Source organism: Microcoleus sp. ARI1-B5 (genome assembly GCF_036705795.1).
Lineage (GTDB): Bacteria > Cyanobacteriota > Cyanobacteriia > Cyanobacteriales > Microcoleaceae > Microcoleus.
The window spans coordinates 1-115,343 of sequence record NZ_JAUBVK010000014.1; the positions used below are offsets into that span (position 1 = coordinate 1).

Genomic DNA, 115,343 nt, shown 5'->3' on the forward strand with positions numbered 1-115,343 from the left:
TTCAGTTGACCCTCCTGACTATATGATACTACTATTGTTTATTGATGCTTACAACCTTAATGAAGTTTTATAATACCTGCAATTGTTTCCAGTTGTTCGATCGATTGGCGCAACTTTACAGTTTTGACGGGTGATATAACTTTCAAATCTGCCATCAACCCAACATCCAAGCTGCGCTATATATCTTCGGAGAGATACGTGAAAGAAAGCTGAACAGTAAAATAGTAGGCTGGACTGCCTCAATCGGAAACTGCTTAACCACCAACACAGGGTTAATGATGTGGCTGCACCGAATCCCCTTCAATTGCCTGACAACAGCAATCCGCCCCGATGGCTGGTGCGATCGCCCGCTGGGCTGCGGGTACTGCTGGTGGCGGCAATTTATCTCACAAGCTGGTATGCCCTCGACGTTGTAGCCCTGCAATTTGAATCAGCACCGGAAATTCAAATCTGGTATCCCCCATCCGCACTCGATGTAGTGCTGCTGTTAGTCTTCGGATTGCGCTGGTGGCCGCTGCTGCTGCTCAACACGTTTGTACGCCGGTGGTTTGTCACCGGGCGCCACCTGCCCCTGCACACACTGCCGATCTTTGACGCAGTAACCACGCTGGGCTGTGCGGGAGCTTGCAATTTGCTGCTGCACAAGCTGCGAATCAATCCCCCCTTGAGGCAACTGCGCGACGCAATCTGGTTTACCCTCATCGCTGGAATCGGTGCACCTTTGGTCGTCGCCGTGCTGCAAGTCGTGAATTTTGTGTCTGCGGGGCTGATTTCTTGGGATCAGTGGCAGACATTCACCCTGCATTACTGGGCTGGAGATTCTACCGGCATCGGAATGCTAGCACCGTTTCTGCTGATTTTGCTGCGCAAGTTTCCAAAGCTTTGGGCTGGCAGAGATTCGATCGGGCGGTGGGCGCGCGGGGGATATGACGAGTTGCGCTGGCCCTCGCGCCCGGGTTGGCCGGTGCTGTTATTCCATATTGTGCTGTTGGCTTTCGGAATTTGGGCAGCCTACGGCGCGCCGAGAGGCAAGAATTTGGACTATAGCTATTTTGTGTTTTTACCGATGATCTCGATTGTGGCGCAGTACGGGTTTGCTAGAGCCACGGCGACGGTTTTAGGCATCAATATTGGCATTGCGCTGTTGGTAGGTTACAAAACAGGGGTACAGGATACGCTGGCGCTGCAATTCGGCTTGATGGCGGTGACGCACGCTGGTATTTTGTTGGGGGCGATCGTCACGGATCGCCAGCGCACAGCAGAAAAGCTGCGCCTGCTGTACAAAAAGCTGCGAAGTCTCAATCGCGGGCTGGAAATTCAAGTGCAAGAGCGCACGGCTCAATTGCAGGAGAAAATGCAGCAGCTACACCTGCTCAGTCAGGTGAAAGACGATTTTTTGAGTACGGTATCTCACGAATTGCGCAGTTTGATGGCGAACATGACTGTGGCGATTCGGATGCTGCAACTCGGGGCGAATCCACAAAGCCGCGATCGATACTTGCAAATTTTGCAAGATGAGTGCGCCCGCGAAACAGTCCTAATTAATGATTTGCTGGATTTGCAGCGCCTTGAATCTGGAAGAGATACCCTAGACTTGCAGCCGCTGGAACTCCACGATTGGCTGCCGCACATTGTAGAACCCTTTCACGATCGCGCGCGATCTCGCCAGCAAACGCTCTCGATCGAATTTGCTGACAATTTGCCTGTTTTGATGTGCGATCGAGCTAAACTCGAACGGATTGTCACCGAACTGCTGACGAATGCTTGCAAGTACACTCCGCCTGAAGGAAAAATTGCGGTTGCACTTCGCGCCAGAACTTCTGCTGGTTTTATTGACGGAGTAATTTTGACTGTTAGCAATACTGGGGTTGAGATTCCTCAGGAGCAACAGACGCGCATTTTTGAGAAATTTTACCGCATTCCCAGCAGCGATTATTGGATGCAAGGCGGGACGGGATTGGGATTGGCGCTGGTGCAGAAGTTAGTCGAGCAACTGGGCACAGAAATTCGGGCTGAGAGTCGATCGATGGAAACCGTTTTTACCGTGGATTTGCCCGCCGGCTGCTGCGAAGATTTTGAGTGATATAGCAATTCTCAAGTGAGTGAGGTACAGATTGGTAATTGGGAAAAAGGTAATTGGTAATTAGTAATTGGTAAGACAACTGGCGAGTAGCTCACGAGAGTTGAGAACCGCTATATCGTGTCCGGTAAAATAACCTATATCGGGCAATTAGTGAGTTTTATGAGGACTCGCATTCCGATGCGGAGAACCTATGTGAGAGGTTTAATTTGCCAGAGGCTCCGGGGCACCTTATTACTGACAAATCAGCAGCAGGGAAAGAGGAATCTTTGTCTGCGGATGGATCGGTTCCTCGAATTGGCATACTCTCCAGCCAGCTTCTGACACTTGTTGAAACCACGAACTAACTGTGCGAAAATACCACGGCATCGGCTCTCGAAAAGCTCCGCCGAAATGGTCGAAAGTCTCGGTTTTCCATCCATCAACATATGGCTGTTGCTGACAGGCTGTGAATGGATGAACTGTCTGGATTAACAAATGTCCGTCTGAGACTGTGGCTTGGCGTAACGATCGCAATAAATCTCCAATTTCCTCACCGAGTAGCGAAAAATTGCAGACAATCCCATCGTAGGATTGACCGAGTATCAGCGGATCGGCAATAATTTCATCGTAGCCGATCGCCCGAAAACAACCGCTGCTTTTCTCGATCGCGCGATCGATCAAACCACGGGAAGCATCAACCCCAACCACCTCTACACCGTGCTTTGCTAGTGCCCGCCCCAGCCAACCTTCACCGCATCCGACATCCAGCACTCGCCGATGCCCGCAGCGCAGCACTGCTTGCAGAATAGCCTCGTCCGTTGCTGCGCGGCGGCTTTCGATCGAGTTTTGGTCGATCGCCTGTATCCATGCGTCAGCATTTGCTTCCCAACTTTGTTTAATTTGTTGCTCTCGCTCGGATTTTATCGTCATTCTTTTAGTTTATTGATATCATGTCCGAGCGATTGCTCGGGTTTGTAGTAAGGACTTTAGTCCTTGAAAGATGCGGACTTAAGTCCGCACTACGAGCCGTTTTTGTTATAGTAATTGAGCGGATATGATATTATGATGTATGTTTAAGTTTCAGATTGGCGATCGCACTTTAGCATCAACTCTTAGCGTGCAAAATCATAAACAATATTCGTGATGCGGCCGCGCCAGTAAGGCAATAGCGAACCATCCGGCAATTGCCACGCCACCTCACCGGAGAGCGGAATCCGGATACCGTCTCGCACTTCGTAGTCCCAGAAACGGCCGATCCAGGGCGCAAACACCAGCGAGCCCTTAACTGTACGGGCGCGGGCTTCGGCGCTGACAGTGGCGATTAACCCTGCCTCATCAAAGCCCAAATCGAGGGAAACAGCGGTGTCGCCATCTTTCAGGGTAGCTCTGGCCGCAGAATTGTCGATCGGCTCCCAGCGAACGCCCTGACTCGGCAGCAGTCTCGTCGGATACCAAGCCGCCTCTGCCAAAAAGCGCATCAGTTCCCCCTGTGCAGCTTCTGGAGTGCCGCGGATATCCGCCACAGTCACCAGGCCCAGCAGCGCCGCGTGGAGGATGCCTTCGCCGGAAACGTAGGCGTCATGAACAAACGCATTGATACCGGGCATCATGGCAATTCGCCCGTCCCAGTCAAAGCCAGGGCGCTGAGTAATTACCAGTTGAGTTGAGGTGAAGGCGCTCCATTTTTCTGCGGTGGAGCTCATGTTAAACGTGCCTTTGTGGGACACCCGCGCTGCGGCGATTAGCGGTTGTCCATCCTCGAGCACCGCGCGAAAGTAGCGCTGCACGGGCTGGGGTAAATCGGCGATTTCCCGCGCATCAAATGTCAGAGGTTGAATTGGTAAGCGTGCAGCTTCCAGATTCGATCGCAGTTTTTCCGTACCTCCATGCCAGCGGTATCTCGATCGGGCGATCGCGCCAACAATGCCAACTACAAGCGCCAGGATGATTAGTACGATCGCCGATCGCCACATGGTGATTCCTCTTGATACCTAAAAACGAGTTAATCAAGGGCGAGTCTTAAACCCATCGACCCACTACAACTCTCACCGTTCCATCTGCCAAAGTTTCCTCTTCTTCAACATGAAAACCCTCTGACTGCACCGCCGCCATCAAACTTTTGCGCGCGTATTTTTGACTAATTAAATTGACCAATTCCTGCTGATTAATGCGAGCGCCCCAAAAATCCGCCACCAATTCGTAATCCTCTCCGCTGCGGCGAAAACCCAAATCGTAACCGTTGGATTGCCGAATCACGTACTCGGCATTAGTTTTGTCGCCGCGATAACCCCGCACCTGCACATTGGACTCTACTTGATAACCCAACTCTTCCAACACTTGATGCAGCAGTTCGCCGTTCTTTATCTGAACCTTGATCGTTGTGAAGTGTGACATATCACTTTCGGATTTTTGTGTGAAACGCTGATTTGATTATAATACTATAAACTGCAACAGTCAATAAGTTAGAACTTGCGATCTTAAACCGGGTTTGAGCGTCAGCGAAAGTAGCCCGGTTACAAGCCCCCGGATTCATATGTTCAGAAAATCACAACAGAGTATCCGATAACAATTGCCCCGATTTATCCGTGCGTGAGTTCGCTTTTTTTACTCATCCAATTCTTCAATCTAAAATCCCAAATCTAAAATCTAAAATCTAAAATCGTATGATGCCCGACAATTCTAACCAACGAGCGAGAATATGATGCCGTCCTCGGCGGCCAAAGTCAAATCCCGATCGCCGCCGCTGTTTTGGGAGGCATCGCCGGGGTCAAGCAGCGCTTGCACAGTCCTAGTATCGAGCCGCGCATTGCCGCCGTTAAAGATGCTCCTAAATACGGAGAGGCTGGTTTAAATTTAGCAATTCAAGCGCTGCTTGACCCCGCACCAGATGTGCAGCGAGCTGCTTATTCTATTTTGCGACCAAGGACAGAACCTCTAGTCCGCCAAGCTTTAAAAGACTTCGTACCTTACAAGCTTTTTGACTGCATCCGCACTGTGAAAACAGGGACAAATGTGGCGATTAGTCCCGCAGGAGATCGCACGGCGAGTTTGCACGGGAAAATAATTAGAATTTGCGATTTAGATACAGGAGAAATACTCTATACTGTTGACAAGTATCCCCGCGCTAAAGAAAATTTTGTCCTTTGCCAAGAAACCGAAGTTTTTGTCAGGAGCCGAAATACTGCGAAACACCGCGCGATCGATATTTGGCAGGGAGGAGAATTGCGCTATACTTCCCTCGGACACGAAGCAGAAATTACCGCAACACTCATCAGTCCCGACAGTGGAGTTATCGCCACCGGTTCGGCAGATACTACTATCAAAATTTGGAATTTAGAGACGGGAAAGTTAATCTGTACTTTTGGCAGTCTTTTAACTTGGAAAGCTCACAAAGCAGGAATTGCGAGTCTTGCTTTTAGCCCGATCGCAGAAACTCTAGCTAGCAGCAGTTCTGACGGTACAATTAAACTGTGGAACCTCCGCAGCCGAGAATGTTCCCAAACAATTAAAGGTTATGCGAATTGTCTGGCTTTAAGTCCAGACGGGCAGACTTTGGCTGCTGGCGGCTGGGACAGAAACATTCAACTGCGCCAGCTATCGCACCCCGATAGTCCAATAACTTTGGCAGGGCATTTTAACTCGATAAATGCGATCGCCTTTAGTCCCGACGGGCGCACTGTTGTCAGTGCTAGCGCCGATGGTAATCTCAAATTTTGGAATGCCCGCACCGGCGAACACATTCACACTCTCTCCGGACATCAAAGCTCTGTTACTTGTCTTTCTTTTAGCAGCGATGGCGAAACTGTTATCACCGGTAGTTTAGACAAAACTGTCAAAGTTTGGGGAGTCATACCATTTTAGATTGAAGAATTGTAGATTGAAGAATTGAAGAATTGGGAATGACTGATGAAGCTCGTGGTTGGGAGCATCTCAATCATAGTAAAAAGCGTTTTTTAAGAGTGCTTTCCTCGCTTGCTTCCCTATATACATATAGCGATCGTCCTCCCTCGCTTCCCTATATATAGCGGTTCTAAAAAAAGTGAGGTATCCCTGCGTGCCCGCCCAGGCTACCCAGGCCGCAAGCCCTATGCCCGCAAGCCCTATGCCCGGGGAAGGCCCATGCCCGTCGGGTACCTCATCTTTCTGAGAACCGCTATACATATACCGATCGTCCCGCTCGCACTTTTGTTGGCGGTGGCTATATTTCAAAATTCGCGATTTCCGACTGACGGGGTGCGTGAATATACGCACACAAATATAATAACTTTACAATTCTAGGTCTTGTGCAAGCCGAGGATTGCGAAACTTATTTTTGCACTACTACACATACTTACAGTAAAAATATCGATTCGCAACCATTATTCAGCTTGTTGTCAATTTCTGAATAGTCGCCACACAACCGCGCAAGCCGCTATTTATGAATCCTTTACACTAGGTTTAAATTATCGAATGTTCCTCGGATGAGTATCGCAGCGAACTGTAATATTTGATTTAAAAAGTTTATGCTTAAAAGATAGGCAGGGTTTAAATATACAGTGCATGCGAGAGTAACTATGTCACACTGCAACCAATCCATGTATCCTTCCCGCAATCGGGCACAAATGTGCGGCACTGCTGTCAGTTGGCAGGAAAAAGCCGATCGGCTAACGGTAGAATTAAGCAACACCCGCGATCGGCTGCACGCAGAAATCGATCGGCTAAAACTTGCCAACGAAACCCTGCACGCCGCCGTCAGTTGTGCCCCGATGTTCCTGTGGGCAACCGACAAAAACGGCAGGTTAACCCTTGCAGAAGGCAAAGAATTAGAAAACTTGGGGATCGAACCGGGTGAGGCCCTCGGGCTGTCGATTTTTGAAGTTTACAGCAGCCAGCCAGATATCTTAGAGAATATTGCCCAGGTACTAGCAGGAAACGATCGCACTTGGAATGCCCAACAGGGGCATTTTATCTACGAAATTCGATCGGCAGCGCTGCGATCGGGCAACGGTGAAGTTATCGGGGCTGTCGGTGTTTCTTGTGACATTACCGAGCGCGAGCGGTCGATAGCCACTCTGCAAACGGCAAATCAAGAATTAGAAGACAGACTTACTCTGCAAACGACAGTCTTGAATGCTTCCCTTGCCGAAAGCGAAAAAAAGTACCGCAACCTCGTAGAAACGTCGCAAGAGTTGATTTGGTCGATCGATATTCAAGGCATCTTGACTTTTGTCAATTCCGCCGCCAAACGCATCTACGGTTACGAACCGCCAGAAATGATCGGCCGCCGCTTCACCGATTTTTTACTTCCCGAACAAAAAACCAGACCAATAGAAATATTTGCGCAACTTTTAGCGAGAACCAGCATTCAGCCACAAACCCCTAATTCTCCTTACGAAACAGTACACATCCGCAAAGACGGTACTCCCGTCCACCTGCGCCTCAACAGCATCGTCAACCAAGCTGAAAACGGCGCTATTTTAGGTTTGTGCGGAACGGCGACAGATATTAGCGATCGCAAGCGATCGGAAGAAGCACTCCAAGAAGCTACAGACCAACTTCGCGCCGTCTTGGATGCCGTGCCCGGACTGATTTCTTGGATAAGTTCAGATTTGCGGTATATTGGAGTCAACCAGCACTTAGCAACCTCGTTCAAACTGTCTCCTGAAAGCTTTGTCGGTCAAGAAATCAACTTTCTAGACAAAGGCTCGACTTTTGGACAACTAATCCGCAACTTTTTTGACAGTTCATCTGGGCAAACCTGGCAAGAAATAGATATAGAAATTAACGGCTTCGTCCGCAATTATTTGATAGTAGCTCAGAAATATCATCAAGGAACCGCAGCAGTTTCCGTAGGGATAGACATTACCGACCGCAAGCGCGCCGAAGCTCAAAAAACCCAATTAATCGCTTCTTTGCAAGAGTCGGAACTCAAATTCCGCAGCCTTTACGAAGCCACCAGCGACGCAGTAATGCTGCTCGACGAAGAAGAATTTTTTGACTGCAACCTCGCCACCTTAGCAATCTTTGGCTGCAGCAATAAAGAACAGTTTTACGGCAAGAAACCGAGCGAATTTTCCCCGCTATTGCAGCCTAGCGGACAAGACTCTCGCAGTCTAGCAACACAGAGAATATCCGCAGCACTGCAAACAGGTAGCTGTCGCTTTGACTGGGTACACAAACGGCTAGACGGTTCAGAATTTCCCGCAGAAGTGCTGTTAAATGCAATGGAAATTAACGGGCGACAAGTAATTCAAGCAGTAGTGCGAGACATTACAGATCGCAAGCGCGACGAAGATCGCATCAAAGCATCCCTCGCAGAAAAAGAAGTCCTCCTCAAAGAAATTCACCACCGCGTCAAAAACAACCTCCAAGTTATTTCCAGTTTGCTCAAACTTCAGTCCCGCTACATCCAAGACAGCCGCGTTAGTGAAATGTTAAAAGAAAGTCAAAACCGAGTCAGATCGATGGCCCTGGTTCACGAACAATTGTATCAATCCAAAGATTTGTCAAACATTGACTTTGCTGAATACATCCAAAATCTCGCCCACAATTTATTTCAAGCTTATGAAATTGATACAGAAGGCGTCAAGTTGCAAACAAATATTGCGCCGTGTTCTCTGAATATTGATACAGCAGTTCCTTGCGGATTGATTATCAACGAGCTGGTTACCAACTCCCTCAAGTATGCTTTTACAAGACAAACTCAAGGTAAAATTAAAATAGATTTCACTTTAGATAAAAACAGAGTTTGCGTGCTAGCCGTGAGCGACAGCGGAATTGGTTTTCCTCAAAACTTAGATTATCGAAAGGCCCGAACATTGGGTTTGCGGCTGGTCGGGTCTTTAGTCAAGCAAATTCGGGGAACAATAGAACTATTAGAAACTCCAGGCACGACTTTTAAAATAACATTTTCCAAGCCCAAGTTGCACTCTTAGGAGATAATTTAATGTCACCGACAAAAATTTTGATAGTTGAAGACGAAAGCATCATTGCGGAAGACATTTCCGACAGTTTAATATCTCGAGGATATTGGATAACAGGTATTGTCTATTCGGGAGAAGAAGCGATTGAATCTGTCGCGGAATATCGGCCGGATTTAGTTTTGATGGATGTTAACCTGCAAGGAGAAATCGACGGCATTACAGCAGCAGCAGAAATTCGCTCGCGCTTTCAAATCCCAGTAGTTTATCTGACAGCTTATGCTGACGAAAACACTTTGCGGCGCGTCAATGCGACCCAACCATTCGGCTATATTGTCAAACCCTTTGAAGACAAAAACTTGCACACAACTATTCAATTGGCTCTCCACCGACATCAGTACGATAGCTTGACAAACTTGCCAAATCGTTGGCTGTTGCGAGAGCAGCTAAATCAGGTATTAGACAAGCAAAAAGCTTTGCCAGTAATGATTCCTGTTGTCACTCTCAGTTTAGATAGAATTAACCGGATTAACTGTACCTTGGGACACGATATCGGCGACTCCGTACTTTGCTTCGTTGCCGAGCGGCTGAGCAACTGCACGGAGAACATTAATATTGTGGCTCGTTTGGAAGCGGCCGAATTTGGAATTGTTCTCGAACCAGTTGCCGAAAAACAGGATGCTGCCAAGATTGCTCAAAACATTTTAGATATTGTAGCCCAAGCTATGATTATCAAAGGCTCGGAACTGTACGTCACGGCAAGTATCGGCATTTCTTTATCTCCGGGCGACGGCAGCGATGGAGACGAACTGCTGAAAAATGCTTATACAGCTATGTACAATTCTCAGCAACAAGGTGGCAACAAGTATCAGTTTTATACTGCAAAAGCCGCGAGTAATTCCATCAACAAATTCACTCAAGAAACTTGCCTGCGCAATGCTTTAAAACGCTCGGAGTTTGAAGTTTACTATGAGCCGAAAATTGAAATTAAAACAGGGAAAATTATTGGTGCTGAAGCTTTGGTGCGCTGGAACCATCCAAAAAGGGGCAGAGTTTCCCCGGCAGAATTTATTCCAATGGCTGAAGAAATGGGCTTGATTGCACCGCTGGGCGAATGGGTGTTAGAGACTGCTTGCAAGCAAACTAAAGCTTGGCAAATAGAGGGTTTGCCTCCGCTGCGGGTAGCAGTCAACGTATCAGCCCGCCAGTTTGAGCGCAAAAATTTGACGGAGAGAGTCAGCCAGATATTGAGAGAGACTAATCTCGCTCCTAAATGTCTGGAATTAGAATTGACAGAAAGTCTGATTTTGCAAGATGAAACGGCAGCGGCTAAAGCTTTTACCGTGTGGAGAGATATGGGAATTACGATAGCAATTGATGATTTTGGCACGGGATATTCTTCTTTGAGTTATCCGAAACGCTTGCCGTTTGATGCGATCAAAATTGACAAGAGTTTTATTCGCGATATTGCCGACGATCGCCAAAATGCAGCCATTACAGTAGCGATTATTCAAATGGCACACTGCATGAACATGACTGTGATTGCTGAGGGGGTAGAAAATGAGCCGGAACTGGCTTTTTTGTGCGAACACGAGTGCGACGAAATTCAAGGCTATTTTTTCAGTCAGGCTTTGCCAAGCGCTGAGTTTGAATCGCTACTGAAAAGTGATAAGTGCTGGAAGCTATGCTGAAGGAAGAAGGAAGAAGGAAAAAGGAAGAAGGAAGAAAAAAGAAGAAAGAAGAAAGAAGGAAGAAGCAATAAAAGCGAGGGTTTCAGTGTTTGGCGATCGCCCGCTGCTTCCTCAGAAACCCGGTTTCTTTGTAGATTTCTCGTGACTCAACAAAAAAACTCGTAGAAACCGGGTTTCTAGCCCCCGATGCGTCAACCAGGAAACTGACGGTAATAACTAATGACTAATGACTAATGACTAATGACTGATGACTAATGACTGATGACTAAGGACTAATTCAAAAGATGCGATCGACCAACCAATTTCCCAGCCACAGCCCGAAACCGGAAGTAGCCACCAACAGGATAAACGTGTAAAGCCCGCCAGTGCCGATCGACCTTTCCCCAGCTACCATCCGCGCCACAACTCCAGCAATAATCCCGATCGCCGCCCAAGCCCCGTAAACACTCTTAGATCCGGCGATGGCCAAGGCGATCGCGAGAGCCCCCGAACCCCCACCAGCCAAAGCCCCCGCCCACGCCCCCATCCCCAGCCCGATCGCACCGGAGAGCCCGACGGGGCCGCCAGAATTCACGCCTAGTTCCGCCGCCAGCCCGCACGTCAAGCCAACTATCCCCCAACACACCGCCCCCGCCAACGCCTTCACCCAATCCCCAGAACCAGTTCCAGCCATCAATCCCACCACTGTCAGCACTCCCGCCGCGGCCAAAACTACAGCCACGGCCCGAGACTCGGCCTCGGAACTGGCGATCGCCCCCAAACCAGCGCCAACTGCCGCCCAAGCAGCCCCTGTTCGCGTTCCTCCGGCCTGAAAACCGGCGATCGACCCCCCCACCGCCCCAGCCAAAACCAGCGCCGCCAGCCACACTCTAGGCGTTGCCGAGCCCTCCGCCAGCAAAATCGCAGCCCACAGCCAATCCGCACCGCAGATTAAAGTCCACATCCACAGCGGGGCGGCGGATACCGTCAAAATCCAACCAGTCAAAGCGTAACTCGCCACGGCGAGCGCCAGCGGCCCCCAAGGGAAGCTTGAATATTTTTGAGATAGTCGCGGTTTTGAGTATTGAGTCGGAAATTCTTTTTTCCCGATCGGGGTAAGCTTTAGATATTTTTGAGATAGCCGCGCTTCCCTCGCCACGCTTCGCCCGGATGGCTTTCTTCCCCGCGACGCTTGGCGATTTTGAGTTGTAAATCGTTTCTTGCTATTAGGCTTGTTTTGAGTTTGATTTTTTTTGGAGGCGGCTTTTGGGCTGGTTTGAGTGCGCTGGGAACCAACTCTACCGGTTGATTTTCCTGAACGCCTTCTCAGTGGCTTGGACGGCGGCTTTTGGGCCGGTGGTGGTGGCGGAGGCGGCTGCTGCTGCTGAAACTGTTGGTCGATCGACTTCGGTTCAGGCTGACTGAGAAACAACACCAACTGCTGGTAAGCTAGATTAATTTCTGTTAATCTTTGTTCAGCTTTTTGTTGCAGGCGATCGTTGTGAGCAAACCGATCGGGATGCCACACAAATGCTAAATCCCTGTAAGCGCGCTTAATTTCTTCTAGGGAAGCTCCCGGCTCAATTTCGAGGATTTCGTAGCATCGGTCAATGTCACCCATAAGCTTCGATCGGCAGGTGTTGGTAAATGTGCGATCGTACTCAATATTTTCTACTATTCTCAGCCAAGCTGCACATTAAGCCGATCGCCGATCGCAAGTCAACCGTTCTCTACTCTGGCCGTCATCCTTATGGTCGATCGATGCAGACTGACAACTGGGTACAATGAGAAAATCCTTTCGTGCGATCGCCATCTGTGTCAGTGTCGGAAAATCAAGCTCCCACCTTCATCTTAGTTGACGGCCACTCCCTGGCCTTTCGTTCCTACTTCGCCTTCGCCAAAAGTCGGGACGGAGGCTTGCGAACTACCACAGGCATTCCCACCAGCGTCTGTTTTGGCTTTCTCAAGTCGCTGCTGGAAGTCATGGCCGCCCACGATCCCCAGTACATGGCGATCGCCTTTGACCTGGCCGCGCCCACTTTTCGCCACGAAGCAGACGAAACTTACAAAGCCGGTCGCGCGGAAACTCCCGAAGATTTTAAGCCGGATATCAAAAACCTGCAAGAATTGCTCACCTATTTGAATTTACCTGCCATAACTGCTCCCGGTTTTGAGGCAGACGACGTTTTGGGAACTTTGGCGAACAAAGCCAGCGCCGCGGGTTATCGCGTCAAAATCCTCACGGGCGATCGAGATTTGTTTCAATTAGTAGAAACCGAGAAACGCATCAGCGTACTATATTTGAGTACCGATGAACTCAGGCGATCGGGCAAAGGCAAATCCCAAGAATACGGCCCAGAAGAAGTCAAAGCCAAACTCGGCATTTTGCCCGAACAAGTAATAGATTACAAAGCCCTCTGCGGCGACAAATCCGACAACATTCCCGGAGTCAAAGGCATCGGCGACAAAACCGCCCTGCAATTGCTGGAAGCTTACAATACCCTCGACGGCATCTATGCAGCCATTGACGAGATTAAAGGAGCAACTAAGAAAAAGCTCGAAGAAGGCAAAGAAGCCGCCTATCATTCTCAGAAGATGGCGACAATTATTCAAGAAGTTCCCCTAGAAATCAACTTAGAAGATTGCCAGTTGATAGGTTTTGACGAAGCAGCATTAATTCCGATGCTAGAAAAGTTGGAATTTAAAACATTTTTAACCAAAGTCAAACAAATTCAAAAGCGTTTCGGCGGCGCTGAAGTAGGAATTTTGGCAACGGATTTAACGGATGTTAAGAAGGAAGGTTCGGCAGCGGATTCTGTAACGGATTTAACGGATGTTCGGAAAAAGGGAGAAGTTACAGTCTCTGAATTGCCTAACGCTGATAATTCAAGTGATTTTTCCGCTGCAAGTTCTGAAAGTTCAGCAGAAACAGATGAATTGTGGTTTTTTAGTGCCGCAGAAACCAAAGCCGCCCAACAGGAAAACCAACTACCAATTAAACCGCGAATCATTCAAACAATAGAACAGTTAAACGAATTAATTCAACTGCTGCAAACCCACACTGACAAAGCCTCGCCCGTGGCGTGGGATACCGAAACCACCGCCATCGAACCGCGAGACGCCGAATTAGTCGGAATTGGCTGCTGTTGGGGAATGGGAGAACAAGATTTAGCTTACATTCCCACCGGACACAAAACGGGCACAAATTTGGACAAAGCCACGGTTTTAAATGCTTTGCGTCCGATTTTGGAAAGCGAGAGTTATCCGAAGGCGCTGCAAAATGCTAAATTCGATCGCCTGGTACTTCGCTGTCAGGGAATCAAACTCGCCGGAGTCGTGTTTGACACCATGCTAGCCAGTTACGTACTCAACCCAGAAACTAGCCACAGTCTCAGCGAATTGTCAAGGAAATACTTAAACATTGTCGCCAAAACTTACAGCGAATTAGTACCGAAAAACAAAACAATTGCTGACATCAGCATTCCCAAAGTAGCTGACTACTGCGGCATGGACGTTCACACCACATTTGGGTTAGTAGGCAAACTTAAAGCCGAATTGGATAAAGCTGATGAAGCCAATTTTGCAGCCAAGTCTTTGCACAAGTTGCTGCGGGAAGTAGAACAGCCTTTAGAACCTGTTTTAGCTGAAATGGAATATTGCGGAATTCGCATTGATTCAGCTTATCTAAATACACTTTCGCAGCAGCTAGAAAAGAGCTTGGCAGAAATCGAAAAAAACGCTTATCAAGCTGCGGGGAAAAAGTTTAATTTAGGTTCGCCCAAACAGCTAAGCGAAATCTTGTTAGAAAAAATTCCCGAACAGTTTGAGAAAAAGTCTCGCAAAACCAAGACAGGATACTCTACCGATGCCGCTGTTTTGGATAAATTGCAAGGAGACCACCCGATTGTAGATTATCTTTTAGAACACCGAACATTATCCAAGTTGAAATCAACTTATGTCGATGCTTTGCCGCAGTTGGTGCGTGCGGATACCGGGCGAGTGCATACAGATTTTAATCAAACTGCAACGGGTACGGGAAGGCTTTCTTCTTCCAATCCAAATTTGCAGAATATTCCCATCCGCACCGAGTTTTCGCGGCAAATTCGCAAGGCTTTTTTACCGGAGTCGGGTTGGCTGATGGTGTCGGCTGACTATTCTCAAATTGAATTGCGGATTTTAGCTCATTTGAGTCAAGAACCTGTGTTAATTGAAGCTTACCAAAATAACCGAGACGTGCATACCGTGACGGCTCAACTGCTGTTTGAAAAAGAGGATGTCACGCCGGATGAAAGACGGTTTGGGAAAACGATTAATTTTGGGGTAATCTATGGTATGGGGGCGATTAAGTTTGGGCGATCGATGGGCAAAACTTCCAAAGATGGCAAGGAGTTTATTGCGAAATTTAACGATCGCTACCGGAAAGTTTTTGAATATTTGGACAAAGTGAAAAAAGAGGCGATCGCCCTCGGATACGTCACCACAATACTCGGCCGCCGCCGCTATTTAAAATTCGAGAGCGAAAGCATCCTCGACTTAAAAGGCCGCAATCCCCAAGACATTCACTCCGATAGACTTAAATCTCTCAGCAGAGATGACGCCCAATCTTTGCGGGCCGCAGCCAACGCTCCCATTCAAGGCTCCAGTGCTGATATCATTAAACTTGCCATGATTGAGGTAGACAAAATTTTGCAAAACTATCAGGCGCGGCTGCTGCTGCAAGTTCACGACGAATTAATCTTTGAAGTACCTCCCGATGAATGGGAAGAATTGCAGCCAAAAATTAGAACGGCGATGGAAAATGCTCTGCCGCTTAGCGTACCGCTGATAGTTGACATCCACGCGGGGCAAAATTGGATGGAAACCAAATAAAAACATAGAAATATGAACCAAAATAAAATCGCCCTTTCCCCTACAATCACCAGCTTGAGTGCAGTTGTTCTGCTGTTCCTACTGTGCGGCTGTCCGCAAAAGCTACCGCCCAACAATTATGCTGTAAAGCGAGTCAGCGACGGCGATACACTTGTCGCCAGCGATGCCGCCGGCCAAGATATCAAAGTGCGTTTTGCCTGCATAGATGCACCGGAAATTGCCCACACCAACGCCGAAAAGAACAGCAAAAAAGCAGCCGATAAAAATCAGTTCAAGTGGGGGAATCTAGCCCAGCAAAGAATGCAGCAGCTCGTCAAAAAAGGGGGGGATCGCGTTGTTTTGACCGTCACCGATACTGACCGCTACGGCCGCAAAGTTAGCGAAGTTCGCTTGCCAAATGGCACATTTGCTCAAGAAGTTTTGACCCGCGAAGGATTGGCAATGGTTTACCGTCCTTACTTGAAAAACTGTCCGAGTGCAAGTGTTCTGGAACAAGCGGAAGCCGAAGCTAAGAAAAATCGCCGCGGCGTTTGGGGAGATTCTAAGTTTGTTCCTGCTTGGGAATTTCGCCGCTAACGAGTAGTCAAAAGTCATACCATTTGAGATTTGAGATTTAAGATTTGAGATGGGCAATGACTGATGAAGATCGGGGTTGGGCTCGCGGGCCGACAGTTGCATTCTTTTTTAAACAGGTGTCATTAGTGAGAAGGATATTTTTGTGGAAGTAGCCAGCAATTAAAATTAAATAATTTTAAATTTTTCTTGAATTCTGCCTTCGGCCTTCTGCGTTCTGCCTTGAGATGTGATAGGCTCCAGATAAATCAATAGACTGCCGCGAAAAGCGGTCTATTGCAATCACCCAAAATTAACTTTAAGGGACATCAATGAATTTCAAACATCTGGTTATTTCCGGGATGGCACTGCTGCTCGGTACTGCAATCGTAGGAACTGCGATCGCTCAAGAACTGACCGACGAGCAAAAAACTGTTACTTGTCGCTTAAAAAGTGAATTTGAACAGCGTTCAAGCAAAGGCCAAAAATTGGTGTTTTGGCCATTGATAGGCACTGTTCGCAAGCAAGTTTCATCTCCTTTTAGAGCCACGCTGCATCCAGATACTGAGTATACTTTTGTTGCCACTTGCGACGGAAATTGCCAGGATTTAAACCTAACTCTCAAGGATGCCAGCGGCCAGGAAATCGGTGCGAGTCAAAAGACGGGCGAACTGGTGTCCATCTCTTTTACTCCCCCATCCCAAGGCGAATATCAAATCACTGCCAAGCCTGGGCAATGCACGAAGGCAGAGGGTTGCAGTTTCGGTATGGGAATCTTCGTTCCTGCCTCTGCTAGCGTACCTAATGCTTCAAAACTTCCTGCTGAGATAGCACAATTTCGACTTTGCCAGTAGAGGAATAGTAATAAGTTGTGAGTTGCGAGTAGAGTTGAGCCTTGAATCACAAATCTCACTCATAACTCGCAACTTATATAGTGGACCGCTTGACAGTTGCACAGTACGGAAATCAAACCGTTTATGCTATGGGTTCTCGGCTCTATTCATGAGGTTATTTATGTCCTCACCGCTGTGGCGATTGCTATAACTCGCCACTTATATGTTCTTAATTGCTGAAAGCCGGGGTTTTACTGCTTTTGCCTTTTTCCTTCTTCCTTTATGCTTCTTCCTTCTTCCTTCTTGCTTCTTGCTTCTTGCTTGTTTTCACCCCCTCGCGAAGTCTTTCATGCCTTCTTCCTTCTTCCTTCTTCCTTCTTCCTTCTTCCTTCTTCCTTCTTCCTTCTTCCTTCTTCCTTCAACATCTGCTATAATTTGTTAACCATAACTCCCTCAAACTGTCAAGGATATCGAGATGTGGAACCCTGCAAAGACCCCCTAACTGCCGAAATCGTACAGTACGCCAGAACTTTATTTACCGTCAGGCAGGTATCAATTAGAATATAGACAATGCCTCTCCGGGTGACGAGTATATTGCCCATGTCTTCAACCTTAGCCTCGAACAATCAACTCCAGAACGATCCTCAAATAGGTTTGAAAAGTCTGTTGGGCCGCTTGGGTATCAGGCAGAAAATCGGCTGCGGATACGCCTTGGTCATTGGTATTGCGATTTTGGGTGCTGTGGCGGGACGGGGAGTAGAATCCTATCACAAACAGCAAGTTAGAGAAAAACTGGCGATCGACCGAGATAAAGCCGAAATCCTGACAAACCTCAATAATACCGCCCAGGAAGTCAGAATTCACCAGCTATTGCTGCTGAATCTGACGGCAAAACCGCAAATTTTCGATCGGGAACGATCGGACTTTCTGACTCGCGTTGCTCAGATGAGCGGACAGCTAGAACAACTGCAAAGCCAGCCGCCGACTTCAAATTCCGCTGCAGCCAAAGATTACCAACAGATTCAAGAGTTCGCCAAAGCCAACAGCAAAACAGTAGAAGCTTACTTCCAACAAGTCCAGAAACTGCTGGGGAATGCGAAGTTATCTGGTTTGAATCCGCAGCAGCGGCAGGTATTCCAGCAGAACTTGAATAATTTTGCCACGGGGAGCAACGCTTTTGAACTCGAACAGTTTTCGCAGGATTCAGCCAAATTAGCGAGCAGCTTTCGGGACAAAGCAGACGAGGCATTTAGAACCTACGAGAAAGCAGAACAACTCGGAACTCTAATTCTGGTTGCTTCTCTGTTCGTGTCGGCCGCGATCGCAGCCCTACTTGCAGCATACACCAGCGGGGCGATCGCCCGACCGTTAGAAGCCACCACCCTCATCGCTCAGCGAGTGACAGAAGAATCGAACTTTGACCTGCAAGTACCCGTTACCAGCTCCGACGAAGTGGGACTGCTAGCAATTTCGATCAACGAACTGATCCAAAGAGTAGCGGAATACACAGAAGACTTGCACGAAGCAAAAGTAGCAGCCGAAGCTGCCAACCGCTCGAAAAGTGCATTTCTAGCCAACATGAGCCACGAACTCCGCACCCCCCTCAACGCCATCATCAACTACAGCGAAATGCTGCAAGAAGATGCTCAAGATTCCGGTTCCGAAGACTTTCTTCCCGACTTAGAAAAAATTCAAACCGCCGGCAAACATTTGCTCGACATGATCAGCGACATCCTCGACATTTCCAAAATAGAAGCAGGCCACGTCACGCTTTATTTGGAACACTTCGATGTGGCGACGATGATTGAAGAAGTGATGACTACGGCTCAACCGCTAGTAGAGAAAAAAGGCAATGCTTTAGCACTGCAAGTAAAAGGCGAACTTGGCATGATGTACGCCGACCAACCGAAAGTCCGGCAAATTCTCCTCAATTTGCTCAGCAATGCTGCCAAATTTACCGAAAAAGGCGTCATTACTATCGAAATCGAAAAAGTGAAAAATGAAAAGCCAAAACCTAAGAAAAGAAATAAAAATAATGATGTTAACTCTGGTTCAAACTACATCTCTCAATTTTTAATTTTTCGAGTCAGCGATACTGGGATTGGGATGACAGACGAGCAATTAGAGCAGATATTTAAACCTTTTACTCAAGCTGATGCTTCGACTACTAAGAAGTACGGCGGTACGGGTTTGGGATTGACAATTAGCCAGCGTTTGTGTCAAATTCTCGGCGGCGAAATTAGCGTTGAAAGCGAGAACGGTAAAGGCTCAACTTTTATTGTCAGTCTCCCGGAACGGGTGGTGATGCAGGCTTGAAAACAGTTGACAGTTGACAGTTGACAGTTGGCAGTTGATAGTTGACAGTTGACAGTTGACAGTTGACAGTTGATAGTTGACAGTAGTCATTAGCTGTAGGGTGCGGATACATCAACAATCCCTAAAAAAATCAACAATCTCGCCCGCGACGCACCTTAGCAAATTAATCAGCAGTCATTAGTTGTTATACACTGGAAAAATGAGCAAGTACAGAAACCGCCACATCGGGCGCGGACATCAATAACCTGATGAATCGAGCCCAGAACCCTATAGCATAAACAATTTGATTCCCGTACCCTGTAACTGTAACTGTCAACTGTCAACTGTCAACTGTCAACTGCTATACATCGTTTTTAGAGCTGATTTGACTGAAGAAGAAGGTGCAGAAAACAGACTGCTAGCGCATACGGGAATGCTTACCGACATTCTTGCCGAACACTTCGACTCTTCTGACCGACCAATTCCTCAACCGGGGTACAGATTTCGAGAATTTCACCGGATAGAAAAGTTTGCAGATTCAAAATTTCCCGCTGCGAGCACGCACAGCCGAGTAGGAGACTGGGAAGTCGTCCGAGTTCAAACTTACTCGGAAGATTTACCTAGCGGTGACTTTGAGACAATTGTCGTGTGCTATTGCAGGTTCGCACCCGTAAATACTCCCCTCGAACCGATGCCGCAGATTCAAATTGCCCCTCAGTTGCAGGAAACACAGGTTTAGGAGGCATTTTTTCCAGGTTCAGTGCAAAAAAAACCTCCCCAACGCTCTTGATAAATGCAGTTTTATGAAGGTTTATCTAATTAGTCGCTAAGTCAGGGCGGGTTTATGTAGATTGTGGGTGAGAATGAAAGATTGTTGGCTCACGGGCCCCTACAAATATTGTGGTTAATTTACCGAAGATGATATTACTTCTATTCTGAATCATTAATCATTGCTCGACTTTATGGCAGATCGCCCGAAATTGAACCTGAAGCTGAAACACAGGGCGGAAATACCTATCTCCACATACGGGAACACCGATCCGCCCCCCGTCAGCAACTGCCTACAATGACAATTGTACGAGCAATTAAGCAATTGACTTGACAGCAGTCATCTTTTTCAATTCAGGGAATTAAAATTTATGCAACCGAATAATCCGAACCAATTTACAGAAAAAGCCTGGGAAGCCCTGGCGCGCACTCCAGAAGTTGTCAAAGCAGCTCAGCAGCAGCAGCTAGAAAGCGAACATTTGATGAAAGCGTTGCTGGAACAAGAATCGGGACTCGCTAGCAGCTTGTTTAACAAAGCTGGAGTTTCTGCGGCAAAATTGCGCGATCGCACTGATGAGTTTATCAGCCGCCAGCCCAAAATCTCTGGAAGCGGTGGCAACGTTTATCTCGGTCGTTCCCTGGATACCCTGCTAGACAGGGCTGAAGCTTATCGCAAAGACTACGGTGATGAATTTATCTCGATCGAGCATTTGATCCTAGGTTACGTTAAGGACGATCGCTTCGGCAAAAATCTACTGCAAGAATTTAGACTAGATGAAGCCAAGCTCAAAGACATCATCGCCCAAGTCCGGGGGAACAACAAAGTGACAGATCAAAATCCAGAAGGCAAATACGAAGCGCTGGAAAAATACGGCCGAGATTTGACAGAAGCCGCGCGTCAAGGCAAACTCGATCCAGTAATCGGACGGGATGACGAAATTCGCCGCACAATTCAAATTTTGAGCCGCCGCACCAAGAACAACCCCGTACTGATTGGGGAACCTGGAGTCGGCAAAACTGCGATCGCCGAAGGACTCGCCCAGCGAATTATCACCGGAGATGTGCCGCAATCTCTCAAAGACAGACAATTAATTAGCTTAGATATGGGCGCGTTAATTGCCGGTGCAAAATTCCGGGGAGAATTTGAAGAACGCTTGAAAGCCGTGCTCAAAGAAGTTATGGACAGCAACGGCAAAGTCATCCTATTTATAGATGAAATTCACACCGTTGTCGGTGCCGGCGCAACTCAAGGCTCGATGGATGCCGGCAACTTGCTCAAACCCATGTTAGCGAGGGGAGAACTGCGCTGCATCGGCGCTACAACTCTCGACGAATACCGCAAATATCTCGAAAAAGATGCGGCTTTAGAACGCCGTTTCCAACAAGTTTATGTTGACCAGCCGACAGTAGAAGATACTGTCTCGATTTTGCGGGGTTTGAAAGAACGGTACGAAGTTCACCACGGTGTGAAAATTTCCGACAGCGCCCTAGTGGCGGCGGCTACTTTGTCTACTCGATATATTAGCGATCGCTTCCTTCCCGACAAAGCGATCGACTTAGTGGACGAAGCAGCCGCTAAACTCAAAATGGAGATTACCTCCAAGCCGGAAGAACTAGACGAAATCGACCGCCGGATTTTGCAGCTAGAAATGGAAAGACTGTCGCTGCAAAAAGAAAGTAACTCTGCTTCGATCGAACGCTTGGAAAGACTGGAAAAAGACTTAGCAAACCTCAAGGAACAGCAAAGCAGTTTGAATGCCCAATGGCAATCGGAAAAAGGTGTCATCGGCAGCATTCAAAAAATTAAAGAACAGATTGATAAGGTGAATATTGAAATTCAACAAGCTGAATTAAAATATGACCTCAACCGCGCTGCTGAGTTGAAATACGGCACTTTAACTCAATTGCAAAAACAACTGCAAGAAGCAGAAGCTCAACTTTCAGCAACTCAAACCACCGGTCAAACTTTGCTGCGGGAAGAAGTGACGGAATCTGACATTGCCGAGATTATTTCTAAGTGGACGGGAATTCCGATCAGCAAGTTAGTTGAATCGGAAATGCAGAAACTGCTGTACTTGGAAGACGAACTGCACAAGCGGGTAATTGGACAGGATGAAGCGGTGACGGCGGTTGCAGATGCCATTCAGCGATCGCGCGCCGGATTGGCCGATCCGAACCGTCCGGTTGCGAGTTTTATTTTCCTCGGCCCCACGGGTGTTGGTAAAACTGAATTAGCCAAAGCATTAGCGGCTTATCTGTTCGACACGGAAGAAGCGATCGTCCGCATTGATATGTCGGAATACATGGAAAAACACGCCGTTTCGCGCTTAATTGGTGCGCCTCCGGGATACGTCGGCTACGACGAAGGCGGACAATTAACTGAGGCTGTGCGCCGCCGTCCGTATTCGGTAATTCTATTCGATGAAATCGAGAAAGCGCACCCGGATGTCTTCAACATCATGCTGCAAATTCTAGATGACGGCCGCGTTACGGACGCTCAAGGTCACACGGTTGACTTTAAGAATTCTGTGATTATTATGACATCGAATGTCGGCTCTCAATACATTTTAGATGTGGCGGGAGATAACGAACAGATGCGCAGTCGGGTGATGGATGCGATGCGGGGAACTTTCCGCCCGGAATTCTTGAACCGGATTGATGAGATGATTATCTTCCACGGTTTGAGTAAGCCGGAATTGCGCCAAATCGTGCTGTTGCAAGTCAAGCGCTTAGAAAAACGGTTGGCCGATCGCAAAATGTCTCTGAAATTGTCGGAATCTGCGATCGACTTCTTAGCAGAAATTGGTTACGATCCGGTTTACGGTGCGCGCCCATTGAAGCGGGGAATCCAGCGCGAGTTGGAAACGCAAATGGCTAAGGGTATTTTGCGGGGAGATTTTGCCGATGGCGATACCATTTTTGTGGATATCGAGAATGAAAGGTTGGCGTTTAAGCGCCTGCCGGCCCAGTTGGTGACTGCTAAATAATAGGAATTGCTGCGAAGGGTAAGAAACCGGGTTTCTAGGATAATCTTGATTGAGTGGCGAGATATCTCGGAAGAAACCCGGTTTCTGGGAATTTATGCAGTTTTTTGGGCGCACTTTTTTTATCTAAATCACGGTAGGTGCTTGAAAAACTTGTAAAATCTTTTGTTTCAAAGTAACTAACTCATCTGTAGCTGCATGAGCTTCATAAATAGCTTCCGATGCTGCTACAAAAGGATCTGCATTGAGGGCAAAATAGAGCGAATTAATGGCGCGCGCTGTGTGAAATGCAGCTAAATAATCTGATAATTCTCTACTGCCTTCTCCCATTTTTTCTTGCAAGTCCCACTGAATCTCATCGAGTCGATCGACCAATGATTGAAGTTTGTTTTGAAGTGAAACATCTCCACATTGACTTTTTTCTAGCGCTTCTAATGCTTCCTCAATAATTGGGTGACTGAAGCTAGTGCGTTCAAGTGCGAATTCACAAGCAACTTTAGCTGCATTTCGCAGTTCGGAAATAGTTGCTTGTTTCAGCAGTTCCGATTGTTCAGCATCAATAAATTCTAAGCGATTTTCTGTCATTGTGTAATTAACTCCTTGGACTAGATTTTTTGGGACTTGCGACTAAGCCACCAGCCCCTTCTATCGTTTGGACGCAGTTTTCACAGATCGGACGCCCCGCTGCTACTGCAATTACTTTACAATCATTTTTAACGGCCCAAGCAACTATGTCTGCTTCCGCATGGCCAAAACCGGGAATAACGGTTTCTCCGAGTAAGAGTGCCGACTTTACTCCAGGGCGCAAGTAACCATTGGGTTCGCTGGTTCCTATCACTACTCTGCGGTTTTCTTGGGCGATTTCAACAACCCCAGCACCCATTGTTACTCTAGATTGCGCGGGTGGTGATAGAGCTTGCTGTAAGGATCTCGCTCGCGATCTGGCAATGCCTTCAGGATTGCTGAAAAGTTCTGCTTCTGTGTAGTCTTCTGGCCGTGTTGTCTCCTCGGTTGTTAAAGATAACTGAATCAATTTTATAACAATTTTGAGCGATTATACGTTGCCAAACTGCCGATCGATCTGCTTTCTGCTTCTGCCCATTCCTCCAAAGCTTTCTGAACCTCCTCTGGCAGATAGGCGGTAACTCGCCCCCGTAAAGCCATTTATTGCACTGTAAAACGTCACAACACAGTCTATCTTACGCTGTCTTGTGTTGAGACCGATAAAAATAGCTCGCATTAAGTCATAAATTGACGATCGCACTTTTGTCGATAAGTGCGATCGCTTTTCATTCCAAGCAAAAACAAACTCGCACACCCTCAATTGAGCGCAAATTCAACTCGGGCGATCGCTCCCAGATTCTTCCTTTTTTTGCTCTTGGCGCTCTCTGACTGCTTTAGCTGCCACATGGGAGAGCAAATTTGCAATGGTTCGATCTTCCTCTTCGGCCCATTCAGACAAGGCTTGATGAAAGTCTTCTGGCAGTGTAACGGTGACTCGCATACGTGAAGGCATTGGCAGGCATGGTTTTACTTCAATTGTCTTAAATTTTACACTCCAAACCTTTCAATCTCGCGCAAATTCAACTCGGGCGATCGCTTCTAGATTCATCCTTTTTCAACTCTTGACGCTCTCGAACAGATTTAGTCAGCAGGTACGTTGCCAAACTGCTAACGGATCTGCTGTCCTCTTCTGCCCATTCTTCCAGAGCTTTTTGAATTTCCTCTGGCAGATATGCGGTAACTCTTCCCCGTGAAGCCATTCGTTGCACTGCAAAACATATCAACACAGTCCATCTTACGCTGTTTTGAGTTAAGAGAGACTCTTACGTCATATTACGTCAAAGTATTTTAATATACGGTATAGTATGTTATGCTGCAACCTATAAACAGTCAAAAGCCAGCCCCTTACTGTGGAAGGTTCCGGGCTGGCTCTGGCTCCAAAAATATCAATGGAGACGATTTCTATGTTGACATACAAAGACCGCTTGCGTTGTTGGGCGATCGCCCGTTTGTTACCGACTCAGCAATGGATTATTGTTGCCCGGTTCCGCAATCGTTCCGACGCAGAGGGGCATTTTCAGTTTTTGCGACAAACAATACCTCACGTAAAGTTTGAGGTTGTGTTCGATTTAAGTGGGGAAAGTCACCGTTTATCCGCATTGGCAGATCGTCCTTCTAATTCCGCCACCAGCGCGTTATAGACTGCCATCTTTCTAGCAGTTTCTGTTAGTTATAGCGGGCGATAGCACTTTTTTTAGTAAGGGCGATCGCTTTGAATGGATTGAAGATTGGGAAACCGCAGATCGATGCAAATGAACGCAGGTAAACGCCCATAATTTCAAGAATGAGACAAGCAGAAATGACAGAAAAGCAAAAAGCTATTCTAGCGGAAATTCACCAACTTGCCTCATATTGGTAAGAAAGACTATACTTTTAGTTGTCCCTGTCGGTTACTTAAAACCGCGCCCGTTATGAGGAACGTGAATCAGTTTCTTCATCGCGTTCTCGGTAAGAAATAACTGCGCCTGCGGTTTCGGGATTCCGAAATTCTGCTTGGGAAAGGCACCAGGCCGATCGAGATCGGCAATCAACTTGTCAATCAGCTCTGGCGTGACATGAGCCATCATGTAGATGTGGCAATATTTGCGTTTTTCTCCTTTAACATACAACTCCTCGCAGGACAGAGAATACTTGAAGACAATCTCATCATTGGGCTGTTTGAATCGAATAGTCAGTGACAGCGGCGTGTACCCGATCCACAGATCCTGCTGCAACTGCTCTTGAAGTTGAAGGAGCCGATCGACAGCATATCGTGCGAGTTCTTCCGTGTAGAGCGCCTTTTCAATCTGCGCCTCGTAGGAATGCTTAGCCAAGTAGTCCCAGAAAATCATGGCTGAGAAGCCGTTGCGAGAACCCGCAAATGTAGTATCTGGAGAACCCAGGTACTCCGGATCGTCAGGCGGGCGCAACTGGAACTTAGTCTTGGTTATGTAGATGCCACACGGCCACGGTGCACCGATCCACTTGTGTCCGCTCATGGAAATCGAGTTTACGAACGGTAGACGGAAGTCGAAGTTCGGCCCGCGCCGATCGATTAGCTTGTTGTTGTACGCCATCTCAATAAACGGCATGTACGCAGCACCGAGAGCTCCATCCACATGAAACCAGAAACCGTCGCGGATGTCATACTTGTCTGGGTGAGCGGGAAGATCGTAGTATACCTTGCGCTGGCAGAGTCCGTATTTCTCAAAAATTGGCATCAGCGCTTTACCCGCCTCTTCTACATCATCGTAAGCACCTTTGAACGTCGTGCCGTAGTTGAAACACACGAGGATGGGATATCCCTTGGAAGCAAAAAACTCGACAAGCACGGCCAAAGCCTCAATGTCGATCGAACCTGGACCTTCGTTGCCGTTCAACGAAGGGACTTCTTTTAGCCACTTACCATCAGGCTGCGGGATCGGGCAATCCTTCGGATAAAGCTCAGTGCCGAGTTCGTAAAATGTCTTGATTTCCAGCGTCCGCGTGGCTTTAGTAAGCGAGTAGTGCGTATCTTCCGAAAAGAAAGCGACGGGGGTATATGCGTTGGGATTTTCCTGTGTTGCGCGAGCTTGCTGATAGATCAGGCGGCGCGGCACCGATCGCGGACGACCATCCTCGCTAGCTTTCTTGGCTTCTGCTTCGGCATCAGAGTCATCTAGCAAAAACTTGCCAGCCAAATAATCGCGTCCGTTCCACATTCCATACAAGTTGCCTTCTGTAGAACCCATCGTCAGGACATAGCCCCAGTAAGACTCTGGGTCTTTAGAATCGTGAGGCCAACGAGCGTTCCACAGCGAGGCATAGTAATCTAGTACGGCCCGTTCCATAAATTTGGTGTTGAGGGTGAGATTACCGCTCGTGAAAGGGTCGCCAACGTTATTGAGGTGGAAATTGAGGTACTGTTTCAGGTCCTCTGCGAAATCAAGTTTTTGGTTTGTTTGGTAGCCAAGAAAGTATTTTTGTTGCCTAGACTCGTACTCATACAATTGATCTAGGGCTATCTGACGCTGTTCGGGAGTCAGGCCATATCGAGATAACTTGAAGTTGTGGCAAGTGATTCCGGGTACCTTAGCATCGCGATCGTATCTTTGACATGGGTCTTGGACTGGTGGCGACACTCTTAGCTCCCCATTAGCACGATCTGACGCCGCAGTGAGACTTTGCTCGCCGATGTTGTTTTCTGAATCCAAGGGTGCGATCTTCTCAGAATCCCGGTCTTGATTCTCGTTTGTTGCACTCATAATCTTCGTAGCTAATCCTTTGATAAATCAGGTGGTTGTATGCGAAAAAAATATAAACTCTTGCGTCGCGAGCGAATGGCGATCGCAACTCAACCCAGGTTGCTGTTCAATTATTTGCTATGATATTAGCACCTTGTTAGCGATCGCACAAAAATAAAGATAAATCTCAATGTTTTTAAAAAAATGGAAACGTTCAGGAATTGGACTTAAACTAGCGAGCGTTTTTTCGATTGGTCTCACTACCTCAATTATTATCCAAACAAATGTATCAATTCATTTGGTCAAAGAGTTTGGAGAATTGTCTGCCTCCAAGAATGAGACCAGTATTCGAGAACAATCATCTTATTTTTTGCCGAAAATTACTCAGGAACAAGCCGAGCGATATGGAGAAGTATTTCAGCAGTTTGCTCGCCTGACAAGTTTAACCGCGTATCAGGCTGAATCCTATTTAGAAAACATCACTATTTACGGTCAAAAAAACTTAAACCCACAAGAAAAATTTATATTAAATTCTCAAAAACAAATATTTACTAATTCTTCTACTGAACGAGTGTCGGTCATTTATTGGAACAGCTCTACCATTTTTCCAGAAATAACTGCACAGATTAATGCTCTTTCTCATATCGATCCTTTATTAGAAAAAACTCAAAAAAGTAATCCTTCAGCAGTTGCTTCATGGGTGTTAATGGAGTCTACTATCACCCGCTATTATCCCAATGCTCCTCTGATTAACTTTTTACCACCTAAGAAACAAGATACCCTCAAAAACGGCATTTTTTACACGCTCGCTACACCCACAAATAATCCTGACCGCAAGACATTGTGGACTAAAGTCTATCAAGACCCAGGAGGACAAGGGTTAATGACATCTGTAACCACTCCGATTTACAGTCGAACTGGACAGTTTTTAGGAGTAGCCGGCATTGATGTCACCTTGGACAACATCGTGAAAGAAATCCTGGTGAAAGAAATCTTGGCGATCGATCTGCAAAATCCCAAGGAGGAAAGCGATCGATCGAGTACGCTGAAGGGTGCATTTTCTTTTCTGATCGATCGCACTGGCAATATTATCGCATTTCCCTTGGATCGCCTGTCACTAATTGGCATTCACCCGAAATCAGACAAAGTTAAACCCAACCAACTCCTTGATTATAGTTTATTGAACTCATCGGAACCCAAAATCAGGGAAATCGGCCAGAAAATGGTTGAGGGGAAAAATCAAGTAGACCGACTCCGGTTAAAAGGAGAACCATACATAATTTCCTTTCACCCCATATCTTCTACGGAATGGAGTTTAGGAGTTGTTGTCCCAGAAGCCAGTCTTCTTTCTTCCGTGGAAGTAACCCGAAATGCCTTAACTTCTACCGTTCAAAAATTGAATTATAGATTAGGCTTGACTACTGTCGTGCTTTTGATTTGTTCTACTATAATCATTTTGGTACTAGCACGTCTGATTGTCAAACCATTAATCCGTTTAACTCAGGAAGTCTCCCAAGTCTTTTCTTCTGATGAATCCGGTTCTCTGATGGCTAAATTAGAGCAGATACATCCAGAAAGCATCAGCACAAATACCCAAGAGATTTTGGAGTTGCGGGAGGCGTTTGTAAAATTAAAAAACTCTTTAATTGCTAAGTGGAAGCAGTTGGAAGAAAATAATGAGGAGATGAAAGCTTTAAATGCTGATTTGCAGCGTCTCGACCAACTCAAAGACGAATTTTTAGCCAATACATCCCACGAACTTCGTACTCCCCTCAACGGCATCATTGGCATTTCTGAATCTCTGATCGACGGTGTGACAGGACAACTTCCCTCTGCCACCATTTCTAATTTATCAATGATTGCTTCTAGCGGGCGGCGATTATCTAACCTCGTCAACGATATTCTCGACTTCTCTAAACTCAAAAGCACCAATCTTGAACTGCAACTCCAGCCAGTTGGAATGCGAGAGATTGCCGAGCTAGTTTTAACCATCAGCCACAGTCTCATTAGTCAAAAAGATTTGCTGCTAATCAACGCCATCGATCCCTCACTCCCTCTTGCCTATGCCGATGAAAATCGCGTCCAACAAATTCTGCAAAACTTAGTCGGCAATGCGATTAAATTCACAGATCGCGGCACCATAGAAATCTCAGCGCGAGTGATACCCTCCCTTGTCCCCTCTTACCAAGGGGCGGATGGGAAGAGTTTAGCAATTACTGTCTCCGATACAGGCATTGGTATCAGTGAAGATAAATTCGACAGAATTTTTGAATCTTTTGAACAAGCGGATGGTTCTACAGCCCGTCAATACGGCGGTACTGGCTTAGGTTTAGCAATTACTAAAAAGTTGGTGGAGTTGCACGGCGGTCAGATCGCAGTTGCCTCGACATTTGGAGTTGGTTCACAGTTTACTTTTACCTTGCCAGTGTACGAAGGCGATGGGTCAATCGTGCCACAAACTCAAATGCTACCCGAAGTAGTAAATCTGAATAATCAAGCACCAGCATTGAAGACAAACTTGAGAAATAATCATGATATTTTACCACAAAATTTATCCCCACAATTTAATATATATAACGATAAATATAACAACGTTACATTTAAAATTCTCATAGTCGATGATGATACAATCAATCTTCAGGTACTTGCTAACCACTTATCTTTGCAAAACTATGCCATTACCCAAGCAACAAATGGGCAAGAAGCTTTAGAAATAATTGAGAAAGGTTTCAAACCAGATATCATCCTCCTCGATGTGATGATGCCGCGCATGACTGGCTATGAGGTGACGGAAAAATTGCGCGATCGCTTCCCTGCTATTGACCTGCCAATCTTACTATTAACTGCCAAAAATCAAGTCAACGACCTCGTAAAAGGGTTAAACGTTGGTGCTAATGATTATCTTAGCAAACCAATAGCCAAAGATGAACTTCTCGCCCGGCTCAAAACTCATCTAAATCTGCGCCAACTCCGAACTGAAAATATTCGCTTGAGTGCTGAACTAGATGTAGTCAAGAAACTGCAACAAATGGTGTTGCCCAAACAATCGGAACTAGACCTAATAGCAGGGTTAGACATTGCCGGATACATGGAACCAGCAGACGAAGTTGGCGGCGATTACTACGACGTATTGCAACAGGATGGTCAAGTCAAGATTAGCATTGGTGATGTTACCGGACACGGTTTAGAAAGCGGCGTGTTGATGATTATGGCACAAACGGCTGTCAGGACGCTTCAGAAAATGAACGAAACAGATCCAGTGAAGTTTTTGGATGTCATCAACCAGACTCTTTATGACAACCTGCAACGCATGGACTCCCAGAAAAATATGTCTCTAGCCATCTTAGACTATGCCGGAGGCGTCCTCAAGTTAAGCGGACAACATGAGGAAATGATTGTGGTGCGGGCTGATGGGACACTGGAGTGTATAGACACGATGGATTTAGGCTTTCCTATTGGGTTAGTAGAAGAGATTGGCGAGTTTGTTACTCAAGCAGAAGTGCAGTTAAATCCAGGGGATGTGGTGGTGCTTTATACTGATGGAATTCCCGAAGCTTTTGATATTGATAAAAAGCAGTATGGGTTAGAGAGGCTGTGGCAAGTGGTGGTGGAAAATCGTCAGCGTTCTGCCCAAGAAATTCGGGAGGCTGTGATTGATGATGTGCGGCGGTATATAGGTGTTCAGAGGGTTTTTGATGATATTACTTTGGTGGTGATGAAGCAAAAGTGATGGGTTTTTCAGCATACAGCAATCCTTTTTTAGTTACCATCGGGCAATAAGCCTATCCCATAACTCCTGCAAGGATTGCTATAGTTGAGGGTGTGTTTTTACTAGATAGATAGGCGGTTGAAACCGCTACTAAGGAACGAAAATTTAATAACTTAAACACCTGCCACACTCCTTTCTATCCCAGAAGCGGCGAGGGTAAAGGAGGCTCTTCCTCGCCTATCTGCGTTACCAGGAAGAGCCTGGTAACGAGCAAGAAACCCGGTTTCTGGGAATGATGCAAGGGGTAAGAAACCGGGTTTCTTGGATAATGCGAGGTTGGGTGGCGAGATATCTCGCCAGAAACCCGGTTTCTGGGAATGATGCGAAGGCTACTTCCGCACCATCACTGACTCGATCGCAGCATTCGGCTGATATTTGTTAGTCTGATAAAATCCACCTTTGCCAGCACCGTAAACCCCGGCAAATTGCTTTCCATCAGCCTTGGGAACAAACATGATTTTTCGAGTCGGTTGTTTGGCAAAGACAACTCCTTCTCTCGATTCATTGTCCACGTTATAAGATAAAGTAGCTTGGCCGTAAATTGCCTCGGCTTGTTTCAATGTCATTCTCGGCCCGACGCCCTCAACTGTTTTATAATTAGGATTGTCTGTCATCAAAAGTTCAATGACATCGGTATCTTTGAGCTTGGTACCGGCAGCGTAGATAATCCGATACTGCACTTTTCCCGATCGACTAATCGCCACAGCATCAAAGTCTACCATAAAAGGAGACTCTACCTTAAACTGGGCTGTGGAACCCAAAGCCTGTTTCAGTTGTCCGAAAGTCATTCCGACTTTTGCCTCGCCAATTGTGCGATCGGAAATTGCTACACTTGCAGCAGGAGCTTTTTCAGCAGTAGCGGCCACTTTCCCCAGCGTATTTGCGCCCGCACGCGCCACAGCAGCGCCGGGAGTCGAGATTAAGGTGAGGTGACTGCCGATCGCCAGCAAAACAGCTATCATCGATCCAGATAAAATTTTTACATTCAACATGACTAATTCTCCGAGATTTCAACTTCGACTATCAACCAGCATCTTCTTGACAGTCTTGGGGATAACTTTGCTAGTTTGGATTCTCAGAGGCGTCGGCCTCTTGACATTCCTTCCCGGTGCTGTTATCTGGATACTGATTTTGCTGTCTTTTGTTGCGGGTATCCTCAGCACTTTACTGCGCCGATAATCCGACATCCGGTAATTAGAAGTTAACCAACTTTAAATAATCCAGCTCTTTGAAACAATACTTACGCCACAAATCCGTTCGACTCGCCGTATCTATAATCATCGCTTTCACTACTTGTCCTGAACTGATTATTTCTCCCGGTTGTGCACCTACTAACTGATTAATCTTTTCTACGATTCCTGTGGAATCTACGCTTACCTCCTACTAAGCGGTTGTTTAGTATAGCGGTTTACTCGAAGAGTGAGGTATTCACCAATCAATTCCTCAATTCCTCAATTCCCCAATCTAAAATCTAAAATCTAAATCTGTACCTCCCGAAACCTGAGACTCAGCTATATTTATCTGTACTAACCAGCTTGGCGGTTGCTATTGTATTTCGAGCCATCTGGCATGATGGCACCTTCGAGAAAGGCCGCACTGAGTTCAGAAATACTCACCTGGGCTCCCTTCAGATTCGCCCCTGTCAGATAAGCTTCTGTTAAATTGGCGCCACTCAAGTTGGCATTCCTCAAATTGGCACCGCTTAAGCTGGCATGGCTCAAATCTACACAAATCAAATTGGTACTGGTGAGGTTGGCACTGCTCAGGTTGGCTCGATTCAATTTAGCAAAACTGAGATTGGCACCGCTGAGATTGACACCACTGAGTTTGGTTTGATGCAGGTTCGCTTGATTGAGGTTGGCATCACTTAAGTCGGCATTGCTGAGGTCTGCTGCGGTCAAATTCGCGTTACTCAAGTTCGCTTTGGGCAACTGAATTTCGCTTAACTCTGCACCGGGCGCATCCAAGCCTCTGAGGGAAACATTATCTGCATTCAAATCCTGAAGTGCCAGAATTCTAGCGAAGCTGACTTTCACCCCGTGGGCTGCATCGATCGTGCTCCAGGCTTGATAGTGAAATTGTTTTTGGCGATCGGGTGCTTCCTTGATAAATAGCACCAGGGCCAGAATTAAACTCGTGGTATCAGCCGCTTCTAAAACTTTTGCAGCCAAGGAGTTTTCATCGGCAATAACATAAATTGCTGACCAGGTAACGGCTGCGATCGCAGCCACCAACCAAACGGGTGCAGCCCAAAACGCCTGAATCGATCGCCTCAACACTCGATCGGGGAAAGTGTTCCACTGTTGATTAGATGCTTGTGCCTGAAACTCCTTGAATCGCTGCTCAAATCCGGTTTTTGATTCGGTTTTTGATTTTGTCGGTGCCTCCGAAGCTGCTGCTTTTTCGGAAGTTTCTGTCTTCTGAGCTTGAGTCACCTGTGGCGGAGCTTGTTGGGCTGCACCCTGCAACATCTGCGCCGTGATGGTTCCATAAGCATCCGTCCACGCTTTCTTGACTTCAGGAGTCCAATCGTCCTGAAGATACTCCTCAAACGTGAGTAGCAGGGCTTTTCCCACCGCAGGATATTGCTTGGGAAGCGACCCATAGCCAACGTGTCTGCCTCCTAGTGCGCGCAGAACAGGCCCTAAAGCACTGGGATTGCGAAGATTTTCGACCACTAATACTAAGGCGTTTAAGAGCTTCTTCTGCTGTTGTGCCATTTCCAGATGGGCAAACATGGGTTTTAGCTCTGGGTGAGCCTGGAACAGCTTTTCGTAGAAGCTGGCGACAAATTCTCCAGCATGGGGTTTGATTTTCTCAAAGCTGCTTTCCAGCAGTTCCACCGGCAACTCTGACACTGCTAACGCGGGTATTTCCTCGACTTCGGTGTTGGCTGCTATGTCTGGTACGGGGGGGTTAGCCTGTAGGGCAGCCGGAGTCGCCGTTGGCCGATCGGGTGTTTCTGCTGGCGATCGATCTTCTTGAGTATCAACATTCCCCGTTCCCTTCAACATTTGAGCCGTGATGGCTCCATAAGCATCCGTCCACGCTGTCTTGAGTTCAGGAGTCCAATCGTCCTGAAGATACTCTTCAAACGTCAGTAGCAGAGCTTGACCCACCGCAGGGTAATACTTAGGAATGGCTCCATACCCGACGTGTCTAGCTCCGAGTGAATTGAGAACTCCTCCTAAAACGTCTGGATTGCGAAGGTTTTGGACGACTAACACCAGCGCGTTCAGCAGCTTTTTCCGCTGCTTCTCCATCTGGGTGGTGGCAAATAGAGGTCTCACCTCTGGATGAGCAGCAAATAAGTTTTCGTAGAAACTCGCGACGAACTCGTCTGCACAAGGTTTAATGCGCTCAAAACTTTGCTCTAACAGCTCAACATTGAGAGACATGGCTATAGCTCCAGGATGTCTAGTTCTTCCCACACTTTAGCCATAAATTCTGTAGTGTTTGTAACCCCCATCTCCCCCAAAGATTTCCACTCCTCGCTGCTGTAATCCAAATCCAACCCCATGATATCTTGAGTCCAGTAGGCGATATTTGATGGATTTTCCATGAGTTCGCCGGTGATTTTTAGCAGTTCGGTTCCTGACATATTGTCTCTGGCTCTCGTGGTTAAACAAAAGCGCAGCAACTTTGCCAAATTACTGTCTGGTGGGATGGCGATCAGAAACGCCATGTTTTGAGCTAGTAGAAATTTATCTAACTTCATCGGTACTCACCTAAATACAAAACGCGCTCGCTCATTCTTGCATACCTTCCTATAGCATTCGTGCAAACAGCCGCGATCCATCATCGGTCTTCAACCGCGCATAGGTTGGCGCTTCAGACATTCCTACCGTTCGCAAGTCGGACAATAGCTCCGGCTGAAACTGACAGGTGAACGCTCTCGGAATCTGTTTGCTCTCAAAATCTTTATAAATAATACCAGTCGCAGAACATTCTGTGACAATTTTATCCTCAATGGCAGTAGAGCGCAAAATCTCGATCGCGTCAAGTCGTTTCAATAACTGGACTGAGCCGACTACCCGCTCAAATCGACCGATACCGAATGAGGGAATCGCGCAGCAAGCGGTATGCCCAGTTTAAAAATAAGATTACCCTTTTCTTGATTGTTTCATTGCCTTTCCCACCGTCACGTTTAACTGAGATCCGATGAGCATCGCCAAACAAGAAAGATCGAGCCACAGCAGCAACACAATAAAAGTGCCGATCGTCCCGTAAGTCCAACTGAAATTGCCCAAATGCAAAACATAAAACCGAAACAAAGCCGAAAGCAGCGCCCACAAAACAGCAGCAAAAACAGCTCCCGAAAAAATAGGAATATCGGCTTGGCGGCGGCTCGGCCCGTAGCGGTAAATAAAGGCAAAGGCAACTGATACAATTCCCAAAGCAATCGGCCACCGCCACAGCCGCCAAACACCTAGCAATTGCGACTCTAAAGGGCAATTTCCGGCGAGCAGCAAGCAATTTTGCACATCTGTTAAATCGCAATTGGCGACGGACTCCAGCAGGCAACTCTGGCGGGCAATCGCTTGCACAATTAAATCGCTGAGAAATACAGCTCCCGATGCTAGAATTAACAGCACAATTGTACCGATACTCAGCCCCAATGAAATCAGTTTTGCTTTCACAAAAGAGCGAGTTCGATCGCTCGGGGTTTCATGGATGCGATCGAGCGCAGCCATCGCCGCGCTCATTACCCCAGAAAAGGCCCACAGCGACGCCACAAAGCTCGCGGAAAACAGCCCTTTATTGCGAGTTAACAGAATTTGTTTGATTAAGCCGCGAATCAAATTGCGAACGTCCTCAGGTATCACTTCCCCCAACAGACGCGCGAGTTGATACAGTGTTGACTGCAAAGGTTCAAACAGGGCGATCGCCGACAAGACAGCCAACAGCCCCGGAAACAGCGCCAGCATAGCATTGTAGGCCATTTCCGCAGACAGCCCCGGCAACCGCTGCTCTCCCGCTTTCGCGCCCACTTCCTTGAGCGTGCCCCAAGTCAAACAGCGACAAAACAGCCAAAAATCACCAAATTTCGTTTGGACAGCTCTCAGCAGCCTCAAAAGTGTCTTAAACAAGGCTAAAATCAGGTAGCGCAACCAGTAATAAATGTTCATAGCGTACAAGGGACGGGAACTATAAAATGCAAAATGGATGCACGGACGATCGACAACTGGAAATCAGGAGCGTTAATTAATTAAGCCATTACCCATTCCCTATTCCCTATTTCCCCATCTAAAATCTAAAATCTAAAATCTAAAATAAACAATATGGCTCAGGATGTCAGACAGTGGTTAGATGAAATCAAGCGGCTGCAACAGCAGTTAACAGAAGTTTCGCGCGATCGCGATGAGGCCGGTGAAAGTGCCGCTCAGTGGCGCCAACTCTACAATACCGAAGCCGAGCAGCGGCGGAATGATGCTAAGTTAACTCAGCAAAGCATCGATGCTCTGCAAGCACAAATAGAAGAGTTACAAAATTTCTCCCCGATTGCGCCCGAAGGTGACGAGGCTGGAGTTGCTCGCCAGCAGGAAGTTGAACAACTGCAAACAGTTGGCGAACTTAAAACTAAGTTAGCATCCGTTCTCGAAGAGCGCGATCGGGCGATCGAACAAGTTAAACAACTCACTCAAGCCCTCAAGCAAGAAGAAGCCCGTCACGCCGAGACTAGCAGAAATTTAACCACCGCCCTCGGAGACGCCGTTGACTTGCTCGCCAAAGCACAAACTGTTCCTACTACAAAAATGGAAACACCAGCATATTCTTTAGAAATAGTACCTACTCGCACCGCAAATCCAGGCGAAACTGCGCTCGAAATCCGCCAAACTTCCGCCCCAGGCAAAAATACCGCCCAACTTCCACCTTCTAAAAATCAGTTACTCGATCTACCGCCATTTGGGAATTAGGAGTTAATAATTCAGGAATTGTCGGCATGGCGAGTCCCCTTAGCAGATGAGATTTAGTCACCGATGCGTTGTTTTTGTTTTTCCTGCAATTAAGTGGCATTAATTTATCAGCTTCTTTATGATTCCGTATCTACGGATGGTTTACTAATCGATGTAAATGTACTATGTCCCAACCTATAATCTGCACTCAAAATTTTGAAAACGGCTAACAAATCTTCCTGGCGTCGTACCAATCTACAGTCTTTAGATAGAACTTAATCGAGCTAAATTTTACTACTATCGAGAACGACTGATACGCGAGGAAACTTCATGAAGGCAGAGATCTCCGCAGTCTGGGCAAAGATGGAGAGCATGATCGACGGCTTGATTATCCTGTTGCCCAATATTGTGCTGGCGTTAATTGTCTTTGCAATCTTTTTCTGTTTGGGCAGGGCAATTAAAAGAGCGGTCAGGCGGCTTACCCGCAACCACCACCAAGCTCGAAATTTGGGGCTGGTGTTAGGACGGTTAGCCCAGGGTACGATCGTTCTAGTTGGTCTGTTTGTTGCTCTTTCGATTATAATTCCCACATTTAAAGCTGGGGATTTGATTCAATTGCTGGGAATTAGCGGGGTGGCGATTGGTTTTGCCTTTCGCGATATCTTGCAAAACTTCTTAGCCGGTATCCTAATTCTGTTGACGGAACCGTTCCGCATCGATGACCAGATTGTGTTTAAAAACTTTGAGGGAACGGTAGAAAATATTGAAACCCGCGCTACAACAATCCGAACCTATGATGGTCGCCGGATAGTCATTCCAAATGCCGAATTGTTTACGAATTCGGTGACAGTGAATACCGCTTTCGATAAACGCCGCACGGAATACGATGTTGGTATTGGTTACGGCGACGATATTGACCGCGCCAAGCAGTTAATGCTGGAAGCATTGTACAGCGTAAATGAAGTGTTGAAAGATCCTGCACCCGATGTGCTGGTGGTTCAGCTAGCAGAAAGTACCGTCAATATCCGCGTTCGGTGGTGGATTACTCCGCCGCGCCGAATTGACGATATGCGATCGCGCGACAAGGTAATTTGTGCTATTAAAAAAAAGCTTGTGGAAAACGGCATCGATTTGCCTTATCCCACGCGACAAATTTTGTTTCACGACCAAACCGAAGAAACCGATGGCGATCGCTCCCTGCAGCGCGAAGGGTGGCCTGCGGGCAAAAGTAAAGTTCCGAAACCTCGCAGTATTGGCGGATCTGTGCGAAAAGTGGCCCAAGGGCGATCGCAAATTGACGGCAACGGACAATCTTAACTGCAATCAAATTCGTTTGTCGCGACGGCGGAAGCTGCAGCGAGTTTTATTTGGAGTTTTATGAGGACTCAAGTCCGATGCTGCGAACCAATTTTACTGTGGTCGTTTTAGCGGAGATCGTATAAGTTGAATAAGATTTTTTTTAAATGAACCGCAGAAATGCACAGGCTTTCTGGCCTGTTCCACAGAGGAGGCAGAGGAAGAGAAGAGAGAGAAGATAACAAAGAGTTTTAATATCTCCTGCAACGAAACTTTTCTCCTCTTCCATCCGTTACATCCGTTAAAAAATCCGTTGCCGAACTTCCTTCCCTTCTAAAATCCCATCGCGCCAGCTACTGCATCCAAACTCGGAGCAATTCCCTGTTTAAAGTTGTTCTTGCTGTGATTAATTGCCGTATCCGGGTCTTTCAAACCGTTACCGGTGAGCACGCAAACCACTGTTGCTCCTGTCGGAACTTGGTCTTTTACCTTCAGCAAGCCGGCCACAGAAGCGGCGCTGGCTGGTTCGCAGAAAATCCCTTCTTCGGATGCTAACAAGCGGTAAGCATCGAGAATTTCTTCGTCGGTGACTGCTGCAAAACTGCCGCGGCTGGCTTCGGAAGCGGCGATCGCCTGTTTCCAGCTAGCGGGGTTGCCGATCCGAATCGCCGTCGCCAAGGTTTCTGGGTGCGATACCGGTGATCCCGTTACCAACGGTGCTGCTCCGGCTGCTTGGAATCCCATCATTCGCGGCAGGCGCGAACATTTATTCACTTGGTGGTATTGACAAAAACCCATCCAGTATGCTGTGATGTTTCCCGCATTTCCCACGGGAATGCACAGCCAGTCGGGGGCGTCGCCCAAGGCGTCCACCACTTCAAACGCGCCGGTTTTTTGGCCTTCCAATCGGTAAGGGTTGACTGAGTTGACCAAAGTTACGGGATAATTTTCTGCCATGGAGCGGACAATTTCTAAAGCTCGATCGAAATTTCCCTGAATCGAAATTACTTCTGCACCGTAAAGCAAAGCTTGCGCCAACTTACCCAAAGCCACGTAACCTTCGGGAATCAATACGAAAGCTCGCATCCCCCCGCGTCGGGCGTAGGCGGCCGCCGAGGCCGAAGTATTGCCGGTACTGGCGCAAATTACAGCTTCGGCACCAGCTTCCTTTGCCTTGGAAATCGCCATTGTCATCCCCCGGTCTTTGAAACTACCAGTGGGGTTGAGGCCGTCGTATTTCACCAGGACGCGCACGTCTCGACCGATGAGAGAGGCGATCGCAGGTGCTGGAATCAGGGGAGTATTGCCCTCTTGGAGAGTGACTACCGGCGTGGTTTCCGTCACCGGCAGGTAGGGGCGATAAGCTTCGATCAAGCCCGGCCAACCGTGAAGTTTCGGCGAGGCTGCGCGGGCAGCGGAGTTAGCAGCAGAGTCAGTAGCAGGTAGAATCAGGGTCACGATGTCAATGGTTTTAGGCAATGGCCGAAGAATTTACACTAATTTTAGCTCGATCGGTTAATTTAATGTTTGATACGATCGGTTCAGGTTAAAGTAACTTAATGGTGTGAATGTGTAGATATGTCTACCCAATTACTAATGTCAAATAATTCATCCACTCTTTCTCGGCCTCAAGTCACGGCTAGCAATCCCGAAATAGCTAGTTCTGCTACCCTATCGACGGGTTTTGCGCGCAAAGTAGATTCGGTGAAGTGCCCGTACCAAGCCGATCAGCAAGTTAAGTTCCTGCACCTGCAAGCAGAAATCGACTCCTTGCTGCTGCAAGTGCAAACCCTCAAACAGCAGCGCTCTGTTGCTTGTTCTCAAGTTGCGATCGGCCAAAATTCTGCTGTGGGCAACGGCAATTAGCGGCAAAGGAGTGCTCATTGTGCCGCCCCTGTGGTATAAAAAGTAAAGTTTTGTTGACCCCAGTGTTTTTTTAACCAAAAGCGCTAGCCATTTAATCCGCGGCTAGCGATCGCTAGCATTTGCTAAAAAGCGCTTACCTACTGCTCAACTCGTTTGCCACCTGCTGGCAACGAGCTGATATTTTACTGCGCTAATTTTGTTAAGCCATCCACATGGCACACGGAGAATCGAAATCAATTTATGACAGCATCGATCGAAAAACCACTAAATTTGACATCCGCAAGCGCCGCGTCCAACCTGCGCCTGAAAGATATTCTCAAAACCCTGCCGCGCGAAGTGTTTGTCAAAAACCCCCGCAAAGCTTGGACAAAAGTCATCGTCAACGTTCTTTTAGTTGCTGTCGGTTATTTTGGCCTAGCAGTATCGCCTTGGTATTTACTGCCCCTAATGTGGATTTTCACAGGTACCGGATTAACCGGTTTTTTTGTGATCGGCCACGACTGCGGCCACCGGTCATTTGCTAACCGCCGCTGGGTAAACGATTTAGTCGGGCATCTCGCATTTCTGCCCTTAATTTTTCCGTTCCACGCATGGCGTCACGGACACAACTACCACCACAAGCACACCAACAAAATTGGTGAAGATAATGCTTGGCAACCGATGACAGCAGAAAGCTACGCTGCCTCGCCCAAAGCATTACAAATAGCTTATAGTTTAATCTTCGGCCCGATGTGGTGGGTTGGCTCGATCGCCCACTGGGCAAAAGTACACTTTATGTGGTGGCGCTTCAAAGGCATACAGCGCGAACAAGTGCGGTTTTCAGTTTTTGTAGTTTTGATCGGTGCTGCGATCGGATTTCCCACTTTAATAGCCACAACAGGCATTTGGGGATTCATCAAATTTTGGTTGATGCCCTGGATGGTTTACCATTTCTGGATGAGCACTTTTACGATCGTGCACCACACAGCACCAGACATTTCATTCAAAGAACCCGAAGAATGGAACGAAGCCCAAGCGCAACTATCGGGAACAGTTCACTGCGACTATCCCCGCTGGGTAGAGTTTCTGTGCCACGACATTAACGTGCACGTTCCCCACCACCTTTCAACTGCCATACCCTGGTACAACTTGCGCCTCGCCCACAGCAGCTTAAAGGAAAACTGGCAAGATCACCTCTACGAAACAAAGTTTTCTTGGTCTTTAATGAAGCGGATTGCCGACAACTGTCACCTGTACAATCCCGCTGGCGGCTATCAGACATTGCAGGAATTCAACGCTAAAACCAAGTAAGTTTGAAACGCGATAAATTCCCGAAAAACCCGGTTTTGTTTAACAAGCCGGGTTTTCTCAATATCACAATCCCTAACTAAAATCATTGATAAATCTTGCTTTTAGCCGACCAGTCTCGATCCCCCTAAATCCCCCGAACCAAGGGGAGTAGGGGTTGACGTTGAAATTACTCTTGTCCCCCCCTTGCAAAGGGGGGCTAGGGGGGATCAGCGGGCCTAATAGTCAAACAGTAGATTACATTTGACATTAAGTTGACACCAATTACCAATTACCAATTACCTTTTTCCCCATTCCCCTTCCAAATTACCAGAAATAATTGGTTGAAAGCCTCTCACGAGTGAGGGAGAAATTAAAATCAGACTATTCATTACTCCAATCCTCTTCCTTCTAGGTAGAGGTCGCTCTCCACAGGTCAACTGTCATGAACGTCAACTGTCAACTGTTGAACCATTCCCCATTCCCCATTCCCATTCCAAATGAAACATGACTTTCAACCCCAATAACTGTCGCAACGAAAGCGAAGTAGAAAGCAAACTCATTGTCAGTTATCTGCTGCCAAAACTCGGCTATACCCCCGACACTTGGCACCAAGAAATCGCCTTTGGGAATATTCGTCTAGACTTCCTCTCATTTGCCACCCAAGTTATCCCCATAGTGCTCGATGCAGACTCGCCCATGAGTGTAGTCATGGAGGCAAAACATCCCAAGGAAAATCTAGACCGCCACCTGCGGAAACTGAAGCGTTACTTAACAAGTTTAAGCATCCGCTACGGACTCATAACTAACGGCAAAGAAATTAGAATTTACGCAATAGTCAGCGATGATATTCAGCTAGTATTTCAGTGCGCCGGACAAGACATTGAAACGAGAATTGATGAAATTATCGCTTTAATTGGCAGAGATAGTTTAAAATCTATAAAAAATCCCGATAATCTCCAACTGGAAGATAGTAAAATTAATTTAGTTAGTCCTGAGTTAATTAGCGAAGTACCCGTACAGCCCGACAATTCCGCAACCGCACAACCTGAGCTAAGTCAAATCTCAGAACCGGAACAAATACCTGAAAAAAATCCAGTTAATCTTCCACTTAAATCAGATTTAATTGTTTCAAAAACCACTCTAAATACTATGAAAATAATAGCAGTTTACCACAACAAAGGCGGTGTCGGCAAAACTACCACAGTAGTCAATTTAGCCGCAGCGCTGAGCAAGAAAGGTAAAAAAGTCCTAGTTATCGACTTAGACAGTCAGGCAAACACAACCTTTGCAACTGGTTTAGTTAAATTTGACGATGAAGAACAAGACGATTTGAAAGATCGCAATATTCTTCAGGTTTTGCAATCCGAAGATTTTTACTCGATCGCCGAAGTAGCTCGCAAGTCTAATTTTTGCAATCCTCAAATCGATGTAGTTCCTTCCCACATCGATTTAATGTACTATGAAACCGATCTCAATCAACTAGATTACAGCCGGATGATTTTAATTCAAAAACTAGCAGAAGTACAAGAAAAGTACGAGATTGTACTGATTGACACGCCGCCATCTTTGAATTTTTTCGCCAGAGTTGCCCTGATTGCAGCGGATTATTTAATTATTCCTTCTGACTTAAAGCCTTTTGCCAATCAAGGATTGATTAATGTCAAGGATTTCATCAAAAAAGTTAATGGATTCAAAAAACAAATTGGCAAGAAACCTTTAGAAATTTTAGGCGTACTCCCTTGCAAAATCTCACCCAATCCTAAATTTGTAAAGTACAGTCTGCCCAAGCGGAGGGAGGCAATTCCCAAACGCTACAGCCTGGAGATTATGCAAAGCGTCATTTACGAAAGAGAGGATTTGGCAAAGTGTGCAGAACTATTTAAAACCGTGGGAAATATGGAAATCGCCGATCCAATTTCGGTACTCGACTTTAAGCCGGATTGCCTTTCATCCGAAGAATTTGAAGAATTGGCGAGGGAAGTTTTGAAAAAAATAGGTAACAACTCATGAAAAAATTATCTCCGTCACTGGTTGCAGTGAAAAGAATTACTTGCACAGTTCCCCGTTCCAATTTTGCCGAGCCTGATTTGGATAAATTAGCTAGACTGATTTTAGATTCAGGAGGCTTGATTAATCCGATAATTGTCCGCCGCACCAGTATGGATGCTTACGAAATAGTAGACGGAAATTTTGAATACTATGCGGCGGCGAGAGCAAAGGAAATTGAACCACTCAAAGGCGAGACAATCGGAGCATTCATCCTGGAACCAGAAAATGAAGAACTTCTCCTCGAACAATTGGAAATTCTCAGAAAATCGTCAACACCTGAGAATGCGGCTACAAGTGAAACTCCCCAAGAGAAATTAATTACTGAGGCTTCAGGTGAAACACAAAATCCAGAAACTTCATCTAGTTTGGAGGAGCGGCTGACAAATATTGAAGCCAGTTTAAAAAATCAAATTCATGAATTGAAAGCTGAGTACAATCGCGAGAAACAGGTGTTAGCTCAGAGACTACAAGAAGTTGAAAACCTAGTTGCACAACAATTACCTCTGTTAATTGAAGCCGAGTTTGCCAACAGAATTAATGAGTTGAAATCCGAGCGGGAATCGGAAAAACCGACTTTGGTAGATACGGTACCAGAAGTTGAACAGGTAAGTTCCCAACCAATATCGCTGTTGGGCGCACTGAATACTCAAGATAAAATTCAACTGGCGGCGAGTTTGAAAGATGCTGGGCTGAAGCCTCCCGTTATACAACTAATACTCAAAGAGCGAGATGTGCGGCCGTTTGTGTCATTTGCAAATGTGGTGGAACGTATTAAAGGGTTAACCGACAAAACAATGATTAAAATTATTGATTACTGGCAAAATACTCATCAGCAGCGAGCCGTCTAAATTGCTTTTTTGGGGCGCAGTCGGAGCAACGCCCCACAAAAACTGCAACCCGAGTTACAACCGGGTTTCTCACAGGTAATTGACTAGGAGCAAAAATACTCATAACTTGCAATTGCATTGTTGGGGCCCGATCGCGCGCCCACCCCACAAAAGTTGAAACTGCCCGATCGCCCCGATCGCCCAAAAGAGTAAAGATGAGTGAAGCAGTGTATAATTGGTGTCCCCCAGCCAGTTAAACTCATCACAGTCGATTTTTTGTAGGAATTGCAGTCAGTTGTGCCGATCGCCCGCCACCGCACAGCCAGCCGCACAAGTACAGCACCCCGCCGATATCTCCCCCAGATAACTGAGTTCGATCGCAGACTTGGAGAGTGAGGCCAAAAAATCCTTTAACTAACCGCAGTCTGGGTAAGGTGTTTGTCTCGCACCCTATAATTAGAGTTCTTCGGTTAGTCCTGTCGCACTTAAAACGCAGGCTGTAAAGTGCAAATATAAATAATTACCCAAACACCTGATTTTCATGACAAAAGGGGACTTGTAACAAGATGGATCGATCGTCCGATCAAAACCGAATAGTAGAATATTTGCGGATTAAGCCAATTAGTCACAGTCAGATTTATACTTCGCAAATTGCGGTACCAGAGACTCAGGGGGGGGAAATCCCTCGCGAACGCCGCGAAGCTCTCAGGAGAAGTCTCATCGAGCAAGGCAGCAACTTAATTCCTTTAATTGTACGTCCTACTGAAGCTTACAGCAACGAAGAAGAATATGAAGTTGTCTGCGGCTCAGATTGGTGTATTGTTGCGAAAGAACTCGGCATCGAGCAAATGTGGGCTTGGGTTTTTGAAATGACCGACGAGGAGGTAGATGCTGCTCGAGCAGAAATGGAACATTTAGCTCCGCAGCCTACTCAGAAAACTGCACAACTTGAGACTCTACTGCAACAATTTGAGCTATCATTTCAAAAAAAGGTAGATAGTCTAACCAAACAAATAGAACAATCAGTTAAAAAAAATGAAGACCTGCTAAAAAAGCAAGTAAAAGTTCTAACTGAACAAAACTTTGAGCGCGACCAAATAGAACAGATTAAGCATTTGCTCGAACAAGTTGAAAAAACATTTCACGAAAAGGTAGATAAATTGGCTAAAAAAATTGAACAATCTGGCAGCGATAGTTCTCCGAAATCTGGGGCTATTTCTGAGATTAATCTTGAAGGTGCGTTGAGACAGTTGGATGAACTGGAAAAACTGCTGTCCATAAAATTAGAGCGCACAGTCCAAATAATTAATCAGTTTGTGGCCGATGCGATCGAAGACGTAGAAAATGACCTAAAAAATCAAATCGCAACGCTGCGCCGCCAACTGGGAGCCGCTGCGACGCACTCAGAAATACAGCCTGAGACACAGCCGAAAAAGCAGTCGAAGTCGCAGCCGAAAACGCAGCCGAAAACTCAGCCGAAAAAGCAGCAGAAACCTCAGCTACCGCAGTTGCAGTTGGAGTTGCCGTTTCCGCCCCAAGAGGAAGACGAAGATTACGAAACTCTTTCGCTCAGACGGTTGAAGGCGATCGGCAAAGACCGGAAAGTGCGGGGCTACGCGCGCATGAAACGACCGGAAATTCTGGCTGCTCTCAGACAAGCTGACGGCAGATAAAGCGGTAATTGCTAATAAGCTGTGGCATTTGTATTTAACTTTTTTTCGGGCGCTGCTGGGAGCAGGGCCCCACTCATTGTTTCAATGTTCGATCGCGCCCTTAGGCAAAAAGCGCGATCGGGCTTTCAGAACAGTCCTGGGTACAGATATGAAAACCTTGCTAAAATAGACACACCACCTCTTACTCCTCACCAAGCAGCCATGTCCGCAACGGCAGAATTAGCTACTCCCCAAGAAATACCAGAACAGCAGATACTAGAACAAGAGATACCAGAAAATGTTATCTTTCCTTCTGGCGATTTATACAGTGACGAACCTCCCGTGGAAACAGAACTGCATCTCCGACAAATAATCCTGCTGTTCAAATGTCTAGAATGGTTGTGGCGAGATAGAAATGACTTCTATGCTGCTGGCAACCTCACTATTTACTACAGTCCCAAGCAACTTAAATCGAAGGACTTTCGAGGCCCCGACTTTTTTGTGGTACTGGGAACTGAACGCAAAACTCGGAAAAGCTGGGTAGTTTGGGAAGAAGACGGAAAGTACCCGAATATCATCGTAGAAATCCTGTCGCCGAAAACAGCGGATACCGACAAAAACTTTAAAAAACAACTCTATCAAGATACTTTCCGCACTCACGATTACTTTTGGTTTGACCCAGAAACTTTAGAATTAGCTGGGTTTCATTTAGTTGATGGGGAATATCAACCAATTGCAGCGGACGAATCCGGCAATCTGCGGAGTCAACAGCTCGATTTGAGTTTGGGAATTTGTGGAGGAAAACTGCGTTTCTTTACAGCAGCAGGAGACCTTGTTCCTACTCCTGAAGAGGTTGCAGAAAGTGAGACCGGGCGAGCCGACCAAGAGGCCCAAAGAGCCGGACAAGAAGCTCAACGAGCCGATGAAGAGGCCCAAAGAGCCGATCGCCTGGCCGCAAAACTGCGAGAATTAAATATCGATCCCGATACAATTTAATTGGTGGCATCAAATCTAAAATCACCAAAAAATCGCAAATCACCAAAAATTTAAAATCTAAGATCTAAAATCTATCGCGTGTATCGGTGCTTAACACCAACCGGAAAATACTCCGCATCGCCCGTCTCCGTTAATGTCACCACAGGTAACTGATATTCTGGCGGCACGTAATTAGCAAATTCGCTGTTTAGCCGCCGCAATTGCGCGAGAATTGAAGATGCGATCGCCTGTTTCATCTCCTCGTCGCCCTCCACCCCCGCTGCTAATTCCACAACCACCGATAAAAACCGATTTCGATCCGCATCTTCCTTGACTTGCAGCACAAATTTTCCCGTCACCCATTCGCTAATAGCGGGAACTTCTAAACCTACGGTGACATTTTCTGGGTAGATGTTAGCACCGAAGTAGGAAACGGTAAAGTGCGATCGCCCAAACACATAAACAAATGGCAGGCTGCGAATTCCTCTGGGGAAATCGGAAATTTCCATAGCTGCTGCTGACTGCAAATGTGCCACGGGATTAAATCCCCATTCTCTCAAAAAATTGAGCATTGCTTCGCAAGAAATTAAACCGCCGTTATCGGAAATGTGATAGCGTATTAGCGGGATGCCGTTGTCGCCAGAAAATAGCAGCGTGCCGTCATCATTCACTTCAAAAAAGCGGCTTTTCGGATCGTACTGCACCAGCGTTGGCAACCGCGATTCTCCGAATAAATTGCGCGCTGCTTCCGGATTGTTTGCCAACCAGCGGCGGATGCAAATGCTCAGCGGTGTCTCGTTGCCCAAAACGCCCGCGTCGGCAGTACCGTAAAGACTCGCAGAGTTGTAATATATATTGTCAGAATTAGTGCGATCGCTCACCAAACTCCGCCATTCTTCGCTAAACACTTCCCCCGCAAACACCATCTTAATTCGATATTTTTGCCACTCCACACCCCCAGCAATGCCGCTATCAATAACATCCTTGATAAACGGCGGATATCCCAACAAGACTACTTGCTCGAAATGCTCCCCAAGTTCCCGCACAACTCGAAATATTTCAGTCTTGTTATTCCCCGGCGTCACCACCGTAACCGGATAACCCTTACTCGCTAGATAGCGGCAGCAATTCGCCGTGTACATTCCGCCTACCCAAGTTCCCAACGCAAAGCAGATGACGGCTAAAGTGCGGCGACTGTCGGCAAAAAAACTGTCGTGAAATATTTGTTCAAAACGATCGGCAATTTGGAGCTCGTCGCTGATAAAACGCGGCCAAAATGTCGGGTTTCCTGTCGAACCCGAGGAAACAGCAATGAAATCGCAAGTTTCTAATTTGCCCTGACGGCACAACTGAGGTAGCGGGTAACAGCGCAAATAATTCTCTTTGGTAATTAGCGGCAATTTTTGGAAGTCTTCCAAGGTTTGAATAGACTCGGGATTGATGTTAAGTGCAGCTAGGAAATTCTGGTAAGCTGGTACGGTGGCAGCGACGTTGTAAAAAAGTGCCATCGCCTCGGATTCTGCATCTCGACTCTGCTGTTGCAATCGTTCCTCAAGCGGCGCCATCAAAAATTGTTCAAACGCCCCAATAGCTCGCTGACGCGGTTCTGAGTGCATGATTGGCTCCTTAAGGGGAGAGGGGGAGAGGGGGAGAGGGGGAGAGGATTTGATGAGTGGGGAATAGAGAAGTTAAATATACCATTTAACTGCACAACACCTTAGTAAAAATTCGAGCGCATTTTCAGGTCGATCGCACACATGGCACAATCCATAAACTTGTATCGCAGGAAACCGCTTGTTTAACAACAACCGCAGGAGATAGCCCTGCTGGCGATCGGCTAATAAACACTGACACACTATGTCAAGATTAATTAGCGCGATCGCCCAAAACTCCCACTCTCAATCAAGCGTAAAAATCCGACGCAGCAAGTTCCAATGAACAATCCCATCTACCCCGGCATAACTCTCAACAACCATTACCGCATAGTCCGCGAATTGGGACACGGCGGCTTCGGGCGCACCTACCTCGCTGAAGATGCCCACCGATTTAACGAACCCTGCGTTTTAAAAGAATTTGCGCCCCAAGTACAAGGAAGTTACGCCTTACAAAAATCCGAGGAACTCTTCGAGCGCGAAGCCGGAGTGCTCTACAAGCTGCAACACAATCAAATCCCGCGCTTCCGCGAAATGTTTCGAGTCAGTATTGTCGATCGAGGCTACCTATTTCTCGTCCAAGACTACGTACCGGGTCAAAATTACCGCTTTCTGCTGGATGCCCGCAAGCGTCAGGGTTTGCGGTTCATAGAAGCAGAAATCAATCAACTGCTGCTCCAGATTTTGCCAGTGCTCGAATACATTCACTCTTTGGGAGTAATTCACCGCGACATCTCCCCCGACAACCTAATTCTGCGCCTATCTGACGGAATGCCCGTGCTGATTGACTTCGGCGGAGTCAAACAAGTCGCCGCCACCGTAGAGTCGCTTTTCGCTGAAGCTAACGGCACTCCCGCCCCCGCGACGCGCATCGGCAAGCTCGGCTATGCTCCCGTCGAACAGATGCAGATGGGAATCGTCTCTCCCCACAGCGATTTGTACGCCCTCGCGGCGACGGTTTTGGTGTTGCTGACGGGGAAGGAACCGCATCAATTGCTCGACAGTCAGACGCTGAATTGGAACTGGCGATCGGACTGTTCTCTATCTCCGAATTTGTCCCTGGTGCTGGATAAAATGCTCGCTCAGCAGCCGAGCCAGCGTTACTCCTCGGCTCGCGAGGTAATGCTCGCTCTCTCGGGCAATCCGCCTTTAGGGCCGCAGCCGCAACCGTCGCCAGCCCCGGATTTGGGGCTGACGCAGCCGCCGCCGGATCGCTCGCCCATACCCCTGCCCGCCCCCGCCCCGAAACTGCCGGGTACTCCGGTGCGACTGGCGACGATCGGCAACCGGCAAAAGATGCCTGCTTGGCAAATGGTTTTGTTTGTGGTGGCGGTACTTTCAAGTATGGGGGGAGTTGGCTGGTTTGCGGGCAATTACGTGTTAAATCTGCAATCTAAAGTGCAGAAAATTCCCCTGACTCCGGGCCCGAAGCAGCAGCAAGAGGATGCTTTGCGCGATCGCTTTTCCGAACTCAAAATTGACGATCGATTTTATAGCGGTTACGTCAACCTTGTAGACGAGACTTTCTATGCCAAATACCCAGAATTGGGCGGGCGGCTGTTAAAAGAAGGTGATGACGATCGCCAGTGGCGCCAAAGGTGGCAGAAAATCGGCGACGAGTTGCTCGACAAGCTCTCAAACCTCAGCAGCGACGCTAGAGCGCGGTTGGGAAGTTACGACACCACGGATCTCGATCGCTCGAAAGCTGAGGTTAACAAGCTTTCTTTGAGCAGTCGGGCGCTGTACGATTTGGCTGATGCGAAGTTTTTTTATTGGTTTCCAGAACAGTCGCGCGATCGCAATCTCATCGGTTTGCCGATCGGGCAAATTTGGCAAGCAATTACCGCCGACACCCTCACAGCTTTGCAAGCGGGAGCAACTCTTGAAAGCGTCGAATTTGACCGCCGCTCGAACAGCAAAACCCTCACAGGCAATCTCAAACCCGGAGAAGGCAGAGCTTACATTGCCCGCTTCGCCCAAAATCAGACTTTGAGCGTGAATTTGCAAGCTCCGCCCAAATCTACTTTGCTGTCAATTTATTCTCCCGGGCGGACAAACAAAGCCAAGGCTTTGCTGCAAGATGCAGAGGAGCGGAGTTGGTCGGGATTGCTTGATGATGCTGGTTTTTATGAATTCGTGGTAGTTTCTCAGTCATCGGAGCCGATCGCCTACGAGTTGAATCTGGCGACGAAATAACCCCCGCCCACAAACGGATATCAGCCCCCCCAGGGCCCAAGTTCGCCAGCCCAAATTTTAGACCCAACGACTTCGCGAGCGGGCAACGCTCTTGTTCGGGATCGGGTGATTCATCATGTAGAGTAAATCTAAATTTCTTCAAATCTAAAATCTAAAATCTAAAATCTAAAATCGACTGATGGCTATTGACGCAGGAAGTGCGATCGGGCAATAATAAGGTAATCCCGAGCAGGTAAATTTTCCGGTTCAAAAAAAGAATATGCTGAGATTCGCGATCGTAGCTTTAGTAACTTTGGGATTAGTATTAGTGACTGCATTTGGTTTATCTCCCGCCACTGCGACAGTCAGCACTCCCGAATTTTATGCTTGGAACTTTGCCTCTGTAGGCAGCAGCGAGCTGGTTTGCAAAAAGACAGTTGTAGTTCCGCAAGACCTCATCATTCCGTCATCATCAATGCAGCCTGTCAGTATCAACTCTGCAATTGTAGATAACAAGTTTTGCGCGAATTCCACTAAGCCTGTTAATTAAGGCAGTGGAGCTTAGGATGTCTGCTCGAACGACACAATAAAATTGATTTTTATGAGGACTAAAGTCCTCATAAAAATCCGAGGACTAAAGTCCGAACGATCGACACACTTTTTGTGAGGGCGAATTGCTCCGACATTATATAGGGCTTGTCGCCATCCGCGCCGTGACATTGTTGGCCGCAATTTTTATGATAAACCACTGATTTTTTCTAATAAAAATTTATCCAACGAGTCTCGCACAGCAGTTTTATACTCTAGAAAGACCTCGAACCTTGCCTGATTTTGCCAGTTCTTTGATTGTGACTTAAAAACCGAGGGAAAATGATTAGCCAAATGGCTAATCATTTATTAGCTAATTGGCCTAATCAGTAACTGTCAAGTTTGAGTATGCTAGAGTTAGTCAGGTTCTGATATATAGTGCCATCTGTAATCTAAGTATCATGCTCAAAATTTTGGTCATTGAGGACGACGAATTAATCCGGGAAACTCTTGTGCAACTCCTGGAATCTCACAGCTACCGGGTCAGTGTCGCAGAAAACGGTCGATTTGGGGTGCAGATGGCACTTTCGGAGATCCCGGATCTAATTTTGTGCGACGTGCAGATGCCGGAAATCGACGGTTATGACGTGTTGCGGACGCTACGGCAAAACTCGCTGGCTGCAACAATTCCATTTATTTTCCTCACGGCTCAAAGTGACAAAAGCGATTTTCGTCGGGGGATGGAATTGGGGGCTGACGATTACCTAACAAAGCCGTTTACTAAGGATGAATTGCTGGGGGCGATTGCTTCTCGCGTCTCGAAACGGCAAACTATTACCCAACCGCTGACAGTCGCGCTTCACCAAGCAGAAGCCAGACTCCAAGATTTAGCTAACGACTCTACAAAGGTTTGTGTCCTCTCCCCTGAAAAGTTAGCTCTGGAAGCTCTGCTGCGCCGCGCTTTGGCACAAGGTGAGTTTCAGGTATACTATCAGCTGCAGGTGAATATTGCTACCGGACAAGTTATCGGCGCCGAAGCTTTGGTGCGCTGGCAAAATCCCGATCGAGGTATAATTTCTCCCGCCGAGTTTATTCCCTTAGCAGAAGAAACAGGTTTAATTATTCAGATTGGCGAGTGGGTACTGCTTTCTGCTTGCGCTCAAGCCGCGAGTTGGCTGGCGGCGGGGTTTTCGCCCTTTAGGATATCAGTAAATTTGTCGGCCAGGCAGTTGTCCGACCCGGAACTCAAGGCCAGAATCGTGCAAATATTGGAAACTACAGGCTTGGAGCCTGCTAATTTAGAATTAGAAATGACCGAAAGCGCTCTGGTAGAAAATGCGACAGTCGCAGGCGCAACTTTAAACGAACTTAAAGCTCTAGGAATTCGGATTGCTATTGACGACTTCGGCACAGGTTATGCTACTTTAGGATATCTCAAGCAATTTGCTTTTGACAGCTTAAAGATCGATCGCATTTTCGTGCGAAATGCCAACGAAGACGCTCAAAATGCTGCTATCACCACAGCAGTAATTTTACTGGGTCACAGCTTGAACATGACAGTAATTGCTGAAGGAGTAGAAACAGAAGCAGAACTAGCTTTCTTGAAACAGCACCAGTGCGATATCATGCAGGGGTATCTGTTCAGCCGCCCCGAACCGGCAGTGATAATTGAAAGTATGTTGGTTGCCGACCAGCGTTTGTTCGCGCAGCCCCTAGCAGCAGCACCAGCTCGCGTTATCCCCTTTGTACCTGTCTCCGAAGCCGAAAAATCTAAAAACCTTTCCATGTCGGGTCTAGGAATAGTGTAAGTGTGATTGCCAGGATTTCTGTATAATAGAATAAAATTCTTTCTGTTAGCGGCTATTTTCTGCGGAAAAGTTGACGCTCCCTCCTCAAAAGTTGTAGCTTTTTAGAGAGAGACGAATAGAAGAAGGAGATTTTAGCCCAACATTCCTCAACTTCTTCCCATCTTATGCGCTCGGCGCCCGTAATTGGACTATTTGAGGAATTGTGCCGTCTTGACATTGGGAACCTTGATCAAGTTGCAGCAGGTAAACTCATTTAAGTTCCTAGTTTGGGAACCGCAGTTTCAAGAACTGTCAACTGGAATTGGTGCAAGGCTGTCATGGAAAGAATATTAGTGGTTGACGACGAAGCCGACTGTCAAACAGTCTTGGCAATGTACCTCGAAACCCAAGGATACCGGGTTGAATGCGCTAATTCAGGGCTTGAGGCGCTCTCGATTTTTGAGAATGCCCCCCCTGATTTGGTAATTTCAGATGTGATGATGCCGGAAATGGACGGGTTTGAGTTTTGCCGCCGCTTGCGCACTACCCGTTTGGGACAGTTAGTCCCGTTTATATTTTTATCTGGTCAAGGCGAGATTGAGTCAAAAGTTGAAGGTCACGCGATCGGCGCTGACGATTATCTGGTAAAACCTTTTCAGTCTGAAGAAATCTTGGCTAAAGTGAAAGCGCAGTTAGAGCGCTCCCACCGCATACACGCCGAGATTGTCCGACTGCTGCAAACTTCTAACGCCAGGGCGGTGGAGCCAAGAGTTGTCGCAGTATTGCCGAACCCTGCACCTTTGCCTCTAACACCAGCCGAGGAAAGAGTTTTTTGGGAGGTGATTCAGGGTTATACTAACAAACAAATTAGCGATCGGCTGTTTATTAGTCCCCGGACTGTCCAAGCTCATTTAGGCAGCATATTCAGCAAACTACAGTTAGAAAATCGCGCCCAGCTTGTGAGATTTGCCCTAGAAAGGGGATACAAACCACCTCAAACTTAGCTCCGGTCTCAACCTTGGGCGCGCCAGCCCTTAATTACCCGCAATAAAAACGGTTCGATCGTTCGGACTAAAGTCCTCAGCTTACGAGGACTTTAGTCCGAACGATCGAACCAATCTGTAGTGAGGACTTTAGTCCGCATCCATTAGTAGGACTCGCATTCCGAACGATAGAACCAATCTGATTGTCGTCGTTCGAGCGAACCTGATATTAATCTAAATTCAAAACACAATAAGGAAAATTAGTCGTCACGCAAACCCCCGGCCCCAAATTTGTGCCCCGCAAGTTAGCACGTTCCAAATCAGCCTGCCGCACATTATTAGCAGCATCGATATTTGTCCCGGTCAATTGAGCCCTAGGAAGCCTGGTATTTGACAGAATAGCATTCTGCAAATTAGTATCGCGCACATCAGCGAAAGACATATCCGCTCCGCTTAAATTAGCGCGACTCAAATTAACTCTAAACATTAGCGAACGCCGCAAATCCGCATTCGACAAATTAGCTTGCAGCAGATAAGCTTCGCCCAAATTAGCATTAAAAAGCTTAGCACCGCGCAAATCAGCTCTCGTCAGATTAGCTCGCCCCAAAAAAGCATTAGACAAATCCGCATTTCGCAGATTAGCACTGTCCAAGTCAGCAGCGTACATCTCCGCATTAACCAAGTTAGCATTTGCCAAATTAGCACCACTTAAATCAGCTTCCAGCAAATTAGCTTCGTAGAGATTAGCTCCGCTTAAATCAGCCCCTCTTAAATTAGCTCTGTACAAACTCGCCTTAAACAAATCAGCATTTCTCAAATCGCAGCCCTCGCACTCCTTACTTTCCAGCAATTGCCGCACATGATCCGGATTTTGAGCTTTGACGGGAGCCGCCAGCAAAAACACAGCTAAACTTGCCGTTACAGTTGCCAAGATTTTAAGTTTCACAAACAAACCTCACAGCCACTTCAAGACCAATTATAATCGCCAACTTTACAATAGCATTCATAAAAGCCAAATCAAACCCATTTCCTTCTCTCTTTTCTCCCTCTCTGCGTTCTCTGCGCCCTCTGCGGTTAATAAAAAAAAATCTCCTTCGCAGCCAATGATTTAGACTAGCTTACAGCAAGGCGGGCCTTCTTGCCCGCCTTACTCAACTTAATTAAACCTCATCTAAAGCCGCAACACCAGGCAATTCCTTACCTTCGAGCAGTTCCAAACTAGCACCGCCACCCGTAGAAATGTGGCTCATTTCTGGTCCCAAATTCAACTGTTCCACGGCCGCCACCGAATCACCGCCACCGATAATTGTGGTAGTACCAGTCTTAGTAATTCCCGCCAAAGAATGAGCGATACCTTCAGTTCCCGCAGCAAACTTCTCCATCTCAAACACGCCCATCGGCCCGTTCCAGATTACAGTTTTGCAATCGGCCAAAGCATCTTGGAAAGTTTTCACAGAATCCGGGCCGATGTCCAAACCCATCCAACCGTCGGGAATGCTCTCAACGGAAACAGTTTGAGTGTTGGCATCAGCAGCAAATTTGTCAGCAACTACCACATCTGTAGGCAACAGAAAAGTAACTCCCCGTTCCTTCGCCTTAGCTTCCAAAGACTTCGCCAGTTCCAGCTTGTCATCTTCCACCAAAGACTTGCCAACGCTCAAACCGCGAGCTTTGTAGAACGTGAACACCATGCCGCCTCCCAGCAGCAATTTGTCGCACTTTTCGAGCAGTTTTTCAATGACTCCAATCTTGCTGGAAACCTTGGAACCGCCAATGATAGCAGCTAAGGGACGCTGGGGATTGTCGATCGCGCTACCGAGATATTGCAATTCCTTCTCCATCAAAAACCCAGCCACAGAAGGACTCAGATACTTAGTAACGCCCTCAGTAGAAGCGTGAGCCCGGTGAGCCGTACCAAAAGCATCATTGACATACAAATCGGCAACAGAAGCTAACTTCTTCGCAAATTCCGGGTCATTTGCCTCCTCCTCTGGGTAGAAGCGGACATTTTCCAGCAACACCACATCGCCATCCTGCATCGCCGCGACAGTAGCAGCCACATCATCGCCGATGCAGTCGTCAGTCTTTTTGACCTCTTTCCCCAACAATTCCGACAGCCGCTGAGCAACCGGAGTCAAGCGCAACTTCTCCGTCACACCCTTGGGACGCCCGAAGTGACTGCACAAAATGACCTTAGCACCCTTGGACGCTAAATCCTGAATAGTCGGCAGAGCAGCCCGGATGCGAGTATCATCGGTGATATTGCCGTTGTCGAGCGGCACGTTAAAGTCCGCCCGCACCAATACCCGTTTGCCCGATAAGTCCGATGCCGATAAATTTGCTACAGTTTTTTTGGTCACAGGATTAACCTCCTAATATTTGTGTTTTTGTCTAATTCCGTTGAAATGGTGGCACTCGTCACTTGCACTTGGGGCCTCGGACGCATTCAACTGCGCCCGTACAAAAAACGGAAGATGAAACAAACGGCACTGATTTGGCTCAACGTAAACATTTTATCGGAGTCCGTGTCCGGGAAATGCGAACTATGTTCAAGACTGTATTATTTCCTGTAGATCAAAGCCGAGAAGCCCGCGAAGCGGCGGAAAAGGTTGTCAATATCGTGAAAACCTACGGCTCTCGTTTAGTTATTCTGTCGGTAGTCGAACCCCCCGCCGAGGAGGGCGACGCGCCGCGAGAGGTGATGACTTCCCCCGAAGCCGTCGCCAAACTGCTGTCTGAGGCCCAGTCGATGTTTTCCCAGCAGGGAATCCAAGCTGAAATCATTGAACGAGAAGGCAAACCGGCTTTCACGATTTGTGATGTGGCTGACGAGGTTGGGGCCGATTTGATTGTGATGGGCTGTCGGGGGATGGGTTTAACTGATGATGGGGCGTCTGACAGCGTTACCAATCGGGTGATCAATCTGTCTCCTTGTGCAGTTTTGATTGTGCCTTAGTCAGTTGTCAGTTGACAGTTGACAGTTGACTGTTGACTGTTGACAGTCAAGCAGTTGACAGTTGACAGTTGAGCGTTATTATCAGTAGTTGTTAGTTGTCATTCAACCAATAACAACTAACAACTAACAATAACAACTGACCGCTAACAACTGACAATTAACTAATAACTAATAACTAATAACTAATAACTAATGAAAATTCAATGGTATCCCGGTCACATTGCCAAAGCTGAACGGGCCTTAAAAGAACAGCTAAAGCGGGTAGATGTGGTGCTCGAAGTCCGAGATGCGCGCATTCCACTAGCAACTTACCACCCCCAAATGCCCACCTGGGTGGGCGGTAAGGCGCGAGTGTTGGTCATCAACCGCATGGATATGATTGCGCCTAGAACCCGCGAGGCGTGGGAAACCTGGTTTGAGTCACAGGGGGAAACTGCCTATTTTACCAACGCCGAGCACGGGCAAGGAGTACAAGATGTGGCGGATGCTGTGCAGGAGGCTGGGGTGCAGCTAAATAAACGCAGGTTCGATCGAGGTATGCTGCCCCGTCCAGTCCGCGCCGTGGTGATGGGCTTTCCCAATGTCGGAAAATCTGCTTTAATCAACCGGCTGTTAGGGCGCAGAGTGGTAGACAGTGCCCGCAGAGCTGGAGTAACTAAATCGCTCAGATGGATTCGCATTTCTGATGAAATTGAGTTACTAGACGCCCCCGGAGTGATCCCCACCCGAATTAACAATCAAGAAAATGCCCTAAAATTAGCTATTTGCGAAGATATTGGCGAAGCAGCTTACGACAATCAGGTAGTAGCGGCGGCGATGGTAGATTTGCTGCTAGGGCTTGAGGCGGCTGATGACACTTTGAGTTCAGTATCTGGTTTCAAATCCCGGTATAAATTAGATATAGGATCTAGAAATGGTGAAGATTATTTGCACGAAGTAGCAAAAGACAGGTATAAAGGAGATGTCGAACGAACGGCGCGGCAGATGTTAAACGATTTTAGAACTGGTGTTTTGGGTCAGCTTACATTGGAGTTGCCGCCCGCTGGATCGGACTCTTAGAAGATTTTCTCTGATGAATTCAAGTCTTATCAAAGCCTTGAAAATTCAACAGCGGTGCTATTTATGAATGAATTGAATCTGGAAGTGCAAATCAATGGAATCATCGAAAAAACCGTCCCTGTCGAGGGTGACGAATTTATTATCGGTAGGTTGCTCAAATGCGATTTGCAACTGCCTTTTTCTGACATTTCCCGGCACCACACCCGCTTGTTTAAAATAGCTTCAGGGGATTGGCTAGTTGAGGATATGGGCAGTACCAACGGGACGCTACTGAACAAAAGTCCTCTCCACCAACCTCACTTAGTCCATCAGGGCGATATTATTTATCTGGGACACCGGATCGAGCTGATTGTCGTTTTGCCCGATCGCTCAGACCCCCAACTTCCCGAAATCGGCACCATGCCCGAAGGAGTTACTATCCTCGGCAAAGCCAAAGAACTGCAAAAACAGTGGATAGAACCCGACACAAAAATCGAAAAAAACTACGAACAAGCTATCTCGCGTTTAAAATATTTAGTCGATATCGCTAAGTATTTGAACACCGCTGAATCCATCGAAGCAATATTCGATCGAGTCCAACAAATCGTGTTCGGCGACATCAAAAACATTGAACGTTTGGCGCTGTTAATAGACTTCCGAAATAACGGCGAACTGCAAGTAGTTAAAACCGCCGCCCGCTCCACAGCCAAAAATAAATATATCCCCGCTGACGGCCGTTGGATCGGCCGCACTATTTGCCGCAAAGTATTTGACGAACAAGTTGCTCTCAAAACTGCCGACGCTCAGTTTGACGAACAGTTTGACGACAATATGAGCATGATCGATAAAGGAATTCGCACGGCAATAGCTGTTCCTCTATGGGATGAAAATACTGTTTTTGGAGTGCTGTACGGCGACGCTCAATTGACTTCGAGAGAGTGGTATCTGGGCGGAGATCAAGACTTGAGCTTTTTTTCAGCTTTAGGAAATATCGTCGCTTCTAGCGTGCAGCGGTGGCTGCTGACACAGAAACTCCGCACCGAAGAAACTATGCGGCAAAGATTGGAACGCTATCACTCTCCGGCGGTTGTGCAGCATTTAATGAATACGGGGACTTTAATTAACCACCGCCTGCCGCCTGTGGAACGCGAAATCAGCATTTTGTTTGCAGATATTGTGGGCTTTACTGCCATGTCGGAACGGTTGAGTCCCCCTGAAATAGCCCGGTTGCTCAACAATTTTTTTGAGGAAATGCTGCAAGAAGTTTTTGGGGAAGGAGGAACTTTAGATAAGTTTATTGGAGATTGTATTATGGCATTTTTTGGAGCGCCGGAACCTCAGCAGGATCATGCCGATCGCGCTGTGGCGGCAGCTTTGGGAATGCTCAACCGTCTTGACGAACTCAATGCCAATAACAGTTTGGGCGAACGGCTGCAATTGCGGATTTCTATTAACAGCGGCAAGGCGATAATTGGCGATGTTGGCAGTTCTAAAAGAGTTGATTATACTGTGTTGGGTTCGACAATTAACCTGGCCGCTCGGATGGAGGGAATTTGTCTGCCTGGGGAATGCGTGGTGAGCGAGGCTACTTACAAGTTGCTGCGATTGCCCCAAAGTTTTGAGCCGATGGGAGATTTCCGCTTTAAAGGAATTGACAGACCGATCGCAGTCTATAATACCAACCGAAATCAAAGGTAATTGGTCATTAGTCATTGGTCATTAGTCATTAGTCATTGGTAATTGGTAATTGGTAATTGGTAATGGCGACGTTTAAGTCAGAAGGATTGAGTTATTAGTGAGGAAGGCAAGTCCTCATGAAAATTTTTGAATTAATCAGGAATGGTATTAAATAGGGATTTTCTGACGCTGAGGATTTGAACTTCATCTCCTATGTGTACTATTTTTCCGGCTCCTTGAAGTGGCACTCGCGTGTTAACTATCAGCCGACTAAAGTGATTTAAATGCCCTTTTTTTGCCAATTCAGGCATGATTTCCTTCTGCTTGGCTATTAGTAAATTTTTAAAATTGGGAGCAGCTTCTTTCACCGTAGAATTTCGCGTAGAGATGAGACACGGCAGATCGGGATGAATACCTTCAAATATTACTGGGCCTATTTTAAACCTGACAACTTCATCGGCTGCTCCGAAAAGTTTGTCTTCCCAAAAAGCCGGGACATCTCCTATTTCAATATTAGCTCGCAAGCGGTGGCGCATCTCGTTAACGCAAACTCTCGGAAACCAAGATGCTACTTCGGCAATTGTTTCGGTACTGATAATGGTTGGCCCCGGTGCTGCGGTATCGTCTGGAAATCCTGTGAGCAAGTTTTCCATTAATTTGACAGGGAAACCGAAGTAGTTGCTCAACCAATATTCTATCCCTGGGCGTTCTCTATCTACATGAAAAAAGATTTCTTGTTCGGTGTCTTGAATTTTTAGGCCGGCAATTCTGTGTTTGATATCAAAGGATAAGCGCAGAAAATGGACTCCGCTGTTGCGCTTAGTGTTAACAAATTCTCCTGCTTCATCGCAGATTGCAAAAGAGCGATCGCCTTCTAGAGCTCCGCTGGCAAGAATAGTGGCTTGACTGACTGCTATGCCGTCAAGGGACTTGACCGGATAGATCTGAATGCTGGCGACGTAAGACATTGTGATTCATTGATAAATAATTGTCGTTTTAGTAACACTATAGCATCCCCGGCAGGCCGAAGGATGACCGCAGTTGACTTTATCAAATAAAAATGGTCAACTTTTTTGAAGTTTAAATTTGGGAGCGACTTGTAAAGAAAAAGTAAAGAAATCTGGCTGAGCTGGTGGCAAATATTATGCTAATAAATACAAAAAATTGAACCGAGTTGCAAGCAATGACTGAAAGCGAAAGAACAGGCATGATTTCGCGACGCAATTTAATCTTGAGGGCAGGTGCAGGGACACTGGCGGCAGGCATTGCACCTCTGCTTTTACAAGCCAGAGCCGCAAATGCAGAGGCCATCTCTGACATTACTCCCGACGGTGCTCTCAAGAAATTGATGCAGGGGAATCAGCGGTATATTGACCAAAAACGGACATTTCCCGACCAAGCCCGATCGCGAATTGTCGAAGTAGCACAGGGTCAACATCCGTTTGCCACCATCCTTGCTTGTTCTGATTCGCGGGTTGCTCCGGAAATTATTTTCGACCAAGGATTGGGGGATTTATTTGATATCCGAGTAGCTGGAAATTTTCTCGACGATGTGGTTCTCGGCAATATCGAATATGCCGCAGTAGAATTAGGGGTGCCGCTATTGGTAATTCTGGGTCACGAACGCTGCGGTGCTGTGAAAGCAGCTTTAGATGGCAAAGCTGTGCCGGGTCACATTAGCACTTTGGTGGCGGCGATTAAACCAGCCGTTGATGCTACAAAAAATCAGTTGGGCGATGCCTGGGATAATGCAGTCAGAGCTAATGTGAAAATGAACGTAAAGAAGTTAAAAGATTCTTCGCCTATTTTGGCTGAAGCTGTCAAAGCGGGCAAGCTGAAAGTTGTTGGGGGGCGCTACGATTTGGACAGCGGCCAAGTAGAGATAATTGCTTGATGTGGCTGGTAATTTTCATAATTTGTAGGGTTAATGCCAAGAGCATTGGTGTCAACTTAAGGTCAAACTTAGTACCGATCTACTGTTTCTATCTAAGGCCAGATCCCCCCTAGCCCCCCTTCTTAAGGGGGGAACCGTCCACTTGTCTTTCGTCAACCCCTACTCCCCTACAACCAGGGGAGTAGGGGTCGAGTAGGGGGTATGCGAGGGGGATCTGGCCTTAGATAGAAACCAGATATAAAAAATTTTTCAGGTGTAGATATGCAGTTTTACCATAAAGAATTGGTTGAAAGCCTCTCGCGAGTGAGGGAGAAATTAAAATCAGACTATTCATTACTCCAATCCTCTTCCTTCTAGGTAGAGGTCGCTCTCCACAGGTCAACTGTCAAGCGGTCAACTGTCAACTGAAATCAAACCCATTTCTTGCAGTCCGCGGCGCAAGCGTTCTGCTTCAAAGGGGCGGCGCTGTTCGTGAAGGGCGATCGCTCTTTTGAATTCGGCTAAACTTTCTGGCATTTTGCCAATTTTCAGCAGGGCTACTGCCAAGTTTTGATGAGCTTCGGCGTGTTCCGGATCGATTTTAATAGCTTGTCGGTAATAGGCGATCGCATCTGCTAAATTTCCCGCTGCTTTTAGAGTCAGTCCTAAATTGTAGTGACCTGCTGCAAAATAGGGGTCAATTTTTAAGGCTGCTTTGTAAGCTTTTTCTGCTGCTTTCAAATCTCCTTCTTCTTTGAGCAAATTGCCCAAATTGTTGTAAGCACCCAATTTGAGCGCCGGGAAGACATTTGTATTAATTGCGGCTTGATAGTGTTCTTTGGCTTTGGCAAACTGCTGCTGCTGGCGGTAAGCAATTCCCAAATGATAGTTGAGTTCGTAAACAATAGAATCATCAATTGTCGGAGCAGTCAAGCCTCTAGTTAATAAATTAATTCCCCGCTGAATTTGCCCGCTTTCTACGTACAGCGCGCCTAATTTGCTGCAAGCATAAGCATCGTTTGGATAATAAGTTATATAGCGTTCCATTGCTGCTTGAGCTTTTTGGAATTTACTTTTTGCGGCGATCGCATCTTTGTGATAACCAGAGTGCCAAATCGCCACATCCGGGAGAGAAGCGATTTTCCATTGCGGTTCCCTCTGCAAAATCTCTGCCGCGCTGTCGTCTACCATGGCGTGGTAGGGGCGAGAAAAGCGGATGTCGGGGCGATTGCGAAACAAACGCGATACTAGCGAATAGGGTGATTGAGATGCGCCGATTTCTTGGCGGATGAGATTGATTAGCAGCAGTCGATCGCTCTTAATTGCCTGCTGGATCTGAGGTACAATCTCCGGTACTAGCACCTCATCGGCATCCAACACCAAAATCCAGTCGCCCTGGGCGTGCTTCAGAGACTCGTTGCGCGCCGCTGCGAAGTCGTCGCACCATTCAAAGTCATAAACCCTCGCCCCGGATTCTCGGGCTATTTCACGGGTGCGATCGCGCGAACCGGTATCCACTACAACAATTTCGTCAACAACACCCTTCACGCTGTCCAAAGTCCGCGACAGTGTTGCTTCTTCATTTTTCACGATCGTGCACAGTGTCAGATTCATCGGGGACCAACTTTCCTAATTTGACAGAAATATTGTAATTTTTTTTACCAGTAAAACACAAAAAGTCCCAGCAAACCTTCTCCTATTTCCCTTCGGCTTGAAGAAGTATAAGTACCTTTCGGCGCTAGAAAAATTGGCTTAACTCTTTTGAGATATTAAAAAGCCTCAAATTCCGAGGATTTATAAGAAATTCTACCACTTTTGGTTCATCCCTACGGTAGAGGAAAGGACGGGATATCGGTTGTTATTCTTAGAACATAAGACAAGGCAGACAAAAGTTAAGCACTCAGGAGAAAAAGAAATGGGAATTATTGCTTGGATCGTTTTAGGACTGATTGCCGGTGCGATCGCCAAAGCCATTTATCCGGGAACTCAAGGCGGCGGTTTTATCGCCACAACAGCTTTAGGAATTTTGGGCGCGCTAGTGGGAGGTTATCTAGGTCAAACGTTCTTTGGGACGAGCGCGGGAGCTACCGCCGGAGCATTGAGTATACCCAGCATAGCTTTTGCCGTCATCGGTGCGATCGTTCTACTTTTCGTCTGGGGATTGTTAACTCAGCGTGCAGCATAATAAATATTGCCAATTCCCAGTCGATCGACTTAGAGGGTATTCATAAACCCGGTTTCTTGAGGAAACCGGGTTTTTCAATATCGCACTCGGCGGTTGAAACTCGGCGGTTGAAACTCGGCGGTTGAAACTCGGCGGTTGAAACTCGGCGGTTGAAACTCGGCGGTTGAAACCGCTACTACACAGACAAAACCCGCCGGACGCCGGTTGAAGAGTAAAGTTAATTAATCCGCAAATCGAAAGGTAAGCGAACGTAAATCCCCTGCGGGTCGTTCATCGACTTGATAACAGCCAATTCATCCTGCATTTTCTTAACTTCGGCCGTCAGCGGGTCGAGTTTGGCGGCTGGTTTCAAAACGCGAACGCCTGCAAATTTTTCCAAGATTCGCTCCTCCAAACTGCGGCGTTTTGGATATTCTTCCAACTGCCAATTGTCGCCGAGTTTAGCTTGCTTCGCCGCCTCTGTGACAGCATCTTCAAGGCCGCCAATTTCATCGACTAAACCCAACTGTTTCGCGGCGGTACCAGACCAAACCCTGCCTTGAGCAATTTCTTGCACCTTGTTTTTTGGCAGTTTGCGGGAGTCGGCGACTTTGGTGATAAATCGATCGTAAATGCGATCGACTATTCTCTGAATATTCGCCAATTCTTGAGGATTTTTCGGGCGGGAAACCGTGTTAGTATCCGCAAAACGGGCGGTTTTTACCACGTCCCAAGTTATGCCGTTGTTAGCAGCCAACTTTTCGGCATTGAACAGCATCCCAAAAACGCCGATCGAACCGGTAATCGTATTGGCTTCGGCAAAGATTTTGCTAGAACCCATCGAAATCCAATAGCCGCCGGAAGCTGCTAAATTGCCCATCGACACGATAACTGGCTTTTTTTTGCCCGTCAGCGCGACTTCGCGCCCGATGACTTCCGCCGCCGTCGCGCTGCCTCCGGGGCTGTTGACGCGCAAAACTACTGCTTTTACGTCGTCATCTTCTCGGATTTTCCGCATTTCTTGAGCGATGCGATCGCCCCCTACTTCAGTCGGGCCGCCTTCCCCGTCTACAATCTCTCCCTCGGCGTAAAGGACAGCAATCTGGTTTTTCTTGTTAGCGCGACTTGAGTTTTTACTCTCAGCAACTCTGGCGTAGTTTTTCAAACTAATTTGCTTGAAAGATTTATCTTCTCCATCAGTTCCTGTGAGTTTTTTGAGTTCTGTTGCAATTTCATCAAAATATGCAACTTTATCAACTAACTTGCCTTTGAGAGCTTCGTCAGCCATCAAAGTTCCGCCATTATCTGCAACCGCTTGCAGTTGGGGAACAGTCAATTTGCGGCTCGGCCCGACAGTTTTCAGGTATTCGCCCCAAATATCTCCCAGCAATTTTTGAGTTTGCTGGCGATTTTCCGGGCTCATTTTTTTGAGCAAAAACGGTTCGACGGCGGACTTGTATTTACCGACGCGAGTCACTTGCACTCCGAGGCCGTATTTCTCGAAAGCACCGGTTAAGAACATGGCTTGACTGCTAAAACCGTTGATTTCAAGAGATCCGTAAGGATTCATAGCAATTGTGTTAGCAACTGAACCGAGGTAATAATCTCGCTCGCTCCAGTCCATTTCGTAAGCAAAAATGGGTTTTTTGGCATCTCGGAAACGCTGTAATGCCGATCGAACTTCTTTGAGATTGGCAAACCCGCTGCTGCTGGCATCCGAACTGCCTTCGAGATACATCCCAACGATTTTGGGGTCTTTTTTCGCAGATTCGATCGCATCTAAAACAGTCCGCAGCGTCACAGCATCGCCAGACTCGTCCGAAAGCGCTTCTTGAATCGCCGCGCTCGTGCTGCGGCTCGGTTTGCTGTCGGTGATATTTAAAGAAAGGTCTAATACCAATACCGACTTATCTTTAACTTGCGGGCCTGCATCTTTAGACGACGATGCCGCCAGAGCAATTAACATTACCAGTCCCCCCAATCCGATGCCGCCCAGCAGCAACAATCCGAGGAATGTTCCCAGCAAACTTGCACAAGTATATTTTAGGAAATCTTTCATTTAGATAATTGGTAATTGGTAATTAGTCATTGGTTATGAGTTATTGGTTATTGGTTATTGGTTATTGGTTATTTGTTATTTGTTGTTTGTTATTGGTAGCAACTAACAACTAACAACTAACGTAACCGTTCAGGGGGGTAACGAGAGAATAAGGGTTTCAGCCGATAAAATCACTTGACTTAGCCTCCTAACTTCAAACTTAGGGGCTTAATAGCTTGTCATTACCCACATTTTTCATTTTTCGTTTACCTGCTAGCCCGCCCGTAGGTTCAAACCTACGGCTAATAGCATAAGTCGGTTAAAACCGACTAAAAGAACCAGAAACTTAGTCGGTTTTAACCGACTTACGCTATTAGTCAGGGACTTAAGTCCCTGGCGGGATAACGGCGCAGTGAGGGTTTCACCAGATGTGGGTAATGACAAGGGCTTAATAGTGTCCCAAACCCTATTAACTTCGTACCCCCCCCTGAACAACTAACAACTAACAACTCACAACTCACAACTCACAACTAACAACTCACAACTCACGACTACAAACTGACATACTTTTATCTTAACCTTTCCAAAACCCCAGAATGTTTTAACTCATCCAAGTTAGCGCAGCCCGTGCAGAACATCACGGTAGCGATTTCTGCAATTAAAACCTCAGCTAAGAGGGCTGCGGCTGATTCCGATTGCGCTGCGGCTTGCAGAAACGGCCGCGCCAGCCCCGCAACATCCGCGCCGAGGGCGAGGGTTTTCGCTGCATCCAACCCGTTTTGCAAGCCTCCAGAGGCAATCAGGGGAACATCTGGCGCTACGGCGCGGGTGCTGACAACGCACTCGGCTGTCGGGATTCCCCAGTCGGCAAAGGTTGCGCCCAACCTGCGCTGCTTGCTGTCTTTGGCTCGTTCTCCTTCTATTTTGGCCCAAGAAGTGCCTCCGGCTCCGGCAATGTCGATCGCGCTTACCCCAGCCGCCAGCAATTTCTGTGCCATTTTTCCAGAAATACCGTTGCCGACTTCTTTAGCAATCACCGGTACTGGTAATTTTTCGCACAATTTGGCAATTTTATCGAGCAGTCCTTTAAAATTAGTATCGCCTTCAGTTTGAACGCACTCTTGCAGCGGATTGAGGTGCAAAATTAGGGCATCTGCTTCGAGAATATCGATGATTTTTTGGCATTCTTCCAAACCGTAATTGTAGTTTAATTGAACGGCGCCGATATTAGCAAATAGCAGAATGTCTGGAGCGCGGCGGCGCACTGCAAATGTAGGAGCGAGTTGAGGGTTTTCTACGGCGATGCGCTGGGAACCGACTCCCATGGCCAGTTTGTATTCTTGAGCGACATCGGCGAGGCGATAATTGATGGTCTGGGCTAGTTCTGTGCCGCCTGTCATTGACGATATTAGCAGGGGTACGGCTAGTTTTTTGCCGAGGAATGTGGAGGTTAAATCGATTTGGGTGCGATCGAGTTCTGGCAAACAGCAGTGAGTAAAACGGTAGTGTTCTAGTCCGCTGGTAGTTTCGCGAAATTGTACGTCTTCTTCGAGGCAGATTCGGATGTGGTCTGCTTTGCGGGTTTGGGTTTGCGAGGCTGAGGTTAATGGCAAGTTCACAGTGGCTATTTGGGGAAAGAGTTTTGAGTTAGGAATATAGCAATTTTATTTCATTTTTGAGATGTTTTTTATTAACCGCAGAGAGCGCAGAGGGCGCCCAGGAGTAGAAAAGAGAGATGTTCGTATATTCTGCTTTTTGTTGCTATATTATCCCGGAACAGTCATCGGCACGCCATTATCTGAAGGTTTCAATTTGAGTAAAAAAGGCACTGCTTTTTGCACCCATGCTTTGACTGGGGTGTAACTTGCCGCCTCCGCTCCGAAAGAGATTTCCAGCATATCGGTGTGAATTATCCCCGGATTCAAAGGAATCGCTGCCATGCCTCGGGGCAGTTCTTGGGCGAGCGATCGCGTAAGTCCTTCGATCGCCCATTTAGAAGCGCAATAGGGCGCGACTTGCGGCGAAGTTGACCTTCCCCAACCTGAACTAAAGTTAACAATTATGCCGTTTTTTCTTGCAATCATTGCCGGGACAAAGTGGCGGATCGCATTAGCTGTACCTTTAATGTTAACATCAATTACCTGCGAAAATTCTTCGCTGCCGATCTTCCAAAGGGGTGCAGAATAATTAGTTATAGCTGCATTGTTAATCAGCAAATCGGGCGGCAAGTAATTTGCCAGAATTTTTGTAGCCCAAGCTTTGACTTGCTCGTCATTTGCGACATCCACACAAGTAAAATGGTTGGGGGCGCTATATTTTTGTTTGAGTTGTTCCACGGCTTGGGAAGAACGGGCGCATCCTAAAACTGTGTGTCCCAATTCAATAAACTTTTCGGTCATGGCAAGACCGAGACCGCGACTGACTCCGGTAATTACAATTAATTTTGTCATAAATTTGCTGCAATTTTGAGATTAAGTAATAGAATACATATTGACGGGGCATTTAACAAATCATCGCACGGGGGAAAGCATGAAAGTAAAAGCAGCAGTTGCTCGCAGTGCCGGCAAACCTTTGACCGTTGAAACGGTGGATCTGGATGGGCCGCGGGCTGGTGAGGTGCTGGTGGAAATTAAAGCGACGGGTGTTTGTCACACTGATGCTTATACTCTTTCTGGGGCCGATCCCGAGGGTTTGTTTCCTGCGATTCTCGGCCACGAGGGAGCCGGGATTGTCGCAGATGTGGGGGCGGGAGTCACAAGTGTCAAAAAGGGCGATCGGGTAATTCCACTTTACACTCCCGAATGCCGCAACTGCGAATATTGTTTGAGCGGCAAAACGAATCTCTGTCAAGCAATTCGCCTCACTCAAGGGCAAGGCGTGATGCCCGACGGCACGAGCAGGTTTTCAATTAATGGCGAGAAAATTTTCCATTACATGGGAACTTCTACCTTTGCTAATTATACAGTATTGCCAGAAATTGCGGTAGCAAAAATTCGCGATGATGCTCCTTTTGATAAAGTTTGTTTGATCGGCTGCGGCGTCACCACAGGCATCGGCGCTGTCATCAATACGGCGAAAGTAGAACCCGGTTCTAATGTCATAGTTTTTGGTTTGGGCGGCGTGGGTTTGAATGTAATTCAAGCGGCTCGCATGGTGGGAGCCAACATGATTGTCGGCGTAGATTTGAATCCCGACAAGCGAGCAATGGCGGAAAAATTCGGCATGACTCACTTTGTCAACCCCCGCGAAGTTGAGGGCGATTTAGTTCCTTATTTGGTAGATTTAACCAAAGGCGGAGCTGATTACAGTTTTGAATGTATTGGCAACATTAATGTGATGCGCCAAGCTTTAGAATGCTGCCACAAAGGTTGGGGCGTGAGCGTGATTGTCGGGGTAGCCGGAGCCGGCCAAGAAATTAGCACGCGCCCGTTTCAGCTAGTAACTGGTAGAGTTTGGAAAGGCACGGCTTTTGGCGGGGCGAAGGGCAGAACTGATGTTCCTAAGATTGTTGATTGGTACATGGACGGTAAAATTGATATTGATAGTTTGATTACTCAGGTAATGCCAATTGAGAAAATTAATGAAGCCTTTGATTTGATGCACCAAGGAAAAGTAATTCGCACAGTTTTAACATTTTGAACAAAAATCCTTCTCTCTTCTCTCTTCCTCTGCGCCCTCTGCGTCCTCTGCGGTAAAAAAAATCTAATTCAAAAATGAAATAGAATTAACATGATATCAGAATCCTTAAAACTGCACAAAGAACATAAAAGCTTTGGTGGGAAACTCGGCTTTTACAGCCATCAATCATTCGCCTGCAACAGCGAGATGAAATTCACCGTTTACCAGCCACCACAAGCCGAATTACATCCCGTACCAATTCTTTACTTTCTCTCAGGTTTAACTTGCACGGAAGAGAACTTTATGGCAAAAGCGGGGGCGCAGCAATTGGCAGCAAAATATGGGTTAATGTTGGTGGCGCCCGACACTAGCCCGCGCAATACTGGCATTCCTGGGGAAGACGACGATTGGGATTTGGGAAGCGGTGCGGGTTTTTATGTGGATGCGACAGCCGCACCTTGGAATTCTCACTATCGAATGTACAGTTATGTGGTTGATGAGTTGCCGAATTTAATCGCCGAAAACTTTCCAGTCATGCCGGAAAAACAGGGGATTTTCGGTCATTCGATGGGCGGACACGGGGCTTTAATTTGCGCTTTGAAAAATTGCGATCGCTATCTTTCAGTTTCGGCTTTTGCGCCTATTTGCGCGCCCGTGCGCTGCCCTTGGGGACAAAAAATCTTCGGACACTACCTCGGTGGCGACAAAGAGATTTGGAGGGCTTGGGATGCTAGCGAATTAGTTCGCCAAAAGCAATACAACCGTCCGATTCTGATTGACTGCGGCACTGCTGATTCGTATCTGGCTGACGGGCAATTGTTGCCGGATGTGTTCGCGGATGCTTGTGCAAAAGCGGGACAGCCGCTGACTTTAAGGATGCAGGAAGGTTACGATCACAGCTATTATTTTGTCGCTAGTTTTATGGAGGATCACATTCGCCATCATGCGGCTGCTTTGTGCGAGTAAAACAGGTTCGATCGTTCGGAATGCGAGTCCTGAAGGTTCGATCGTTCGGAATGCGAGTCCTAAAGGTTCCATCGTTCGGAATGCGAGTCCGGAGAGGACTGAAGTCCGAACGATCGAACCACTGAAGTCCTCACTACAAACTAATGGGAAATACCCACTCTTTGTACTTGCTGTCGCGATTTTCAATAATCCCCGTCAGTTTGTCCAAAATCTTTTCAGTGATGGGTCGGTTTTTCGGCAATTGATAGTTTTCTACTCGGTTAATGGGCGTAATTTTGGCTGCGGTTCCGCACAGGAAAATCTCGTCTGCAATCAACAGTTCAGATTTGTCAACTGGTCTTTCTGTGACTTCTATTCCTAAGTCTCGGGCGATGGCGATTACGCTGTCTCTGGTGATTCCTTCGAGAATATCTTGCTCGAAACCGGGAGTAACTAATTTACCGTTTCTGGCGACAAATATGTTCATCCCGGAAGCTTCGCTGACTTTTCCCTGGCTGTTCATCATAATCGCTTCGTCGAAGCCGGATTCTACTGCTTCTGTTTTGGCTAAGGCTGAGGTGATGTAGGCGCCGCTAATTTTACCTCTTAAGGGTAAGCTGCGGTCTTCTTGGCGGTACCAAGAGCTAATTCTACAGTTGACTCCTTCTTTTGGTAAATAGTCTGAAAGCTCTAATCCGTAGACAAAGAAGTCTGTTTCTACGTTGTGCAGTCGGGGGGCTATTCCTAAACTGGATGTGTAGATAAAAGGGCGGATGTAAAATGATTTTGTGGGCTGGTTTTTCTGGACAAAATCTGTTATTATTTGTTGGATTTTGTCGGCGGGAATATCGCAGTGGAGGAAGCTGGCACTTTGACTTAATCTTTGACAGTGGCGGTCTAATCTAAATAGTAAGATGCGATCGGCATTTTGGGGGTCGGGAATTCCTCGCAACCCGCCTAAAACTCCGGTTCCGTAGTGCAGGGCGTGGGTGGCTATGGAAATTTTGGCGTCGGTAAAGGGGAGAAATTGGTTTTGAAAGTAGGCGATGGGGAGAAAACTATCCATGATTCAAGCTGGCGATGAGTTTGGCAGTCCGCGAGGAATGGTGATTTTGGTTATATTACCATAAGTTATGCGATTTTAGATTTGGGATTTGGGATTTTAGATTGACAATGACTGATTAACTATGGGTTTTGAGATTGTCGCTTGTGGGATTTTTTTTAACTGAATGAGTGTTTTGTTGTTAAGCTGTTGCACATGGAAATTTCATCTTTGGGGCGGGATCTCCGGCCCACCCCACAATATTTTTATTATTTAAAACAAATAAATTTAAAAATATAACAGCTTGAATTGATCGATCGCATAATGTAAATATTGGTCGCTTTGGTTGATAATTGTTTTGAGAAAAAGTGCGATCGTCTTCGAGGGCATCGCTAACGACTATCAACAAAAATCAAGGAAGGGGTAACTGTGGCACGTAAATGTTTTATCATTGAAATGGGGATGGGTATAGACCAGCACGGGCAGGAACCGACTGTGGCGGCGGCTAGGGCTGTACGAAATGCGATCGCCAATAATGCTCTCCTAGGCGTCTGGGAAGTCGCTGGTTTGACAGATCCAAATCAGATGATTGTAGAGGTAAAGGTGGCCGTTCCTTACCCGGAACAAGTGCGGCCGGATGATGTGTTGGCGGTGCTGCCTTTTGGGAGCAAAACTCTGATTGTGGAGCAAGGGGGCATGATTGTGCCAGGAAGGGCGATCGCCTCTCTGAATGATAAAAATGATGAAATGTTAATCGCTGTGGCGGCTGTGACTGTTTTTGTGGACAATCGGCAGTAACTAATTGTGTGTTGTTTGAATAAATCGGCGGGCGGTGAAGTGCGATCGCCCGAAAGTCTGTTAAGCCACTATTAATTTAGGCGGCGTAGTAGGGTGCGTCTGATTGTTCGCATTAAATAGGGGAGAAAATGTGAGGTTCCGGGACACCCTGAAATATTTTTAAGTTTTAATTGATAATTTTTAATTTCTCAGGCGGCCGGGTATGTAAGCAATCCAGCAAAACCCTACGATTAAGAACAGCCACGTCGCTGTAATGTTGCTGCCCAACAAGCTGCCCAGAAAATCTTCCATTGTTCTCAAAAATTATAGCATTTAGATTGCTGTTATAGCAACCGCCACATGGCGTGAGGGCATAAATAACAAAAATGAATGGAGATGAGAACCCACAGCATAAACGGTTTGATGCCCGTACTCTGTAACTGTCAACTGTCAACTGTCAACTGTCAACTGCTATAAGTGTCGGAGCCAGAAAGATAGAGTCCGATCGCACTTTCACGCGATCGGACTCTAGCTAATTATTGTGGCTGGCTGACATCTGCCAACATTTGGTTAACCATTTGCAAGTGCGCCTGAAGGTTGGGCAATTTCTGGGTAGCCCAAGCCTTTAACTGGGGATCTTGTCCTTGTTGAGATTGAGCCTGAAACAAAGCAATAGCCTGATTGTGGCTGTCGATCATCGCCTGTTTGTAAGCTGCGTCAAAACTTGTACCGGAAAGTCCCGAAAGTCGATCGCTCAAAGCTTTGTTTTGGCCGCTCATCTGCTTTGGCACTTCAACGCCCTTTTGCATTGCTAACTGCATCAGTTCTTGATTTGCCCGAGTGTGTTCGTCAATCATTTCTTGCCCGTACTGTTTCACACCAGTGCTAGAACCGCGCTGCACTGCCAATCTGCCGAGCTGCACTTCCAGCATACCAGTTTGAGCTGCTTGCATCACAAAGTTGGTGTCTCTGCTGCTGACAGAATTAGGAGAATTTTCGCCTGTTGAAGAGCTGGGAGAACGGCCGGGATTGTTCTTGTTGCTGGAACCATTTCGAGTGTTCCCAGGGCCGCCGGGCTCGTAATTGTTGCTGGGGACAGTAGAGTCAAAAGGACGGCCGCCCGGATTGGTATTGTTGTTCGGATCGCTCGCAGGAGCTTGTGAAGAACGGCCGGGATTGTTATTGTTGCTGGGGCTATTTGTAGAGTCCGAAGGACTGCCCCCCAAATCGTTAGTGAAGTTCGGATTAGTCGAGTCTAAAGGACGGCCGCCCGGATTGGTATTGTTGTTCGGATCGCTCACGGGAGCTTCTGAAGAACGGCCGGGATTGCTATTGTTGCTGGGGCTATTGCGAGTGTTGCTAGGGCGGCCGGCATCGTTATTGTTGCTGGGGACAGTAGAGTCAAAAGGACGGCCGCCCCGATTGGTATTGTTGTTCGGATCGCTCACGGGAGCTTCCGAAGAACGATCGGGATTGTTATTGTTGCTGGGGCTATTTGTAGAGTCCGAAGGACTGCCCCCCAAATCGTTAGTGTAGTTCGGATTAGTCGAGTCAAAAGGACGGCCCCCTGGATTGGTATTGTTGTTGGGGTCGATCGCAATCAAGTTAGCAGAATTAGAATTGTTCGAGTCGTTAGTCTGGCGGTTTAATTCTGCGAATCCGGGCACGGCGAGCAAGGAACTAACGCCGGCAATTCCGGCAACAGTAACCAATTTTACGAACAAATTTTTGCGATTTGGTGAAGTCATGAATTTCTAAGCCTCTAAGTTTTCAATAGTACGATCGCCCGCTTCCTAGCGATGATCGGACGCTGTATTGCCTTTGCGAAACAAGTTGAGCAAACCTAACGCGCCCAGGGCGCCCAACCACCCCAAATTGTTGGGGCGATCGCGCCGAGCACTCAAAACTCCAGAATTAGTCTCAGTCGGCGCCGATGTCGTACCAGTGGTACCGCTTGTACCCGTGCCTGTCGTACCAGTGGTACCGCTTGTACCCGTGCCTGTCGTACCAGTGGTACCGCTTGTACCGCTTGTACCCGTGCCTGTCGTACCGCTGGTACCGCTGGTACCCGTACCGCTTGTACCGCTTGTACCGCTTGTACCGCTTGTACCGCTTGTACCCGTACCGCTTGTACCGCTTGTACCCGTACCGCTGGTACCGCTTGTACCGCTTGTACCCGTACCGCTTGTACCCGTACCGCTGGTACCGCTTGTACCGCTTGTACCCGTACCGCTGGTACCGCTTGTACCGCTTGTACCGCTTGTACCGCTTGTACCGCTTGTACCCGTACCGCTTGTACCGCTTGTACCGCTTGTACCCGTACCGCTTGTACCTGTACTGCCTGTACCGCTTGTGCCGCTGCCTGTACCAGTTGTACCCGTACCGCTTGTACCTGTACCGCTTGTGCCGCTGCCTGTACCAGTTGTACCTGTACCGCTTGTACCTGTACCGCTTGTACCTGTACTCCCTGTACCGCTTGTGCCGCTGCCTGTACCAGTTGTACCTGCTGTACCGCTTGTACCTGTACCGCTTGTACCGCTTGTACCTGTACCGCTTGTGCCGCTTGTACCTGTACCGCTTGTGCCACTGCCGCCGCTACCGCCAGCACCGCCTCCAGCACCGCCGCCAGCACCGCCGCCTCCCGACTGGGCAGAAGCAGGCACTGCTAAGGAAACCGTTGCTAAACCTAAAGTACAAGCGCCTGCTAAAACAACTTTCAACAATTTAGAAGATTTCATGGTTATGCTTGCTTTTACCTTGCTTTTACCTTGTAGAGTCCTGCGAGCGCTTTTGATTGCCAAAACCGCAGGGTCAAATGGACAGCGCCACCTGCAACTTTTATAACATTCGCTGCGGGATAATGAAGTTGAGAGAGCAAATTTACTCTTGTTTCTTCGATGATTTTTCCCATGGAAAATTACACCGCAGCGTTAATAGTTTTTAATGTATTGCTTATCGTGCAAGTTAGACATTCATCTTTAGGAATATTTGGCAAAAGGGCGTTTTATTTCAGGTGGTGGATGATATTTGATTTGGCGGTTCACTAGCTACATCAAAAGTTACGGATGGGGAGAGAAACCCGGTTTTTCTGAAAGATTTTGGGTTAGCGTTTCGCTCGCTTAGCTCCACCAGATGAGTTAGTTTAATATTTTTTTGAGTGCTATTTTTCCTTAACTTGCTGGGAATTTTGGCCCTCGCAGCATACCGCTCAAACTTTCCCAGTAAACTACATTATATCCAACAGCTCGCTGGCGAGATATCAAAGTCGCCTTCAGGGCGAGCAACCTCACAACTGCAAGGCTTTTGACTCGGTTTTGACTGGCGGCGCATTCCGAGAAAGGCTCGCCTCGCCGGGCGATCGCCCAGAGGCGAGCCCGCGCTACCAGCAAATCAACCAGCGGTGGCGCACTCGTCAGAATTGATTGTAAGTGCGATCGACCAAACCCTGATATAGTAAACTAAAAGGTATGCCAGAGAGCGCTTGTTCTCTAACACATTTTCCAAGGGGAGATCAACTATGCTGCATCGAATTCTTGCCAGAAGTCGCTATCTAATGTTAATCGCTGTAATCGGTTCGTTTGCAGCCTCTGTGACGCTTTTGATCTACGGTGCGCTGGAAACTATGACTACCATCGGTCACACTCTAGCTACAGCATCGGTTTCCAGCGAAAACTCGAAACAACTGATTCTGTCCTTTATCGAAGTTGTGGATTTGTTTCTGCTAGCCACAGTATTTTACATTACGGCGCTCGGACTTTACGAGCTGTTCATTGACGAGCGGATTAAAGTACCCTACTGGCTGGAAATTCACAGCATCGACGACCTCAAAACCAAACTCACCAGCGTGATCGTCGTCGTATTGAGCGTATTGTTTCTCGCCGAGGTAGTTAGGTGGAAGGGCGATCCGAACATCCTTCCCTTCGGAGGGAGTATCGCTTTAGTAATCGCTGCGCTGACGTATTTTCTAAGTTCGCAGGTGAAAAAGCCGAAGTCAGATTTATAGCTGTGCGATCGTGGAAATAACCCAAATCCGGCGCAACCAGCAACGGCAAGCAAACTGCATTCTTTCACCACAATAAATTTAATATTACATCTGTCTTTGGAGTGATAAAAATGCTGGTTTAAACTTGCTTTTAGAGAGAGGAAGGTTGTGGCTTCTAGTATATAAGATTCAAGTTATGTTTAATAATTGGAAGCCATTATGCCCGAACAAGAATTTGACACATTACCTTCAGAAGCACAAGAACTCCCCCAAGGAGCGCAGAATATTTTTCAAGCTGCTTTGAAGAGCGCTAGCGAAGATGGAATGAGCCAAGATGCTGCTACTCGCGTTGCTTGGAACAGCGTAAAGTCAGAATATGTTCAAGGGGAAGGCGGCACCTGGCATCACAAGGGCGACGATACTAACCAAACCCGCAAATCTGTACAGTCTGGTGGCAATTAGTCATTAGTCATTAGTCATTAGTCATCAGTCGTCAGTCATTAGTCCTATCGTGTCCGCTAAAATAACCTCGATCGGGTTTGATGGTTGGGACTTGAGTCCTCTCTCGTCTGATGAGGAATGAATTCCCAACGATCGAACCAATGTGATTGAGGTTCGCAGCCTCGGACTTCAGTCCGCATTTTCCGAGGAATGAATTCCCACTACCAACCAATGTGATTGAGGTTCGCCTCCGCGGACTTCAGTCCGCATTTTCCGAGGAATGAAGTCCCACTACGAACCAAGCTCAGGTTGGTAGTGAGGACTTCAGCCCGCGTTTTTTGAGGACTGAAGTCCGCGGAGGCGAACCAATTTGATTTAGGTTGATAGCTGTCGGATGCGGTGCTGTTCGGGCTCTAAATGCTGCTGTTTTGGAGTTAATGGAGCGTAATTAATCGGATGTTGCATATCCCATTGCAATTCGGCTAAAACGAGCAAGCTAAATACCATGACAGCTCCGGTAAACAGGAAAGACCAACCGCTGGTATAAGGCAAAATTACAATCCCCAACAGGTGAAAGAAACTTGCAGCTAACAGCGCGCGCGATCGCACAGCCAATCCCGTCCAAAAATACCCGATTCCGCTCAGTCCCAACCACAAGGGACAGAGATTTGCCAACACTTTTCCCCAACCCAAAAAAATGCCCAAGTCTGTCAGCAGCAATCCTAATAACATCAGTATTACCCAACCGTAAAGCACCCAAGTCAGGCGTTCTTTTTTGACCCAACAGTAAGTCGAGCTTACCATAGACACTGTACCCGCGAGGCTCAGCGCCGACCACAAACCTGCTTGCAGCATCCAATTGACAGGAAAAAATTGTGCCGTGCCGAACATGGGTATTAACAGCAAGCTCCACATCAGGCAAGCTCGATCGAGGCAAGTATAAAATGTTGAATAAGATCGATCTTTTCCCAGGGGAAAATGAACGTGCCAAACCCCTTCTAAATCCTGAACGTCAAGCTTAAGCTGTTTGCGGCGCAGAGGCGGAACTGAATAATTAAAAAAAGTCATATTTGACACAATTAAAATTAACGATTAGTGGCTTATGTACCTATCTCAACAGCCATTGTTTTAATTGCAATCAGTCAAGCGGATTAATCTCGTCAATTTTATTATATGTCGCAAGTAATAGTTATTCGCTCGCAACAGGTAAAGCACGAATAGAGAGATTTAATAAGTTTATAAAATAGCTCTTGCGACAGATGGCTGCACTATTACTTATTCGATAAGTTTAAGAAAACAGTCAACTTTGTTACAGAATTTATGCTGACTTCATCCCATCCTCTAAAACAGGTATTTCACTGCCCGGAAGAATCGGATTTTTACGCGCACTGCTTGGAAAGTTTAGTGTTAAATGCTAGCGACAATTCTCGACTTATCGTAGAGTTTGGTTCGGGAGAGGGAAGTCCAGTTATTAAGTCTTTGCTGAGAACCGATTTTGACGGAACAATACAGGGATTTGAGCTAAATAATGTAGCTTGGAAAATTGCTCAGTCTCAAATTAAGCAATACGAACTGAGCGAACAATACACTGTCCACAATTGCTCTTTTTTTGATTCGCCTTTATACGAGTCGGCGGATTGTGTAATCTCAAATCCGCCTTACTTGCCGGCGGCGGATGATAAGATTTACCAGCCGCTGTTGCACGGCGGGACTGATGGTTCGACAATTGCTAAGAAACTTTTATCTTTGGGCTGCGACCAAGTTTTGCTGATGGTTTCTAGCTATTCTAATCCTGTGGGTTTGATGGATTATGCTTTGGAACGAGGCTACTCGGTTGCGAATTTTGAGATTGCACCTTTAACTTTTGGCTATTACAGTTCCGAGTCCAAGGTGAAAAGCGCGATCGCCAATCTCCGAAAACAGGGCATGGCTTTTTATTCGGAAAATATCTATCTGCTGGCGGGAGTTTTGTTTCAGAAGCAGCAAAAGTCGCCCAGAGATTTGTCGATCGAGCTAATTCAGTTATTGACTGCTTTGTAACATAAAGCCTTGGTAGGGTGCGCCAGTCTCTGACGCACCCGCGCGAGATAGCGGTTTAATTTTGTTCTGCGGCTTGGATCGATCGCACTACAGCAGCAGCAGCCCGATCGCCGATCGACTTCTCCTGATCGTAGCCCAACACCAATTCCCAGGCCTCATCCGGGTACCTGTCAGCCAGCGGGATCGCCACCTCATCAAGCATCCAGCGCCCGTGACGTTCGTCTTCTCGGATGTGCAGTTCCCAATAACCCATCGCAGCCTGCGAGAGGCCCAGACGCTGCGCGGCGGCTAGATAATTGCGGTAAGCGACGGGTCCAGCCACCTCAAAATAAGTGAGTCCGCCGTTGTAGCGCAGAAAATGGCGCTTGCGTTCGGTAAGCAGGAAGTTGTGGTTGATGCTTGCGAGCACTTGCCAAGGTACCAAATCGAAATACGCCTCCGGTTCCGTGCTCATCCCGAATTCTGCCAGCATTTGGGCAAAATAGGTCGAGTGCTTGCGGGGTAAGCGACCGCCGCCGTATTCTTCGATCAGCACCCGCGTCAGCGTTGACTGAATTTCGTTGCCGGCACCGCCGATGATGCGAGAAACGCGGCTGGCTTCCACTAAACCGTCGAAGGAGGCGATCGCCAGCAGGTGTCTGTATCCCCCTTCAGTCATCTGTTCTCGCAGGTAGCGATCCATTTCAGTGAGCTCTGGATCGACATCGGCGGCCGCGCGATCGCGCAGTGCTTGCTTGACATCCTCAATGTTTTGCAGCGCTGCAACGTCGATTTGGGCGGTTTCCCACTGCTGCCAAGGTTCTTCGATGCGATCGCGCACAGAACGCAAATAGTGCGATCGTTCGTTGTTGTAGCGGCGCAAATCGTCGTACCAAAACAAGTTAAGGCGGTTGATGCGGTACAGTACGCGCTGCAAAAAGCGGTGCGCGGCCTCGTTGTCGCCATCTTCTTGATATGCCGATCGCAGGGCAAAGGCGATCGCGCTTTCAAAATCGCTAACAAGTAACGGTTTTGCCGCCACCGTCTTGTCTAAATCGTCCACCTCTAGCAAATTGACAAATTGGCGATCGGCTGCGTCGTAATTTGGGAGTGCGGGTTGCTTTTTCGGAAGACTCGGCGACTCTGAAGAAGAAAGTATCTCTAAGGTGTTTTGCATGGAATCAAGTTATGCTAACTCAGATTATTGTGCTGCCTGCCAAAACAGCCAACCCTTGCAGATTGCTGAAGATTCTGGCTACTTATTTTCAAGATACCGAATCACTCAGCCGGATACACCTTTCTATTGATAGATATTTTTAACTTACCCTTCTTCTCTCCTCTTCTTTCCTCTTCCTTCGTGTCCTTCGCGACGCAAGCGGTTCGTCAATAAAAATCCCCACCCAAGTTATAAATTTTTATAACCCCTGTTAATATAGCTGTGTTTCCATCAACTAGAATGGAACCAAAAACTAGAGGAACGGTAAGTTATGGCTGTGCAGTTGCTCAAAAGACTTTTCACAGTAGAAGAATACCATCAGATGAGTAAAGCTGGGATTCTTTCAGAGGGCGATCGCGTAGAACTGATAGAAGGAGAACTTGTTCAAATGGCAGCAATTGGAACTCGTCACGCTTCCTCCGTGAGGCGCTTAGCCAGACTTTGCAGCCAAATTCCCGAAAATTTGGCTGTTTTCGACGTACAGAACCCCGTCCAGTTGAGCGATCGCACAGAACCGCAACCCGATATAATATTGCTGCAACCTCGCGCCGATTACTATTCAACCGCACATCCCGTCCCATCGGAAGTTTTACTGTTAATAGAAGTAGCTGACAGTTCCATAGATTATGACAGAGACGTGAAACTTCCTATTTATGCTCGATCGCAAATTCAGGAAGTATGGAGTGTCAATTTACAGGAAAACTGCTTGGAAGTTTACCGCCAGCCGACTGTTAACGGTTACAGTTTAATGCTCAGGTTTTGGCGGGGCGATCGAGTTTCGCCGCTGGCATTTCCCGAATTTGCAGTCATTGTGGATTTGGCGACCGGCTACATAAGGATTATTTGCATTCTAGGCGATCGCGAAAATACTCCTCATACAAACTGCATCTCGCACTGCAATAATTACCATCCTGTTTCACCAACCCCATACTGTTTAATTTAAAGGCTAATTCCGACCTCAATCTGACGGGTTTTGACACGCTCGCAACCTCTCTCATCGCCTCCTTTAAATCGGGATATTTTTCTAAATTCCACAAATGCCTGCGCAAATGGTCGCTGTAAATTCCTGTTTCCGTTGTCCCGGATTTCACCAATTGATTTAAAGTCACATCTTGACAAACAATGCGATACATAGCCAGCCTCACTAAATAGGGATGTCCTCCCACTAACGCCATTAATTCTGCAACTTCTGTCGCACTCCAATTCAGCTTGTGTCGCGCTGCTAACTCATGCACTTGCTGCGAATTAAACTCCGACAATTCAATCGGCAATCCGACATTAAACGGCGATTTATTCACATCCAGCGGGATGTAAACTTCCGTGGAATGTACCACGATCAAACGAAACTTTTTCCAAATATCTCGCCGTTTTGCTTCTTCGTGCAAAGCGCGCAACAACCCAAAAAAATCATCGGCAATTTCCGGGGATTCAAACAGGCGATCGCTCTCATCCAAACCTAAGGTCAGAGGCGGTGACGATTCAGACAGTAAACACTGTTCAAAATAAGCCTTGCAGCACTGATTGCTGCCAATCATATCGGCTAATTCCCAACACTTCGGCAACTGCTCCAGCATTCCCAACTCTTGACCGATGCTAGCACAAAACCACTGCAAAAATGTATCGGAATTAGCGAATATTCTCCTATTTGCTAGCTGAAAACTCAAGGCTACCGTGCGAGAACCTTGCTCTTCGGCGCGATGCAAAATTCTCGCCATTAAAGAAGTTTTGCCCATCTGTCTGGGTGCTTTGATGCGGATCAGGGCTCCCGGTTGGGCGATGGTTTCGTAACAGCGGGATTCGATGGGAGGGCGATCGACATAAAAACGAGAAGCCAGTTCTACTTGTCCTCCCGGCAATTCTGGCGCGGCTGCTGGCAGGGGTTGAATTATTGACTGTTTTGTGCTATTAATTTCGCTTTTATTTACGGCTAATTCATGGTTGGCAGTTAACGAGGTGCGACCTTGTTTGATGGTGGTTAAAATTTCTGATAATAACTTTGATGTGTCGTCAGGACAGCGCCACATCCAGGGCTGAATTCCTTGTAAATAACTGAGCAAATCAAAGGAAAGCGGTGTATTTAATTCAACGCAAATCGGTAAAATAGCAGGTTTTTGAGCAGTGATATTATGCAATTGTTTTGCTAGCTGCACTTGTTCTAATACCATTTCGCTGACGGCATATTCTTCGGAAATCAGCAGCAGCAAATAATCGGAAAGTTTTAAATATGAGCGTGAGTCGCTGCTGTTGTTAATTAAAAATACTTCGTGGCCCGCGGCACTCAAAGCTTGGTGCAACTGCTGGGAAAAAATGTGGCTGGGAGTCGATCGCGCGCAAGCGTTGCCCTCGAAGAGGATCGCCACTTTTGCCCTCACAACCCGTACCTCATCCGGCTCTGAATTCGCCTCAAAATCGGCTAAATCCCGCCATTCCTGCCCCAATCCCCGACAAATTTCGATGAAATTGGCATAATCCACAGGTTTGCCATTCAGAAAATGACTGACAGTAGATTGGGCCATCCCTAAATCCTCAGCGAGAATTTTCTGACTGGGAAAGCCATTTCTCAGGAGACAGGATTTAACTGCACGAATGCACTCTTCGCGTACCCTTAGCGATCGTGGCATTGCTTATCGCGATCGAAACACTGAAACCATCATAAATGACAGCAGTCCTAAAGTCGATAAAAAGTCGATGAAAAGTCGATGAATTCTCAAATAACTCAGTCGCCAACTAAAATAACCGCCTGATTTGATTAGAAATAACAAGGTTCAGCACTGTCAAAAGGAGGTGAATTCTGATGTACTCTATCATACTTTGGTCGCTGGCATCAGCAACTAATCAACCACGTTTTGCCTTGACACCGCCGATATTTTGGTTGCTCCTCGGATCAGTGCTCGGTGCGATCGAGCTATTAATCATCAAAACTCAGCCGCAAAAATACAGATATTATGTGCTGATGATGGGAGCTGCATCTGTAATCGAATCCTTTGTTTTGTGGAGAGGAGCGATCGCCTTCCAGTTTGATTGGACAATGGTAATGTATGAAGATTTTGACTGGCAGATATTCTACTGGATGGGCATAGCCCTCGCGCTGAGCATCTGGATTCGACCGATTTTCATTGTGCGCAAAAAGTTTGTGATTCCCGAAGCAACCGAAGCCACAACTATCTCAGAAATTTTCCCCGGAGAAACTGGAATGGTGATTTATGAAGGTGCTTCGTGGAAAGCTCGCAATGAAGATGCCCAAGGGGCGATCGCACCCAGGCAAAAAGTTTACGTTTTGCGCCGCGAAGGTAACACGCTGATTGTTGTACCTGACAGATTAATTCACATCAACGGCTAAATCCGGGTTTGTTAGCTCCTCGATCGGATCTTGAAATCGCGTCTACACAAACTTTCGTCCGCGCAACGCGAGACTAAGAAATCAACTGTCAACTATCAACTGTCAACTGTCAACTGTCAACTGTCAACTGTCAACTGTTTAGGAGATTCACTATGTATCAGTATTTTTTGATGGTGTTGTTTGCCATCACCGGAGTATCCTTAGCCAGCAGCGTGAAAATCGTCCGTCAAGGAGATGAAGCCTTAGTTGAAATTTTCGGAAAGTACGATCGCAAAAAACTCGAACCTGGTTTGACATTTCTGATTCCCTTTGTCGAGCAAGTCGCCTACAAGCAAACTCTGCGCGAGCAAATTTTAAACCTGCCACCGCAAGAATGCACCACGCGCGAGCGGGTTGCTATCACTGTTGATTTTATTGTGTACTGGCGCATAATTGACTTAGAAAAAGCTTCCTACAAGGTGCAGAATCTCAAGGAAGCGATGTTAAATATGCTGATTCTTTCAATTCGGACTCACATTGCTAAATTATCTGTGGAGGAGCTTTACACAGCTCGCAATGAGATTAATAATGCTTTAGTGGAGGAGCTGGATACAACCACAGATCCGTGGGGTGTGAAGTTTACCAGGGTGGAATTGCGCGATTTTGCGATCGGCAGTAAAGTGATTCAGCCGACATCCTTTGAGCGGAAAGAGACACCAAAAATGCGAGCTTAGAGATGATTCTCCTCGTTCCCAGGCTCTTCCTGGGAATGCAGATTCAGAGGATCTGCCTCCCTGAATTTAATTAAGCTTTTCAGGACTAAAGTCCTTACTACAAACACAGAGGATAAAATACCATGAGTCAACAAAGTTATAATTCAGATAGCAATTTACCTATTAATGCTGGTTGTGGATGTTTAGTTATTTTAATATTTCTTGCCTCAACAATTGGTGTTTTAGTTCTTCCCGAATTATTGACCAGCAACACAAAAGCAAAGCAAACTGAAGCAAAACAGTATATTAGAGCGATCGACAAAGCTCAACAAGCCCAATTTGCCAAAAAAGGTAGTTTTTATAATTCAGTTGAAGCATTAAATATTGGCATTAGAACTGAAACAAAAAACTACAAATATTCAATTAGAACCACCAAGCAAGCAACATTTAGTTATGGAGTATCCCAGGAATCCAAACTAAAAAGTTATATCGGCGCTGTTTTTGTACTTCCTGCAAAAAAAGTCGATACCAAGGCTGCCAAAGATAAAATCACAACAGCATCCATCTTGTGCGAAGCTGATTCTCCTGGTACACTTAAACCAGCCGAACCAATTTATCAAAGTGGCAAAGTTGCTTGTGCTAAAGGCACAAAAGATTTGAAAATATAGTCCAGCTAAAGGCAAAATAATGACAGGTCGATTACCACTATCAAATCGGCATTCAATTGAGATTTACCACACTAAAGTCTTTACTACAAACAGAGAGGATACAAAACTATGAGTCAACAAAATTATAAATCAGCTAGCATTGAATCTAATGGTTGTCGATGGTTAGTGCTTTTAATCGTGATTGGAGGATTTCTTTCGATAGCTATGCCACCCTTTCAGGCTAGGGTTAGGATCAACAAGCAATGGGAACCCAGAGATTATATTAGCTTAATCAACAAACGTCAGCCAGCCTATTTTGCCGAAAAAAGTGTTTTTAGCACTTCTGTTAAGGCTTTAGGAATTCGCATTATTAAAACCGAGACAGAAAATTACAAATATTCCCACCATACAACAAAAAAAGCAACATTTAATTATGGAGTCTCAAAGCATAAAGATCTTAAAAGCTTTGTCGGTGGAGTTTTTGTAATTCCTGCTACAAAAGTTGAGTCAAATTCTTCTAAAAATCAAATAACGACCACATCGATATTGTGCGGAGCTGATTCTGCTGGTACAATTAAACCACCAGAACCAACTTATCAAAATGGTAAAATTGCTTGTGCTACAGGCACCATGGAAATGCCACAAAGTTATAACTAGAGGCTAGATAATGACAGTCGATTACCAATATCAAATCGGCGGCAGTCTCCCGCAAAATGCACCTACTTATGTCGTTGACATTTTGCGCTCAGAAAGAAGCCTAAAAAGTGCGAGATTAGGGATCAGTCGAAGCTGAGGCGATCTAGCTAGCTAGTTAGGAAAAAAATGCTATCGCCCCGATTAAAACACTCTAAGTAGTAGAATTTGTGCAAGGGACTTATTAATTTAATAATTTTCTCAATTTAAGGAAATAAAGCCATGACTAGAAACTCAGAATCAACTAGCAATTCAACTAATGGCGGTTGCGGATTATTGTTGGTTTTAATGTTCATTGGGGTAGTTCCTGCAATAATGTATCTGCCATCATTTCTTTATCCTCCCGTCATAAAAGGCGGGGCTGAACCGGAACCAAAACGGTATGTTGGCTCAATGAATAAGGCACAGCAAGCCCATTTTGCAGAGAAGGGTGCGTTTAGCGCTTCTGTTGATGCTTTGGGAATTGGCATTAGAACGGAGACAACAAATTTCAAGTATTCAGTTAGCGCAACTAAGCAAGTTGCATTTAATTATGGAGTCTCCAAAAATGAGAAACTTAGAAGTTATACAGGGGGTGTATTTGTAATAGGAATTAAGCCCAATAATGCCCAGGATGAAATAACAACAAAAACCATCCTGTGTCGGGCTGACAAACCCGGTACAGCTACACCGCTATCCCCAACAATACAAAATAATAAATTAGTTTGCGGTAGTGGGACAACAGCCGTGATAAAATAGGGACTTTAGGCGGAAAAATTCGGTAGAGTTACCAATGTGGCTGATAATTATTTTAAGAATCCAGCTTTCTTTTCACATATTCAGTACAAGCAAACAACACCGATCAATTAGATCAACACTCTGAGAACAACACCCTGACAGGAACAACATCATGCTATTGAAAAAAAAAATTGATCAATTCTGCAAAAAATTATGGCTAATATTAACCATAGGTTTTCGTGCCATCATTAACTTATCCATTGATGAGTTTGGTAAGCTGACATATAGCACAATTATTCTGATATTTTTTATAATAGTTACTTTGACTTTAAGTTATGGTTTAACCCTAAACTTTTTAATGATTACAGGGGCAATATTACCACCTGATAACGGCCTTCTTCCTGTAATTTCATCTATAATAATTTTATTATGGCTCTGGACAAAAGCTGCTAAAAAACTAGCACGACAAGTAAATATTTTACTAGAGTTACTATTATATCTAGTCGAGAAAAAGCACTTTACTGGTCATGAGCTTAGCACGAATATTCAACAAAAATCACAGCGGCGTAGCTCTTCTTTACGAGTGTGTAGTTGGTCGCTTGTGGTGCTTGTTTCTCTAGGGATTAGCCTGCCGACTTTCTCCTTTTATTCCGATAAAAAAGCTGTTGCCAATCGCCAGAATTCAGGTAAATTTCAGGTTCAATCTCTCTGCCACAATCAGCAACGATACTATCAAGATAAATGGGTTTTTTATCTGTCTGATGATGAGTTAAAAACTGATCGTAGTCTTACGAAACAAACAGAAGACTATACCTTCTCTAATCGTAGGACTGACCAAGCTATATTCTACTATGCCATATCTCGTAATGACAAACTGAAAAGCTACGTTGGAGGAGTTTTCTTAGTTCCCCTAGCTGATACTATATCCCAAATAAGGAAAGATAAAATAATACCCATCCGAGCTATCTGTGAAGCGAACTCTCCCGGTCAAACTCGCCCAGCCGATCCAGTTCTTAAATTTGGCATTCCCTTGTGTGGCCCTCAGACATCTGGGATGGATGCGGACAACTTTATTCTAACCATTAACCGCGCTCAACAAGAGCGTTATTCCCAAACTCGTAGTTTTGCCAGTTCTTTGTCAGAGCTAAAACTTAACATTCCAGAAGAAAAAATAGATGAGTTCGACTTTATTCATCGAGTCTGGATTGACACTAGCTCTCAAGCTACATTTAGCTACGCTACTGACCCTCACGATGGGTTTACCACTGCCTATATAGGTGGCGTTTTTGTCACTCCCAATAACAATAATAGCCAGCCAAAAACAATCGAAATAGTCTGCGAGCATAGAGAAGAATACATCTCGCCCGATCGCATTAAACAATACAACCCCACGTTCAAGAATGGCAAGCTTTCCTGTCAGTGGGGTGGAAAAAAACTCAATTTAGCTGAAAGGCTTTTTTCTTAATAGCATGACATGATTACTCGGTTAAACAAATTAGAAGAAATGAAAAGCACATATCACTATCAAATCGGCGGCAGTCTCCCGCAAGATGCACCTACTTATGTAGTGCGTCAAGCTGACTCAGAACTTTATCAAGCCCTCAAAGCTGGAGAGTTTTGTTACGTGCTCAATTCCCGACAAATGGGCAAATCCAGCTTGCTGGTGCGCACCGTACAAAAGCTCTCGGCTGAAGGAATTGCTTGTGCTACGATCGACCTTTCGGACATTGGCAGCCAGCAAGTCTCTCTGGATAAGTGGTACGGCGGCGTCGCTTACAAGCTTTTGTGCAGTTTCAACCTATTTAACCCCGTCGAGTTTATGACTTGGTGGCGGGAGAGAGAGTTGATGCCACCGGTGCAGCGCTTAGGAGAGTTAATTGAAGAGTTGCTGCTGGTCAAAATTTCTCAAAACCTGGTCATTTTTATTGATGAAATTGATAGCGTTCTGAGTTTCCAAGAACCGCTAGACGATTTTTTTGCCCTAATTAGAGGTTGCTACAACAAACGCGCTCACAATTCAGAATACCAGCGCATTACATTTGCTTTGCTGGGAGTAGCTACGCCATCGGATTTAATTAGCGATGCAACTCGCACGCCCTTTAATATCGGTTTAGCTATTGAATTGCACGGTTTTAAGTTACAGGAAGCTCTGGCTTTAGCAAAGGGGTTTGAGGGAAAAGTAGACAATCCTCAAGAGGTTTTAAAAGAGATTTTGGACTGGACGGGAGGGCAGCCATTTCTGACTCAAAAGCTTTGCAAGCTGATTTTGCACCATGTAAAAAGCTTAGCTTCGGGTTCTATTATATCAGACTCAACTGATGAAAGCAAAACTGAAGTTTTTACGACAAATCAATTATTAATTAGCGAGATAGTGCAATCTCATATTATTGAGAATTGGGAATCATCCGATGAACCAGTACACATCAAAACAATTCGCGAGCGTCTTCTCAGAAGTCAGCACCGCGCCAGTAGGTTATTAGGACTATATCAAAAAATATTGCCACCCTGCGATCCCCCCCAACCCCCCTTAATCTGGGGCGAGAAAATGCCAGAATTACCGTTGTTAAGGGGGGGTGGGGGAATCTGGGCGGATGATACTCCCGAACAAACCGAATTGCGGCTGAGCGGATTAGTAGTAAAACGAGCCGGAAAATTAACCGTATCCAACCGCATTTACGCAGCTATATTCAGCCATAACTGGGTAGAAAAAGCACTCGGCGACTTGCGCCCCTATGCTGAATCCCTAACAGCATGGATAGCTACAAATTGTCAAGACGAATCTCGCTTGTTGCGCGGTCAAGCACTGGAAGATGCCCGACAGTGGGCGGCCAATAAAAGCTTGAGCACCCAAGATTATCAATTTTTAGGTGCGAGTCAAGAAGCGGAATTTGCAAAATTGCGCGATCGCGAAAAACAAACTCAAGCTGAAATCGAACAACTGCGCCGCGAAAAAAAGTTACTAGAGGAACTAGCCGAAGCACAAAAACAGAAAAAAGTTACTCAAGCTAAGTTATGGCGCGAGCAACAACTGAGACTAGAAATTCTTACAGGGGCCGCAGCAATCTTAATATCAATCCTGATTGTAGCATTTTGGGTTAAACCGTCAATCGAAGAAACAAATAACAAAATTATGACTCTCACTGTACTATCAGAAACGCTATTTGCTGGTGACAAAAAAGAGGAAGCTCTGTTAGAAAGCATTAGGGCTGTTACTGAAATGAAGCGATCGCTCGGAGTGAGTTCAGATATTCAGATGCGAGTGGCGATCGCCCTAGAACAGGCAGTTTACAGCTTTCGGGAACGCCGCCGCTTGCAGAGTCAAGCCAGTACCCTTGCTTTCGCGAGTTTCAGCCCAGACAGTCAAATAATGGCTACAGCTACCGATGACAATTCTATCAAAGTTTGGCAAACTAATGGAACTTTGCAAGCAACATTGACAGGGCATACGGATAAAATTACAAGTGCAATCTTCAATCCGAGCGGTCAGATAATTGTCTCCGCCAGCGACGATAAAACTGTGAAAGTTTGGCAAACCAACGGGAAATTGATTCACGATATAAAAGGACACAGCGCTCAAGTAACCAGCGTCTGTTTGAGTCCAGATGGTAAAATAATTGCTTCAGCAAGTGCCGATGGAACTGTTAAAGTCTGGCAAATCAACGGTCAAGAATTGTCAAGTTTTCAATGGGAGCAAGGTGGGATAACCAGCCTGAGTTTGAGCCATGACGGTCAGATGCTTGCTGCGGCTGGTACTGATGGCACTGTTAAACTTTGGAGTTTGACAAAGGTTGTGAGAAAATTGCAAAAACAGCAGTCTATTCAGGAAAGTAGCGATATCAAGTTGCTCAGAAGTTTACAGATTGGTAGTGATAGAATTGTGAGTGTAAGTTTCAGTCCCGACGGAGCAGTGCTGGCGGCTGCAAGTGCTGGGGGAACTGCGAGAATTTGGAGCAAAGACGGCACACCGCTGAGTATTTTACAACATTCAAGTGGATTGACAAATATCAGCTTTAGTCCAGACAGTCAAATGTTGCTCTCTGCAAGCACAGACAAAATGCTGAGGCTGTGGAATATTGACGGTACATTGCTCAAAACTTTAAAAGGTAACAAGGCTGCTGTTTGGAGTGCGAGTTTTAGTCCAGATGGCAAGGCGATCGCTAGTGCTAGTGCTGACGGTACGGTGATGCTGTGGAATCTTAATCTTGACGATTTGTTGGTGCAGGGCTGCAATCGGGCCCGCAATTATTTTCAGACAAATGCGATCGCCAATTCCAGCAATCGCCACCTCTGCGACGGGATTGGAACTCAGTCAGTCAGTCCATTTTAGATTTGAGATTTGAGATTTGAGATTTGAGATTACTGACTGCATAAGGTTTTGGATCGCGTGCTTGCAGTTGCATTCTTTTTGGAAACTTGTATAAGAGTGAAAATCTTGAGTTGGGGAGCCAAGTATCTAGGAAGGAACCGGGTTTTTGCGTAACTCTTGATATGCTTAAATTTGGTAGCAGCTAATAAATAATAGGTCAGGGCGATCGGTGTATTCAACTCTAGAGCAAAAGTACCAGCGCCTGCAAACACAGTTAACGGGCGGCATCATCGCCCTTGGCGGCATTTTCTGCACGGGTACTCTCTGGTATTGGCAGGTGGAAAAATGGTCTCTGCTGGATGCCGCTTACATGACAGTATTTACCTTAGCAACTGTGGGTTACGGCGAAATTCACCCCCTCGGCAGACGCGGGCGAATGTTTACCATGTGCCTGATTTTGATGGGCGTGATGGTGATTGGTTTCATCGTCAACCGCTTTACAGAAGCGCTGATTCAAGGCTATTTTCAAGAAGGAGCAAGAATTAGGCAGCAGCGGCGTTTGGTAGATTCTTCGATCGGGCATTACATTCTCTGCGGTTTTGGGCGCACGGGGCGTCAGATTGCTTTGGAATTTGAGGCGGAAAATATTCCTTTTGTAGTTGTAGATTCGGCGCTACAGTCGGTTCAGGCAGCTTTGGCGCTGGGGTACACGGCGGTGCAGGGAGACGCGACTCTGGACGAAATTTTGCTGAGTGTGGGGATCGATCGCGCAATTTGCATAGTAGCAGCTTTGCCGTCGGATGCCGAGAATTTATACACTGTGCTGTCGGCAAAAACTCTGAATCCGAAGGTACGGGCGATCGCCCGCGCCACCACAGAAGAAGCCGTAAAGAAGTTGCAGCGGGGCGGCGCCGATGCCGTCGTATCCCCCTACATTACGGGGGGAAAACGGATGGCTGCGGCGGCTTTGCGCCCTCAGGTGATGGATTTTTTAGACGGCGTATTGACGGGCACAGAAAGTTCTTTTTACATGGAAGAATTTCTGGTAGATCCGAATAGTTGTGTTTACGTCGGACAAACTTTGAGAAATGCCAAATTGCGATCGCAATCCGGGGCCTTAGTATTAGCAGTGCGGCGCGCTGGCGGGACTTTGATTGTGGGGCCAACCGGAGAAACTGCGATCGAAGGAGGAGATATGCTAATTTGTTTGGGCACCGCCGAACAACTGCGCGCCCTCAATCAAATCCTCAGCCCCCTAAGTTTTCGCCTCCCCCGCCCCCCGAACTAAATAGAAGAAGGACTAAAGTCCTCACTACAAACGGTTAATTAGGTTTGTAGTGAGGACTGTAGTCCTTTCTTCCTTCTTCCTTCTTCCTTCTTCCATCCGTTACATCCGTTACAGAATCCGTTGCCGAACTTCTTTCTTCCATCCGTTACATCCGTTACAGAATCCGTTGCCGAACTTCCTTCTCCCCCTCAATCGCACTTTAAACCCGCCGCTGCGGCTGTCGGAAATTCGATCGGCACAAAAGTCACCCCAAACTGCTGATTAGAACACTTGACAATATGCACTAATTTAGGACTAAAATTTTTGCGTTCGCCCGTTTCGTCAAACTGAATCGTTCCCGTGGCTCCGGTGGCGCTAAAATCTGGATTAGCAATAATTTGTTGCATCCCTTCGCGGCTGGGTTGCTGCTGCTTTTCTATGGCTTGAATCAGCGTCTTTGCCGCATCGTAGGTTAACGCAGTTCGGTGACTGACATCTCCTTTCCAAAGCTGACGGCTATCCTCAAGAAATTTGCGGTTTGGAGAATTTAAAGGATGCCAAGAAACTGCTGCTGCGAATTTATCAAAAGACGGTAACTGACTGGCAGCTTCTAAGATTTTTTGACCGTATATTCCCCCGGTGCCGACAACCCAATTGCGGTCTAGATTGGCTTGGAAAAGTGCCATCGCATTCTTGACTGCGATCGGGTCGTGACTCGGACTTAAAACAATCGTTGTTTTTTCTGTTTCCCCTGTTTTCCTAACTTCTTGGATAGCTTTTTTAACGTCCAAGTCGCTTTTAGATAGATCGAATTCGGTGATATTTGCAATAGTTCCTCCCCGTTCTCTAAACTGTTTTCTGAATTCTTCCCAAAAAGTCGAAGTGGATTCGCTGCTGGAGTTATAGAAACCAGCTATTTTGGTTTGACCTTGATTTTCAATCAGATATTTCACGAATACTTCAACACTAACTTTTGTCCGAGGCACAGTCCTAAAGAAAAATTCTCGGCGTTTTTCTGCAACTTCTTCCGTCGTACTGCCTGGGGAAATTAATACTAAATGATTTTGGTTGTAAATATCGACTGTATAGGCTGTCATTTGGTTAGTGTAGTGACCGATCGCACCCAAAACACCTGTGAGTTTGACTAGGGAATTAGCACGGGCGATCGCGTCTTCTTTCAAATTGGCATCATCGGCAATTATGACTTGTAAACCTTTGCCTTTAATAGCTTGATTTTCTTGTAATTCTAAATCTTTTAAATGGCGATCTAGTTCAGAATTGAATAATTTAAAATTAATTTCCGTTTGCGCTTGAGCAACTCCCCGCAGGATTTCTTTTGGCAAATCGATCTCGGCTCTACCTTGTTCGTTTGTGCGAACGGGAACGATCGCAGCGATTGTGTAATAATCGGCTTTCTTAGCTTTTAACAAGGCATTATTCATGTAAATTAAAGTTTCCGGGTCTTTTCGTTCTTCTTCAATCCACGACTTTTTAAAATAATTAAATGCTTGCCAATAATTTGATTTGCCAAATTCATTAATCCCATTTTGCTTTAATCGAGGGTTTGAGGATTTAAGCAGAGATTCTTCGCCGCAGCTTAAAGCATCTCCTTGGACTAAAAGGCAAGTTTTTGGGGTAAAAGTGTTGTGGAGAAAAAGGCCGATCGCAATTCCAGCCATAATTCCAGCCATTCCCAGCAGCAGTCGGCGAAAGTGCGATCGGCAAAATCGACAAAATCGATAAAACCAACTGGGTTTCGGCGGTGACTGCAATGTGGCGATCGAATTCAAATCCTCCAAAACATCAGCAACACATTGATAGCGCTCCGTGAAGTTGTAGCGCACCATTCTGTTTAAAATCGCTTTCAAGTCGTCGCTAATTTGTATCAAAGATCGAGCGGAATTTGAGTAGTGCAAAAAAATATCGTCCTGCGGAGAATTTATAATGAAATTTTGAGGAGGACGCAAGCCAATTAGGCCTTCAATAGCAACAATACCCACAGCATAAATATCGCTACAACGTTGAGGATTGCCAACCAATTGTTCGGCAGGTGCATATCCTCTGGTATAAATAGTTCTGCTTATAGTTTGTCCCGAATCAGTTATTTCCAAGGAACTGATTTCTTTTACCGCTCCAAAATCAATCAGAACTATTCTGCCATCATCACGCCGAATCAAGTTAGAAGGAGTGATATCGCGGTGAATGACATTGTGTTCGTGAACAAAAGCGATAACTGGCAAGATATCCTGCAAAAAATCAATTACTTGCGTTTCACTCCATTGGGTATTTGGATTGAATTCTTCCATGAGCGGATGTCCTTCAATGTATTCTTGAATTAAATAAAAATAGTCATTTCCTTCAAAGCTATCGAATAACTGTGGAATATGCGGGTGTCCGCCCAATCGGTGCAAAGCTCGAACTTCTGTTTCAAATCCATTCCTTGCTTCTGGCAAGAGTCGCGGATCGCTTGGCTTCCTAATTTCCTTAACCACGAATAGGCGATCCTCGGGTATGTCTGAATCCATAGCTGTATATGTCCTCCCAAACCCTCCCTGACCTAATTCACTGACAATTTCGTAACGTTGGTGCAGGATATCTCCTGGTTGCAGACACATAAATTTTTCGCTGTTTCTTAACTGGCTGCGATGTCCAGCTTGATTCTACGGTATTTTTACAGAGATTTTTGTTGAGATTCTGTAAAGTTTTATCAAAACTATAGTAATCCCAAGTGCGATCGCGATCGATACTTGATGGAGTTATGGGCGATCGTATTTTATTGGGGGCAAACTGCCGTGTTTTTTAATAACTTTGGTCGCAAAAATTGCTTTATTCAATCAATTACAAAAGGAATTAATCAGGACTAAAGTCCGAACGATCAAACCTAATTAATGAGTACAAACCTAATTAATGGTTAAATTTATTGCTTCGGTTTCGCAAAAATCGCTCAAACCCAAAGCCGATGGCGGGATTTGAACCCGCGACCGACCGATTACGAATCGGTTACTCTACCACTGAGCTACATCGGCACAGACAATTCTGGATTATAGCACAAGTTCAAGAAAAAAGCAATGAGTTGTAGAATTTAATTCAAAACTCCACAACTCAGAACTTGAGGACGCTGGCTATAAAAACCCGGCTTCTACCCAAAATCTTGCTGGTGAGCGATCGACATTAAGGCAGAAACCGGGTTTTTGACCCCGCAGACGAACAGGACTAAACTTGTTAAACGGCCAGTTCCCCGTCAGTTGAGCCGCCTCTGGCCCCAGAATAAACCAAACCCCGCTGCATATCCAGCGTCAGCATAGTTCCGTCCCGAATCACCCGCATCGCATTGTCCACGCCCACCATCACCGGCACGCCCAAGCGCAAACCGATAATCGCGGCGTGAGAAGTCAAACTTTCCTCCTCCGTCACCACACCTGCTGCTTTGCGAATCATCTCCACAAAATCGGCGCTGGTGCGTTCTACTACCAAAATGTCTCCTGCGTGGAAATTCGCCACATCCGCAGCAGTGCGAGCAACTCTGGCCATGCCGCTCACCGAACCCAAACCGACACCGGTGCCTTTGCCTAAAACTGCTGTCACTACTTCAACTTTGATCAAATCCGTCGAGCCGGCAACCCCTTGCAGAGTACCGGCTGTCATCACCACTAAATCTCCGTCGCACACTAACTCTTTTTCCTGGGCGACAGTCATGGCAGATTGAAATGTCTGGCCTGTGGAGGGCAAATCCAGCACCAGCAAGGGTTTGACTCCCCATACCAATTGCAGTTGTCGGGCTACGTCTACGTGGGGAGTAACTGCCAAAATTGGAGTTTTTGGTCGGAACTTCGAGACATTGCGCGCTGTAGAGCCGGTTTTGGTCAGCGTCATGATGGCGGCCGCGTTCAACTGTTCGGAGATTTGGCTGACTGCTTGGCTGATGCCGTTGGGGATCGATCGACCGACATCTTCTACATTTCTAATATTGCGCTTAATCCCTTCCCTCTCCATCCGCACCGCAATTCTCGCCATCGTCGCCACCGCTTCGACGGCAAATTTGCCGACAGCGGTTTCATTGGAGAGCATCACCGCATCTGTTCCGTCGAGAATGGCGTTGGCCACGTCGGAAATCTCGGCGCGGGTGGGACGGGGATTGCTGACCATGCTGTCGAGCATCTGGGTAGCGGTAATTACCGGAATCCCCATGCGGTTGGAAGTTGCAATCAGCCGCTTTTGCAAAATCGGCACGTCTTCGGCGGGCAGTTCCACTCCCAAATCGCCGCGGGCGACCATCACGCCGTTGCAAAGGGTCAGAATTTCCTCCATTTGTTCGATCGCCTCGTGCTTTTCGATCTTAGCAATCACCGGTACTTGCTTGCCCGCACTGGCAATCAGCTCTTTAATTTCCAGCATATCCTGGGGATTGCGGACGAAGCTCAGAGCCACCCAATCGACACCTTGGTCCAGGCCGAACATTAAATCTTTGCGGTCTTTATCGGTCAGCGCCTTAATTGACAGGTAAACTCCCGGAAAATTCACGCCTTTGTTGTTGGAAAGCGGCCCGCCCACGACAACGCGGCAGTAAAGTTCTCCGCCCGCGCGGTCTACTTTTTCGACGCGCATTTCCACTTTCCCGTCGTCGAGCAGAATCATTGCTCCTTCTGGGACTTCCGAAGCTAGAGGTTCGTAGGTGACGGAGGAAATCAGCTCTGTGCCGACCACCGGGCGGCTGGTCAAAATGAAAGGATCGCCGTTTTTGACAACTATAGAGCCTGTTTCAAAGCGCCCTAAACGAATTTTCGGGCCTTGAAGGTCTTGGAGGATGGCGACCGGCTGGTTGAGTTCAAAGGAGGTTTGCCGGATTAAGCGAATGCTGCGCTCGTGGTCTTCTTCTGTTCCGTGGGAAAAGTTGAGCCGCAAAGTTGTGGCACCAGCTTCTATGAGGTTCCGCAGCACTTCTGGGTCGGATGTGGCAGGGCCAATGGTGGCTACAATTTTAGTTCGGCGTAGGGCTTTTGGCGGTTGCATGAATTGAGATGGGGTGGCTGGAGGATTTCTTGTTTAAATTTCGGCTAACGTTTCATCTTTCAGTACAAGCAATGACGCTAGTCTCAACTCTTAAAAATTTTGATATTGGTCAACACAGCAGGCATTGACCACTATATAGAATATCTGACTTTTTACCGATCGGTAATCTTTTCTTGGCGATCGGCTTTTTTTGAAATTATTTCCGCTCCCCGGCTTGACATAAATACAGATATACCCATTTATTTGAGTTGGGCTGCTCTGCTATGCGGCTAATCTAGCATTGGTATCATTCCAGAGCTGCAATACTTTGCTTCTTGTGCAGACGATAGTGTCTTGCGATCGAACTCAGTTTTTTCACGAAACTTTACTATTGGGAGACTTGTATCTTATACTACGCAAGTGTGAAATATTAAGGAGTGTTAACAAAGATGTCGGAGGCAGAACGGCCGCTGACAGTGCCGAAAGAGTTTCTGAGTCCTCCGGGTGACTTGAATCCGACGCTGCTGCTGTTTTTGAGTGCATTAGCGATTATCGCGATTTCCTTTGTAGGTTACTGGTACGGAGACTGGCCGGATTGGTGTTGTTTTTCGCTGAACGTGCTGGCGCTGCACATGGCGGGAACTGTGATTCACGATGCGTCTCACCATGCGGCGCACCGCGATCGTACAATTAACGCTATTTTGGGACACGGTAGCGCGCTGATGTTGGGCTTTGCATACCCGGTATTTACGCGGGTACATATGCAGCATCACGCCCACGTCAATGACCCAGATAACGATCCAGACCATTATGTTTCTACGGGTGGGCCTCTGTGGTTGATTGCGGCGAGGTTTTTTTACCACGAGATTTTCTTTTTTAAGCGCAAACTGTGGCGGAAATACGAACTTTGGGAATGGTTTTTCAGCCGTTTGTTTGTAATCGGAGTGGTTTATATCGCCATTCAACACGACCATTTAGGTTACGTGCTGAATTTTTGGTTTTCTCCTGCTTTGGTGGTGGGATTAGCCTTGGGGTTATTTTTTGATTATTTGCCGCACCGTCCGTTTCACGAGCGCGATCGCTGGAAAAATGCCAGAGTATATCCGAGTCCGATTCTGAATATTTTAATTTTGGGGCAGAACTATCACCTGATTCATCATTTGTGGCCTTCAATTCCTTGGTACAATTACAAGCCAGCCTACGAAGCTGTGAAGCCGCTGTTAGATGAAAAGGGTTCTCCTCAAAGTCTGGGAATATTGGAAGGTAAAAAAGACTTTTGGAGTTTTATATATGACATTTTTTTAGGGATTAGGCTGCATCACAAGAAAGCCACTGATTGACAAAAAACCCGGTTTCTTCCAGAAGCCGGTTTTTTTATGCGAAGGAAGACGGAAGACGGAAGACGGAAAAGGGAAGAAGTCAAGCGTGAAGGATCAATTTCCCGCAAGAGTTTCAGCAATACGAGAACATCTTAATTTTATTGGCAGTTGCCATATCAGGAAATCCCAACCGGAAAAGGTAAGCTAAAATAAATCTATCTGCTGGAGAAGCCTATTTCAAGTCAGCCGATCGCAATTGCCATGACCCAAATCACTCTCGACCTCAACCGAATTATCAAACTTACCGAAGAACAGTTTTATTTACTCTGTCAAGAAAACCCAGATTTAAAACTAGAACGGAACCCTAATGGAGAATTAATTGTTATGCCGCCGACAGGAGGAGAAACGGGAAAACGCAACGTCAAACTGATTGTACAACTGGCACTCTGGAACGAGCAAACTCAACTGGGCGAAGTCTTCGACTCATCCACAGGGTTTACTCTACCGAACAAAGCCGATCGATCTCCCGATGTCTCTTGGGTCGAAAAATCTCGTTGGGAGGCTTTGACTGCACAACAAAGAGAAAAATTCATTCCGCTGTGTCCCGATTTTGTGATTGAAATTCTTTCGCCAAGCGATAGCCTGAAAAAAACTCAAGACAAAATGCAAGAGTATATCGACAATGGTTGTCGTCTGGGTTTGTTAATTAACCGCAAAAAGCAACAAGTGGAAATTTATCGCCCCGATCGAGAAGTTGAAGTCTTGCCAGCACCTCAAGCCATTTCGGTAGATGTGTTGCCGGGATTTACCTTGAATTTACGGCAAATCTGGGCTTAACAACAGACTGTGGCAATCCCGAACAATTGCAGCTATTCGCTCAACTTCATCAATACTCAATCAGGACTATACTTGTAGATTATGTGTTGTTCCGTTGGCTCGTAAACAATTGTGTTTTTCGGATTTGGCAAAGGCTTAATGTGTTTGATTTGCCCGTCAACAATTATTAAGGGAATTAGACCGGGAGCGAAGGCAGGACAAGTTCCCTCTGCTCGAAAATATTGGCAGTAGTTACATCCTTTGCAATCACTCATTTTGTTTTTACCTCTTTTCTAACTCAGTTAAAAATAAACCCACCATTGCTGGTGGGTTAACTCTTGAATTAAGCAAAAAGTGATTTTCTTATTTTTCCGCAGCAACCGCGACGGCTAAATTCCAATCGGGCCGCAAATTTTGAGCGCCGCGCAAATAAGGATGATAAATTTCTGTGTGTGCCGGCCAATTGATGTGAATCAAAAAGCGGATGCAGCGTTCTAAAGAACCATTGACGTGCATTTGCTGCACGTCCAACAAAGGAACATTGCACCAGCGGGGGCGTTCGCGGGCGATCGCAGCCGGAAAGACAGCATCTAAATCGCGGGTAACAGAAAAAGTAGCACTAATCATTAATTCCGGATCTAAATTATTTCTTGTTTCTAATTCATCTAACAGTTCTCTCACCGCTTCTCGAATTGCTTCTACCGAATTCTCGCTGGCAGTTGTTGCCCCGCGAATCGCCCGCACTTGCCACTCCACGCAAATATTCTCCATTTTTTTGTCAGTTGTCAGTTGCTAGTTGTCAATGGTTATTTGTTATTTGTTATTTGTTACTTGTTATTTGTGCTACTTGTTATTTGTTATTTGCGTTGCCCTGAGCGGAGTCGAAGGGTTACTTGTTATTTGTTGGTTTGTCAATAACCAACAACCAACAACCAATAACCAACAACCAACAACCAATAACCAATAACCAACAACCAATAACCAATAACCAATGACTAATTTATTTAATCACGGGCGATACAGCCACAGCGGCAAACCGCTAGTAGAAAGCTCGAATTCGAGCAAATTTTTGTAAGCCCAAAGCCCGGATGTATCCAGACTACTCCCCAAGACGCGATTTAGGAAAGGTTTTTGTTTTTCTAGCGTGCAGCATTCGGTTTTTTCCGGGTCGAGGCCTGCGAGTTCGGCTGTCCAGCGGCGAGCGTCCTCTTCGGTTCCGAGCCGATCGACCAAACCCAATTCTAAGGCTTGCTGCCCGGTAAAAACGCGGCCGTCGGCAAAAGTTTTGACGTTTTCAACTGCCAGCGAACGGGAAGCGGCGACGGTTTCCACGAATTGCAGGTAGCTGGTGTCGATTAACTCTTGCAGAATTTGCTGTTCGGGATCGGTCAATTGTCGATCGAATGCCAAGATATCTTTATACGGGCCAGATTTAATCACCTGAAAAGAAACGCCGACTTTTTCTAACAGCCGTTCTATATTATTACCCCGGATAATCACGCCGATGCTGCCGGTAATTGTACCGGGATTAGCAACGATATGTTGCGCTCCCATGCCGATGTAAACTCCGCCAGAAGCAGAAATATTGCCGAAACTGGCGACTATTTTGATTTTTTCGCCCAAACGCTTGAGGGCGCTATAAATTTCCTGGGAATCGCCGACTGTACCGCCGGGGCTGTCTACCCGCAGCAGCAAGGCGGGAAATTTGCGTTCTTCAACGGTTTTGAGAGCTTCGAGAACTCGTTTGCGGGTTTCTCCGGCGATGGCTCCGGTGACTTCGATGCGGGCGATTTGTTTGCGGTAGCGGGGCTTGAATGGCCAAATCATGGGCAGTTTACAGGCAATGTGAAATTTTGTAGCTAACTTCTAGTGTGCCTTATCCCAAGGTATTCGTCGGGCCCTTGCGGGGGCATGGGTGCCAACAAGCGCGTTAAGCCCGCATTCCGCCAGGGATTCACCCGCAGTCCGCCAGTCCGCCAGGGGTTCACCCGCAGTCCGCCAGTCCGCCAGGGGTTTAAACCCCTGGCGTCGGGCGAAAGTCCACAGCGAGAGAGGACTAATGAGTTCTGCAGTCCTCTTTGAGAGGACTTTCGCTATGAGGCAGGGAATTAATTAAGAGCCGGATCGGGGGTGTAGCGTTAAGTTCGATCGCACTTAACCCACCTTCGATATATAATTGTAAAAATTGCTTAACAAATCTACATCATTCCCGTGAGAGCCACTCTCATCAATTATTTGGAGTCTCCGCCATGCAGCTAAAACTTACCGATTCTAAACTGCCCTTTGCCCCGCTGTTGCTGATTGCGCCGTTTTTCCTGTGGGGAACCGCGATGGTAGCGATGAAAGGGGTGATGCCGCACACGACACCGCTGTTTGTGGCCTTCGTGCGTTTAGTACCTGCGGGCGTGTTGGTTTTGCTGGCGGCTGCTTTGATGGGAAAACAGCAACCTGCCGGTTGGAAAGCTTGGCTGTGGATTTCGCTGTTTGCATTAGTTGACGGCACTTTGTTTCAAGGCTTTTTAGCCGAAGGTTTGGCGAGAACCGGTGCGGGTTTGGGTTCGGTGATGATTGATTCTCAACCGCTAGCTGTGGCGATTTTGTGTTTGTGGCTGTTTCAAGAAAAAATAGGTTTTTGGGGCTGGTTGGGATTAGCAATCGGCGTTATCGGCATCAGTTTGATTGGGTTGCCGGATGGCTTTATTTGGGGGCTGTTTCATCCTGAAAACGCGCAGGTTGCGGGTATCGAACAGTTGTTTCAGGGTGGAGAATGGTTGATGCTGTTGGCAGCTTTGTCGATGGCTGTGGGAACGGTTTTAGTGCGCTGGGTGTGCCGTTATGTTGACCCGGTGGTGGCGACGGGCTGGCACATGATTTTGGGCGGTTTGCCGCTGTTGGCGATTTCGGCGGCTACTGAGTCTGGGCAGTTTGTGAATATCGATTTGTCGGGCTGGATGGCTTTAGGTTATTCTACTGTGTTCGGAAGTGCGATCGCCTACGGTTTGTTCTTTTACTTTGCTTCAAGCGGCAGTCTGACGAGTTTAAGTTCTTTGACATTTCTGACTCCGGTTTTTGCTTTGCTGTTCGGTAATTTGTTGTTGGGCGAGGTTTTGAATCCGCTGCAATCGATGGGAGTCGGGCTGACATTGGTGAGTATTTATTTGATCAACCAGCGGGATACTTTGGCTGAAAAATTGGGGAAAACCCGGAATGGTGCAGCGAATTCGGAAGAGGAAGTGCAGTTATTAGAGTCGTCTGAGTTGAATTCTGTGGAATTTCCCGTGCAAGTACGGGCTACAGAATTGGAGTCGGAAGTTTAGGGAGTTGGGTAGGGAAACGGTACTGACCTGTCCTGTATTTCAGAGAATTGAAAACTATTATGGGGAGAATTCGTTAACTCTTAAATCATGAGTATCTCTGAGGAATTTCACAAGTTATATTTCTCCTTCAAAGCTTCCCATCTAGCTTCCTCTGCATCGAAGTCAGGCGGGACAAGCTGAGTATTCTCAAACAAAGCTTGAAATGCTTTCACCTTCGTTTTAAACTTTGTCTGAGGTGTCTCAGGTATCGCACTTTTCGACTCGCTAGCCAGTTTAACCGCATCAGCTACCTGCCAAACGATGATTTCGACATCTCCGGGTGGCATATCCACGGATTCCAAAACTACCAAGTTGCCAGTTGCATCGATTTTACCTCTCAGTTTGTATGCCTGCATACTAATCTCCTAAGTTTTGTCTCTATTATACGACATGAAAATCTGGATCGTTACCAGTCATCCTCTTCAAGAATTTGAATATTTCTACTCTCAATCTCTTCTATAAAAATTTTCAGACTAGGATTATCTTGGTACTGCTTCATTAAAACTTTATGCTTGCCATATTGTTTGGCAATCTCTCGATAATATTCAGGATGTTTAGCATTCTTGTCAATGGTAAATTTGTGTTGCTTGGAAAGCTCATAATTTAACGTATTAAGACAGTTTTTGCATTTAGCTTTTTTCTGTTTATCTGTATAATACAGTGGGAGCAACCAACACTCAATAGAATGTACAGATATTGCAAAAATTATCTTCTGTTGATTGGTGTTGTAAAAATCCTCACCAATCCCGCCTCTAAATTTCTCAATAACTTTTGCAATCAACTGCTGAGGAGTAAACTCACCATTTTCATCTTGCTTGGCGATATTATAATCTTCTGAAACATCAGTATCTATTTGGATAATAATATAATCGATAAATTGAAATGCTTCCTTAAAATTATTTGACTCGCAGTAAGCAAAAACTTGACTCCAACCTCCATAGTTATGAGATTTATTCTCATCATCTTTATCTCTTTCTGGTTGAAGCGGTCTAATATCTATATCCGGGTTATTGAAATATCCTGCTAAAATACTTTCAATAACAATCTGGTCAGTTAATCACTCTGTAATTAATCCAAAATTAGTCATATTAAAAATTCTTAGGAAGTCCTCCGATATAGCCCCTCAAAAAAGCCTCTGATAATTTTACAGGTTCCTGTCCCTCGATAGTTTTAGGTTTGAGAATGCGTCGGGCTTTGGTATGTCCTAATTGGTTTCGATAAATGACAAACAGCCGCTGTTCCTCATCATCTAAATCTAAACCGTCCAAAACAGCCGGGTTGTGGGTTGTAAATATAACTTGTTTGTCGTGTTTTTTTGCTAGTTCGACTAATTCTTGAATTAATCGGCGGCACAATCTGGGATTGAGGGAAGCGTCAATGTTATCAATTGCAAAAAACTTAGGCGTGATATCGCTGATGAACAAGGTAAAATAAAACAGTAAAAACAAAAAGCCTTCATTCGAGCTTCTTTGGTCGAAATAACTTAAATCAGTATCTAAGTATCTATCTGTGATGTGGAGAGAAGTTTGCATCGCTGATAAATTTTGAGGAATTTCAAAATCTTTAAACCAATCTATCAATCGCAGTTTGTTTTTGATTTCATTAAGTTTGTCTTGCTTTTTATCGAAACTTAAAAAACTTATAAGTTTAAATAAGCCTTCCCCATTAATGCCTAACGGTTGAATTTGCCCTTCTTTTTCAAAAGTTCGTAACGCTGGATTTTCAGGAGAGTAAATGATAAATTTATTTAAGTCAAGTATGGGAATAAATGATTCGGCATCCTTTTTGAAGCTTAACCATTCTTGTTCTGACAACTCAGTTTTATATTCTAAAACAGATGTAAATTTGTCTATTCCCCCATGTTTTTGAAGAAGCAGCATGACAGCATTCTTTACAGAAGTTTCAGAATTGCCCAAAAAGTTTTTACTAACCCACTGAGAATAGGGAGAATTATCATTTTGCAAAACACAACTAAATTGTTGTTGCTCTTCCCCTCTTAATTCTATGCTGATATCTTTATCTAAATTTTCCTTTTCAAAAGCCGATCGCATAAATCGAGGTTCTGTCACCCGAATCCCCCGTGCAGCAAGAAACTCATTATCCAGTTTATCATTAGCAGCCGCAGAAGCCAGGGCGATCGCCTCCAAAATATTGCTCTTACCGCAGCCATTTTCGCCAATCAGTACGGTGACTCGTCCTAATTCCAGCTTCAGCTTTTGAAGAGACTTGTAATTTTGGATTCTGACTTCTCCAATCATAATTCAATCCCATATAATCTGAGTGTACTCATTGTATCTTCGATCGCATGGATCTCAAAGAACGCCTGCACAGCCATCTAATTCAAATTGTACGCGATCGCCATCCTTACTTGGCATCCGCAGGGCATTTCTATGTCCAGCAATACATTCGCGAAGAGTTGGGACAGTGGGGCACTGTAGAAATCGACGATTTTGCGGTGCGCGGGCGAATTCATCACAATTTTATCTTGGACTTACCCCCCCTCAATCCCCCCCTTGCTAAGGGGGGGAAGCAAGAAAATTTGCCGATTATAATCGGTGCTCATTACGATACTGTACCGGGGACGGCTGGGGCTGATGATAATGCTACGGGTGTTGCTGTTGTGCTGGAACTCGCAAGGGCTCTCGCACTTCAACCGCTAAAATATCCAGTACAATTAGTTGCTTTCGATCTGGAAGAATCCGGTTGTTGGGGAAGCAAGCATCATGCAGCTAAATGCAAGCAACAGAAACAGTCAATCCGGTTGATGATTTCTTTGGAAATGTTGGGTTATTGCGATCGCACTCCCAACTCCCAAAGCTATCCGGCGGGACTCAAATATTTTTATCCGAATATTGGCAATTTCATTGCTTTAATTGGAAATTTGCGGACTGTGCGCGATATGATTACTTTGAGCAGAAACATCCGCAAATCCGGTCAAGCTTGCGAGTGGTTGCCGGTGCCGAATCGAGGTTTGATTGTGCCGGATACTCGCCGCAGCGATCATGCTCCTTTTTGGGATAATGGTTATCCGGCGATTATGGTGACGGATACGGCTAATATGCGGAATCCTCATTATCATCAAGCGAGCGATAAGATTGAGACTTTGGATTTGGATTTTTTGGCTGGTGTTTGTCGGGGGTTGGTTGAGGCTATTCGGTATATGTAGGAATTTTATTGAACCGCTTTCGTCGCAAAGGGCGCGTTCGGCGAAGCCGTTCCCGAAGGGTAGGAAGGAAGAAAGAAGAAGAGAAAAGAGAAAGTGATATGATTTTTATGAGTATAAGGTTATGATTTTTATGAATTGACTTTTAGATTATTTTGTTAAATAATTCTCAATTATTCACATAACAAAATTCAGGAAAAATATATGAATGCTGATTTTCCCGATCGCACTCGCTGGCAATTTTGGATCGATCGCGGCGGTACTTTTACCGATATTGTCGCCCAAAGCCCTGATGGTAAGTTAGTTATTCACAAGCTGCTGTCGGAAAATCCCGATCGCTACACCGACGCAGCAGTCCAAGGAATTCGCGATATTTTGGGGATTGGGGCGGGGGAATCGATACCGACGGGGGAAATTTCAGCGATTAAAATGGGTACGACGGTGGCGACAAATGCTTTGCTGGAACGTAAGGGCGATCGCACTATTCTGTTAATTACTAAAGGTTTCGGCGATGCGCTGAGAATTGGCTATCAAAATCGCCCGAATATTTTCGCCCGCCACATTGTGCTGCCCGAGATGCTGTACGATCGCGTTATTGAGGTTGCAGAACGCTACAGCGCCCGAGGTGAAGAGTTAATTGCTGTCAATCGTGAGTTTGTCCCGTCTTTGCAGCAAGCATACGATGAGGGAATTCGCAGTTGTGCGATCGTATTTATGCACGGCTACCGCTACTCGGAACATGAAAAACAAGTTGCTAAAATAGCCAAAGAAATTGGCTTTACTCAAATTTCAGTATCTCACGAAGTTAGTCCTTTAATGAAATTAGTTTCGCGGGGAGATACTGCGGTTGTGGATGCTTATTTATCTCCGATTTTGCGGCGTTATGTCGAACAAGTAACCAGTGAATTAATTGAGGTAGATCATCGAGATGAGGGATTATCCATGCCCAATGCCCAATGCCCAATGCCCAATGCCCCATCCCCAAAATTAATGTTTATGCAGTCAAACGGCGGCTTGGTAGATGCCGCGCAATTTCAAGGGAAAAACAGTATTTTATCCGGGCCTGCTGGGGGAATTGTCGGTGCAGTTCAAACGAGTAAAAAGGCTGGTTTTGATAAAATTATTACCTTTGATATGGGCGGAACTTCGACAGATGTTGCCCATTTTAACGGGGAATACGAACGCGAATTTGAGACGGAAATTGCTGGGGTGAGATTGCGATCGCCCGTGATGGCAATTCATACTGTAGCAGCCGGTGGCGGTTCGATCGTGTTTTTTGACGGGGCGCGCTACCGCGTCGGGCCGGAGTCTGCGGGCGCTAATCCGGGGCCTGCTTGCTATCGGAAAGGCGGCCCTTTGACGGTGACTGATTGCAATGTGATGTTGGGCAAAATTCAGCCGGATTTTTTCCCGAAAGTGTTTGGATTGGGGGGAGATTTGCCGATCGCCCCTGACGCAGTTAAGCAAAAATTTGTGCAGTTAGCGGGGGAAATTGGGGGCGAAAAGACTCCCGAACAGGTGGCGGAGGGTTTTTTGGCGATCGCGGTGGAAAAGATGGCTAATGCGGTCAAAAAAATCTCGCTTCAGCGCGGTTACGATGTTTCGGAGTATACGTTGTGCTGTTTCGGCGGTGCGGGCGGCCAACACGCTTGTGCGATCGCCGATTGTTTGGGGATGAAACGGGTGTTTATTCACCCCTACGCGGGCGTGCTATCCGCTTACGGTATGGGTTTGGCTGATGTGCGGGCTATTCGCGAAAGGGCGATCGAGCAACAATTAAATGCAGAATTAATTGGTGATTTACACAATATTTTAGGGCAATTGGAGGCGGAGGGAAAGAGGGAATTGAACCGCAGAGGCGCAGAGAGCACAGAGGGAGAGAAAGAGGTTTTGGTTGTTAGGAAGCTGTATCTAAAATATCAGGGCAGCGATTCGGTTTTGATGGTGGATTTTGCTGGGAGTGTTGAGGAGATGCAGGCTGATTTTGAAGCAGCGCACCGACAGCGTTACAGTTTTATGATGCCGGAAAAAGCACTAATTGTCGAAGCGGTTTCGGTGGAAGTTGTAGAAACAATGAATGTGCTGGGTGAGTCGATAATTTCCAATTCCAGTGACAGGGCCATCTTGCCAGTGCAGCCAATTTCCACTGTGCAAATGTATGTTGCTGGTAAGTGGCGGGAAACGCCTGTTTATCAAAGAGAGGATTTGCGATCGGGCGACTGCATTACCGGCCCGGCGATGATTGTAGAAGCAACTGGAACTAATATCATAGAACCGGGTTGGGAAGGGGAAATCACCGCCAATAATGACTTGATTTTGAACCGCCTATCCACGCAGATGAATGCAGTTAACACCCATTCGTCTTCGGTTAAATCAGATCCGGTTTTGCTGGAAATTTTTAATAACTTGTTTCGGGCGATCGCCGAACAAATGGGCGTCACATTGCAAAATACAAGTTCCTCAGTCAACATCAAAGAACGCCTAGACTTTTCCTGTGCAATCTTCGACAAAAACGGGCAATTAGTTGCCAACGCGCCGCACATTCCCGTGCATCTCGGTTCCATGAGCGAAAGCGTTTCAGCTTTAATCTTAGCACAAGCTCATGAAATTAAGCCTGGGGATGTTTATGTTTCTAACAATCCTTACAATGGCGGCACGCACTTACCAGATATCACCGTAATTACTCCAGTATTTAATCGTGATTCCTCGCTTCCTTTGTTTTATGTTGCCTCGCGGGGACACCACGCCGATATCGGCGGCATCACTCCCGGTTCCATGCCTCCTAACAGTAAAACTGTCACCGAAGAAGGGGTATTGCTCGACAATTTCCAGTTAGTCAGCGAGGGCCAATTCCGCGAACAAGAATTACTAGAAATTCTGACGGCGGGAGATTTCCCAGTTCGCAATTACGAACAAAATATCGCAGATTTGCAAGCGCAAATTGCCGCCAACAATCGCGGTTTAGCAGAACTTCTCAAAATGGTAGAACATTACGGCTTGGAAACAGTACAAGCTTATATGGGTTTTGTGCAAGATAATGCTGAAGAATCTGTGCGCCGAGTAATTGAGGTTTTGAGTGATGGCGAATTTACTTATCCGATGGATAGCGGCGGACAAATTAAAGTAGCTATTACAATTAACAAGTCTGCGCGCAGTGCTAAAATTGATTTTACTGGCACTTCTCCCCAACAATTTAACAATTTTAATGCTCCGGCTGCGGTGTGTAAAGCGGCTGTGTTGTACGTTTTCCGCACCTTGGTAGATGACGATATTCCTCTGAATGCGGGCTGTTTGAAACCTCTCGAAATTATCAATCCCGCAGGCTGTATGCTGAATCCACGCTATCCGGCGGCGGTGGTGGCGGGAAATGTGGAAACTTCGCAGAATATTACGGATGCTTTGTATTGTGCGCTAGGTGCGATCGCATCTTCTCAGGGAACCATGAATAATTTCACATTTGGCGATCGGCGCTATCAATATTATGAAACAATTTGCGGCGGTTCCGGTGCTGGTGCAAATTTTGACGGCACAGATGCGGTGCAAACTCACATGACTAATTCGCGTTTAACCGATCCTGAAGTGTTGGAATGGCGGTTTCCGGTGCTGTTAGAAAGTTTTGCAATCCGGGCTAATAGCGGGGGGAATGGATGTCATCGCGGGGGGAATGGAACAGTGCGGCGAGTGCGGTTTCTGGAAGCGATGACGGCGGGAATTTTATCGGGGCGGCGGGTGATTTCTCCCTGCGGTTTGCATGGGGGGGAAGCGGGGAAAGTTGGGCTCAATTATGTTGAAAGATTTGATGGAAATATTGAGGAATTGGGGAGTACGGCGAGTGTGGAAATGCGATCGGGGGATGTGTTTGTCATTGAGACTCCGGGGGGCGGAGGTTATGGTTGTCTGTAGTAGTAAGGTGCGCATTGCGCACCCTACGAATCACTAAACATGGTAAGCAGTTATGGCAGTTTTTAGGTCAGAACTGTATATAGACTCGACTCTAGGAAAAGTCTGGTGACTCCACCAAAATTTAATTCTACTGCCTTTTGCTGGAGCTGAACCGATACGAGTGTAACCTGCATCTAACATCAGTTGTTCAAAGTCAACTACAGGCAAAGTTTTAGATGAAATTGGCGAAATACCTTGAATGGTGTGCTTGTCAAGGGTCATAACTCCCCTGATAGGTGCTGTAGATCCGATAGCCTGACAATACTAGCGCTGTACCCGCAAAACTGTGAATTGTTCCCGGATATGTTTCTTCCGCTTCACTGCCGCCAATACGGATTTTAAGCGGGCCAAACCAAGCATAAAAACCCGGAATCAGAGCATCCATACTGTAGGCGATCGCTCTTAATTTACCATCATTAACCGATACAGATTTTTTCGGCGCTGGTTCTTTTTGATTGGGAGTAATATAGCCTGAGTTTTTCATAACTTTTCGGTTCTGTGAAAAGCCCGATCGCACGAGTGGAAAATACATACTATCTTGAAAGAGCGGCAAAATGGCAGAAATACCGCTCTGCGGGCATCGTACCGCTAAAAAATCACCCTCAACTCTGGAATGTCGATCGACAAATCGTGTAGAATCGTGCTGCAACAGCATTTATTCCCAAAACCGTTACAGAACAATTGTGCAAACACCTGTTTTTTCCGAACTCAACCACCCTGTGGTCAAATCCCTGTTCCATCACAGCGATCGGGAATTATTGACTCTGTTTCAAAACCATCCCGATCAGGGCCGCTTCTTCACGGCGATTTTTTGCCGCTACGCTCAAATTGTACACTCCCTGATCCGCCATTCCGTGCGATCGCCCGTACAAGGCGATTACCTGTTCGCCCACACCTGGCAGCACATCTATCACGAGCTCCGAGGTCTCGATTTGCGTCGCGAAACCCAAGATCCTGATGGCGACAATCTCAGTCTCCAAAATTGGCTGATTAATGTCACCGCTGTCTGCATCAATCAAGCCGAATTGCCCCCTGTTGAGTCGATTCACTACTCTTTGCAATCCGCTTCGCCTCCCCTGTGGTGTTACGTCAGACAAGCCTTAGAATTGTTGGCGCCACTCCCCCGTTTAGTTGTGTTGATGGCCCAGACTTTCCGGTGGAGCGAAACTCGAATTGCAGCTTATTTGCAAGCTGAAGGTGAAGCGATTTCGCCCGCTCAAGTCAAGGCTTTGCTGCAAAAAGGATATCAAACTTTAGAGTCAAATTTGCCGGAGGATATTCGGGCTATTTATCTAGATGAAAATCTGGATTATCAAGAAGCGCTTGTCTAGCAGCCGATAATTCCGCTAATATCAATTCTTCTTCAGTCCGCCTCCGCGGACTTCGTTTGACAAGAAGCGGTTTCAACCGCCGAGTCCTTAAACTCGGAAATAATATCAGAGGTGGAAATGGCAGTTTATCAAGTTCGGCTGGTGAATCAGGATCTCGCGCTCGATCGCACGATCGCAGTACCGGACGACCAGTATATCCTAGATATAGCAGAAGATGCCGGCATCCGCTTGCCCAATGGATGCAAGCAAGGAGAGTGTTCTGCTTGCGTTGCCAAACTGCTTGGCGGCGAAATCGACCAAAGCGAACAAAAGTTTTTGAAGCCGTCAGAATTGCAAGCTGGCTACGCTGTTACCTGTGTGGCTTACCCGCTTTCTGACTGCACTTTGTTAACTCATCAAGAACAAGTTTTATATCAAGCAGCTCTCTATTTTAAGTAATGCAATGTGCTTTATTCTTTAGTCTCGCGTTGCGCGGACTTCGTTTGACAAGGAGCGAATTCTATTCGCCGAGAAAATCTTTATCAAAGCAGATTTAGTTAATGTAAGGTGCGCACTGCGCACCCTACTCAATACTTAAAAATCAGCTACGGCTTGCGATTGACATTCAGCAATTGTAAAATCCGTTTCATCGGAATTTCCGCCCAATCCAAACGGTAATTTAGTTCGTAGGCCAGCTCAGCAACCCCTTTTTCCAAAATGTAAGCATCCAGCAAAACTTGTAGTTCCGGTATAGATTTTGGCAAGAAACTGGCATCGGCTGCTGTTACCAAATAGCTGTTAAGAAAAGTGAGGCTGACCCAGCGGTGCCAAACGTTCGCCCACTGCTGCATCTCGGGAAGATTTTCAGGGCGGATCATGCCACTTTCTACTTCGTTTCGCAGCGCCAAAGTAACAGCGTAATTGAAAGATTGCAGCATTCCCGCCACATCTCGCAGGGGCGACCTCTTCATCCGCCGCTCGCTTAACGGTCGATTCCGTTCTCCTCCGAAATCAATAATTACGAAGTCTTTACCTGTATAAAGAACTTGCCCGAAATGAAAGTCCCCGTGACAGCGAATTCGATCGGCCGTGATTCTCAAGTTCAAAATAGACTTGAAACGTTCCATGAGCAACTCTTCGCGGTTGAGGAGATTTTGTGCCATTTTTTGCGTTTCTGGCGGCAGTTTGGACAGATGCTTTTTCAGCAGCAGCAAAGTTCTTCCTGCCATATTTCTCATGTGTTGGTAGATGGAACGCTGGTAAAATGAGGTGAAGTTTTCTGGAGCAAAAGCCGGACTTTCTGTGTCTGAAGCTAAAGCGAGGTGAAGTTCCGCTGTCCGCTGACCTAAAAGTTCGGCTGATGCTAAGTAAGAGCCGATGAGTTCGCGAGCTAAGGCCGGAATTTCTAGGGATAAATCGGCTACTAGCGAGTTTGACTGCCGCATTTGTCCGGTCAAAGCGCTCGGTAAATAATCTTCGGGGGAAGTAGATAAAATCTCGCCGGAATACTTTGCTTCTACTGTCATTACTTGCTCGAAATAGTCGCGCAGCGTGTCTAATGTATAAGACCAAGCGTCCCTGCTGTCGGGGATTAGTTTTTGCAGTATTCCGACTGTAATTACTTGTTTTTCGGCTGTGTGATATTCCAATGCTCCGGCAATTGGAGCGTAGTGTTGGATCGGGTTGCGATCGGTTAAAAAGCGTCCGATTTCTAATTCGGGGTTGATTCCTTCCTCGACTTTTCGCAATATTTTTAGGACGAAGCGATCGCCGTAACCTGCGGATGTATTGCTTTGTTCTTTTTTGAACAGGTAAGGTTCGAGCTGCGATAAATCTTGGTCTGAGCTGAATATATTGTCGGCAATTCCTACCAGTTGACCGGCTGTACCTGCGTAACTGCGAGAATTGGCGATCGCCCCCAGCAGCGCTGTCAGCAGACCTTTGTCCCCAGCGGCATCAAATAGCACCCCTGCTTCGTTGCTTTCAGGGAAGTGCAGGCGCGCGATCGCCCGATCGTCCGCATCGCCTTTCATCTCTTCCCAACCTAAAGGCAAAACGTAAGTTTCCGCCATACCTTCAGTATAATTCAACAGCAAAAACAGAATGTAAACTGTAGATTCCTCCCCGGCACTATCTTTACATTCAACAGGCACAACCTCACTTATTTCAAATGATTGAATTGTCCTGTCTGCACCGATAAACCAGCGATTGCACCGCAAGTAATTCGGCAAAATAGAGAGCAGCATATCGCTTAACTGACTTGTAGCAAAAGCAGTTTTCCAATTGCCGATGACCGCCAAACTCGGCAAGTCTGTTTTAAAACCGTGCAGCGAAAAGTCTTCTTGTTTAACAGTAAGAGTAAACCAGTAAAACGTGTGAGGACTCAAGCTCAAAAAGTAAGGCTCCTCGCCAACCGCCGGAAACTCAGCGCGACCGAAAATTTCCACCGGAACAGCATTTTTAAACGGAGAAAGGTCTAATTCTGCCGTCTGCACGAAGCGCGACAAATTAGCGACTACGAGGATGTGTTCGTCTTGATAAGTGCGCACAAAAGCTAAAACTTTGCGGTTTTCTGGGTACAGAAACTCGCAAGTTCCGCGCCCAAATGCTTGGAACCGCTGGCGAACAGCAATCAAGCGTTTCATCCACCACCACAGAGAACTCGGATTCGCCCGCTGCGCCTCCACGTTAACAGATTCGTAGTGATATTCAGGGTCAACAATTGGCGGCGCGTACAGCCGCTGCGGGTTAGCGCGGCTGAAACCGGCATTGCGATCGCTGCTCCACTGCATCGGAGTTCTCACCCCGTTGCGATCGCCCAAATAGATATTATCACCCATGCCAATTTCATCGCCGTAGTAAAGCACCGGCGTACCCGGAAGAGACAGCAGCAAAGCATTCATCAACTCGATACGGCGGCGGTTATTTCCCATCAGCGGAGCCAAGCGGCGGCGGATGCCCAAATTAATTCTCGCCTGAGTATCTTGAGCGTAAACCCGATACATATAATCTCGGTCTTCATCGCTCACCATTTCCAGCGTCAATTCATCGTGATTGCGCAAAAATAACGCCCACTGACAGTTATTGGGAATGTGCGGAGTTTGCTGGAGAATATCGCTAATTGGGAAGCTATCTTCCATGTGCAAAGCCATAAATAAACGCGGCATCAGCGGAAAATGAAAGTTCATGTGACATTCATCCCCACCCGCGTAATATTCAACCGCATCCTCCGGCCACTGATTCGCCTCAGCTAGCAGCATCCGGTTCGGGAATTTCTCATCTACGTGCTGCCGCAAATGCTTGAGGAATACGTGAGTTTCTGGCAGGTTTTCGCAGTTAGTACCTTCGCGCTCGTACAGGTAAGGCACGGCATCCATGCGCAGTCCGTCTACTCCCAGTGCCAACCAGAAATCCACCACATCTAAGATGGCTTGGCGGACGGCGGGATTGTCGTAATTTAAATCGGGTTGGTGGGAATAAAATCGGTGCCAGTAATAAGCTTTTGCTACCGCATCCCAAGCCCAATTAGAAGTCTCAAAATCTTGGAAAATAATGCGAGCATCTTGATATTTTTCCGGCGTGTCGCTCCACACGTAAAAATCTCTTTCGTTACTGCCTTTCGGGGCGCGGCGCGCTCGCTGAAACCAAGCGTGCTGGTCTGAAGTGTGGTTGACAATTAACTCAATAATGACTCTAATTCCGCGCTGGTGCGCTGCTTCTAAAAGCTCTTTAAAGTCGTCTAACGTGCCGTAAATCGGGTTGACGGTGGTATAGTGAGATGTATCGTAGCCGTCGTCTCGGAGCGGCGAGGGAAAAAATGGCAGTACCCAAATTGCTGTTACTCCCAAGTTTTGCAGGTAATCCAGTTTTTCTGTGAGTCCCCGAAAGTCGCCGATGCCGTCTGCGTTGCTGTCTGCAAAAGCGCGAATTGGTACTTCGTAAATGATGGCGTCTTTGAACCACAATGGATCGTCATTTAACATGGAGTTGGGCATAATTTTTATGGGTGATTGGTAATTGGGATTTGGTAATTGGGATTTGGTAATTGGGATTTGTTAGTTCAAATCCAAACTGATAAATCATAACGCATAATTTTGCCGCGATTCGTCATGCCAGCGGCAGAGTTTTAATTGTAATTTATTAACGCAAAACTTATAAGTTCTTAACTAAAAAAATTAAACAATCTATTTTGTTATAGCGGATACAGTTCACTATTCGGATCTGAGTCGCGGTATTACAGACCCGTGCTTGGCGGTGCACGCCCTACATACTTATATACTCGTCAAATCCTTTCCCCGTGTCCCGTCTCCCCCTCGAACCCTCTCCCGCTGCCGTCGGAGGGACGGTTTTTACTACCTACCGGACGGTTTGCACGACATTACACTAGCTTGACGCTCTTTGTCAGGTTTTGTTACATTTATTTACATAAAGCAACAAAACTTAAGGAAAAACCAAAAATGGCTATTGTAATCTCTCTTTTGATCGTCGGTTGGGTCGCAGCATCATTAATTGGCACTCAAGCATATTTCCTGGGCGAACAGTCAAAGCCCATTCACGATCGCAATTGGAGCAATGAATCTTTTGAACAACTGGCAAAATCGGTGACTGGAACAGAAATTGATTACAGCGTTCGCGTTCCTGCCTACAGCATGGATGCTTACACCAGCCGCACGATGGGCAATTCGTAATATTAAGTAGCAGGCTTGACTATTTTGAATAACAGGCTTTCTGGCCTGTTCCACAAGCAGATTAATTTTTGTGGAGCAGGCCATAAATAATTATCGAAGTGTAATCGGCAAAATTCTCACCCTAGAGCGCGTTTCATCCACAGAAATGAACGCCCCCGACTCAATTTGTGGCTCAAATTGATGGAACACTTCCACAATCAAACTCTCTATATTAGCAGGCAGCACGTCTTGAATACGGACTTGAATGACACGCTAGAGCATCAGCTTGGGTTGCGGCCAGCAGTGCGCCAAAATCTAAATCATGAGTGAATACGGCATAGTCATTTACTCGCGCCCATTCCATAATAACGCGATCTGTGGCACGAGGATCGCCGACTGTAGACCAATGAA

At 46.6% G+C, this 115,343-nt stretch carries 97 protein-coding genes and 1 tRNA gene (1 of these 98 running past the window's edge); 54 read left to right on the top strand and 44 right to left on the bottom strand.

What is annotated here, in order from left to right:
* Positions 1-280: 280 nt before the first annotated feature.
* A complete protein-coding gene (locus QUB63_RS19910) occupies positions 281-2,083 on the top strand; it encodes a sensor histidine kinase (protein ID WP_332947008.1) in 1,803 nt (600 codons plus the stop codon).
* A gap of 231 nt (positions 2,084-2,314) precedes the next feature.
* Here QUB63_RS19910 and QUB63_RS19915 read toward each other — a convergent pair whose 3' ends face one another.
* From QUB63_RS19915 to QUB63_RS19925, 3 genes are all read right to left on the bottom strand, one after another.
* The gene (locus QUB63_RS19915) at positions 2,315-2,992 is read right to left on the bottom strand and encodes a class I SAM-dependent DNA methyltransferase (protein ID WP_332947009.1); all 678 of its coding nucleotides are present in this window, start codon (positions 2,990-2,992) and stop codon (positions 2,315-2,317) included.
* A 182-nt stretch (positions 2,993-3,174) separates the two neighbouring features.
* On the bottom strand, positions 3,175-4,035 hold the full coding sequence (locus QUB63_RS19920) for a DUF6920 family protein (RefSeq protein ID WP_332947010.1): 861 nt from the start codon (positions 4,033-4,035) through the stop codon (positions 3,175-3,177).
* 46 nt (positions 4,036-4,081) lie between these two features.
* A complete protein-coding gene (locus tag QUB63_RS19925) occupies positions 4,082-4,456 on the bottom strand; it encodes a DUF1257 domain-containing protein (protein ID WP_332947011.1) in 375 nt (124 codons plus the stop codon).
* Positions 4,457-4,840: 384 nt separating this feature from the next.
* On the opposite strand from QUB63_RS19925, the gene QUB63_RS19930 reads away from it, so the two are divergent.
* From QUB63_RS19930 to QUB63_RS19945, 4 genes are all read left to right on the top strand, one after another.
* Positions 4,841-5,923 (top strand): WD40 repeat domain-containing protein, encoded by a 1,083-nt coding sequence (locus QUB63_RS19930; RefSeq protein ID WP_332947012.1) that lies wholly within the window; start codon positions 4,841-4,843, stop codon positions 5,921-5,923.
* Positions 5,924-6,615: 692 nt separating this feature from the next.
* Positions 6,616-8,976, top strand: a complete 2,361-nt coding sequence (locus QUB63_RS19935; protein ID WP_332947013.1) for a PAS domain S-box protein — start codon at positions 6,616-6,618, stop codon at positions 8,974-8,976.
* Between the two features lie 11 nt (positions 8,977-8,987).
* Complete coding sequence (locus tag QUB63_RS19940) at positions 8,988-10,652, top strand: putative bifunctional diguanylate cyclase/phosphodiesterase (RefSeq protein WP_332947014.1); 1,665 nt, start codon at positions 8,988-8,990, stop codon at positions 10,650-10,652.
* Entirely contained in the window at positions 10,627-10,797 is a 171-nt protein-coding gene (locus QUB63_RS19945) for a hypothetical protein (protein ID WP_332947015.1), read from the top strand. Before QUB63_RS19940 ends, QUB63_RS19945 begins: the two co-directional genes overlap by 26 nt.
* Before the next feature lie 132 nt (positions 10,798-10,929).
* Here QUB63_RS19945 and QUB63_RS19950 read toward each other — a convergent pair whose 3' ends face one another.
* A complete protein-coding gene (locus tag QUB63_RS19950; protein WP_332947016.1) occupies positions 10,930-12,252 on the bottom strand; it encodes a J domain-containing protein in 1,323 nt (440 codons plus the stop codon).
* 26 nt (positions 12,253-12,278) lie between these two features.
* Here QUB63_RS19950 and QUB63_RS19955 point away from each other — a divergent pair, with 26 nt between their 5' ends.
* The 7 genes from QUB63_RS19955 (at position 12,279) to clpB (ending at position 22,935) form a co-directional block, all read left to right on the top strand.
* A complete protein-coding gene (locus QUB63_RS19955) occupies positions 12,279-12,419 on the top strand; it encodes a hypothetical protein (protein ID WP_332947017.1) in 141 nt (46 codons plus the stop codon).
* Between the two features lie 12 nt (positions 12,420-12,431).
* Entirely contained in the window at positions 12,432-15,500 is a 3,069-nt protein-coding gene (polA, locus tag QUB63_RS19960) for a DNA polymerase I (protein WP_332947018.1), read from the top strand.
* A 12-nt stretch (positions 15,501-15,512) separates the two neighbouring features.
* Positions 15,513-16,076, top strand: a complete 564-nt coding sequence (locus QUB63_RS19965) for a thermonuclease family protein (RefSeq protein ID WP_332947019.1) — start codon at positions 15,513-15,515, stop codon at positions 16,074-16,076.
* Positions 16,077-16,384: 308 nt separating this feature from the next.
* Positions 16,385-16,906, top strand: coding sequence for a hypothetical protein (locus QUB63_RS19970; protein WP_332947020.1), 522 nt, complete (start codon positions 16,385-16,387; stop codon positions 16,904-16,906).
* Positions 16,907-17,485: 579 nt separating this feature from the next.
* Positions 17,486-19,201: a sensor histidine kinase gene (locus QUB63_RS19975; RefSeq protein WP_332947021.1), complete on the top strand. Its 1,716-nt coding sequence runs from the start codon at positions 17,486-17,488 to the stop codon at positions 19,199-19,201.
* Positions 19,202-19,565: 364 nt separating this feature from the next.
* Positions 19,566-19,919 carry a hypothetical protein gene (locus QUB63_RS19980; RefSeq protein ID WP_332947022.1) on the top strand — a complete coding sequence of 118 codons (354 nt, stop codon included), beginning with the start codon at positions 19,566-19,568 and terminating at the stop codon, positions 19,917-19,919.
* Between the two features lie 400 nt (positions 19,920-20,319).
* On the top strand, positions 20,320-22,935 hold the full coding sequence (gene clpB / locus QUB63_RS19985; protein ID WP_332947023.1) for an ATP-dependent chaperone ClpB: 2,616 nt from the start codon (positions 20,320-20,322) through the stop codon (positions 22,933-22,935).
* Positions 22,936-23,058: 123 nt separating this feature from the next.
* Here the strand turns inward: clpB and QUB63_RS19990 are convergent, their stop codons facing one another.
* The 5 genes from QUB63_RS19990 to QUB63_RS20010 form a co-directional block, all read right to left on the bottom strand.
* Positions 23,059-23,517, bottom strand: a complete 459-nt coding sequence (locus QUB63_RS19990) for a hypothetical protein (protein WP_332947024.1) — start codon at positions 23,515-23,517, stop codon at positions 23,059-23,061.
* Positions 23,518-23,524: 7 nt separating this feature from the next.
* A complete protein-coding gene (locus QUB63_RS19995; protein WP_332947025.1) occupies positions 23,525-23,965 on the bottom strand; it encodes a hypothetical protein in 441 nt (146 codons plus the stop codon).
* A 2-nt stretch (positions 23,966-23,967) separates the two neighbouring features.
* Positions 23,968-24,096 (bottom strand): ribbon-helix-helix domain-containing protein, encoded by a 129-nt coding sequence (locus tag QUB63_RS35120; RefSeq protein WP_332950559.1) that lies wholly within the window; start codon positions 24,094-24,096, stop codon positions 23,968-23,970.
* Positions 24,097-24,268: 172 nt separating this feature from the next.
* Positions 24,269-24,448, bottom strand: a complete 180-nt coding sequence (locus QUB63_RS20005) for a ribbon-helix-helix domain-containing protein (RefSeq protein WP_332947027.1) — start codon at positions 24,446-24,448, stop codon at positions 24,269-24,271.
* A 67-nt stretch (positions 24,449-24,515) separates the two neighbouring features.
* Positions 24,516-24,695 carry a ribbon-helix-helix domain-containing protein gene (locus QUB63_RS20010; protein WP_293212035.1) on the bottom strand — a complete coding sequence of 60 codons (180 nt, stop codon included), beginning with the start codon at positions 24,693-24,695 and terminating at the stop codon, positions 24,516-24,518.
* A 189-nt stretch (positions 24,696-24,884) separates the two neighbouring features.
* Here QUB63_RS20010 and QUB63_RS20015 point away from each other — a divergent pair, with 189 nt between their 5' ends.
* On the top strand, positions 24,885-25,136 hold the full coding sequence (locus QUB63_RS20015) for a hypothetical protein (protein ID WP_332947028.1): 252 nt from the start codon (positions 24,885-24,887) through the stop codon (positions 25,134-25,136).
* Positions 25,137-25,385: 249 nt separating this feature from the next.
* Here QUB63_RS20015 and QUB63_RS20020 read toward each other — a convergent pair whose 3' ends face one another.
* Complete coding sequence (locus QUB63_RS20020) at positions 25,386-27,218, bottom strand: pyridoxal-dependent decarboxylase (RefSeq protein ID WP_332947029.1); 1,833 nt, start codon at positions 27,216-27,218, stop codon at positions 25,386-25,388.
* 169 nt (positions 27,219-27,387) lie between these two features.
* On the opposite strand from QUB63_RS20020, the gene QUB63_RS20025 reads away from it, so the two are divergent.
* Positions 27,388-30,927 carry a SpoIIE family protein phosphatase gene (locus QUB63_RS20025; RefSeq protein WP_332947030.1) on the top strand — a complete coding sequence of 1,180 codons (3,540 nt, stop codon included), beginning with the start codon at positions 27,388-27,390 and terminating at the stop codon, positions 30,925-30,927.
* Between the two features lie 368 nt (positions 30,928-31,295).
* Here QUB63_RS20025 and QUB63_RS20030 read toward each other — a convergent pair whose 3' ends face one another.
* From QUB63_RS20030 to QUB63_RS20050, 5 genes are all read right to left on the bottom strand, one after another.
* A complete protein-coding gene (locus QUB63_RS20030; RefSeq protein WP_332947031.1) occupies positions 31,296-31,958 on the bottom strand; it encodes a hypothetical protein in 663 nt (220 codons plus the stop codon).
* A 534-nt stretch (positions 31,959-32,492) separates the two neighbouring features.
* Complete coding sequence (locus QUB63_RS20035; protein WP_332947032.1) at positions 32,493-34,364, bottom strand: globin domain-containing protein; 1,872 nt, start codon at positions 34,362-34,364, stop codon at positions 32,493-32,495.
* Between the two features lie 2 nt (positions 34,365-34,366).
* Positions 34,367-34,684, bottom strand: a complete 318-nt coding sequence (locus tag QUB63_RS20040; RefSeq protein ID WP_332947033.1) for a hypothetical protein — start codon at positions 34,682-34,684, stop codon at positions 34,367-34,369.
* Between the two features lie 49 nt (positions 34,685-34,733).
* On the bottom strand, positions 34,734-34,979 hold the full coding sequence (locus QUB63_RS20045) for a hypothetical protein (protein ID WP_332947034.1): 246 nt from the start codon (positions 34,977-34,979) through the stop codon (positions 34,734-34,736).
* A 90-nt stretch (positions 34,980-35,069) separates the two neighbouring features.
* A complete protein-coding gene (locus QUB63_RS20050; RefSeq protein WP_332947035.1) occupies positions 35,070-36,095 on the bottom strand; it encodes a YihY/virulence factor BrkB family protein in 1,026 nt (341 codons plus the stop codon).
* A gap of 153 nt (positions 36,096-36,248) precedes the next feature.
* On the opposite strand from QUB63_RS20050, the gene QUB63_RS20055 reads away from it, so the two are divergent.
* Positions 36,249-36,884 carry a hypothetical protein gene (locus QUB63_RS20055; RefSeq protein ID WP_332947036.1) on the top strand — a complete coding sequence of 212 codons (636 nt, stop codon included), beginning with the start codon at positions 36,249-36,251 and terminating at the stop codon, positions 36,882-36,884.
* A 309-nt stretch (positions 36,885-37,193) separates the two neighbouring features.
* Positions 37,194-38,180: a mechanosensitive ion channel family protein gene (locus tag QUB63_RS20060; protein WP_332947037.1), complete on the top strand. Its 987-nt coding sequence runs from the start codon at positions 37,194-37,196 to the stop codon at positions 38,178-38,180.
* Positions 38,181-38,492: 312 nt separating this feature from the next.
* On the opposite strand, the gene thrC is transcribed toward QUB63_RS20060, so the two are convergent.
* Positions 38,493-39,617, bottom strand: coding sequence for a threonine synthase (gene thrC, locus QUB63_RS20065; RefSeq protein ID WP_442921815.1), 1,125 nt, complete (start codon positions 39,615-39,617; stop codon positions 38,493-38,495).
* A 120-nt stretch (positions 39,618-39,737) separates the two neighbouring features.
* On the opposite strand from thrC, the gene QUB63_RS20070 reads away from it, so the two are divergent.
* The 4 genes from QUB63_RS20070 (at position 39,738) to QUB63_RS20085 (ending at position 44,191) form a co-directional block, all read left to right on the top strand.
* Positions 39,738-40,025 carry a hypothetical protein gene (locus QUB63_RS20070; protein WP_332947038.1) on the top strand — a complete coding sequence of 96 codons (288 nt, stop codon included), beginning with the start codon at positions 39,738-39,740 and terminating at the stop codon, positions 40,023-40,025.
* Between the two features lie 240 nt (positions 40,026-40,265).
* Positions 40,266-41,315, top strand: a complete 1,050-nt coding sequence (locus QUB63_RS20075; protein WP_332947039.1) for a fatty acid desaturase — start codon at positions 40,266-40,268, stop codon at positions 41,313-41,315.
* 483 nt (positions 41,316-41,798) lie between these two features.
* Complete coding sequence (locus QUB63_RS20080) at positions 41,799-43,304, top strand: AAA family ATPase (RefSeq protein ID WP_332947040.1); 1,506 nt, start codon at positions 41,799-41,801, stop codon at positions 43,302-43,304.
* Positions 43,301-44,191, top strand: coding sequence for a ParB N-terminal domain-containing protein (locus tag QUB63_RS20085; RefSeq protein ID WP_332947041.1), 891 nt, complete (start codon positions 43,301-43,303; stop codon positions 44,189-44,191). Before QUB63_RS20080 ends, QUB63_RS20085 begins: the two co-directional genes overlap by 4 nt.
* Positions 44,192-44,274: 83 nt before the next feature.
* On the opposite strand, the gene QUB63_RS20090 is transcribed toward QUB63_RS20085, so the two are convergent.
* Positions 44,275-44,502, bottom strand: a complete 228-nt coding sequence (locus QUB63_RS20090; RefSeq protein ID WP_332947042.1) for a hypothetical protein — start codon at positions 44,500-44,502, stop codon at positions 44,275-44,277.
* A 234-nt stretch (positions 44,503-44,736) separates the two neighbouring features.
* Between QUB63_RS20090 and QUB63_RS20095 the strand changes: the two genes are divergently transcribed.
* Together QUB63_RS20095 and QUB63_RS20100 are read left to right on the top strand one after the other, a co-directional pair.
* Positions 44,737-45,843 (top strand): Rho termination factor (modular protein), encoded by a 1,107-nt coding sequence (locus QUB63_RS20095; RefSeq protein WP_332947044.1) that lies wholly within the window; start codon positions 44,737-44,739, stop codon positions 45,841-45,843.
* Between the two features lie 201 nt (positions 45,844-46,044).
* Positions 46,045-46,818: a Uma2 family endonuclease gene (locus tag QUB63_RS20100; RefSeq protein ID WP_332947175.1), complete on the top strand. Its 774-nt coding sequence runs from the start codon at positions 46,045-46,047 to the stop codon at positions 46,816-46,818.
* Between the two features lie 71 nt (positions 46,819-46,889).
* On the opposite strand, the gene QUB63_RS20105 is transcribed toward QUB63_RS20100, so the two are convergent.
* Positions 46,890-48,413: a phenylacetate--CoA ligase family protein gene (locus QUB63_RS20105; protein WP_332947045.1), complete on the bottom strand. Its 1,524-nt coding sequence runs from the start codon at positions 48,411-48,413 to the stop codon at positions 46,890-46,892.
* Positions 48,414-48,731: 318 nt separating this feature from the next.
* On the opposite strand from QUB63_RS20105, the gene QUB63_RS20110 reads away from it, so the two are divergent.
* The 4 genes from QUB63_RS20110 to QUB63_RS20125 all read left to right on the top strand — a co-directional run bounded on the left by QUB63_RS20110 (position 48,732) and on the right by QUB63_RS20125 (position 53,943).
* Positions 48,732-50,645, top strand: coding sequence for a serine/threonine-protein kinase (locus tag QUB63_RS20110; RefSeq protein ID WP_332947046.1), 1,914 nt, complete (start codon positions 48,732-48,734; stop codon positions 50,643-50,645).
* A gap of 259 nt (positions 50,646-50,904) precedes the next feature.
* Positions 50,905-51,174: a hypothetical protein gene (locus tag QUB63_RS20115; RefSeq protein WP_332947047.1), complete on the top strand. Its 270-nt coding sequence runs from the start codon at positions 50,905-50,907 to the stop codon at positions 51,172-51,174.
* A 439-nt stretch (positions 51,175-51,613) separates the two neighbouring features.
* Positions 51,614-52,960 carry an EAL domain-containing response regulator gene (locus tag QUB63_RS20120; protein ID WP_332947048.1) on the top strand — a complete coding sequence of 449 codons (1,347 nt, stop codon included), beginning with the start codon at positions 51,614-51,616 and terminating at the stop codon, positions 52,958-52,960.
* A gap of 317 nt (positions 52,961-53,277) precedes the next feature.
* Positions 53,278-53,943 (top strand): response regulator transcription factor, encoded by a 666-nt coding sequence (locus QUB63_RS20125; RefSeq protein WP_332947049.1) that lies wholly within the window; start codon positions 53,278-53,280, stop codon positions 53,941-53,943.
* A 208-nt stretch (positions 53,944-54,151) separates the two neighbouring features.
* Here the strand turns inward: QUB63_RS20125 and QUB63_RS20130 are convergent, their stop codons facing one another.
* Together QUB63_RS20130 and QUB63_RS20135 are read right to left on the bottom strand one after the other, a co-directional pair.
* The gene (locus QUB63_RS20130) at positions 54,152-54,868 is read right to left on the bottom strand and encodes a pentapeptide repeat-containing protein (protein ID WP_332947050.1); all 717 of its coding nucleotides are present in this window, start codon (positions 54,866-54,868) and stop codon (positions 54,152-54,154) included.
* A 214-nt stretch (positions 54,869-55,082) separates the two neighbouring features.
* Positions 55,083-56,282 (bottom strand): phosphoglycerate kinase, encoded by a 1,200-nt coding sequence (locus QUB63_RS20135; protein WP_332947051.1) that lies wholly within the window; start codon positions 56,280-56,282, stop codon positions 55,083-55,085.
* Between the two features lie 185 nt (positions 56,283-56,467).
* Between QUB63_RS20135 and QUB63_RS20140 the strand changes: the two genes are divergently transcribed.
* The 3 genes from QUB63_RS20140 to QUB63_RS20150 all read left to right on the top strand — a co-directional run bounded on the left by QUB63_RS20140 (position 56,468) and on the right by QUB63_RS20150 (position 59,614).
* Complete coding sequence (locus QUB63_RS20140; protein ID WP_332947052.1) at positions 56,468-56,878, top strand: universal stress protein; 411 nt, start codon at positions 56,468-56,470, stop codon at positions 56,876-56,878.
* A gap of 192 nt (positions 56,879-57,070) precedes the next feature.
* Positions 57,071-57,937, top strand: coding sequence for a ribosome biogenesis GTPase YlqF (gene ylqF / locus QUB63_RS20145; protein ID WP_332947053.1), 867 nt, complete (start codon positions 57,071-57,073; stop codon positions 57,935-57,937).
* A 63-nt stretch (positions 57,938-58,000) separates the two neighbouring features.
* Positions 58,001-59,614 (top strand): adenylate/guanylate cyclase domain-containing protein, encoded by a 1,614-nt coding sequence (locus QUB63_RS20150; protein ID WP_332947054.1) that lies wholly within the window; start codon positions 58,001-58,003, stop codon positions 59,612-59,614.
* A 131-nt stretch (positions 59,615-59,745) separates the two neighbouring features.
* Here the strand turns inward: QUB63_RS20150 and QUB63_RS20155 are convergent, their stop codons facing one another.
* Positions 59,746-60,561, bottom strand: a complete 816-nt coding sequence (locus tag QUB63_RS20155; protein WP_332947055.1) for an MOSC domain-containing protein — start codon at positions 60,559-60,561, stop codon at positions 59,746-59,748.
* Positions 60,562-60,776: 215 nt separating this feature from the next.
* On the opposite strand from QUB63_RS20155, the gene QUB63_RS20160 reads away from it, so the two are divergent.
* A complete protein-coding gene (locus QUB63_RS20160) occupies positions 60,777-61,487 on the top strand; it encodes a carbonic anhydrase (protein ID WP_332947056.1) in 711 nt (236 codons plus the stop codon).
* A 393-nt stretch (positions 61,488-61,880) separates the two neighbouring features.
* On the opposite strand, the gene QUB63_RS20165 is transcribed toward QUB63_RS20160, so the two are convergent.
* Positions 61,881-63,080, bottom strand: coding sequence for a tetratricopeptide repeat protein (locus QUB63_RS20165; RefSeq protein ID WP_332947057.1), 1,200 nt, complete (start codon positions 63,078-63,080; stop codon positions 61,881-61,883).
* Between the two features lie 301 nt (positions 63,081-63,381).
* On the opposite strand from QUB63_RS20165, the gene QUB63_RS20170 reads away from it, so the two are divergent.
* Entirely contained in the window at positions 63,382-63,651 is a 270-nt protein-coding gene (locus tag QUB63_RS20170; protein ID WP_332947058.1) for a GlsB/YeaQ/YmgE family stress response membrane protein, read from the top strand.
* A gap of 217 nt (positions 63,652-63,868) precedes the next feature.
* Here QUB63_RS20170 and sppA (QUB63_RS20175) read toward each other — a convergent pair whose 3' ends face one another.
* The 3 genes from sppA (QUB63_RS20175) to QUB63_RS20185 all read right to left on the bottom strand — a co-directional run bounded on the left by sppA (QUB63_RS20175) (position 63,869) and on the right by QUB63_RS20185 (position 68,118).
* Positions 63,869-65,689 (bottom strand): signal peptide peptidase SppA, encoded by a 1,821-nt coding sequence (gene sppA, locus QUB63_RS20175; RefSeq protein WP_332947059.1) that lies wholly within the window; start codon positions 65,687-65,689, stop codon positions 63,869-63,871.
* Between the two features lie 548 nt (positions 65,690-66,237).
* Entirely contained in the window at positions 66,238-67,287 is a 1,050-nt protein-coding gene (gene fni / locus QUB63_RS20180; protein WP_332947060.1) for a type 2 isopentenyl-diphosphate Delta-isomerase, read from the bottom strand.
* 147 nt (positions 67,288-67,434) lie between these two features.
* The gene (locus QUB63_RS20185) at positions 67,435-68,118 is read right to left on the bottom strand and encodes an SDR family oxidoreductase (RefSeq protein ID WP_332947061.1); all 684 of its coding nucleotides are present in this window, start codon (positions 68,116-68,118) and stop codon (positions 67,435-67,437) included.
* A 79-nt stretch (positions 68,119-68,197) separates the two neighbouring features.
* Between QUB63_RS20185 and QUB63_RS20190 the strand changes: the two genes are divergently transcribed.
* Together QUB63_RS20190 and fghA are read left to right on the top strand one after the other, a co-directional pair.
* Positions 68,198-69,307 carry an S-(hydroxymethyl)glutathione dehydrogenase/class III alcohol dehydrogenase gene (locus tag QUB63_RS20190; protein WP_332947062.1) on the top strand — a complete coding sequence of 370 codons (1,110 nt, stop codon included), beginning with the start codon at positions 68,198-68,200 and terminating at the stop codon, positions 69,305-69,307.
* 90 nt (positions 69,308-69,397) lie between these two features.
* On the top strand, positions 69,398-70,252 hold the full coding sequence (fghA, locus tag QUB63_RS20195) for an S-formylglutathione hydrolase (RefSeq protein ID WP_332947063.1): 855 nt from the start codon (positions 69,398-69,400) through the stop codon (positions 70,250-70,252).
* A gap of 133 nt (positions 70,253-70,385) precedes the next feature.
* Here the strand turns inward: fghA and QUB63_RS20200 are convergent, their stop codons facing one another.
* Positions 70,386-71,297, bottom strand: a complete 912-nt coding sequence (locus QUB63_RS20200) for a branched-chain amino acid transaminase (protein ID WP_332947064.1) — start codon at positions 71,295-71,297, stop codon at positions 70,386-70,388.
* Between the two features lie 405 nt (positions 71,298-71,702).
* Here QUB63_RS20200 and QUB63_RS20205 point away from each other — a divergent pair, with 405 nt between their 5' ends.
* On the top strand, positions 71,703-72,071 hold the full coding sequence (locus QUB63_RS20205) for a Lin0512 family protein (RefSeq protein WP_332947065.1): 369 nt from the start codon (positions 71,703-71,705) through the stop codon (positions 72,069-72,071).
* 515 nt (positions 72,072-72,586) lie between these two features.
* Here QUB63_RS20205 and QUB63_RS20210 read toward each other — a convergent pair.
* The 4 genes from QUB63_RS20210 to QUB63_RS20225 all read right to left on the bottom strand — a co-directional run bounded on the left by QUB63_RS20210 (position 72,587) and on the right by QUB63_RS20225 (position 75,439).
* Complete coding sequence (locus QUB63_RS20210; RefSeq protein WP_332947066.1) at positions 72,587-73,798, bottom strand: DUF4142 domain-containing protein; 1,212 nt, start codon at positions 73,796-73,798, stop codon at positions 72,587-72,589.
* A gap of 45 nt (positions 73,799-73,843) precedes the next feature.
* Positions 73,844-74,788: a hypothetical protein gene (locus QUB63_RS20215; RefSeq protein ID WP_332947067.1), complete on the bottom strand. Its 945-nt coding sequence runs from the start codon at positions 74,786-74,788 to the stop codon at positions 73,844-73,846.
* 14 nt (positions 74,789-74,802) lie between these two features.
* Positions 74,803-74,961 (bottom strand): hypothetical protein, encoded by a 159-nt coding sequence (locus QUB63_RS20220; protein WP_332947068.1) that lies wholly within the window; start codon positions 74,959-74,961, stop codon positions 74,803-74,805.
* Between the two features lie 259 nt (positions 74,962-75,220).
* Positions 75,221-75,439, bottom strand: a complete 219-nt coding sequence (locus QUB63_RS20225; RefSeq protein WP_332947069.1) for a hypothetical protein — start codon at positions 75,437-75,439, stop codon at positions 75,221-75,223.
* A 128-nt stretch (positions 75,440-75,567) separates the two neighbouring features.
* Here QUB63_RS20225 and QUB63_RS20230 point away from each other — a divergent pair, with 128 nt between their 5' ends.
* Both QUB63_RS20230 and QUB63_RS20235 read left to right on the top strand, forming a co-directional pair.
* Complete coding sequence (locus QUB63_RS20230) at positions 75,568-76,053, top strand: YqhA family protein (RefSeq protein ID WP_332947070.1); 486 nt, start codon at positions 75,568-75,570, stop codon at positions 76,051-76,053.
* Positions 76,054-76,251: 198 nt separating this feature from the next.
* Positions 76,252-76,494 carry a ChaB family protein gene (locus QUB63_RS20235; RefSeq protein WP_332947071.1) on the top strand — a complete coding sequence of 81 codons (243 nt, stop codon included), beginning with the start codon at positions 76,252-76,254 and terminating at the stop codon, positions 76,492-76,494.
* A 354-nt stretch (positions 76,495-76,848) separates the two neighbouring features.
* Here the strand turns inward: QUB63_RS20235 and QUB63_RS20240 are convergent, their stop codons facing one another.
* Positions 76,849-77,541, bottom strand: coding sequence for a hypothetical protein (locus QUB63_RS20240; RefSeq protein WP_332947072.1), 693 nt, complete (start codon positions 77,539-77,541; stop codon positions 76,849-76,851).
* A gap of 252 nt (positions 77,542-77,793) precedes the next feature.
* Here QUB63_RS20240 and QUB63_RS20245 point away from each other — a divergent pair, with 252 nt between their 5' ends.
* The gene (locus QUB63_RS20245; RefSeq protein ID WP_332947073.1) at positions 77,794-78,513 is read left to right on the top strand and encodes an SAM-dependent methyltransferase; all 720 of its coding nucleotides are present in this window, start codon (positions 77,794-77,796) and stop codon (positions 78,511-78,513) included.
* 55 nt (positions 78,514-78,568) lie between these two features.
* Here the strand turns inward: QUB63_RS20245 and QUB63_RS20250 are convergent, their stop codons facing one another.
* Entirely contained in the window at positions 78,569-79,669 is a 1,101-nt protein-coding gene (locus QUB63_RS20250) for an iron-containing redox enzyme family protein (protein ID WP_332947074.1), read from the bottom strand.
* 310 nt (positions 79,670-79,979) lie between these two features.
* On the opposite strand from QUB63_RS20250, the gene QUB63_RS20255 reads away from it, so the two are divergent.
* Positions 79,980-80,651, top strand: a complete 672-nt coding sequence (locus QUB63_RS20255) for a Uma2 family endonuclease (protein WP_332947076.1) — start codon at positions 79,980-79,982, stop codon at positions 80,649-80,651.
* On the opposite strand, the gene QUB63_RS20260 is transcribed toward QUB63_RS20255, so the two are convergent.
* The gene (locus QUB63_RS20260) at positions 80,548-82,329 is read right to left on the bottom strand and encodes an AAA-like domain-containing protein (RefSeq protein ID WP_332947077.1); all 1,782 of its coding nucleotides are present in this window, start codon (positions 82,327-82,329) and stop codon (positions 80,548-80,550) included. The genes QUB63_RS20255 and QUB63_RS20260 overlap by 104 nt on opposite strands.
* A gap of 173 nt (positions 82,330-82,502) precedes the next feature.
* On the opposite strand from QUB63_RS20260, the gene QUB63_RS20265 reads away from it, so the two are divergent.
* The 8 genes from QUB63_RS20265 to QUB63_RS20300 all read left to right on the top strand — a co-directional run bounded on the left by QUB63_RS20265 (position 82,503) and on the right by QUB63_RS20300 (position 91,391).
* Entirely contained in the window at positions 82,503-83,048 is a 546-nt protein-coding gene (locus QUB63_RS20265; protein WP_332947078.1) for an NfeD family protein, read from the top strand.
* A gap of 152 nt (positions 83,049-83,200) precedes the next feature.
* Entirely contained in the window at positions 83,201-83,761 is a 561-nt protein-coding gene (locus QUB63_RS20270; protein ID WP_332947079.1) for an SPFH domain-containing protein, read from the top strand.
* Between the two features lie 122 nt (positions 83,762-83,883).
* Positions 83,884-84,408 carry a type IV pilin-like G/H family protein gene (locus QUB63_RS20275; RefSeq protein ID WP_332947080.1) on the top strand — a complete coding sequence of 175 codons (525 nt, stop codon included), beginning with the start codon at positions 83,884-83,886 and terminating at the stop codon, positions 84,406-84,408.
* Positions 84,409-84,516: 108 nt separating this feature from the next.
* Entirely contained in the window at positions 84,517-85,044 is a 528-nt protein-coding gene (locus tag QUB63_RS20280; protein WP_332947082.1) for a type IV pilin-like G/H family protein, read from the top strand.
* 258 nt (positions 85,045-85,302) lie between these two features.
* Complete coding sequence (locus QUB63_RS20285) at positions 85,303-85,818, top strand: type IV pilin-like G/H family protein (protein ID WP_332947083.1); 516 nt, start codon at positions 85,303-85,305, stop codon at positions 85,816-85,818.
* 151 nt (positions 85,819-85,969) lie between these two features.
* A complete protein-coding gene (locus tag QUB63_RS20290; RefSeq protein WP_332947084.1) occupies positions 85,970-87,262 on the top strand; it encodes a type IV pilin-like G/H family protein in 1,293 nt (430 codons plus the stop codon).
* Between the two features lie 39 nt (positions 87,263-87,301).
* Positions 87,302-90,124, top strand: coding sequence for an AAA-like domain-containing protein (locus tag QUB63_RS20295; protein WP_332947085.1), 2,823 nt, complete (start codon positions 87,302-87,304; stop codon positions 90,122-90,124).
* A gap of 208 nt (positions 90,125-90,332) precedes the next feature.
* Positions 90,333-91,391 (top strand): potassium channel family protein, encoded by a 1,059-nt coding sequence (locus QUB63_RS20300; protein WP_332947086.1) that lies wholly within the window; start codon positions 90,333-90,335, stop codon positions 91,389-91,391.
* 188 nt (positions 91,392-91,579) lie between these two features.
* Here the strand turns inward: QUB63_RS20300 and QUB63_RS20305 are convergent, their stop codons facing one another.
* The 3 genes from QUB63_RS20305 to pyk form a co-directional block, all read right to left on the bottom strand.
* Positions 91,580-93,985, bottom strand: a complete 2,406-nt coding sequence (locus QUB63_RS20305; protein WP_332947087.1) for a bifunctional serine/threonine-protein kinase/ABC transporter substrate-binding protein — start codon at positions 93,983-93,985, stop codon at positions 91,580-91,582.
* A gap of 339 nt (positions 93,986-94,324) precedes the next feature.
* A tRNA-Thr gene (locus QUB63_RS20310) sits at positions 94,325-94,396 on the bottom strand.
* A gap of 196 nt (positions 94,397-94,592) precedes the next feature.
* A complete protein-coding gene (pyk, locus tag QUB63_RS20315; RefSeq protein WP_332947088.1) occupies positions 94,593-96,380 on the bottom strand; it encodes a pyruvate kinase in 1,788 nt (595 codons plus the stop codon).
* 428 nt (positions 96,381-96,808) lie between these two features.
* Between pyk and crtR the strand changes: the two genes are divergently transcribed.
* Together crtR and QUB63_RS20325 are read left to right on the top strand one after the other, a co-directional pair.
* Positions 96,809-97,699: a beta-carotene hydroxylase gene (gene crtR, locus QUB63_RS20320; RefSeq protein ID WP_332947176.1), complete on the top strand. Its 891-nt coding sequence runs from the start codon at positions 96,809-96,811 to the stop codon at positions 97,697-97,699.
* A gap of 240 nt (positions 97,700-97,939) precedes the next feature.
* Entirely contained in the window at positions 97,940-98,515 is a 576-nt protein-coding gene (locus QUB63_RS20325) for a Uma2 family endonuclease (RefSeq protein WP_332947089.1), read from the top strand.
* A gap of 342 nt (positions 98,516-98,857) precedes the next feature.
* On the opposite strand, the gene aroH is transcribed toward QUB63_RS20325, so the two are convergent.
* Together aroH and sppA (QUB63_RS20335) are read right to left on the bottom strand one after the other, a co-directional pair.
* A complete protein-coding gene (gene aroH, locus QUB63_RS20330; protein ID WP_332947090.1) occupies positions 98,858-99,265 on the bottom strand; it encodes a chorismate mutase in 408 nt (135 codons plus the stop codon).
* A gap of 237 nt (positions 99,266-99,502) precedes the next feature.
* Positions 99,503-100,321, bottom strand: a complete 819-nt coding sequence (gene sppA / locus QUB63_RS20335; RefSeq protein ID WP_332947091.1) for a signal peptide peptidase SppA — start codon at positions 100,319-100,321, stop codon at positions 99,503-99,505.
* Between the two features lie 422 nt (positions 100,322-100,743).
* On the opposite strand from sppA (QUB63_RS20335), the gene QUB63_RS20340 reads away from it, so the two are divergent.
* Positions 100,744-101,811 carry a DMT family transporter gene (locus QUB63_RS20340; RefSeq protein WP_332947093.1) on the top strand — a complete coding sequence of 356 codons (1,068 nt, stop codon included), beginning with the start codon at positions 100,744-100,746 and terminating at the stop codon, positions 101,809-101,811.
* Positions 101,812-101,918: 107 nt separating this feature from the next.
* On the opposite strand, the gene QUB63_RS20345 is transcribed toward QUB63_RS20340, so the two are convergent.
* The 3 genes from QUB63_RS20345 to QUB63_RS20355 form a co-directional block, all read right to left on the bottom strand.
* The gene (locus QUB63_RS20345; RefSeq protein WP_332947096.1) at positions 101,919-102,206 is read right to left on the bottom strand and encodes a hypothetical protein; all 288 of its coding nucleotides are present in this window, start codon (positions 102,204-102,206) and stop codon (positions 101,919-101,921) included.
* A 50-nt stretch (positions 102,207-102,256) separates the two neighbouring features.
* Entirely contained in the window at positions 102,257-102,631 is a 375-nt protein-coding gene (locus tag QUB63_RS20350) for a hypothetical protein (protein WP_332947098.1), read from the bottom strand.
* A gap of 307 nt (positions 102,632-102,938) precedes the next feature.
* Entirely contained in the window at positions 102,939-104,108 is a 1,170-nt protein-coding gene (locus tag QUB63_RS20355) for an AAA family ATPase (RefSeq protein ID WP_332947100.1), read from the bottom strand.
* 47 nt (positions 104,109-104,155) lie between these two features.
* Between QUB63_RS20355 and QUB63_RS20360 the strand changes: the two genes are divergently transcribed.
* On the top strand, positions 104,156-105,016 hold the full coding sequence (locus QUB63_RS20360; protein ID WP_332947101.1) for a M20/M25/M40 family metallo-hydrolase: 861 nt from the start codon (positions 104,156-104,158) through the stop codon (positions 105,014-105,016).
* Between the two features lie 201 nt (positions 105,017-105,217).
* A complete protein-coding gene (locus QUB63_RS20365) occupies positions 105,218-108,916 on the top strand; it encodes a hydantoinase B/oxoprolinase family protein (protein ID WP_332947102.1) in 3,699 nt (1,232 codons plus the stop codon).
* A 250-nt stretch (positions 108,917-109,166) separates the two neighbouring features.
* Here QUB63_RS20365 and QUB63_RS20370 read toward each other — a convergent pair whose 3' ends face one another.
* Positions 109,167-109,439: a hypothetical protein gene (locus tag QUB63_RS20370; protein WP_332947103.1), complete on the bottom strand. Its 273-nt coding sequence runs from the start codon at positions 109,437-109,439 to the stop codon at positions 109,167-109,169.
* A gap of 199 nt (positions 109,440-109,638) precedes the next feature.
* Between QUB63_RS20370 and QUB63_RS20375 the strand changes: the two genes are divergently transcribed.
* Complete coding sequence (locus QUB63_RS20375; RefSeq protein WP_332947177.1) at positions 109,639-110,286, top strand: RNA polymerase sigma factor; 648 nt, start codon at positions 109,639-109,641, stop codon at positions 110,284-110,286.
* A 117-nt stretch (positions 110,287-110,403) separates the two neighbouring features.
* Complete coding sequence (locus QUB63_RS20380) at positions 110,404-110,724, top strand: 2Fe-2S iron-sulfur cluster-binding protein (RefSeq protein ID WP_332947104.1); 321 nt, start codon at positions 110,404-110,406, stop codon at positions 110,722-110,724.
* 146 nt (positions 110,725-110,870) lie between these two features.
* Here the strand turns inward: QUB63_RS20380 and treS are convergent, their stop codons facing one another.
* Positions 110,871-114,260 carry a maltose alpha-D-glucosyltransferase gene (gene treS, locus QUB63_RS20385; RefSeq protein ID WP_332947105.1) on the bottom strand — a complete coding sequence of 1,130 codons (3,390 nt, stop codon included), beginning with the start codon at positions 114,258-114,260 and terminating at the stop codon, positions 110,871-110,873.
* Between the two features lie 462 nt (positions 114,261-114,722).
* Here treS and QUB63_RS20390 point away from each other — a divergent pair, with 462 nt between their 5' ends.
* On the top strand, positions 114,723-114,953 hold the full coding sequence (locus QUB63_RS20390) for a photosystem II protein, Psb35-related (protein ID WP_332947106.1): 231 nt from the start codon (positions 114,723-114,725) through the stop codon (positions 114,951-114,953).
* A gap of 211 nt (positions 114,954-115,164) precedes the next feature.
* Here QUB63_RS20390 and QUB63_RS20395 read toward each other — a convergent pair whose 3' ends face one another.
* A protein-coding gene (locus tag QUB63_RS20395) for a DUF5615 family PIN-like protein (protein ID WP_332947107.1) crosses the window boundary here: on the bottom strand, positions 115,165-115,343 show its 3' portion. 73 nt of this gene lie beyond the right edge of the window; the window shows 179 of its 252 coding nt (coding positions 74-252); its start codon lies beyond the right edge, outside the window; its stop codon occupies positions 115,165-115,167.

Excerpts from the sequence above, each read along its gene's own strand:
- QUB63_RS20030 (WP_332947031.1), bottom strand. The coding sequence starts at position 31,958 with ATGTTGAATGTAAAAATTTTATCTGGATCGATGATAGCTGTTTTGCTG.
- QUB63_RS20060 (WP_332947037.1), top strand. The coding sequence starts at position 37,194 with ATGAAGGCAGAGATCTCCGCAGTCTGGGCAAAGATGGAGAGCATGATC.
- QUB63_RS20355 (WP_332947100.1), bottom strand. The coding sequence starts at position 104,108 with ATGATTGGAGAAGTCAGAATCCAAAATTACAAGTCTCTTCAAAAGCTG.
- crtR (WP_332947176.1), top strand. The coding sequence starts at position 96,809 with ATGTCGGAGGCAGAACGGCCGCTGACAGTGCCGAAAGAGTTTCTGAGT.
- QUB63_RS19920 (WP_332947010.1), bottom strand. The coding sequence starts at position 4,035 with ATGTGGCGATCGGCGATCGTACTAATCATCCTGGCGCTTGTAGTTGGC.
- QUB63_RS20110 (WP_332947046.1), top strand. The coding sequence starts at position 48,732 with ATGAACAATCCCATCTACCCCGGCATAACTCTCAACAACCATTACCGC.
- QUB63_RS20005 (WP_332947027.1), bottom strand. The coding sequence starts at position 24,448 with ATGCCTTCACGTATGCGAGTCACCGTTACACTGCCAGAAGACTTTCAT.
- QUB63_RS19940 (WP_332947014.1), top strand. The coding sequence starts at position 8,988 with ATGTCACCGACAAAAATTTTGATAGTTGAAGACGAAAGCATCATTGCG.
- QUB63_RS20325 (WP_332947089.1), top strand. The coding sequence starts at position 97,940 with ATGACCCAAATCACTCTCGACCTCAACCGAATTATCAAACTTACCGAA.
- QUB63_RS20285 (WP_332947083.1), top strand. The coding sequence starts at position 85,303 with ATGACTAGAAACTCAGAATCAACTAGCAATTCAACTAATGGCGGTTGC.
- QUB63_RS20115 (WP_332947047.1), top strand. The coding sequence starts at position 50,905 with ATGCTGAGATTCGCGATCGTAGCTTTAGTAACTTTGGGATTAGTATTA.
- QUB63_RS20380 (WP_332947104.1), top strand. The coding sequence starts at position 110,404 with ATGGCAGTTTATCAAGTTCGGCTGGTGAATCAGGATCTCGCGCTCGAT.
- QUB63_RS20265 (WP_332947078.1), top strand. The coding sequence starts at position 82,503 with ATGTACTCTATCATACTTTGGTCGCTGGCATCAGCAACTAATCAACCA.
- QUB63_RS20360 (WP_332947101.1), top strand. The coding sequence starts at position 104,156 with ATGGATCTCAAAGAACGCCTGCACAGCCATCTAATTCAAATTGTACGC.
- QUB63_RS19935 (WP_332947013.1), top strand. The coding sequence starts at position 6,616 with ATGTCACACTGCAACCAATCCATGTATCCTTCCCGCAATCGGGCACAA.
- QUB63_RS20085 (WP_332947041.1), top strand. The coding sequence starts at position 43,301 with ATGAAAAAATTATCTCCGTCACTGGTTGCAGTGAAAAGAATTACTTGC.
- clpB (WP_332947023.1), top strand. The coding sequence starts at position 20,320 with ATGCAACCGAATAATCCGAACCAATTTACAGAAAAAGCCTGGGAAGCC.
- QUB63_RS20105 (WP_332947045.1), bottom strand. The coding sequence starts at position 48,413 with ATGCACTCAGAACCGCGTCAGCGAGCTATTGGGGCGTTTGAACAATTT.
- QUB63_RS20055 (WP_332947036.1), top strand. The coding sequence starts at position 36,249 with ATGGCTCAGGATGTCAGACAGTGGTTAGATGAAATCAAGCGGCTGCAA.
- QUB63_RS20250 (WP_332947074.1), bottom strand. The coding sequence starts at position 79,669 with ATGCAAAACACCTTAGAGATACTTTCTTCTTCAGAGTCGCCGAGTCTT.
- QUB63_RS35120 (WP_332950559.1), bottom strand. The coding sequence starts at position 24,096 with ATGGCTTTACGGGGGCGAGTTACCGCCTATCTGCCAGAGGAGGTTCAG.
- QUB63_RS19990 (WP_332947024.1), bottom strand. The coding sequence starts at position 23,517 with ATGACAGAAAATCGCTTAGAATTTATTGATGCTGAACAATCGGAACTG.
- QUB63_RS20155 (WP_332947055.1), bottom strand. The coding sequence starts at position 60,561 with ATGTCTTACGTCGCCAGCATTCAGATCTATCCGGTCAAGTCCCTTGAC.
- QUB63_RS19915 (WP_332947009.1), bottom strand. The coding sequence starts at position 2,992 with ATGACGATAAAATCCGAGCGAGAGCAACAAATTAAACAAAGTTGGGAA.
- QUB63_RS19955 (WP_332947017.1), top strand. The coding sequence starts at position 12,279 with ATGTGCGATCGTACTCAATATTTTCTACTATTCTCAGCCAAGCTGCAC.
- fghA (WP_332947063.1), top strand. The coding sequence starts at position 69,398 with ATGATATCAGAATCCTTAAAACTGCACAAAGAACATAAAAGCTTTGGT.
- QUB63_RS20080 (WP_332947040.1), top strand. The coding sequence starts at position 41,799 with ATGACTTTCAACCCCAATAACTGTCGCAACGAAAGCGAAGTAGAAAGC.
- QUB63_RS19965 (WP_332947019.1), top strand. The coding sequence starts at position 15,513 with ATGAACCAAAATAAAATCGCCCTTTCCCCTACAATCACCAGCTTGAGT.
- QUB63_RS20290 (WP_332947084.1), top strand. The coding sequence starts at position 85,970 with ATGCTATTGAAAAAAAAAATTGATCAATTCTGCAAAAAATTATGGCTA.
- QUB63_RS20240 (WP_332947072.1), bottom strand. The coding sequence starts at position 77,541 with ATGACTTTTTTTAATTATTCAGTTCCGCCTCTGCGCCGCAAACAGCTT.
- QUB63_RS20220 (WP_332947068.1), bottom strand. The coding sequence starts at position 74,961 with ATGGGAAAAATCATCGAAGAAACAAGAGTAAATTTGCTCTCTCAACTT.
- QUB63_RS20120 (WP_332947048.1), top strand. The coding sequence starts at position 51,614 with ATGCTCAAAATTTTGGTCATTGAGGACGACGAATTAATCCGGGAAACT.
- QUB63_RS20340 (WP_332947093.1), top strand. The coding sequence starts at position 100,744 with ATGCAGCTAAAACTTACCGATTCTAAACTGCCCTTTGCCCCGCTGTTG.
- QUB63_RS19970 (WP_332947020.1), top strand. The coding sequence starts at position 16,385 with ATGAATTTCAAACATCTGGTTATTTCCGGGATGGCACTGCTGCTCGGT.
- QUB63_RS20295 (WP_332947085.1), top strand. The coding sequence starts at position 87,302 with ATGAAAAGCACATATCACTATCAAATCGGCGGCAGTCTCCCGCAAGAT.
- QUB63_RS20150 (WP_332947054.1), top strand. The coding sequence starts at position 58,001 with ATGAATGAATTGAATCTGGAAGTGCAAATCAATGGAATCATCGAAAAA.
- QUB63_RS20390 (WP_332947106.1), top strand. The coding sequence starts at position 114,723 with ATGGCTATTGTAATCTCTCTTTTGATCGTCGGTTGGGTCGCAGCATCA.
- QUB63_RS20345 (WP_332947096.1), bottom strand. The coding sequence starts at position 102,206 with ATGCAGGCATACAAACTGAGAGGTAAAATCGATGCAACTGGCAACTTG.
- QUB63_RS20245 (WP_332947073.1), top strand. The coding sequence starts at position 77,794 with ATGCTGACTTCATCCCATCCTCTAAAACAGGTATTTCACTGCCCGGAA.
- sppA (WP_332947059.1), bottom strand. The coding sequence starts at position 65,689 with ATGAAAGATTTCCTAAAATATACTTGTGCAAGTTTGCTGGGAACATTC.
- QUB63_RS20275 (WP_332947080.1), top strand. The coding sequence starts at position 83,884 with ATGAGTCAACAAAGTTATAATTCAGATAGCAATTTACCTATTAATGCT.
- QUB63_RS20100 (WP_332947175.1), top strand. The coding sequence starts at position 46,045 with ATGTCCGCAACGGCAGAATTAGCTACTCCCCAAGAAATACCAGAACAG.
- QUB63_RS20230 (WP_332947070.1), top strand. The coding sequence starts at position 75,568 with ATGCTGCATCGAATTCTTGCCAGAAGTCGCTATCTAATGTTAATCGCT.
- QUB63_RS20365 (WP_332947102.1), top strand. The coding sequence starts at position 105,218 with ATGAATGCTGATTTTCCCGATCGCACTCGCTGGCAATTTTGGATCGAT.
- QUB63_RS20010 (WP_293212035.1), bottom strand. The coding sequence starts at position 24,695 with ATGGCTTCACGGGGAAGAGTTACCGCATATCTGCCAGAGGAAATTCAA.
- QUB63_RS20070 (WP_332947038.1), top strand. The coding sequence starts at position 39,738 with ATGTCTACCCAATTACTAATGTCAAATAATTCATCCACTCTTTCTCGG.
- QUB63_RS20050 (WP_332947035.1), bottom strand. The coding sequence starts at position 36,095 with ATGAACATTTATTACTGGTTGCGCTACCTGATTTTAGCCTTGTTTAAG.
- QUB63_RS20025 (WP_332947030.1), top strand. The coding sequence starts at position 27,388 with ATGTTTTTAAAAAAATGGAAACGTTCAGGAATTGGACTTAAACTAGCG.
- QUB63_RS19925 (WP_332947011.1), bottom strand. The coding sequence starts at position 4,456 with ATGTCACACTTCACAACGATCAAGGTTCAGATAAAGAACGGCGAACTG.
- QUB63_RS20165 (WP_332947057.1), bottom strand. The coding sequence starts at position 63,080 with ATGAATCTGACACTGTGCACGATCGTGAAAAATGAAGAAGCAACACTG.
- QUB63_RS20075 (WP_332947039.1), top strand. The coding sequence starts at position 40,266 with ATGACAGCATCGATCGAAAAACCACTAAATTTGACATCCGCAAGCGCC.
- QUB63_RS20170 (WP_332947058.1), top strand. The coding sequence starts at position 63,382 with ATGGGAATTATTGCTTGGATCGTTTTAGGACTGATTGCCGGTGCGATC.
- QUB63_RS20270 (WP_332947079.1), top strand. The coding sequence starts at position 83,201 with ATGTATCAGTATTTTTTGATGGTGTTGTTTGCCATCACCGGAGTATCC.
- QUB63_RS20370 (WP_332947103.1), bottom strand. The coding sequence starts at position 109,439 with ATGAAAAACTCAGGCTATATTACTCCCAATCAAAAAGAACCAGCGCCG.
- QUB63_RS20040 (WP_332947033.1), bottom strand. The coding sequence starts at position 34,684 with ATGAAGTTAGATAAATTTCTACTAGCTCAAAACATGGCGTTTCTGATC.
- QUB63_RS20260 (WP_332947077.1), bottom strand. The coding sequence starts at position 82,329 with ATGCCACGATCGCTAAGGGTACGCGAAGAGTGCATTCGTGCAGTTAAA.
- treS (WP_332947105.1), bottom strand. The coding sequence starts at position 114,260 with ATGCCCAACTCCATGTTAAATGACGATCCATTGTGGTTCAAAGACGCC.
- QUB63_RS20140 (WP_332947052.1), top strand. The coding sequence starts at position 56,468 with ATGTTCAAGACTGTATTATTTCCTGTAGATCAAAGCCGAGAAGCCCGC.
- QUB63_RS20035 (WP_332947032.1), bottom strand. The coding sequence starts at position 34,364 with ATGTCTCTCAATGTTGAGCTGTTAGAGCAAAGTTTTGAGCGCATTAAA.
- QUB63_RS20255 (WP_332947076.1), top strand. The coding sequence starts at position 79,980 with ATGGCTGTGCAGTTGCTCAAAAGACTTTTCACAGTAGAAGAATACCAT.
- QUB63_RS19975 (WP_332947021.1), top strand. The coding sequence starts at position 17,486 with ATGTCTTCAACCTTAGCCTCGAACAATCAACTCCAGAACGATCCTCAA.
- QUB63_RS20190 (WP_332947062.1), top strand. The coding sequence starts at position 68,198 with ATGAAAGTAAAAGCAGCAGTTGCTCGCAGTGCCGGCAAACCTTTGACC.
- QUB63_RS20185 (WP_332947061.1), bottom strand. The coding sequence starts at position 68,118 with ATGACAAAATTAATTGTAATTACCGGAGTCAGTCGCGGTCTCGGTCTT.
- QUB63_RS20305 (WP_332947087.1), bottom strand. The coding sequence starts at position 93,985 with ATGTGTCTGCAACCAGGAGATATCCTGCACCAACGTTACGAAATTGTC.
- QUB63_RS20125 (WP_332947049.1), top strand. The coding sequence starts at position 53,278 with ATGGAAAGAATATTAGTGGTTGACGACGAAGCCGACTGTCAAACAGTC.
- QUB63_RS19950 (WP_332947016.1), bottom strand. The coding sequence starts at position 12,252 with ATGGGTGACATTGACCGATGCTACGAAATCCTCGAAATTGAGCCGGGA.
- sppA (WP_332947091.1), bottom strand. The coding sequence starts at position 100,321 with ATGATTTGGCCATTCAAGCCCCGCTACCGCAAACAAATCGCCCGCATC.
- QUB63_RS20280 (WP_332947082.1), top strand. The coding sequence starts at position 84,517 with ATGAGTCAACAAAATTATAAATCAGCTAGCATTGAATCTAATGGTTGT.
- pyk (WP_332947088.1), bottom strand. The coding sequence starts at position 96,380 with ATGCAACCGCCAAAAGCCCTACGCCGAACTAAAATTGTAGCCACCATT.
- QUB63_RS20015 (WP_332947028.1), top strand. The coding sequence starts at position 24,885 with ATGGAGACGATTTCTATGTTGACATACAAAGACCGCTTGCGTTGTTGG.
- QUB63_RS20235 (WP_332947071.1), top strand. The coding sequence starts at position 76,252 with ATGCCCGAACAAGAATTTGACACATTACCTTCAGAAGCACAAGAACTC.
- ylqF (WP_332947053.1), top strand. The coding sequence starts at position 57,071 with ATGAAAATTCAATGGTATCCCGGTCACATTGCCAAAGCTGAACGGGCC.
- aroH (WP_332947090.1), bottom strand. The coding sequence starts at position 99,265 with ATGGAGAATATTTGCGTGGAGTGGCAAGTGCGGGCGATTCGCGGGGCA.
- QUB63_RS20160 (WP_332947056.1), top strand. The coding sequence starts at position 60,777 with ATGACTGAAAGCGAAAGAACAGGCATGATTTCGCGACGCAATTTAATC.
- QUB63_RS20215 (WP_332947067.1), bottom strand. The coding sequence starts at position 74,788 with ATGAAATCTTCTAAATTGTTGAAAGTTGTTTTAGCAGGCGCTTGTACT.
- QUB63_RS20095 (WP_332947044.1), top strand. The coding sequence starts at position 44,737 with ATGGATCGATCGTCCGATCAAAACCGAATAGTAGAATATTTGCGGATT.
- QUB63_RS20020 (WP_332947029.1), bottom strand. The coding sequence starts at position 27,218 with ATGAGTGCAACAAACGAGAATCAAGACCGGGATTCTGAGAAGATCGCA.
- QUB63_RS20210 (WP_332947066.1), bottom strand. The coding sequence starts at position 73,798 with ATGACTTCACCAAATCGCAAAAATTTGTTCGTAAAATTGGTTACTGTT.
- QUB63_RS20200 (WP_332947064.1), bottom strand. The coding sequence starts at position 71,297 with ATGGATAGTTTTCTCCCCATCGCCTACTTTCAAAACCAATTTCTCCCC.